The sequence below is a fragment of the Micromonospora sp. NPDC049101 genome, from assembly GCF_040648675.1.
Classification (GTDB): Bacteria; Actinomycetota; Actinomycetes; order Mycobacteriales; family Micromonosporaceae; genus Micromonospora.
This window is the reverse complement of the sequence record NZ_JBEZED010000010.1, coordinates 173015-263944: the sequence shown is the minus strand read 5'-3', so window position 1 is coordinate 263944 and position 90930 is coordinate 173015. Positions and strand designations below refer to the sequence as shown.

General features: G+C 71.4%; 88 protein-coding genes (1 of these 88 running past the window's edge). 30 read left to right on the top strand and 58 right to left on the bottom strand.

Going from position 1 to position 90930, the window contains the following annotated elements; all coding sequences use genetic code 11:
• Nucleotides 1-414: C39 family peptidase (locus tag AB0B57_RS16715; RefSeq protein ID WP_357069918.1), on the top strand; the 414-nt coding region annotated here is incomplete at its 5' end.
• Nucleotides 415-547: 133 nt separating this feature from the next.
• Here the strand turns inward: AB0B57_RS16715 and AB0B57_RS16710 are convergent.
• A complete protein-coding gene (locus tag AB0B57_RS16710) occupies nt 548-1222 on the bottom strand; it encodes a DedA family protein (RefSeq protein WP_357069915.1) in 675 nt (224 codons plus the stop codon).
• Between the two features lie 357 nt (nt 1223-1579).
• Between AB0B57_RS16710 and AB0B57_RS16705 the strand changes: the two genes are divergently transcribed.
• The gene (locus tag AB0B57_RS16705; RefSeq protein WP_357069912.1) at nt 1580-4432 is read left to right on the top strand and encodes an aconitate hydratase; all 2853 of its coding nucleotides are present in this window, start codon (nt 1580-1582) and stop codon (nt 4430-4432) included.
• Nucleotides 4433-4806: 374 nt separating this feature from the next.
• On the opposite strand, the gene AB0B57_RS16700 is transcribed toward AB0B57_RS16705, so the two are convergent.
• Complete coding sequence (locus AB0B57_RS16700; RefSeq protein WP_357069909.1) at nt 4807-5238, bottom strand: hypothetical protein; 432 nt, start codon at nt 5236-5238, stop codon at nt 4807-4809.
• Nucleotides 5239-5353: 115 nt separating this feature from the next.
• On the opposite strand from AB0B57_RS16700, the gene AB0B57_RS16695 reads away from it, so the two are divergent.
• A complete protein-coding gene (locus tag AB0B57_RS16695) occupies nt 5354-6121 on the top strand; it encodes a helix-turn-helix transcriptional regulator (protein ID WP_357069955.1) in 768 nt (255 codons plus the stop codon).
• On the top strand, nt 6112-6300 hold the full coding sequence (locus AB0B57_RS16690) for a DUF397 domain-containing protein (protein WP_357069906.1): 189 nt from the start codon (nt 6112-6114) through the stop codon (nt 6298-6300). The genes AB0B57_RS16695 and AB0B57_RS16690 overlap by 10 nt, the downstream gene beginning before the upstream one ends.
• Before the next feature lie 11 nt (nt 6301-6311).
• Here AB0B57_RS16690 and AB0B57_RS16685 read toward each other — a convergent pair whose 3' ends face one another.
• The 9 genes from AB0B57_RS16685 to AB0B57_RS16645 all read right to left on the bottom strand — a co-directional run bounded on the left by AB0B57_RS16685 (nt 6312) and on the right by AB0B57_RS16645 (nt 16028).
• A complete protein-coding gene (locus AB0B57_RS16685) occupies nt 6312-7565 on the bottom strand; it encodes a sigma-70 family RNA polymerase sigma factor (RefSeq protein WP_357069904.1) in 1254 nt (417 codons plus the stop codon).
• A gap of 5 nt (nt 7566-7570) precedes the next feature.
• Nucleotides 7571-7906 (bottom strand): YciI family protein, encoded by a 336-nt coding sequence (locus AB0B57_RS16680; RefSeq protein WP_357069901.1) that lies wholly within the window; start codon nt 7904-7906, stop codon nt 7571-7573.
• A gap of 84 nt (nt 7907-7990) precedes the next feature.
• A complete protein-coding gene (locus tag AB0B57_RS16675) occupies nt 7991-8602 on the bottom strand; it encodes an ATP/GTP-binding protein (protein WP_357069898.1) in 612 nt (203 codons plus the stop codon).
• Nucleotides 8583-8969, bottom strand: coding sequence for a DUF742 domain-containing protein (locus tag AB0B57_RS16670; RefSeq protein WP_357069895.1), 387 nt, complete (start codon nt 8967-8969; stop codon nt 8583-8585). The genes AB0B57_RS16675 and AB0B57_RS16670 overlap by 20 nt, the downstream gene beginning before the upstream one ends.
• 5 nt (nt 8970-8974) lie before the next feature.
• Nucleotides 8975-9394, bottom strand: a complete 420-nt coding sequence (locus tag AB0B57_RS16665; protein ID WP_355032793.1) for a roadblock/LC7 domain-containing protein — start codon at nt 9392-9394, stop codon at nt 8975-8977.
• An 89-nt stretch (nt 9395-9483) separates the two neighbouring features.
• Nucleotides 9484-12117: a nitrate- and nitrite sensing domain-containing protein gene (locus AB0B57_RS16660; RefSeq protein WP_357069892.1), complete on the bottom strand. Its 2634-nt coding sequence runs from the start codon at nt 12115-12117 to the stop codon at nt 9484-9486.
• Between the two features lie 97 nt (nt 12118-12214).
• Nucleotides 12215-13846, bottom strand: coding sequence for a prenyltransferase/squalene oxidase repeat-containing protein (locus AB0B57_RS16655; RefSeq protein WP_357069890.1), 1632 nt, complete (start codon nt 13844-13846; stop codon nt 12215-12217).
• Nucleotides 13843-14754, bottom strand: a complete 912-nt coding sequence (locus AB0B57_RS16650; RefSeq protein WP_357069887.1) for a terpene synthase family protein — start codon at nt 14752-14754, stop codon at nt 13843-13845. Before AB0B57_RS16650 ends, AB0B57_RS16655 begins: the two co-directional genes overlap by 4 nt.
• Entirely contained in the window at nt 14751-16028 is a 1278-nt protein-coding gene (locus tag AB0B57_RS16645; protein ID WP_357069953.1) for a cytochrome P450, read from the bottom strand. Before AB0B57_RS16645 ends, AB0B57_RS16650 begins: the two co-directional genes overlap by 4 nt.
• A gap of 480 nt (nt 16029-16508) precedes the next feature.
• Between AB0B57_RS16645 and AB0B57_RS16640 the strand changes: the two genes are divergently transcribed.
• The gene (locus AB0B57_RS16640) at nt 16509-16757 is read left to right on the top strand and encodes a DUF2630 family protein (protein WP_357069883.1); all 249 of its coding nucleotides are present in this window, start codon (nt 16509-16511) and stop codon (nt 16755-16757) included.
• Nucleotides 16758-16799: 42 nt separating this feature from the next.
• On the opposite strand, the gene AB0B57_RS16635 is transcribed toward AB0B57_RS16640, so the two are convergent.
• The 3 genes from AB0B57_RS16635 to AB0B57_RS16625 form a co-directional block, all read right to left on the bottom strand.
• The gene (locus AB0B57_RS16635; protein ID WP_357069881.1) at nt 16800-17732 is read right to left on the bottom strand and encodes an RIO1 family regulatory kinase/ATPase; all 933 of its coding nucleotides are present in this window, start codon (nt 17730-17732) and stop codon (nt 16800-16802) included.
• A 184-nt stretch (nt 17733-17916) separates the two neighbouring features.
• Nucleotides 17917-18561 carry an HAD family hydrolase gene (locus tag AB0B57_RS16630; protein WP_357069879.1) on the bottom strand — a complete coding sequence of 215 codons (645 nt, stop codon included), beginning with the start codon at nt 18559-18561 and terminating at the stop codon, nt 17917-17919.
• 65 nt (nt 18562-18626) lie between these two features.
• On the bottom strand, nt 18627-19487 hold the full coding sequence (locus AB0B57_RS16625) for a carbon-nitrogen hydrolase family protein (protein ID WP_357069876.1): 861 nt from the start codon (nt 19485-19487) through the stop codon (nt 18627-18629).
• A 78-nt stretch (nt 19488-19565) separates the two neighbouring features.
• Between AB0B57_RS16625 and AB0B57_RS16620 the strand changes: the two genes are divergently transcribed.
• The 7 genes from AB0B57_RS16620 (at nt 19566) to AB0B57_RS16590 (ending at nt 24442) form a co-directional block, all read left to right on the top strand.
• Nucleotides 19566-20138 (top strand): helix-turn-helix domain-containing protein, encoded by a 573-nt coding sequence (locus AB0B57_RS16620; RefSeq protein WP_357069874.1) that lies wholly within the window; start codon nt 19566-19568, stop codon nt 20136-20138.
• 81 nt (nt 20139-20219) lie between these two features.
• Nucleotides 20220-21143 carry a TIGR04222 domain-containing membrane protein gene (locus AB0B57_RS16615; protein WP_357069871.1) on the top strand — a complete coding sequence of 308 codons (924 nt, stop codon included), beginning with the start codon at nt 20220-20222 and terminating at the stop codon, nt 21141-21143.
• On the top strand, nt 21140-21958 hold the full coding sequence (locus tag AB0B57_RS16610) for a DUF692 domain-containing protein (protein WP_357069868.1): 819 nt from the start codon (nt 21140-21142) through the stop codon (nt 21956-21958). The genes AB0B57_RS16615 and AB0B57_RS16610 overlap by 4 nt, the downstream gene beginning before the upstream one ends.
• A complete protein-coding gene (locus AB0B57_RS16605) occupies nt 21955-22500 on the top strand; it encodes a hypothetical protein (RefSeq protein WP_357069865.1) in 546 nt (181 codons plus the stop codon). Before AB0B57_RS16610 ends, AB0B57_RS16605 begins: the two co-directional genes overlap by 4 nt.
• Complete coding sequence (locus AB0B57_RS16600; RefSeq protein ID WP_357069863.1) at nt 22485-23246, top strand: SDR family oxidoreductase; 762 nt, start codon at nt 22485-22487, stop codon at nt 23244-23246. Before AB0B57_RS16605 ends, AB0B57_RS16600 begins: the two co-directional genes overlap by 16 nt.
• A 143-nt stretch (nt 23247-23389) precedes the next feature.
• Nucleotides 23390-23947 (top strand): G/U mismatch-specific DNA glycosylase, encoded by a 558-nt coding sequence (gene mug, locus AB0B57_RS16595; protein ID WP_357069951.1) that lies wholly within the window; start codon nt 23390-23392, stop codon nt 23945-23947.
• A gap of 84 nt (nt 23948-24031) precedes the next feature.
• Nucleotides 24032-24442, top strand: coding sequence for a hypothetical protein (locus AB0B57_RS16590; RefSeq protein WP_357069861.1), 411 nt, complete (start codon nt 24032-24034; stop codon nt 24440-24442).
• Nucleotides 24443-24481: 39 nt separating this feature from the next.
• Here the strand turns inward: AB0B57_RS16590 and AB0B57_RS16585 are convergent, their stop codons facing one another.
• The 3 genes from AB0B57_RS16585 to AB0B57_RS16575 all read right to left on the bottom strand — a co-directional run bounded on the left by AB0B57_RS16585 (nt 24482) and on the right by AB0B57_RS16575 (nt 27614).
• Nucleotides 24482-26458 carry an ABC transporter ATP-binding protein gene (locus AB0B57_RS16585; RefSeq protein ID WP_357069949.1) on the bottom strand — a complete coding sequence of 659 codons (1977 nt, stop codon included), beginning with the start codon at nt 26456-26458 and terminating at the stop codon, nt 24482-24484.
• A 114-nt stretch (nt 26459-26572) separates the two neighbouring features.
• The gene (locus AB0B57_RS16580) at nt 26573-27340 is read right to left on the bottom strand and encodes an enoyl-CoA hydratase/isomerase family protein (protein WP_357069859.1); all 768 of its coding nucleotides are present in this window, start codon (nt 27338-27340) and stop codon (nt 26573-26575) included.
• A 46-nt stretch (nt 27341-27386) separates the two neighbouring features.
• On the bottom strand, nt 27387-27614 hold the full coding sequence (locus tag AB0B57_RS16575; RefSeq protein ID WP_007462679.1) for a helix-turn-helix domain-containing protein: 228 nt from the start codon (nt 27612-27614) through the stop codon (nt 27387-27389).
• A gap of 215 nt (nt 27615-27829) precedes the next feature.
• Between AB0B57_RS16575 and AB0B57_RS16570 the strand changes: the two genes are divergently transcribed.
• Nucleotides 27830-28429: a cadmium resistance transporter gene (locus AB0B57_RS16570; protein ID WP_357069857.1), complete on the top strand. Its 600-nt coding sequence runs from the start codon at nt 27830-27832 to the stop codon at nt 28427-28429.
• A 21-nt stretch (nt 28430-28450) separates the two neighbouring features.
• Here AB0B57_RS16570 and AB0B57_RS16565 read toward each other — a convergent pair whose 3' ends face one another.
• Nucleotides 28451-30055, bottom strand: coding sequence for an ABC-F family ATP-binding cassette domain-containing protein (locus AB0B57_RS16565; protein WP_357069855.1), 1605 nt, complete (start codon nt 30053-30055; stop codon nt 28451-28453).
• A gap of 265 nt (nt 30056-30320) precedes the next feature.
• Here AB0B57_RS16565 and AB0B57_RS16560 point away from each other — a divergent pair, with 265 nt between their 5' ends.
• Nucleotides 30321-31241, top strand: coding sequence for a neutral zinc metallopeptidase (locus AB0B57_RS16560; protein ID WP_357069853.1), 921 nt, complete (start codon nt 30321-30323; stop codon nt 31239-31241).
• Nucleotides 31242-31349: 108 nt separating this feature from the next.
• Here AB0B57_RS16560 and AB0B57_RS16555 read toward each other — a convergent pair whose 3' ends face one another.
• The 12 genes from AB0B57_RS16555 to AB0B57_RS16500 form a co-directional block, all read right to left on the bottom strand.
• Nucleotides 31350-31709, bottom strand: coding sequence for a nuclear transport factor 2 family protein (locus tag AB0B57_RS16555; protein ID WP_357069850.1), 360 nt, complete (start codon nt 31707-31709; stop codon nt 31350-31352).
• A 44-nt stretch (nt 31710-31753) separates the two neighbouring features.
• Nucleotides 31754-32047 carry a muconolactone Delta-isomerase family protein gene (locus AB0B57_RS16550; RefSeq protein ID WP_357069848.1) on the bottom strand — a complete coding sequence of 98 codons (294 nt, stop codon included), beginning with the start codon at nt 32045-32047 and terminating at the stop codon, nt 31754-31756.
• A 135-nt stretch (nt 32048-32182) separates the two neighbouring features.
• Complete coding sequence (locus tag AB0B57_RS16545; RefSeq protein WP_357069845.1) at nt 32183-32845, bottom strand: acVLRF1 family peptidyl-tRNA hydrolase; 663 nt, start codon at nt 32843-32845, stop codon at nt 32183-32185.
• Between the two features lie 104 nt (nt 32846-32949).
• On the bottom strand, nt 32950-33582 hold the full coding sequence (locus tag AB0B57_RS16540; protein WP_357069843.1) for a LysE family transporter: 633 nt from the start codon (nt 33580-33582) through the stop codon (nt 32950-32952).
• 696 nt (nt 33583-34278) lie between these two features.
• The gene (locus AB0B57_RS16535; protein ID WP_357069841.1) at nt 34279-34764 is read right to left on the bottom strand and encodes a metal-sulfur cluster assembly factor; all 486 of its coding nucleotides are present in this window, start codon (nt 34762-34764) and stop codon (nt 34279-34281) included.
• Nucleotides 34765-34840: 76 nt separating this feature from the next.
• Complete coding sequence (sufU, locus tag AB0B57_RS16530) at nt 34841-35314, bottom strand: Fe-S cluster assembly sulfur transfer protein SufU (protein WP_357069947.1); 474 nt, start codon at nt 35312-35314, stop codon at nt 34841-34843.
• Nucleotides 35315-35316: 2 nt separating this feature from the next.
• Nucleotides 35317-36651 (bottom strand): cysteine desulfurase, encoded by a 1335-nt coding sequence (locus AB0B57_RS16525; protein WP_357069839.1) that lies wholly within the window; start codon nt 36649-36651, stop codon nt 35317-35319.
• Between the two features lie 20 nt (nt 36652-36671).
• Nucleotides 36672-37445, bottom strand: coding sequence for a Fe-S cluster assembly ATPase SufC (gene sufC, locus AB0B57_RS16520; RefSeq protein ID WP_357069837.1), 774 nt, complete (start codon nt 37443-37445; stop codon nt 36672-36674).
• Complete coding sequence (locus tag AB0B57_RS16515) at nt 37445-37771, bottom strand: non-heme iron oxygenase ferredoxin subunit (RefSeq protein ID WP_357069835.1); 327 nt, start codon at nt 37769-37771, stop codon at nt 37445-37447. Before AB0B57_RS16515 ends, sufC begins: the two co-directional genes overlap by 1 nt.
• Entirely contained in the window at nt 37771-38970 is a 1200-nt protein-coding gene (sufD, locus tag AB0B57_RS16510; RefSeq protein ID WP_357069833.1) for a Fe-S cluster assembly protein SufD, read from the bottom strand. Before sufD ends, AB0B57_RS16515 begins: the two co-directional genes overlap by 1 nt.
• 91 nt (nt 38971-39061) lie before the next feature.
• A complete protein-coding gene (sufB, locus tag AB0B57_RS16505) occupies nt 39062-40492 on the bottom strand; it encodes a Fe-S cluster assembly protein SufB (RefSeq protein ID WP_357069831.1) in 1431 nt (476 codons plus the stop codon).
• Nucleotides 40489-41211: an ArsR family transcriptional regulator gene (locus AB0B57_RS16500; protein ID WP_357069944.1), complete on the bottom strand. Its 723-nt coding sequence runs from the start codon at nt 41209-41211 to the stop codon at nt 40489-40491. Before AB0B57_RS16500 ends, sufB begins: the two co-directional genes overlap by 4 nt.
• 194 nt (nt 41212-41405) lie before the next feature.
• Between AB0B57_RS16500 and AB0B57_RS16495 the strand changes: the two genes are divergently transcribed.
• Complete coding sequence (locus AB0B57_RS16495) at nt 41406-42353, top strand: COX15/CtaA family protein (RefSeq protein ID WP_357069829.1); 948 nt, start codon at nt 41406-41408, stop codon at nt 42351-42353.
• Between the two features lie 235 nt (nt 42354-42588).
• Here AB0B57_RS16495 and AB0B57_RS16490 read toward each other — a convergent pair whose 3' ends face one another.
• From AB0B57_RS16490 to AB0B57_RS16480, 3 genes are all read right to left on the bottom strand, one after another.
• Entirely contained in the window at nt 42589-43509 is a 921-nt protein-coding gene (locus tag AB0B57_RS16490; RefSeq protein WP_357069827.1) for a hypothetical protein, read from the bottom strand.
• A 13-nt stretch (nt 43510-43522) separates the two neighbouring features.
• Nucleotides 43523-43858, bottom strand: coding sequence for a hypothetical protein (locus AB0B57_RS16485; RefSeq protein ID WP_357069825.1), 336 nt, complete (start codon nt 43856-43858; stop codon nt 43523-43525).
• Between the two features lie 284 nt (nt 43859-44142).
• Nucleotides 44143-45096: a heme o synthase gene (locus AB0B57_RS16480; protein ID WP_357069822.1), complete on the bottom strand. Its 954-nt coding sequence runs from the start codon at nt 45094-45096 to the stop codon at nt 44143-44145.
• Nucleotides 45097-45360: 264 nt separating this feature from the next.
• Here AB0B57_RS16480 and tkt point away from each other — a divergent pair, with 264 nt between their 5' ends.
• The 6 genes from tkt to pgl all read left to right on the top strand — a co-directional run bounded on the left by tkt (nt 45361) and on the right by pgl (nt 54011).
• Entirely contained in the window at nt 45361-47499 is a 2139-nt protein-coding gene (tkt, locus tag AB0B57_RS16475) for a transketolase (protein ID WP_357069820.1), read from the top strand.
• A gap of 15 nt (nt 47500-47514) precedes the next feature.
• Entirely contained in the window at nt 47515-48690 is a 1176-nt protein-coding gene (tal, locus tag AB0B57_RS16470; RefSeq protein ID WP_357069818.1) for a transaldolase, read from the top strand.
• 76 nt (nt 48691-48766) lie between these two features.
• Nucleotides 48767-50416 carry a glucose-6-phosphate isomerase gene (locus AB0B57_RS16465; protein ID WP_357069816.1) on the top strand — a complete coding sequence of 550 codons (1650 nt, stop codon included), beginning with the start codon at nt 48767-48769 and terminating at the stop codon, nt 50414-50416.
• A 167-nt stretch (nt 50417-50583) separates the two neighbouring features.
• On the top strand, nt 50584-52089 hold the full coding sequence (gene zwf, locus AB0B57_RS16460; RefSeq protein ID WP_357069942.1) for a glucose-6-phosphate dehydrogenase: 1506 nt from the start codon (nt 50584-50586) through the stop codon (nt 52087-52089).
• Nucleotides 52086-53102 carry a glucose-6-phosphate dehydrogenase assembly protein OpcA gene (locus AB0B57_RS16455; protein WP_357069814.1) on the top strand — a complete coding sequence of 339 codons (1017 nt, stop codon included), beginning with the start codon at nt 52086-52088 and terminating at the stop codon, nt 53100-53102. Before zwf ends, AB0B57_RS16455 begins: the two co-directional genes overlap by 4 nt.
• Nucleotides 53103-53240: 138 nt before the next feature.
• Nucleotides 53241-54011 (top strand): 6-phosphogluconolactonase, encoded by a 771-nt coding sequence (gene pgl / locus AB0B57_RS16450; RefSeq protein ID WP_357069812.1) that lies wholly within the window; start codon nt 53241-53243, stop codon nt 54009-54011.
• Nucleotides 54012-54042: 31 nt separating this feature from the next.
• On the opposite strand, the gene AB0B57_RS16445 is transcribed toward pgl, so the two are convergent.
• The 8 genes from AB0B57_RS16445 to rapZ form a co-directional block, all read right to left on the bottom strand.
• Nucleotides 54043-54384, bottom strand: a complete 342-nt coding sequence (locus AB0B57_RS16445) for an RNA polymerase-binding protein RbpA (protein ID WP_357069810.1) — start codon at nt 54382-54384, stop codon at nt 54043-54045.
• 141 nt (nt 54385-54525) lie between these two features.
• Nucleotides 54526-54786 carry a preprotein translocase subunit SecG gene (gene secG, locus AB0B57_RS16440; RefSeq protein WP_354994712.1) on the bottom strand — a complete coding sequence of 87 codons (261 nt, stop codon included), beginning with the start codon at nt 54784-54786 and terminating at the stop codon, nt 54526-54528.
• A 96-nt stretch (nt 54787-54882) separates the two neighbouring features.
• Nucleotides 54883-55674 carry a triose-phosphate isomerase gene (tpiA, locus tag AB0B57_RS16435; protein WP_357069808.1) on the bottom strand — a complete coding sequence of 264 codons (792 nt, stop codon included), beginning with the start codon at nt 55672-55674 and terminating at the stop codon, nt 54883-54885.
• The gene (locus AB0B57_RS16430) at nt 55675-56874 is read right to left on the bottom strand and encodes a phosphoglycerate kinase (RefSeq protein ID WP_357069806.1); all 1200 of its coding nucleotides are present in this window, start codon (nt 56872-56874) and stop codon (nt 55675-55677) included.
• Nucleotides 56871-57875 carry a type I glyceraldehyde-3-phosphate dehydrogenase gene (gap, locus tag AB0B57_RS16425; protein ID WP_357069804.1) on the bottom strand — a complete coding sequence of 335 codons (1005 nt, stop codon included), beginning with the start codon at nt 57873-57875 and terminating at the stop codon, nt 56871-56873. The genes AB0B57_RS16430 and gap overlap by 4 nt, the downstream gene beginning before the upstream one ends.
• A 266-nt stretch (nt 57876-58141) precedes the next feature.
• On the bottom strand, nt 58142-59122 hold the full coding sequence (whiA, locus tag AB0B57_RS16420; protein WP_350872673.1) for a DNA-binding protein WhiA: 981 nt from the start codon (nt 59120-59122) through the stop codon (nt 58142-58144).
• A gap of 54 nt (nt 59123-59176) precedes the next feature.
• Nucleotides 59177-60283, bottom strand: coding sequence for a 2-phospho-L-lactate transferase CofD family protein (locus AB0B57_RS16415; protein ID WP_357069801.1), 1107 nt, complete (start codon nt 60281-60283; stop codon nt 59177-59179).
• The gene (gene rapZ / locus AB0B57_RS16410; protein ID WP_357069940.1) at nt 60280-61182 is read right to left on the bottom strand and encodes an RNase adapter RapZ; all 903 of its coding nucleotides are present in this window, start codon (nt 61180-61182) and stop codon (nt 60280-60282) included. The genes AB0B57_RS16415 and rapZ overlap by 4 nt, the downstream gene beginning before the upstream one ends.
• Nucleotides 61183-61409: 227 nt before the next feature.
• Between rapZ and AB0B57_RS16405 the strand changes: the two genes are divergently transcribed.
• Nucleotides 61410-61754, top strand: a complete 345-nt coding sequence (locus AB0B57_RS16405) for a hypothetical protein (protein WP_357069799.1) — start codon at nt 61410-61412, stop codon at nt 61752-61754.
• Between the two features lie 302 nt (nt 61755-62056).
• On the opposite strand, the gene AB0B57_RS16400 is transcribed toward AB0B57_RS16405, so the two are convergent.
• The 3 genes from AB0B57_RS16400 to AB0B57_RS16390 form a co-directional block, all read right to left on the bottom strand.
• Nucleotides 62057-62503: a hypothetical protein gene (locus tag AB0B57_RS16400; RefSeq protein ID WP_357069797.1), complete on the bottom strand. Its 447-nt coding sequence runs from the start codon at nt 62501-62503 to the stop codon at nt 62057-62059.
• Between the two features lie 67 nt (nt 62504-62570).
• Nucleotides 62571-62774 carry a DUF397 domain-containing protein gene (locus tag AB0B57_RS16395; RefSeq protein WP_357069795.1) on the bottom strand — a complete coding sequence of 68 codons (204 nt, stop codon included), beginning with the start codon at nt 62772-62774 and terminating at the stop codon, nt 62571-62573.
• A 24-nt stretch (nt 62775-62798) separates the two neighbouring features.
• Complete coding sequence (locus AB0B57_RS16390) at nt 62799-63653, bottom strand: DUF5753 domain-containing protein (protein WP_357069938.1); 855 nt, start codon at nt 63651-63653, stop codon at nt 62799-62801.
• A 148-nt stretch (nt 63654-63801) separates the two neighbouring features.
• Between AB0B57_RS16390 and AB0B57_RS16385 the strand changes: the two genes are divergently transcribed.
• Both AB0B57_RS16385 and recQ read left to right on the top strand, forming a co-directional pair.
• Entirely contained in the window at nt 63802-64335 is a 534-nt protein-coding gene (locus AB0B57_RS16385; protein ID WP_357069793.1) for a hypothetical protein, read from the top strand.
• Nucleotides 64336-64418: 83 nt separating this feature from the next.
• Nucleotides 64419-66260 carry a DNA helicase RecQ gene (recQ, locus tag AB0B57_RS16380; protein ID WP_357069791.1) on the top strand — a complete coding sequence of 614 codons (1842 nt, stop codon included), beginning with the start codon at nt 64419-64421 and terminating at the stop codon, nt 66258-66260.
• Nucleotides 66261-66333: 73 nt separating this feature from the next.
• Here recQ and AB0B57_RS16375 read toward each other — a convergent pair whose 3' ends face one another.
• From AB0B57_RS16375 to rsgA, 5 genes are all read right to left on the bottom strand, one after another.
• Nucleotides 66334-66996 carry a C39 family peptidase gene (locus AB0B57_RS16375; protein WP_357069789.1) on the bottom strand — a complete coding sequence of 221 codons (663 nt, stop codon included), beginning with the start codon at nt 66994-66996 and terminating at the stop codon, nt 66334-66336.
• Between the two features lie 655 nt (nt 66997-67651).
• Nucleotides 67652-69643, bottom strand: a complete 1992-nt coding sequence (uvrC, locus tag AB0B57_RS16370; protein WP_357069787.1) for an excinuclease ABC subunit UvrC — start codon at nt 69641-69643, stop codon at nt 67652-67654.
• 302 nt (nt 69644-69945) lie between these two features.
• Complete coding sequence (locus AB0B57_RS16365; RefSeq protein WP_357069785.1) at nt 69946-70446, bottom strand: Rieske (2Fe-2S) protein; 501 nt, start codon at nt 70444-70446, stop codon at nt 69946-69948.
• Nucleotides 70447-70754: 308 nt separating this feature from the next.
• Nucleotides 70755-73700 (bottom strand): excinuclease ABC subunit UvrA, encoded by a 2946-nt coding sequence (uvrA, locus tag AB0B57_RS16360; protein WP_357069783.1) that lies wholly within the window; start codon nt 73698-73700, stop codon nt 70755-70757.
• A gap of 304 nt (nt 73701-74004) precedes the next feature.
• A complete protein-coding gene (gene rsgA, locus AB0B57_RS16355; protein ID WP_357069781.1) occupies nt 74005-75075 on the bottom strand; it encodes a ribosome small subunit-dependent GTPase A in 1071 nt (356 codons plus the stop codon).
• A gap of 179 nt (nt 75076-75254) precedes the next feature.
• Here rsgA and AB0B57_RS16350 point away from each other — a divergent pair, with 179 nt between their 5' ends.
• A complete protein-coding gene (locus tag AB0B57_RS16350) occupies nt 75255-75971 on the top strand; it encodes a maleylpyruvate isomerase family mycothiol-dependent enzyme (protein WP_357069779.1) in 717 nt (238 codons plus the stop codon).
• A gap of 7 nt (nt 75972-75978) precedes the next feature.
• Entirely contained in the window at nt 75979-76632 is a 654-nt protein-coding gene (locus tag AB0B57_RS16345; protein WP_357069777.1) for an MBL fold metallo-hydrolase, read from the top strand.
• A gap of 250 nt (nt 76633-76882) precedes the next feature.
• On the opposite strand, the gene AB0B57_RS16340 is transcribed toward AB0B57_RS16345, so the two are convergent.
• Both AB0B57_RS16340 and AB0B57_RS16335 read right to left on the bottom strand, forming a co-directional pair.
• Entirely contained in the window at nt 76883-77491 is a 609-nt protein-coding gene (locus tag AB0B57_RS16340; protein ID WP_357069775.1) for a VTT domain-containing protein, read from the bottom strand.
• A 101-nt stretch (nt 77492-77592) separates the two neighbouring features.
• Nucleotides 77593-78288, bottom strand: coding sequence for a 50S ribosomal protein L11 methyltransferase (locus AB0B57_RS16335; protein ID WP_357069936.1), 696 nt, complete (start codon nt 78286-78288; stop codon nt 77593-77595).
• 181 nt (nt 78289-78469) lie between these two features.
• On the opposite strand from AB0B57_RS16335, the gene AB0B57_RS16330 reads away from it, so the two are divergent.
• Nucleotides 78470-78673, top strand: a complete 204-nt coding sequence (locus AB0B57_RS16330) for a cold-shock protein (RefSeq protein ID WP_007462771.1) — start codon at nt 78470-78472, stop codon at nt 78671-78673.
• A 48-nt stretch (nt 78674-78721) separates the two neighbouring features.
• On the opposite strand, the gene AB0B57_RS16325 is transcribed toward AB0B57_RS16330, so the two are convergent.
• From AB0B57_RS16325 to AB0B57_RS16305, 5 genes are all read right to left on the bottom strand, one after another.
• Nucleotides 78722-80002 (bottom strand): MFS transporter, encoded by a 1281-nt coding sequence (locus AB0B57_RS16325; RefSeq protein ID WP_357069772.1) that lies wholly within the window; start codon nt 80000-80002, stop codon nt 78722-78724.
• On the bottom strand, nt 79999-80574 hold the full coding sequence (locus AB0B57_RS16320) for a metalloregulator ArsR/SmtB family transcription factor (RefSeq protein WP_357069770.1): 576 nt from the start codon (nt 80572-80574) through the stop codon (nt 79999-80001). Before AB0B57_RS16320 ends, AB0B57_RS16325 begins: the two co-directional genes overlap by 4 nt.
• 112 nt (nt 80575-80686) lie before the next feature.
• Nucleotides 80687-81568, bottom strand: a complete 882-nt coding sequence (locus tag AB0B57_RS16315) for a hypothetical protein (protein ID WP_357069768.1) — start codon at nt 81566-81568, stop codon at nt 80687-80689.
• A 175-nt stretch (nt 81569-81743) separates the two neighbouring features.
• Nucleotides 81744-83411, bottom strand: a complete 1668-nt coding sequence (locus AB0B57_RS16310; protein ID WP_357069766.1) for a CocE/NonD family hydrolase — start codon at nt 83409-83411, stop codon at nt 81744-81746.
• A gap of 3 nt (nt 83412-83414) precedes the next feature.
• On the bottom strand, nt 83415-83930 hold the full coding sequence (locus AB0B57_RS16305; RefSeq protein WP_357069934.1) for a MarR family transcriptional regulator: 516 nt from the start codon (nt 83928-83930) through the stop codon (nt 83415-83417).
• Between the two features lie 124 nt (nt 83931-84054).
• On the opposite strand from AB0B57_RS16305, the gene AB0B57_RS16300 reads away from it, so the two are divergent.
• Complete coding sequence (locus tag AB0B57_RS16300) at nt 84055-86181, top strand: MMPL family transporter (RefSeq protein ID WP_357069764.1); 2127 nt, start codon at nt 84055-84057, stop codon at nt 86179-86181.
• Between the two features lie 45 nt (nt 86182-86226).
• Here AB0B57_RS16300 and AB0B57_RS16295 read toward each other — a convergent pair whose 3' ends face one another.
• Both AB0B57_RS16295 and AB0B57_RS16290 read right to left on the bottom strand, forming a co-directional pair.
• Entirely contained in the window at nt 86227-87108 is an 882-nt protein-coding gene (locus tag AB0B57_RS16295; protein ID WP_357069762.1) for a lytic transglycosylase domain-containing protein, read from the bottom strand.
• A gap of 33 nt (nt 87109-87141) precedes the next feature.
• Nucleotides 87142-88560: a DedA family protein gene (locus AB0B57_RS16290; protein WP_357069760.1), complete on the bottom strand. Its 1419-nt coding sequence runs from the start codon at nt 88558-88560 to the stop codon at nt 87142-87144.
• 134 nt (nt 88561-88694) lie between these two features.
• Here AB0B57_RS16290 and typA point away from each other — a divergent pair, with 134 nt between their 5' ends.
• Entirely contained in the window at nt 88695-90563 is a 1869-nt protein-coding gene (gene typA / locus AB0B57_RS16285; RefSeq protein WP_357069758.1) for a translational GTPase TypA, read from the top strand.
• 119 nt (nt 90564-90682) lie between these two features.
• Nucleotides 90683-90930: the 5' portion of a serine hydrolase gene (locus AB0B57_RS16280; RefSeq protein WP_357069756.1), read on the top strand. It continues 613 nt past the right edge of the window; only the first 248 of its 861 coding nucleotides appear in the window; it begins with the start codon at nt 90683-90685; its stop codon lies off the right edge, out of view.

The following is a 90930-nucleotide window of genomic DNA, read 5'->3' as shown; positions in this document are numbered from 1 at the left end:
ATCAACGTCGACGACATGGCCAAGGAAATGGGCACCACCGAAGCCGGCACCAACAGCATTAACGACATCACCCCGGTGCTGAACAAGGAAACCGGCAAGGCCGACGCCTACCACAGCGTGGAGATCAGCAAGCCCGACGCTGATGCCACGCAGACCGACAAGCTGCGCGCCGACATCGTCAAGACCGTGGACAACGGCCGCGCCGTCGTCGCCAACATCGCCGGCACCAGCACCGACACCAACGGTGTCACCCACTCCTACGAGGGCGGGCACTACATCAGCGTCGTCGGCTACCACGACAACGGCACCACCGTCACCATCGCCGACTCCGCCGACCCCAACCAGGCCGCCTACGACATCACCGTCGAGCACCTCGCCGACTGGATCGCCACCCGCGGCTACGCCACCAGCTGACCCACACCACCCCGCACGCACCACCGCACCGCCGCACGGCACCACCGCAGGGCCGCAGGGCCGCACGACCACAGCACCACACCACTGAAGGGCCGGACCCCACCACGGGGTCCGGCCCTTCGGCGTACTCGAATCAGGGTTCCCGACCCACGCGCGCCGACTTGGCGTCCGCCACCGGTTCAGCGTCCACCGCTGGATCGGTTGCCTCGATGCGGTGGGCCCGTCGGCGTAGCCACCAGGTGCTGCCCAGGCCGGCGAGCACCGCGAGGACAAGCCCGGCCCAGGAGATGTCCTTGAGCCAGTGCTCGGCCGCCCGTCCCACGGTGAACAGCAGGTAGGTGGTGCCGAACGCCCAGACCAGCCCGCCGGCGGCGTTGGCCAGCAGGAACCGCCGGTACGGCACGCGCAGCGCCCCGGCGAGCGGGCCGGCCAGGATCCGCAGCAGCGCCACGAACCGGCCGAAGAACACCGCCCAGACGCCGTAGCGGGCGAAGCTCTGCTCGGCTCGGACGAGTTGGGCGGGACCGAGATGACGGGGGAAGCGCCGGCCAAGTCGTGCCAGCAGTGGACGACCACCGCGACGGCCGACCGCGTACCCGATGGAGTCGCCGACGATCGCACCGGTCGCCGCGGCGGTGGCCACCCACTCCGGTTCGACCACGCCCGTGGCGGCGAGCAGCGCGGAGCTGACCAGGACGATCTCGCCGGGCAGGGGGATGCCCATGCTCTCCACGCCGATAACCCCGCCGACGAGCAGGTATACCGCGATCGGTGGCAGCGACACGAGCCAGTGCTGGACGTCGAACACGGTTGACCCCTCCTCCGACCGGGCCTCGAACCCTACCCGCGGTCAGCCGCCCCGACCGGCCCGACCGGCATCGTCCGACCGCCCCGACCAACCCAGGCCAGCCCGACACTTCATTGACAGGGAGATCGCCGCCGTGCCCGCGCTTGTTGCGCGCTCAGGTTGGCCACGACACTTTCCCTAACGCGTCCTAGGAGGCTAGGGGTGGGGTATGGGGCGGAGGGGCGACGCCCGGGTTGCGCAACTAGCAAGACGGACGTACGGTTTTGTTGAGAGCGGAATCGGCGGTAAGTGTCACCTAACCTCGGCGGCCCCCCGACCGGTGCGACAGACTGCTCAGGACTACTCACGGTCGCTGGTGTGAAGGAGTACGACGTGGCGAGCCTCGACACCTTCGGTGCGAAGACCCAGCTACGCGTCGGAGACGCGAGCTACGAGATTTTCAGGATCGACAAGGTGGACGGCCACGCGCGGCTGCCGTACAGCCTGAAGATCCTGCTGGAAAACCTGCTGCGGACCGAGGACGGCGCGAACATCACCGCCGACCACATCCGCCAGCTCGGCGGGTGGGACTCCTCCGCCGCCCCGAGCGTCGAGATCCAGTTCACCCCGGCGCGGGTGCTCATGCAGGACTTCACCGGCGTGCCCTGCGTGGTCGACCTGGCGACCATGCGCGAGGCCGTGCGTGACCTGGGCGGCGACGCCAGCAAGGTCAACCCCCTCGCCCCGGCCGAGCTGGTCATCGACCACTCGGTGATCGCCGACCTGTTCGGCCGCGAGGACGCGTTCGCCCGCAACGTCGAGCTGGAGTACGAGCGCAACAAGGAGCGCTACCAGTTCCTGCGCTGGGGCCAGACCGCGTTCAACGAGTTCAAGGTCGTCCCGCCGGGCACCGGCATCGTGCACCAGGTCAACATCGAGTACCTGGCCCGCACCATCATGGAGCGCGGCGGCCAGGCGTACCCGGACACCGTGGTCGGCACCGACTCGCACACCACGATGGTCAACGGCCTGGGCGTGCTGGGCTGGGGCGTCGGCGGCATCGAGGCCGAGGCCGCGATGCTCGGCCAGCCGGTCAGCATGCTGATCCCCCGGGTGGTGGGCTTCAAGCTGCACGGCGAGATGCCGGCCGGCACCACCGCCACCGACCTGGTGCTGACCATCACCGAGATGCTGCGCAAGCACGGTGTGGTCGGCAAGTTCGTCGAGTTCTACGGCCCCGGCGTGAGCGCCGTGCCGCTGGCCAACCGGGCCACCATCGGCAACATGTCCCCGGAGTACGGCTCCACCGTGGCGATCTTCCCGATCGACGCGGAGACGGTTCGCTACCTGGAGCTGACCGGCCGCGACGCCGCGCAGGTCGCGCTCGTCGAGGCGTACGCCAAGGAGCAGGGCCTCTGGCACGACCCGGACCACGAGCCGGACTACTCGGAGCGCCTGGAGCTGGATCTGGGCACCATCGAGCCGTCGCTCGCCGGCCCGAAGCGCCCGCAGGACCGGGTGCCGCTGGGCAGCGCCAAGACGCTGTTCCGTTCGGCGCTGACCGACTACGTCGCCGACGACTCCGCCGGCGAGCGTGACTTCAAGCCGGGCGTTCCCCGCGAGGAGCTGCCGCGCGGTGCCAACGGCCCGGCCGACGAGGCCAGCGCCGAGTCGTTCCCGGCCAGCGACCCGCCGGCCAACGACTTCAGCGACCCGGCCGACGAGCCGCGTGACCTGGAGACCGCGGCGGTCGGCGCGGGCGGCCGGGCCAGCAAGCCGGTCCGGGTCACCGGCGCCGACGGCGTCGAGTACGAGCTGGACCACGGCGCCGTGGTGATCGCCGCGATCACCTCCTGCACCAACACGTCCAACCCGCAGGTGATGATCGGTGCCGCGCTGCTGGCCCGCAACGCGGTCGAGAAGGGCCTGACCCGCAAGCCGTGGGTGAAGACCACCCTGGCGCCCGGGTCGAAGGTCGTCATGGACTACTACGAGCGGGCCGGCCTCACGCCGTACCTGGACAAGCTCGGCTTCAACCTGGTCGGCTACGGCTGCACCACCTGCATCGGCAACTCGGGCCCGCTGCCCGAGGAGGTGTCCGCCGCGGTCAACGAGCACGACCTGTCGGTGGTCTCGGTGCTGTCGGGCAACCGCAACTTCGAGGGCCGGATCAACCCGGACGTCAAGATGAACTACCTGGCGTCCCCGCCGCTCGTGGTCGCGTACGCCCTCGCCGGCACGATGGACATCGACCTGGCCAACGAGCCGATCGGTGAGGACGCCGAGGGCAACCCGGTCTACCTGCGCGAGATCTGGCCGAACAGCACCGAGATCCAGGACGTCATCGCCCAGGCGATCGGCGCGACCGGGTTCAGTGCCGCGTACGCCGATGTCTTCGCCGGCGACGAGCGGTGGCAGTCGTTGCCCACCCCGACCGGCGACACCTTCGCCTGGGAGAGCGACTCCACCTACGTGCGTAAGCCCCCGTACTTCGAGGGCATGCAGCAGGAGCCGAGCCCGGTGGTGGACATCGCCGGCGCCCGGGTGCTGGCGAAGCTGGGTGACTCGGTGACCACCGACCACATCTCGCCGGCCGGCGCGATCAAGGCCGACTCCCCGGCCGGGACGTACCTGGCCGAGCACGGTGTGCCGCGGCACGAGTTCAACTCGTACGGCTCCCGGCGGGGCAACCACGAGGTGATGATCCGGGGCACGTTCGCCAACATCCGGCTGCGCAACCAGCTGGTCCCCGGCGTGGAGGGTGGCTTCACCGTCAACCACCTCACCGGTGAGCAGTCCTCGATCTACGACGCCTCGGTGGCCTACCAGGAGGCCGGCATCCCGCTCGTGGTGCTGGCCGGCAAGGAGTACGGCTCGGGTTCGTCGCGGGACTGGGCGGCCAAGGGCACCATGCTGCTGGGTGTCCGGGCGGTCATCGCCGAGTCGTACGAGCGGATCCACCGCTCCAACCTGATCGGCATGGGTGTGCTGCCGTTGCAGTTCCCGGTGGATGTCACCGCCGAGTCGCTCGGTCTCACCGGCACGGAGACGTTCACCATCACCGGGGTGACCGCGCTCAACGACGGCGACACCCCGCGCACCGTGCAGGTCAGCACCGACACCGGCGTGGAGTTCGACGCCGTGGTGCGGATCGACACCCCGGGTGAGGCGGACTACTACCGGCACGGCGGCATCCTGCAGTACGTGCTGCGCCGCATGATCGCCAACTGACGTACCGACGTCCGGCGAAAGGGCCGCTTTCCGCGCTTGCGGGGAGCGGCCCTCTCGTTTCTCCTCGCTCTCGACTCGGCGGCGGCCTCCATCGGCCGGGTCGTGGCGCCGGGCCGCATGGGTTGTCGCGGCCTTCGGTGGGCAGCCGGGCCCGCCGCCCGGTTCAGGTCGCGTCCCTTTGCTCTGCACCCGCCCGTGCACCACGAACGCTCCGTAACTGGCGCATGGGCGGGTGCAGAGCAAAGGACACGAAAGAGCACCCGCACCCCCGGCCCGGATGGCGCATGGGCGGGTGCAGAGCAAAGGACACGAAAGAGCACCCGCACCGCCGGGCCGGATAGCGCGAGGGGCGGGTCGGCAGGGCACGCCCCGGCTCAGCGCAGCCGCAGTGCGACCGCCCGGGCCTCCTCGTCGGTGAGCGGCAGGAACCACAGGAAGCGACGGACGATGGCGACCGGGTCGGGTCCGCCCGGCTGGCCGCGCAGGTCGCGGATCGCCCGGCGGGTGATCCGGGAGAACTCGGGGATCAGGGTCGCCCGGCGCGCGGCGTCCGTGGGGGTCGCGCGCAGCGCCGGGCAGGGCCAGTCCTGACCGCAGACGTCGCACGTCCAGAGTGGCCCGTCGGCGGTGTGCGCGACCGGCGGGCCGCACCGGGGCCGCCAGCGCGATTCGGGTACGACGTTCGCCGCGCGACCGGGGCCACGGTACGGAGGGTGGCGTGGCCCGGTCGGTCCGGCACTGATCGCTGGGGGCGAGGCCGGCCGGCCCGGTCGATGTGGGCGGTTGCAGGATCTGTCCTCGGGCATTGCGCGCTCCCTCGTCGACATCGTCTACACAGAAACCCTGCCGAGGGTTGCGGAGCGATCACACTACGTAGAACTATTTCCTTCCAACGTCTGGAACGTTTTGGAGGGTCTGGAGATGAATCGAGCCGTACAGGCGGCGATGGCCGAGAGGGGCCACACAGCGGACAGTCTCGCTGCGCAGATTGGTGTCGATCCGAAGACGGCCGCCAAGTGGGCGAGCACGGAACGAATTCCGCAGACGCGGCATCGTGCGCGGGTCGCCGAGTTGCTCGGTCGGGACGTCGATGAGCTGTGGCCGGACGCGCTCAAGCGCCGAACGCCGGCCTGGTTCCGACACTGGGCCGAGATCGAGCGTGAGGCACTGTCGCTGCGGTGGTTCGAGCTTACGTGGATACCGGGCCTTCTCCAGACCAAGGCGTACGCGCTGGCCACGCTGGTCGGCGAGGCATTCTTGCCGAACGAGGCGGACGATCTCGCCGAGGCGCGGCTGAGCCGGCAGGCCATCCTGCGCCGGGAGCGCCCGCCGCTGCTCGTCGCGGTCCTCGATGAGGGAATCCTCCGGCGCACCCTCGGCGGTGACCGGGCCATGATGCGCGAGCAGTGCGAGCGGCTGGCCGAGCAGGCCACGTTGCCGAACGTGTCGCTCTTCGTCGTGCCCGCCGACGTCGGCATGTATCCGGGCCTCGGCGGGCCGTTCACCATCGCGGAGATGCCGGACGGGGGGCGGGTCGCGCACGTCGACAGCCAGGCCCAATCACAGCTCATCGACAAGACCGCCGATATTGCTACCCTGGACCGACGGTGGGAGCGCATTCGCGACGGAGCCCTGTCCCGGGCGCAGTCCCTCAACCTCATCAGAGAAGCGGCAGCATCATGGACCTGACCGGCGCTCGGTGGCGCAAGAGCACCAGGAGTGGCAACAACGGCGGGAACTGCGTCGAGGTGGCCGACAACCTCGCGGGCGTCATCGGCGTACGTGACTCCAAGGACCCGGCCGGTCCGACGCTCGCCTTCGACCCGGCGGCCTGGACGCGGTTCCTGGCCCTGGCCAAGCGCGGCTGACCCGCACTGTCCTAACGGACGAGTTCGGCCGCCCGGTCGAGCAGCGCGCGACGCTCGGCGGCCGACCCCACCGCTGCCGCCGCCTCTCGGAACAGGTCGGCGGCCCGCAGCCGGTCACCCTGGCGGGCCACCAGATCGGCCCGCACCGCCACGGCGAGTGGGTTGCCGTCCAGCCCGCCCCCGGCATGTGCCGCGTCGAGCAGGTCCAACCCGGCGGCCGGCCCGTACGCGTACCCGTGCGCGACCGCGCGGTTGAGCGCGATCACCGGTGAGGGGCGCAGGTCGGCCAGCGCGTCGTAGGCGCGCGCGATCGTCGGCCAGTCGGTGTCCTCGGCCGAGGCGGCGGTGGCGTGGCAGGCCGCGATCCGGGCCTGCCACGCGTACGGCCCGTCGTGGCGTACCCGATCCAGCGCGGCCAGGCCCTCGGCGATGGCGGCGCGGTCCCACCGGCGGCGATCCTGCCGCTCCAGGGTGAGCAGGTTTCCGGCGGCGTCGCGGCGGGCGTCGCGACGGGAGTGTTGGAACAGGACCAGCGCCAGCAGCGCGGTCACCTCGGACTGCCCCGGCATCAGCCGGTCGAGCAACCCGGCCAGCCGGACCGCCTCGTCGGCGAAGGCCGGCTCACCGTCGGCGACGTAGCCCCGGGTGAACAGCAGGTACAGCACGGCGAGGACGCCGGGCAGCCGCTCGGTCAGCGCCGGCCCGGTTGGCACCCGGTACGGGATGCCGGCCTGCGCGATGCGGGTCCGGGCCCGGGTCAGCCGTCGGGTCATCGTCGACTCGCTGACCAGCAGAAGTCGGGCGATGTCCGCGGTCGGCACGCCGCACACGGTTCGCAACGTCAACGCCACCCGCGCGTCGAGGGCCAGCGCCGGGTGACAGCAGGTGAAGATCAGGCGCAGTCGGTCGTCCACCACGTCCGGCCGCTCCTCGGGCTGCTCCTCAGCCGGCGTGAGGAGTGCCAGATCGTGCAACTTACGGCGCTCCACTGTGGCCCGACGCAGCACGTCGAGCGCCCGGTTGCGGGCCACGGTCAGCAACCAGCCACCCGGGTTGGCCGGCACACCGTCACCGGGCCAGCGCTCCAGGGCGACGGCCAACGCCTCCTGGGCGCAGTCCTCGGCCAACGCCCAGTCCCCGGTCACCCGGATCAGGGTCGCGACGATCCGGGGGTACGCCTCGACGCCGGCAGCGGCGACGGCCTCCGCCGCCACCGCGCCGGCCGGCGCCGGGGTAGGCACCGGCCGGCGCTGCGGGGTGGACACCTGCGTCAGTCGGACAGGTTCGCGAACGGGCGCAACTCCAGTCGCCCTTCGCGGGCCATCGGGTGGGTGCGCGCCACCTCGATCGCCTCGTCCAGGTCGGCACAGTCGAGCAGGTCGAAGCCCACGATCACCTCGGTGGTCTCCGCGAACGGGCCCTCGGAGACGAGCAGCTCACCGCCGCGAACGCGGACGGTGGTGGCCGCGTTGGTCGCCGCCAGCACGTTGCCGGTGAGGCGGCGGCCACGAGAGTCGTTCTCCGCCACCCACCTGTGGATGTCGGGTAGCTCGGTGGGGTCGGTGTCCGGCTCGGTGTCGCTGCACACGAACATCAGGTACTTCACTGGTCGCTCCCTGGTCTCTCGGGGTGTCGCCAGCATGACGATCGGCCGACAGCGTTCCGGACACTCTCCCCGGAAAAAACCCGGTCAGTTTCCGTTGGCGGCGCGGCGGCGGGCCTCGCGGGTCTTCATGGCGTGCTCCATCAGCGTGACGAGCACCTCCTTGCTGGACTCGCGCTGCCGGGCGTCGCAGAGCAGCACCGGCACCCCCGGGTCCAGGTTGAGCGCGGCCTGCACCTCGTCGAGCCGATACTGCCGGGAACCCGCGAAGCAGTTCACCGCCACCACGAAGGGCGTGCCCCGGCCCTCGAAGTAGTCGATCGACGGGAAGCAGTCGGCGAGCCGGCGGGTGTCGGCCAGCACCACCGCGCCGATGGCGCCCAACGCCAGCTCGTCCCAGACGAACCAGAACCGGTCCTGACCCGGCGTACCGAACAGGTACAGCACCAGGTCGTCGCTGATGGTGATCCGACCGAAGTCCATGGCCACGGTGGTGGTGGTTTTGCCCTCCACCCCGGACAGGTCGTCGATGCCGACCCCCGACTCCGTCAGCACCTCCTCGGTGCGCAACGGTCGGGTTTCGCTGACCGCGCCGACCATGGTCGTCTTGCCCACACCGAAGCCGCCGGCGACCAGGATCTTGATCGCGGTGGGCAGTGGGGTCGCTCCCGCCGGCCGGTCAGAGTGCCCGTAGTCCATTGATTACCGCCTCGAAGATGCTGTTGTCGGGAAGGCCGGCCGTGGTCTGCGGCTCGCGGACCTGCACAAGGCTGCGAGCCGCCAGGTCACCGAGGAGCACCCGGATGGTGCCCACCGGCAGATCAAGATGGGCGGCGATCTCGGCGACGGACTGTATGCGTTGACACAGCCCGACGATCGCCAGGTGCTCCGGACCGAGACCAACCTCCGGCGTTACCTCGGCTCGGGTCGCGGTGACCAGGGAGATCAGGTCGAACGTGCCGGTGACCGGGCGGGCCCGCCCGCGCGTCACCGCGTATGGGCGCACCACCGGCCCCGCGTGGTCGTCCACCCACTGCTGCTCTGCTGACTCTCCCTTCACCGTCATCGCCGCTACCTCTCGCCGGCCGGCTGCTCGGTGCGCGACGGCGACGCGACGTACTTGCCGACGCGGGTCACCAGCATCGCCATCTCGTAGGCGATCAGCCCGACGTCGGCGTCCTCGCTGGCCAACACCGCCAGGCAGGCGTTGCGGCCGGCCGCGGTGACGAACAGGAACGACGACTGCATCTCGATGATGGTCTGCTGCACCTGCCCGCCACCGAAGCGCTTACCGGCGCCCCGGGCCAGACTCTGGATACCGGCCGCCATCGCGGCGAGATGCTCGCCGTCGTCCCGGCTCAACCCCTGGGAGGAGGCCATCAACAGACCGTCGGTGGAGAGCGCGACCGCGTGCTCGGCCTGCTTCACCCGGCCCACCAGGTCATCGAGCAACCACGTCAGGTCGGCACTCGAAGCCGTCTTCTGCGCCACTTCGTCGTCCTCTTCTCGCCCGGCTCATGCGCCGTACTCGTCTCGGGCTGACCGTCACTTCGTGCGAAACCGCGTCCGCGGCGGTCGGGTCAGGTAGCGGTGGGATCCTCGTCGGTAGGTTCGGACGTTCCCGTCGGCGGGCCATCGGACGCGCCGCCGAGCAGTCTCGCCGCGTCGGTCCGACCTCGCCGGGTGCCGGTCTGGTACGAGCTCATCATGCGGCGCACCTGCTCCGGCGGACGTACCACGTCGTCGTCGTCGGTCTCGCTGGCCGTCGGGTCGTCGCGCAACTCGGGGACGATGTTCGCCTGCCGCACCCGGACCGGCAGGCCCGAGTGGGTGCGGTCCGTTTCGGCCCCGGCGGGCACCGGCCCGTCGCCGAGAGCGGGCTCGACGACGCTGTCCGCCCGCTGCGAACGGTTGACGGCGGGTTCGACGGCGCTGTCCGCCCGCCGGGAAGCATCAACGGCCGGCAGGCCGGTGGGCACCGTGGGGGCTTCCAGGGCGGGCTGCCCCAGGGCCCGGCGGGCACGGATCGGCAACTCCGGCGTATCGGTCGCCGGCGTCGTCCGCTGTCGGGTGGGTAGACCGGCCTCCACGACGCTCCCCTCCCCCGGCTGTGTCGCGGTGCTGTCCGCGGCCAGCGGGTCGGTCTGGTCCACCGGATCCGGCGTGCCCTGTGCCGCCGAGCCCGGTACGTGTGGTGCGGTGGCCAGCGCGACCGGCGCGAGGATGGCCGGTCGGCCGCCGCTGTCCGCGTCGAGAGCGGGAGTGCCGCTCGCCGTCGACGGCAGTGCGATGGCCGGGGACCCGGTCCGCATCTCGCCGGAGTCCTCCGCGCCCGGACCGGTCTCGGCGACCAACTCGCGCGGGATCAGCACGACCGCCGTGGTGCCGCCGTACGCGGACTCCTTGAGCCGGACCCGTACGCCGTGCCGCTCGGTCAGTCGGCTCACCACGTAGAGCCCCAGCCGGGCGGCGTTGGCGAGGTTCAGCTCGGACTGGTCGACGATGCGGTGGTTCGCGGCGGCCAGGTCCTCCTCGCTCATGCCGAGGCCCCGGTCCTCGATCTCCAGGGCGAACCCGTTGGCCACCAACTGGCCGCGAACCTCCACCGTGGTGTGCGGCGGCGAGAACGACAGGCCGTTCTCGATCAGCTCGGCGAGCAGGTGGATGATGTCGCCGACCGCGCGGCCGGCGAGTGAGACCGGCCCGAGTGGCAGCACGTTGACGCGCGTGTAGTCCTCCACCTCGGCGACCGCGCCACGCACCACGTCGACCATCGGCACGCTGCGCCGCCACGCCCGCCCCGGCGTGGAGCCGGAGAGCACGATCAGGTTTTCCGCGTTGCGCCGCATCCGGGTGGCCAGGTGGTCGACCCGGAACAGGTCCTCCAGCTCTTCCGCATCGTGCTCGCGCCGCTCCATCGCGTCGAGCAGGGTGAGCTGGCGGTGCACCAACGCCTGCGTACGCCGAGCCAGGCTGAGGAAGACCTCGCGGACGTTGCGCCGCAGCTCGGCCTGCTCGACGGCGGTGCGGATCGCGGTCTCCTGGACCGCGTTGAAGGCCTTGCCGACCTGGCCGATCTCGTCGGTGCCGAACTCCAGGGGTGGCGCCTCGGTAGCCACGTCGACCTCTTCGCCGCGACCGAGCCGCTCGACCACACCGGGCAGCCGCTCGTTGGCGAGGCGGAAGGCCGCCCCGCGCAGCCGTTCCAGTTGCCGCACCAGGGCGCGGGCGGTGGTGATGGACACGATGATCGACGCGATGACGGCGAGCAGACCGAGGCCGGTGGCCAGCGCCAGCCGGACGACGACGCCGACGGCGACCGGGGTGGCGCGGTCGACGACGCCGTCACCGCCGGCCAGCACGACCGCACGGATCTCGGTGAGCGCCGGGCCGGTGGTGTCGCCCCACTCCGTCGCCGTGAGCGGCGGGCGGCCGGCACCAGCGCCCTGCATGACCTGGGTCTCCAGGACGGTCAGCCGGGTGAAGGTGGGCCCCGTCGACATCGCCTGGTAGCGACCCTGGTCACTGGCGGGGAGCCGGACCAGCGCCGAGGAGGCGGCGAACTGCCGGGCACCGACGATCCGGGTGAACTCCGCCCGCTCGGCCGCGGTGATCCGCCCGGCGGCCAGCACACCGGCCAGCAGCGCGTCCTCCTGGGACAGCAGCTCCCGAGACCGGTTGAGGCCGATCAGCGCGGCGGTGTCCTCGGCGACCTGGTCGTCGTCGAGGTTGCCGAGCACGTCGTACACCCGGTAGATCGACTCGATCACGCCGGTGAAGGTCGCGATGGCCCCGGCCCGGTCGATGCTGCGGTCGTCGACCGCCGTGCGGGTCTTGTTCAAATCGTTCAGGCCGGTGATGAGAGCCTTGATCCGCTGGTCGAGGGCGTCACTGCCCAGCGTGCCGACCTGCCAGTCCTCGGTGGACCTGGTGAACGTCGCGGCCAGCTCGTCGGTGCGCTGCCGCAGTTGGGCCAGCGCGGCGCGCTGCGCCTCGTCGGGCTGGCCGAGGTAGGTCAGCGACGCCCGACGCTCCGACTGCAACTGCAACAGCAGCGGCTCGGTGGGATCGAACACCTTGGTGTCCAGCGTCTGCACACCGAGCAGGTTGACCCCGTCCCGGACGGTGACCCAGGCCGTGAAGCCCCAGAGCGCGACAAGCGAGACGAGAAGAGCAACAACCTTGGTACGCAGATTCGTACTGCGGGAACCCATTACACCGTCCCTGGCGCGGCCTGTGTGATTGTTCAGTCAGGAGTGCGTCATGCACGCATCGACCCCGGCGCACGCTAGCAGCGTCCGGGGCCAATGCTCAAGCGCTGCCGATCATGTGACCACCGTACGGACGCGCGACGGCGACCGGGCCCGAGCTGTTGACCAGGTCGGACCTGGTTATCGCCAACTGCCGGGCGGCGAGGACTGCCGCACGGACGATCAGCACGGGGGCGTAGAGATCCTTGTCATGCCACAGTGGAGGATGCTCGTCGCGATCGTCCACTTCGGCCAGACGACGCAGCCCACGGCCGATCGCCTCCGGCACCCCCGGGCGCGCCGGTCGACGCACCCCGAGCAGCACGTGCAGGGCGTACGCCGTCTCCTCCGCGGTGCCCGCCCAGCGCCCCCAGGCCCCGTCCGCCCGCTGGGTGGCGACCAACCAGTCCACGGCCCGGTCCACCGCCGGTCCGGCGATGTCGGCCGGGGCGTAGGTGTCCAGGGCCGCCACGACGCAGGACGTGGCGTAGTACGGCGACGCGTGCCAGCGGTCGGCCCAGGAGCCGTCGGGCTGTTGCTCGTCGCCCAGCCACCCGGCCAACGCCACCACCCGGTCGGCGTAGCGGCTCGCACCCGCCGACGTGTGCCGGGCGTGCCAGCCGAGTGCCTCCAACACGTGCGCGTTGGTGGTGACCGACCGGCCATCCTCCCCCTGCCAGGTGCAGAAGTGGGTGCCGAGGTCGAAGTGCAGCAGGCTCGCCGGGTCCACCGGGTGACCGAAGCGGGCGAGCGCGTAGAGCGTGACCGAGGTGGTGTCCGCGTCGGCGGGTAGCCCCGGCCCGGTCGGTGTGCCCTGCGGCCCGAGCGCGGCGGTCAACTCGGCGACCAGCTTCGGGGCGGGCCGGACCGGCACTCCCGCTCGCGCCAGGTTGCTCAGCGCCCAGGCCCGCTCGAACACGGTGATCGGCGTACAGCAGGGCACCGGCCCGTCGAGAGGGCCGACAGCATCGCGCAGGTAGGCCAACGTCTCCGGGTCGGCGCCGGGCGTCGCCGGGTCGCCGATCCAGGCGGCGGTCGCCGCCGGTGACGCGCCGACGGCCCCGGCGACCGGGGACACGCCAGCGTGCCGGCGCGCGACCAGCCCGAGCACCTCGAAGGCGTGCACCAGCTTCTGCGGCACCGGACGTCCGCTGCCCACCAGCGCGCGTACCGCGTCGAGCCGCCGTCGGTCCCCGCCGGGCAGGGCACGGAGCCCGTCGGCGAACCTCCGGTCGTCGCGGGTGGCGAAGAACGCGAGGTGGTCGTTGATCCGCTCCACCAGGGCCGGCACGATGAGATCGGCCGCCGGTGTGTCCGGGAGCGGAGTGCCCCTGCCGAGCCAGTCGGCGAGCACCTCCAACCCGCGGGTGGCCGCGGCGGCCAGCGGGTCTCCGACGGAGTCCTCGGTGCCCCGCAGCGTGCTGAGCAGCGCCTCCACCGCGCTCACCGTCGGCACCACGGCGTAGCCGCCGGCACCACCCCAACCGCCGTCGGCCCGCTGGGCGTCCAGCAGATACCGCAGCCGTCGGTCGTGACCGGTGAGCCACGGTGCGTCGGCGACGACCCGGCCGGTCTCGTACACCGACGGGCTGACCCGGCCCGCCGGCTCCAGCACCAGGGCGGCGAGCAACTCCCGGGCCGACGCGGCCACCGCCGACTCGTCGCGGGCACCGGTGGCCGGCGCGGGGGTCACGACACGCCCCAGAAGTCGGTCGACCCGTAGAAGCCCGTGCTGAAGCCGATCTGCCGGGCGAGGTAGTCGGCCGGCACCGGGCAGGTGGCGCGTAACGGGTCGAGCAGGTCGCGGGCGTACGCCACCAGCTCGGTGATCCGCCGCTCGACGTCGGCCCGCTCCGGCACCACCATCAACGCGTTGAGGTCACCCCACCGCTTGTCGCGCTCGAAGCTGGCCAGGTCGTTGACCAGCCGGATGATCCGTTGCACCTGGTCACTGGCCGCCACGAGCGCGTCGAGGTGGGCCAGCGTCGCGGGATCGTCGGAGTGGATCCAGTGCGCGACGTTGACCACCGTGCAGGCGAGGTTCGCCGCGTTGGCCAGGTACTCGTCGAGGGTGGGCAGCACGCCGGTGTCGGCGCTCTGCTTCCAGTCCCACTCCCGCGCCATGGCGTCGAACATCGTCCGCAACTCGCTGCGCCACACCGCCCCGTGGGTCGCGTACGCCGGCACGGCGGCCAGTTCGTCGCGCAACTCGGCGAGGAAGCGGCCGAGGGAGTCGTCTTCGGCCGGTGACCCACCCGCGGCCACCGCGAGGCAACCCGCCGTCAACCGATCGATCTCGTCGCGGCTGCGCGCCTCGTGGTCGACGAGCCAGTCGACCGCGAAGCCCCAGAGCACGGCCCGGTTCGTGACGCGCAACTGGTCGAGGTCACACCAGGGCGCCCCGAACGCGATGGCCATCGCGACGTTGCCGAACAGCGCCGGGTCGAACGGTCGCGCCGGGAAGAGATCGGGGTACGCGGCGGCACGCTCGGCCAGGTCACGTTGGCCCTTCGCGGCGAGTGCGCAGATCCGGCCCTGCTCCGCGGCCAGCGCCATCTGGTCGCCACCGACGGCCGGCGGCGACGCGAGCTTCGCGGTCATGCCGAGCCGCCCCGTACCGGCCGCAGGGTCACCTCGACCCGTTGAAGGGGACGCAGCGCGGCGGCAACCTTGATGCCGGGCACGGCCTGCCGTCGCAGGCTGAAGCGGAACCGGCTCAGCACGGTGGCCACGATCAGCGTCGCCTCCAGGTAGAACAGGTACATGCCGATGCACTGGTGCGGGCCGCCGCCGAAGGGGAAGTGCGCGTACCGGTGCCGGTGTCGGACCTGCTCGGGGTCGAAGCGGTCGGGGTCGAACACGTCGGGCCGGTCCCAGAAGGCGGACATCCGGTGGGTGATCAGCGGGCTGACCACGAGCGTGGCGCCGGCCTCGATCCGGACGCCGCCGATCACGTCTTCCTCCACCGCCGAGCGTGGGAAGAGCCAGCCGATCGGGTAGAGCCGCAGCAGCTCGTCGAGCACCTGTCGGGTGTAGCGCAGCTCGCGCAGGTGCTCACGTCGGACCGGCGCGTCACCGACCACCCGATCGATCTCCTCGTACAGTCGCCCGGCGATCTGCTCGTCCTGGGCGATGTGCGGCCAGAGCCAGGTCAGGACGCTGATCGTGGTCTCGGTGGTGGTGGCGACCATGGAGACGGTGTCGTCGCGGACCTGCCGCTCGTCGAGCCGCCCACCGGCCTCCGTGCGACCCCGCCACAACGTGGAGATGATGTCGTCGCCGTCGGTCTCGGCCGTCTCCCGGGCCGCGCGCACGATCGGGAGCAGCGTGTCGTCGATGACCTGGACGGCACCACGGAAGGCCCGGTCGCCGGGCATCGGCATGGCCAACGGCGCCCACGGCACCATCAGCCGCGGCATCACCGACGAGGCGATCGCGTCCTGCGCCTGCATGATGCGCATCGCCTGCGGCACCGAGATCTTGTCGGCGAAGAAGACCCGCATGATCGCCGAGCAGACGATCCGGGCCTGGACGGTGCCCATGTCGACGGGCTGACCGGTGCGGGCCGGCTCGTCGAGCTCGTCGACGGCATCCTCGATCGCCTCGGCCAGCCGGTCCACCAGCGAGTCGACCCGCCGAGCGGTGAACAGCGGCAGGAGCACGTGGCGGCTGTTCTTCCAGTATTCGCCGTCGCTGAGGATGCCGTCACCGAACAACCGCTTCAGCGGGCGCCACTGCAGACCGTCACCGGCGCGAACGTAGTTGTCGGACTTCTCGCGCAGAACCCGTTGCAGGTGCTCCGGTCGGGTGACCAGGTAGGGCCGGAACGCACCGAGGCTGAGCTTCACCACCTCGCCCTGTGACCGTTCGCCCATCTCGACCAGGGTGCGGGCCGGATCGCGGAACAGGTTGGGCACCACGTGGCGCAGCGGGACCGAGCCCGCTCGGCGTGGCTGAACCGGCACGGTCTGAGGTGCTACCACGGGAACTGACACTCCCTTGTGGATACTCGGTGTCGCGGAACGACTATGCGGAGTTAGGTATTCTTGGAGCATGCCATCGGGTAACCGATTTCTTCTAGGCGCAGTACGTGAAATTTTCATGCGCAAGGATTGTGTTTCCGGAGAATCGGAGCGCAGAAATGAGCGCACGCGGTGGATGTCGCAGGTGACGGCGGTCGGGATCCCGGACCGGCGGGGGTGATCTTCGATAGTGATGAACGTCACTTGTTGTCCGCCGGTCGGGCCCGCGCGAGGAATCACCGGTTCGGCCCCGCCCGACCCGCGCCCCGCACGCCGACCCGGCGGAACGACCGAATCCGGGCGATGCCCGGCACCCTGTGCCAGGCTCTTGTCATGGACGACAAGACCATCCTGAACCGGATCACCGAGCTGGTCGACGAGGAACACAAGCTGCGGGCGGACGCCCAGGCCCACGAGTCGGGCACCGAGGGCGAGACCAGCGAGCGGCTGCGCGCCCTGGAGGAGTCCCTCGACCAGTGCTGGGACCTCCTGCGCCGCAGGCGGGCCGCCCGGGACACCCACGGTGACCCGGACGCACAGGGCGAACGGCCCAAGCCCGAGGTGGAGCGCTACCTACAGTAACCGTGGCGGGTCGGGCGGCCCGCGCCGCCCGACCCGCACCGATCAGCGCAGGCCCGCCTCGTGCAACAGCTCGCCGGTCAGCGCGGCGGGGTCGGCCTGCTCGGCGGGAAGACCCCGGGCCGCGAACCAGGCGCCGACCACCCGCACGTCCCGGGCCAGGAACTCCGGCCCCTGCGGGTTCGCCACCACGTCGACCACCTGCGGCAGGTCGATCACCACCAGTCGACCCCGGTGGACGAGCAGGTTGTACGGCGACAGGTCGCCGTGGGCGTAGCCGGCCCGCGCCAGCACCCGCAGCGCCTCCACCAGTTGTGCCCACAGGTCGCGCAGCTCGGCCGGGCCGGGTCGCAGCTGGGCCAGTCGGGGTGCCGCCTCCCCGGACTCGGCGTCGCCGACAAACTCCAACATCAGCTCGGTGCCCCGCAGTTGCACGGGGTACGGCACGGCGATCCGGTCGTTCCCGGCGCTGATCTCCCAGAGCCGGGCCAGGGCGGCGAACTCGGCGGCCGCCCACTGCCCGGCGATCATCTGCCGGCCGAACGCCGTCCGGCCGGCCATGGCCCGGTTCTCCCGGGAGCGGCGCACCCGGCGACCCTCCAGGTAGCCGGCGTCCCGGTGGAACAGCCGGTGCTCGGGGTCGCGGTAACGCTTGACCGCCAGCAGGCAGGACCGGTCGGTGTCGGGCACCGCCCGGCGGACCAGGTGGACGTCCGCCTCCTTGCCGGTCTTCAACACACCCAACTCGGTGTCCTTGGCGGCCAACTCGGTGACGAGCCAGTCGGGGTGCGGCTCGGGTCCGTGGACGGCGTCGTCCCAGGACGACCAGCGCTCGCCGGTGGCCGGGTCAGGGTCGCTGTCCGGGTCTGCGGGCGGCTCGGTGTGCCGCCCGCGCTTCAGAAACTGCGGTTCGTCGTCGTCGAAGCGGCTCTTGCCGCGGCTCCGGCGCTCCAGCGCCGGAAGGTCGTGATCGCGCACTGTGGTGAGGTTCCCTTGGTCGAGGCTGAGAAAGGCAGCTGGAAGCGACAGGCGAAGACAGCCACGGCTGACCTCCTTCTCCCTCGACCGGACACACGCCCGGGGTGCACCATGCGCCGACAATGCTCGTCGCGGCGCGTCGACCGGTCAACCGAATTACCGAGTCCCGCCCGCGCGGCGGGCGTTAGCGGGCGAGGATGGTGGCGACCGCGGCGATCAGCCCGTCCACGGTGCGGCTGGGCGCGAACCGGACGTCCGACCAGGTGCGACCCCGGTGTAGCCAGACGCTGGGCAGCCCGACCGCGGCGGCGCCGCCGATGTCGGCCTCCGGGCTGTCGCCGACCACCCAGGCACCGCGCAGCGGCATCCGTACCCGCTGGGCGGCAAGGGCGAAGATCCGCGGGTTGGGCTTGCTGACCCCGGCCTCCTCGGAGATCACCCAGTCCGCGACGTAGCGGTCCAGGCCGGTCCGGCGGATCTTGGCGTCGTCGACGCGTAGCGTGCCGTTGCAGACCACCACCGGCACCCAGCCGGCGTCGTCGGCGATCCGCAGCGCGCAGGCGGTCAGCGGGTCGAGCCGGGTCTGCTCCACCACCCCGTCGTGCAGGTCCTCCACCAGGTCGATCGAGGGGATGCGCAGCTCGTAGCGGTCCCGGATGGCGTCGGCGAGGTCCCAACGGTCGGTCAGCCCGTCGGCGTCGATCGAGATCAGCCAGTCGATGTCGGTGGGGGGCGCGCCGATGCCGTCCAGGAAGCGTTCACCCCAGCGGCGGAACGGCCCGGCCCGATCCAGCAGGGTGTTGTCCAGGTCCAGCAGGAGCAGTGGCACTCGGGCACCCTACGGGACCGACGTGTCCGCCAACAGATGCAGCGGGTACCTACCTGACGATGTGCTCAGCCGGACATCGACGACCGGGGGCCGCCCTGGTCCGCGAGTCGATCGGCGAGCATCGAATGGGCCGATCGGGTGGCCGCGAGCGCGGCCGGGTCCAGCGTCGCCACCAGCACCTCCGTGCCCTCGTCGGCGCCCCGGGCCAGCACCCGTCCCTCTGGGTCGTAGATCGCGGCACCACCGTTGAACCGCCACGGGTCGACGCCGCCGACCGCGTTGGCGAAGACCACGAACATGGTGTTGTCCAGGGCTCGCGCCGCGTAGTAGAGGTCCCGGCGGTGCTCGGAGCCGGCCAGGTATCCGCTGGGGCACAGGTAACCGTGTGCGCCGTCGAGGGCGGCGGCCCGGCCGTGCTCCGGGAAACAGCCGTCGTAGCAGATGCCGAGCCCGAGTCGCCAGTCGTCGACGAGCAGCGTGGCACCCCGGTCGCCGGCGCGGAACAGCTCGCGCTCGCCGCCCCACAGTTGCTGCTTGTCGTAGCCGACCCGGACCGCGCCGGCCCGGTCGACCACCAGCGCGGCGATGGTCCGCCGTCGGTCCGGGTGTCGGGCGGCCGCACCGACAAGCGCGGTGACGCCGGCCTCGCGCGCCGCGACGCGCAGCGGGTCGAGCCGGGGATCCGCGACGTCACCGGCCGGATCGGCCGCGACGTCCGTGCCGGCCGGATCGGCGGCGAGGGTCGGCGGGTGGTACGCGCAGAGGAACAACTCCGGCAGGACGGCCACCCGGGCGCCCAGCTCACCGGCTTGGCGAACCAGACGTGCGGCGGCGACCGCGTTTCCGGCGACGTCACCCGGCGTGGGCGTCGCCTGGACGGTGGCCACGGTCAGCGGGGCGGTGGGCACGGGGTGGGGCGGGGTCACCGGGCGATGGTAGACGGCGACATTCCAAGCCGTACGTACGGTTTGCACGCCCCCGGGGTGACCTGCGACGATCGACGCGTGCCCAGAGTAAGCCAGGACCAGCTCGACGCGCGCCGGCAGGAGATTCTCACCGCCGCGCGGGCGTGTTTCGCCCGGCTCGGCTACGAGGGAGCGACAGTACGCCGCCTCGAGGAGGCCACCGGCCTGTCCCGTGGCGCGATCTTCCACCACTTCCGCGACAAGGACTCGCTCTTCCTGGCCGTCGCCGAGGACGATGCCGCCGCCATGGTCGAGACGGTGGCCCGCAACGGTCTGGTGCAGGTGATGCGCGACCTGCTCGCCCGCGCCATGTCGCCGGACACCACCGGCTGGCTGGGCAGCCAACTGGAGGTCTCCCGCCGGCTGCGCACCGACCCGGCGTTCGCCAAGCGCTGGGCCGAGCGGTCCGCCGCGATCGCCGAGGCGACCCGGGACCGGTTGGCGCGCCAGCGCGACGCCGGAGTGCTGCGCGAGGACGTCCCCATCGACGTGCTGGCCCAGTTCCTGGAGCTGGCCTACGACGGCCTGGTGCTGCACCTGGCGATGGGCCGACCGGCCGGTGACCTGGGGCCGGTGCTCGACCTCGTCGAGGAGGCCGTCCGCCGTCCCTGACGGCGTGGGCACCGGTCCGCCGGCCCTGGCGAGGCTGCTCCACAATGGGGCCGCCGAACCCTCCGGTGACAGGAGCAGTCGATGATCGTCAACGCCGCGTCGGGCGACACCTGGGGCATCCCCGGCTCGACCTTCCTCCGGTACTACCTCGTGGCGGCCGCCGTGGCGGTGGCGATCGTGGCCTACTACCGGATCCGCCCGCTGACCGCCCACGGGCGGACCACCCACGATCCGCTCGGGCCGCAGCAGGTCGCGTACCTCAATGGTGGCCCCCAACTCGCCATGAACGCCGCGCTGGGCGGGCTGCGCGGCGGCGGTGCGATCGCCGTGCGACCGGACCGTCGGCTGACCACCGTCGGCGCCGCGCCGACCGGGCTCACCCCGCTGGAACAAGGCATCCACTGGGCCGCCCACCACCACTCGCGGGTCCGGGACCTGCGGCAGCATCGACACGTACGCTCCGCGCTGGACCAGATCCGCAAAGACCTGGAGCAGCGCGGGTTGCTGACGAGCCACAGGCAGCGGGAAGGTTACGGCTTCTGGATCGCGTTCCTGGCCATCCTGCTGGTCTTCGGTGTGTTCCGGTTGATCTCCGGACTGGTCAACGGTCACCCGGTCGGTTACCTGCTGCTGACCCTGGTCCCGCTCCTCACCATCGTGCTGGTGCTGCGCCGGGCACCCCTGCAGACAAGGGCCGGACGCGCCGCGCTGCGCGACATCCGCCGCCAGCACACCCACCTCGCACCCGACTCCGCGCCTGCCTACGCCACCTACGGAGCGGCCGGCGCGGCGATGGGCGTGGCCCTGTACGGCACCGCCTCGCTCTGGGCGCTCGACCCCGGCTTCGCCGAGCAGGCCGAGATCCAGCGCCAGGCCATCTCCAGCAGCGGCGGTTCAACGGGCGGCTCCGACGGCTGGAGCGGCGGAGGCGACAGCTCCGATGGCGGCAGCTCCTGCGGTGGTGGAGGTGGCGGCTGCGGCGGTGGCGGCGGGTGCGGCGGATGACCGGGCCGTCCGGGGTGGGCATCGGCTGGCGGTCGGAGATCGCCGGCTTCGTGGCCGAGCTGCCGGGGCTGCGCTTCGTCGAGGTGGTGGCCGAGGCGGTGTCCGCCACCGGGCCGCTCCCACCCGGCCTGGCCGAGCTACGCGAGCGCGCGGTGACAGTCGTACCGCACGGGGTGCGGCTCTCGCTCGGCGGCGCGGAGCCGGTCGACCCGGCCCGGGTCGCGCACCTGGCGGCGGTGGCGCACCGTCTGGACGCGCCGCTGGTCAGCGAGCACATCGCATTCGTCCGAGCGGGCGGTCTGGAGGCCGGGCACCTGCTGCCGCTGCCGCGTAGCCGGGAGGCGGTCGCCGCGGTCTGCGCCAACGTGGCACGGGCACAGGCCGAGCTGCCGGTGCCGATCGCGCTGGAACCGATCGCCGCGCTTGTCGACTGGCCCGACGACGAGTTGGACGAGGCGGACTTCCTCACCGAGATCCTCGACCGCACCGGGGCGCTGTTGCTGCTGGACGTGGCGAACGTGCACGCCAACGCCCGCAACCGGGGCACCGACCCGCTGGCGTTGCTGGACCGGCTGCCGCTGGAACGCGTCGCGTACGCCCACGTGGCCGGCGGCGCGGAGCACGGCGGGTTCTACCACGACACCCACACCGACCCGGTGCCGTCGGCGGTGCTGGAGTTGGTCGACGCGCTCTGCGCACGGCACCGGCCCCCGGCGCTGCTGCTGGAACGCGACGGCCACTACCCGCCGGCCGCCGAGCTGCGCGCCGAACTGGACGCCCTGGCCGCCGCGGCGGGCTTCCCGGCCGTGACATGACTGGCCCACCCGACGGCGACGCCGCGCCCACGCCCCGCGCGGGGCTCGCCGAGCGGCAGGCCGAGCTGGTCGCGGCGCTGGTCGCCGGGGGTGCGCCACCGGCGGGGTTCGCGCCGGGCCCGCTGGCCGCGACCCGCGCGGCCCTGCTGCGCAAGCGGGCCGGCGAGGTGGCCCGGCAGTGGCCACTGCTCGCCGCCGGCCTCGGCGCCGGCTGGTCGACCACCTTCGCCGACTGGGCCGCCCGGCGACCCACCGCCGGATCACTGCGCGACGGTTGGGACCTGGCCCGCGAGCTGCGCGACCAGCAGGCGCTGCCCCCGGTGGCCGCCGAGGAGTTGGCCGTCCGGGAGGCCCGCCTGCGCTACGACGGGCGTGGCACGCCGCGTCCGCGCCGGACGCCGGCGGTGGGCCGCGCCGGCGGCGCCGTCGCGGTGCAGATCGCCGGCCGGGTACGCCTGCTGCGCCCCGCCCCACGGGTGTCCACCGTTGCTGGCGACGCCGTACCGGATGCGGCAGGATCGGAGTTATGGATCTCGGACTGACCGACCACGTGTACGTCCTCACCGGCGCCTCCCGCGGCCTGGGCTTCGCGACCGCGCGGTGCCTGGTCGCGGACGGGGCGCGGGTGGTGCTCTCGGCACGGGACCCGGACGCGGTGGCCGCCGCCGCGCAGCAGCTCGGCGGTCCCGAGCACGCCGTCGGGCTGACCGCCGACCTGGCCGACCCGGAGACGCCGGAGCAGCTCGTCGCCGCCGCCCGGGACCACTTCGGCCGGCTCGACGGCGCGCTGATCTCGGTCGGCGGGCCACCGGCGGGCAACGCCGCCGCGATCAGCGACGAACAGTGGCGGCTCTCCTTCGAGACCGTCTTCCTGGGCACCATCCGTGCGGTCCGCACGATCGCCGCCGCGCTGCCCGAGGGCGGTGCGATCGGGCTGGTGCTCTCCACCTCGGCCCGAGGTCCGGTGCCCGGCCTCGGCATCTCCAACGGCCTGCGGCCCGGCCTGGTCGGGGCCGCCAAGGACATCGCCGACGACTACGGTCCGCGCGGCGTACGGGTGGTCGGCCTGTTGCCCGGCCGGATCATGACCGATCGCAACCGGGAGCTCTTCGGGGCCACCGGCGACCCGGAGCGGGCCCGTGCCGAGGCGGAGGCCACCATCCCGCTGCGCCGCATCGGTGACCCGGCCGAGTTCGGCCGGGTGGCCGCGTTCGTGCTCTCCCCCGCCGCGAGCTACCTCACCGGCATCACCCTGCCGGTCGACGGCGGCGCGCTGCGCGGGCTGTGACCGCCGACAGGGCGCGACCTGCCCGTGCCGTGCCGTCGCCCGAGAAGGCCGAGCCTGACCACCCGGCCGTTGATCGACTCGGGTTCACGGAAACCGGGCGGTCGACGCGACCAGGACACGTCGACTTTCAGGAACCCGAGTCGATCAACGCGCGGCACACCACCCGACCCACCCCGGCGGATCTGGCGGCGGCGGCCGATCGGACCATTCCCGACGTGCTCGCGCCGGGGTTGGCGGTGCTCTTCGTCGGCATCAATCCGGGCCTCTGGTCGGCCGCGACGGGCTGGCACTTCGCCCGGCCCGGCAACCGGTTCTGGCCCGCCCTGCACCGGGGCGGGTTCACCCCCCGCCTGCTGCACCCGAGCGAACAGGGCGAGTTGCCCGCGCTCGGGCTCGGCATCACCAACATGGCCGCCCGGGCCAGCGCCCGCGCGGACGAGCTGAGCACCGAGGAACTTCTCGACGGCGCGGCGATCCTGACCGACAAGGTGGCCCGGTACCGGCCGCGCTGGGTGGCGGTGGTGGGGGTGACCGCGTACCGGATCGGTTTTCGACGGCCGAAGGCCACCTTCGGGCCGCAGCCGGAGTCGCTGGCCGGCGCCCGACTGTGGGTGCTGCCCAACCCGAGCGGCCTGAACGCACACTTCACCCCGGTCACCCTGGGCCTGGCCTTCGCCGAACTGCGCGTGGCGGCGGTCTGACCAGCGGTCGGCGACGAGCTTGTCGCGCGGCACGCGCACACCTACCCTCAGCGCAGACCGCGATGCCACCACAGTGGAGTGACAATGACGGATGTGTCCGCCGGCACGGCCCCGGGTTCGACAGTCGAGACCCCCGTTGAGGTGTCCACCGGGCCGATCCGAACGCTTGTCGGCATCCAGTTGTACAGCGTGGCGGCCTACCTCGCCGCGGCCGTCGTCCCCTACCTGTGGGCCCCCCGGCCGTACCCGCCGACCTGGACCTTCGTCCTGCCGGGCTGGCTGCTCGGCGTGCCGGGTTTCTACCTCACTCTGCTCGGGCCGGTGCCCGGCATCCTGCTCGCGGTGGTCGGGGTCGGTGTGCTGGTGGCGACGCGCCGCCGCTGCCCGGCGACCCTCTACCGGTGGTGCGTCGCCTCCACCGCTCTCGTCGCCGCCTACGGTGTGTTCGCCGGCACGCCGTTGGCCGGCACCATCGCGGCCTTCGTGGCCGACTGAGTCACGCGGGCCCGGAGTCGACGGCCCGCCCGCCGAACGTCAGTTGGCGGCGGCGGGCGGCAGCACCTCGTCGGCGCGGTACGTGCCCAGCGGCATGACCACCGGCTCGGGGCCGGTCGCGTCGACGAACGGCCTGGGCGAGTCGGCGACCGCGAACTGGGTGCGGTACAGCTCGGCGTAGAGCCCGCCGACCGCGACCAACTCCTCGTGCCGCCCCCGCTCGACGATCCGACCGCCGTCGAGGACCAGGATCTGGTCGGCGTCGCGCACGGTGGAGAGCCGGTGCGCGATCACCAGCGCGGTACGCCCGGCCAGCGCCACCGACAGCGCCCGCTGCACCGCCGCCTCGCTCTCCGAATCCAGGTGTGCGGTCGCCTCGTCGAGGATCACGATCGACGGGGCCTTGAGCAGCAGCCGGGCGATCGCGATGCGTTGTTTCTCGCCGCCGGAGAACCGGTAGCCGCGCTCGCCGACGGTCGTGTCCAGCCCGGCGGGCAGCGCGCGGACCAGGTCGGCGACCTGCGCGCCGGCCAACGCGGCCCAGATCTCGTCGTCGGTGGCGTCCGGCTTGGCGTAGCGAAGATTCTCGGCGATCGTCTCGTGGAACAGGTGCGAATCCTGCGTGACCACGCCGATCTCGTCGCGCAGGGACGCGAGCGTCGCGTCCCGCACGTCGACCCCGCCGACCAGCACCTGCCCGTCGGTGACGTCGTAGATCCGGGAGATGAGCATGGACAGCGTCGACTTGCCGGCGCCGGACGGGCCGACAAGCGCGACCATCTGCCCCGGCTCCACGCTGAACGAGACCCCCTTGAGCACCGGCTCGTTGACGGTGCGGTCCAGGGTGGCGACCTCCTCCAGGGAGGCCAGGGAGATCTCGGCGGCACTCGGGTAGCGGAACCGCACATCCCGGAAGTCGACCCGGCCGGCGCCCCGGGGCACCACCACCGCGTCGGGCTTCTCCACGATGCCCGGCTGCAGGTCGAGCACCTCGAAGACCCGGTCGAACGAGACAAGCGCGCTCATCACGTCCACCCGGACGTTGGAGAGCGCGGTGAGCGGGCCGTACAGGCGGGTGAGCAGCAGTGCGAGCGTCACGACGGTGCCCGCGCTGACGCCGCCGGTCACCGCGAGCCAGCCGCCGAGGCCGTAGGTGAGCGCCTGCGCCAGTGAGGCGACCAGCAACATCGCCACGAAGAACGTGCGGGAGTACATCGCGGACTGGATGCCGATGTCGCGCACCCGCTCGGCCCGCCCGGCGAACCGCTGGGCCTCGATCTCCGGCTGACCGAAGAGCTTCACCAGCAGCGCGCCGGCCACCCCGAACCGCTCGGTCATGGTGGCGTTCATCTTGGCGTCGAGGTTGTACGACTCGCGTGTGATGTCGGCCAGCCGCCGGCCCACCCGGCGGGCCGGGATGATGAAGATCGGCAACAGCACCAGCGAGAGCGCGGTGATCTGCCAGGAGAGGGTGAACATCACGGCGGCGGTGAGCACGAGTTGGATGACGTTGCTGACCACGCCGGACAACGTCGAGGTGAACGCCCGCTGGGCGCCGAGCACGTCGTTGTTGAGCCTGCTGACCAGGGCCCCGGTCTGGGTGCGCGTGAAGAACTGCAACGGCATCCGCTGCACGTGGTCGTAGACCCGGGTGCGCAGGTTGTAGATGATGCCCTCGCCGATCCGGGCCGAATACCATCGTTGGGCCAGCGAGAGCAGGGCGTCGGCGACCGCCAGCCCGGCGATGAACAGGGCCAGCCGCACCACGAGCCGGCCGGCCTCGGTGCCGCCCCGGTTGATCGCGTTGATGACGTCGCCGGCGAGCACCGGTGTGGCCACGCCGATGATGGCGGCCAGGACCACGGTGAACAGGAAGACGACGATGTCACGCCGGTAGGGCTGGGCGAAGGCCACGATCCGTCGGGCGACCCCGCGCTTGAGCCGGTGCGTGGAGACCTCGTCGCTGTTGCGCATCGCCCGGAGCATGCTCCACCCGGCCATGCCACCGCCGGACATCGGGTTGGACATCGCTCACCTCCGGGTCGTCGGACGGACTGCACCGTCAGGTCAATTCTCCCGACGAGTGTGACAACCTCGGTCGTAACCCGGATCTTCCCGCCCGGTCCTTACCTATTCTCCCTGGCCGGCCAGATCGCGCAGTCGGCGGGTCTGTGCCTCCCGCTCGGCGCGCTGCTGGTCGACGTGCGACCGCCCGGCCGCGCCCGCCAGCAACGCCTTGATCTCCACCACCGCGTCGCGGGCACCGGCGAGCAGCCCGGCGGTGAGGTCGCGGACCGCGCCGTCCAGCTCGGCTGGTGGCACCACCAGGGTCGCCAGCCCGATCCGGTCCGCCTCGGCGGCGTCCAGCCGGCGGCCGGTCGCGCAGATCTCCAGTGCCCGCGCGTAGCCGACCAGCTCCACGAGGCGCTTCGTGCCGGCCAGGTCGGGCACCAGGCCGAGGGTCACCTCAGCCATCGACATTTTCGCATCTGCCGCCAACACTCGCAGATCGCAGGCGAGCGCGAGCTGGAAGCCGGCGCCGATCGCGTGCCCCTGCACGGCCGCGACGGAGATGACGTCCGGGCGGTGCAGCCAGGTGAAGCCCGCCTGGAATTCCGCGATGCGCTCGGCGCACTCCTGCTCGGGCAGCGTGGCCAGCTCCGCGAAGGAGCCGGGACCGGAAGCGCCAGCCACCGCGAGGTCGAGGCCGGCGGAGAACGCACGCCCCTCGCCCCGGACCACCACCACCCGCACGTCGCCGGGCAGATCGCGGGAGAAGTCGCTCATCGCCCGCCACATCGCGGGTGTCTGGGCATTGAGCACGTCGGGCCGGCACAACGTCACCGTGGCAACCGGCCCGTCGCAGGTCAACCGAACCCCGGTCGCCTCGGTGGTCACCGGGCGGGCCGGGGCGTCGCGCTTGTCGACGACGCGGGGAGGCGGGTCACGCCTTCTTGCGGCGCCGGGCACCGCCGCGCTGACGCAGCTGCACCCCTGACTCGGTGAGCACTCGGTGGATGAACCCGTAGGAACGGCCGGTCGAGGCCGCCAACGCGCGGATGCTTTCCCCCGACGTGTACCGCTTTACCAGGTCCTTGGCGAGCGTCTGACGCTCGGCTCCGACGATCCGGCGACCCTTCTCAGTGCTGGTGGCTGTGCCAGTGGCTGCCATGCTGTGTCCTCACGTCCCAGACTGTGCGGTTCGGATACGGTCCCACCTATTAGACCGCCTCGAACGATCATGCGCCAGATATCAACTCTTCGCCAACCGACACGCTATGCAATGTCAGCTTCCCGATAGAGTGATCCTGGCAATCGACCTCGGGCGGCGTCCGGGCGTACCACCGCCGGATGCTGGCGGCTGCCGGCGACCCGTAGCCTTCGGTCGTGATCGACCTGCTGGGCACCGCGGCCGGAGCCGCCGTGGTCTTCGCCGCCACCGACATCGACGACATCGTCATCCTGACCCTGTTCTTCGTCGCGGCCCGCACCACCGGACGGCCCCACCCCTGGCAGATTGTCGCCGGTCAATACCTCGGCATCGGCGCGCTCGCACTGGCCAGCGCGGTGATCGCGGCTGGCCTGCTGGTGGTGCCGGACCCGTGGACGGGGCTGCTCGGGTTGCTGCCGATCGCGCTGGGCGTCCGCGCGCTGCGGGGTTCCGACGACGACGAGACCCCGGCGGTCGTCACCGGCATGCTCGGTGTGGCCGGCGTGACGATCGCCAACGGCGCCGACAACGTGGCCGTCTACGTGCCGGTGTTCCGAGCCGTCGGTGCCGCCGACAGTGCGGTGTTCCTGCTGGTCTTCGTGCTGCTGATCGCGCTCTGGTGCGCCGCCGGAGCCTGGTTGGGCGGGCACCGCAGGGTGGTGCGGCTGGTCGAACGCGCCGGCGCCTGGCTGGTGCCGACGATCTTCATCGGTGTCGGGGTGGTGATCCTGGTCAGCTCCGGCGTGCTCGGACGGCTCGTCGACCTGCTCGGCTGAGAGCAGGCCCACCCATCCCGGTCAGGCCAGCTCGACCAGCTCGAGCAGGTCGTCGCTCCAGGCGTCCTCGTCGCCGTCGGGCAGCAGGATCGCGCGGTCCGGCTTGAGCGCCAGCACCGCGCCCGGGTCGTGGGTGACCAGGACGATCGCGCCCGGGTAGTTGGCGATGGCGTCGAGCACCTGCTCCCGGCTGACCGGGTCGAGGTTGTTCGTCGGTTCGTCGAGCAGCAGCACGTTGGCGCCGGAACAGACCAGGGTGGACAGGGCCAGCCGGGTCTTCTCGCCACCGGAGAGCACACCGGCCGGCTTGTTCACGTCGTCGCCGGAGAAGAGGAACGCGCCGAGGATCTTGCGCAGGTCGGTGTCGGACTGCTCGACCGCCGCGGCGCGCATGTTCTCCAACACGGTCCGCTCCACGTCCAGCGTCTCGTGCTCCTGGGCGTAGTAGCCCAGCCGCAGGCCGTGGCCCGCGTGCACCTCGCCGGTGTCCGGAGTGAGCAGCCCGCCGAGCATCCGCAGCAGGGTCGTCTTGCCGGCGCCGTTGAGCCCGAGGATGGCCACCCGGGAGCCCCTGTCCACCGCGACGTTGACGTCGGTGAAGATCTCCAGCGAGCCGTACGACTTGGACAGGCCGGTCGCGGTGAGCGGGGTCTTGCCGCACGGCGCGGGGTTGGGGAAACGCACCTTGGCCACCCGGTCGGCGACCCGCACCTCCTCCAGGCCGGAGATCAGCTTCTCGGCGCGGCGGGCCATGTTCTGCGCGGCCACGGTCTTGGTCGCCTTGGCCCGCATCTTGTCGGCCTGCGCCATCAACGCGCCGGCCTTCTTCTCCGCGTTGGCCCGCTCCCGACGGCGGCGCCGCTCGTCGGTCTCGCGCGCCTCCAGGTACGCCTTCCAGCCCAGGTTGTACACGTCGACGACGGAGCGGGTGGCGTCGAGGAACCAGACCTTGTTGACCACCGACTCCAGCAGCGCGCCGTCGTGGGAGATCACGATCAGGCCGCCCTTGTGGTTGGCGAGGAAGCCGCGCAACCAGGTGATCGAGTCGGCGTCGAGGTGGTTGGTCGGCTCGTCGAGCAGCAGGATGCCGCCGCCGTTCTCGCCCGCGTCGCGGAACAGGATCCGGGCCAGTTCGATGCGCCGGCGCTGGCCGCCGGAGAGGGTGCCGATGGTCTGGGCGAGCGCCCGGTCGGGCAGACCGAGGTTGGCGCAGATCCGGGCGGCCTCGGCCTCGGCGGCGTACCCGCCGAGCGCGGCGAACTGGTCCTCCAGCGCGCCGTAGCGCCGGACCAGCTTGTCGGTGGCGTCCTCGGCGAGGCGGGCCTCGATCTCCTGCATCTGGGACATCAGCACGTCCAGGCCGCGCGCGGAGAGCACCCGGTCGCGGCCGGTCACCTCCAGGTCGCCGGTGCGCGGGTCCTGCGGGAGGTAGCCGATGGCGCTGCGCTGGTCGATCTGGCCGGAGTAGGGCTGCCCCTCGCCGGCGAGCACCTTCAGCGTGGTGGTCTTGCCGGCGCCGTTGCGACCGACCAGGCCGATCCGGTCACCCGGCTGCACGCGCAGGGTGGTGTCGGACAGCAGGATCCGGGAACCGGCACGCAGTTCCAGGCCGGTGGCAGTGATCATCTCGTGGGACTCGCTCTCGGGGTCTGGAAGGCTGACTCACGGGCACGCGAAAGCGCCGGCGGGCGAAATGGGCCCGTCGGCGCGGGGCGGTTCAGCCTTCGCAGCGCGGCACGGGGACAAGTGTACCGGGCGCTCCCCGGCGACCCGCCCGGATTACCGATCAAGATCATCGGGTACCGAACGCCTGTCCGGACCCTGTCCGGCACCTCGTGGGACGAAACGACACACAGACGACACTCACCGACATACGGCGATCGGGGTCAGCATGGAACTCAACGAGCGGGCCGAAATCGACACCTCGCAGGTCAACGACGTGGGCCGCGGTGGCGGATCCGGCGGCGGCATCGGCTTCCCGATCCCCGGCGGCGGCGGCCGTGGCGGCATCATCGGCATCGTGGTGGCCGTGCTCGTCGCGCTGCTCGGCGGTGGCTTCGGCCTCAACGCCATGACCAACGGCGACGACACGGGCCAGGCCGGCGGCACCGACCTCAAGGAGGTGTGCGCGACCAGCAACCCCCAGCACCTCGAAGACGTGCGCTGCCGCAACGCGCTCTACGTCAACAGCATCCAGGCCTACTGGCAGAAGACGTACCCGGAGCTGGGCAACGGCAAGTACGAGCCGACCATCACGAACTTCTTCCAGGCCGCCGTGAACACCGGCTGCGGTCAGGCCGACTCCGGCGTCGGCCCGTTCTACTGCCCGGCCGACCGGAAGGTGTACATCGACCTGAGCTTCTACGACGAGCTGGCGTCGCGGTTCGGCGCCAAGGGTGAGTTCGCCCAGCCCTACGTGCTCGCCCACGAGTACGGCCACCACATCCAGAACCTGCTCGGCACCAACGCCAAGGCCGGCCAGGGCGACCAGAGCGGCCCCCGCTCCGCCTCCGTGCGGCTGGAGTTGCAGGCCGACTGCTACGCCGGCGCCTGGGCCAAGCACGCGACCGAGAGCAAGGACAAGACCGGTCAGGAGCCGTTGTTCACGTCGATCACCGAGACCGACATCAGTGAGGCCGTCAACACGGCCGAGGCGATCGGCGACGACAGCATCCAGGAACGCTCCGGCGGGCGGGTCAACCCGGACCAGTTCACCCACGGCACGTCCGAGCAGCGCAAGCGCTGGTTCACCCAGGGCTACGACCGCGGCGACCCGAAGACCTGCGACACCTTCGCCACCGACCAGCTCTGACCACGTCGATCAAGGAGTTGTGGTGGTGCCCACCGCGTCCACCACCACAACGCCATGATCGACCCGAGCGCGGCGGGCCGGGCGGGCGGGGCGGGCACGGGCGCCGGGTCAGGGAAGTCGTGAGAGCTGGTAGTGGCTGATCTGCCAGTCGTTGTCGACCCGGCGCAGGAGCACACCCAGGTGGGCCGGCAGGGGCGGCCGGTCGGTGAAGCCGAACTCCACCTCCAGGTAGCCGAGGACCACATCGTCGGCGAGTCGACGGATCTCCCGAATGTCGTAGCTGGCGGTCAGGCCGAGCGGCTGGGCGGCGTAGTACGCGGCGACTCCGGCACGCCCGACCGTGTACGGACGCAGCCCCTGAAAGATCGCGTCGTCGGTGAAGCACGACGCGACGCGATCCGGCTCGTGCGCGTCGACAGCCGATTTCCACAGGTCGAGAACCGTACGCAGGATCTGCGCCTCGGGCATGATGATCTCCCTGGTGATCAGGCGGAGCGGCGAAGCACCCGGGACTACCGGGGGCCGGGGTCGTTCGGGTGCGGTGTCAACGGCGTCACCGTCTCGCGTCGCCAGGCGCGCAGCGGCATCGACGCGAGCATCACCTCCAGCTCATCCGCGTCGTCGGCCTGGAAGAGCCCCCACGTACGCCACTCCCCCGGCGCCAGGGGCGGTCGCCACAGTCGCAGGAGACCGCCCTGCGCTGCCAGCTCAGCCGAGCGCGCCGCCTCCCGGCTGCGCATGTCGGCGACCGCATCCTCCGACGTGCCCTGCGGCACGGTGGTCACCATGTCAACCAGAAACTCCACCTGCTCATCCTCCGACCGCCGACCCGTCGGTGAGGCGCTTTTGCCTGGGGATGGCCCCTCCGGCGGCCACACCGACCGCCGACGCGCCGCTGAGCCTGGCGACGGTCCCTCCGGCGGTCATACCGACCGCCGACGTCACTCCGCTTGGGCAGGTGCCGGGTCACGCAGTCGGATCCACACCGCCCGCGCCGCGCCGACCGCGGCGACCAGCACCGCGTGGCGGGGCTCCGGCACGTCGAGCAACCGCTCGGCACGAAGCGGCACGAGCGGGGCCAACCGCCGGTCGGCCAGCACCGTGTCCACCGCCCGCCGGTCACCGCCGCAGACCACCGCCGTCAGCCGCGCCGCCTCCGGCAACAGCAGCCGTACGGCCAGGTCCGCCGCGTCACCCAGCGCCGCCTTGGCCTGGTTGTCGCGCCGCCGGGCGAACCGGTGCTGCGACCATCCCCCCGCGGCGGTGCGCCCCTGCACGTACCGGGTGTCCACCTTGGAGACGACCAGGTCGGCGCCCTCGGCCACGCCGATGGCCACCGCGCCCTTGCGGGCCAGCAGGAGGCCGATCCGGCGGGGCGTGACGGCCTGGGCCACGAACTCGGCGACGTCGACGCTGGCCGGCGCCCCGGGTGGGGCGTACAGCTCGGCGGTGGACCCGTCGGGGGCGGTGAGCAGCAGGCCGTACTCCCGCGCGGTGGTGGTGGGCGGGCCGTGCCGGTCGGCGAAGCCCTCGACCCAGCGGCCGACGCGGGCCGGGTCGACCTCGACCCACCGGCCGCCCCCGGCTGCTGGTCGACTGGTCACCGCCCGACCGTACGGCACGACGAGCCCACCCGGGCCCCCGGGCGGTGACCACACATCACAGCGGGACCGGGCCGTCGCGTCACAGCGGGACCGGGCCGTCGCGCTCAGCTCGACAGCAGCGTGGCCATCGCCAGGGCGGCGATGAGCGCGCTGGACACCAGACCGGTGACCAGGCGACCACGCGGGCTGGCCAGCGCTCGGCCGACCACCGTGCCACCCCCGGCGAGGAGCAGCTGCCAGCTCGCCGACGCCACGAACACGCCGGCCACGAAGAGCGCCGCGTCGACCGCGCCCGGGGCGACCGCGTCCCGGCGACCGAGCACCAGCGCGGCGAAGTAGAGCACCGTCGCCGGGTTCAGCAGGGTCAACCCGAGCAGCGCCGCGTAGGCCCGCCCGGGAGTGCCCAGGCCCCGACCAGCGGGTGCCGACGGCGCCAGCCGCGAGCGGTGCGCCGACCAGGTCCGCCACAGGCCGTGCGCGGCAAGCCCCAGCAGGACCACGGCGGCGACCACCCGCAGCGGGCCGGCGACCGGCGCGATGATCCCGGCCAGGCCGGCGCCGCCGAACGCCGCGAGCGCCGCGTAGAGCCCGTCGGCCGTCGCCACCGCGAGCGCCGCGGCCGCACCGACCCGAAACGAGGTACGGGCACTGAGCCCCAGGATGAGGATCGCGATCGCGCCGACCGGGATGGCAACGCCGTAGCCGGCGACCAGGCCGCCGAAAAACGCGCCGCTCACGACGACGGGCGACGGATCGAGGCTCGTCCCCGGATCGGCCGCTGTCGGCGCACGGCAGTGGCCGCACGGACAGAAACCTGCATCGGGTACGCCTCAATCACCCGCGCATCCTCCGCGCCGAAGCGGCGTCCCCGCCACCGCATTTCCACGGAGTTTTCACCGAGCGGAGCGACATCCGCCGCCCCGGCGTGTCCCAACCACCGCCCCAGGAGCGACGCGCCCAGGTTGATCAAGAGGTTGGCCGCAGGTGCGATAGGGCTGTAGCCGGCTGGTCAACCCGGGATATGAAGTGCACGATCGCGCGGCGGGGTAGGCCCGGCTTGGCGATCATGGAGTTGTGGTGCCGACTTTAAGGGCTTATGGGAGTTCTGTTGCCCACCACAACTCCATGATCGGCGAGGCAACACCGGTCCACCTGACGCGACGGCGTTGGCATGGATGGAGTGGCATCAGGCGCCGAGCAGGAGAATCGCGCCGATCTTGCCCTTCTGTCGCTGATATGGGCGCATGTGCACGTTATGTCGGGACAGAACGTGCAAGGTCGCGACGCAGGACAGTGCGCGATCCTGCGAGCGGGCGACGCGGGATGGCGCGGGGCGGGGCGCTGCGGTGGCACTGCCTGGGCGTCAACACCCAGCGAGCGCGACGCCCCAGGCGGGGCGTCGCGCTCGACGGGCAGGGCCGACCGGGGTCAGCTCAGACGTTGAAGCCGAGGGACCGGAGCTGGTCGCGACCCTCGTCGGTGATCTTGTCCGGGCCCCACGGCGGGAGCCACACCCAGTTGATTCGGATGTCGTTGACCAGGCCGCCGCCGGGGCCGGTGGTCAGCGCCTGCCGGGTCTGGTCCTCGATCACGTCGGTCAGCGGGCAGGCCGCCGAGGTGAGCGTCATGTCCAGGGTGGCGACGTTCTCGTCGTCGACGTGGACGCCGTACACCAGGCCCAGGTCGACCACGTTGATGCCGAGCTCCGGGTCGACGACGTCCTTCATCGCTTCCTCGATGTCGGCGACCATGGCCTTGCTGACCCCGCCCGCCGGGACGGCAACATCGCCCGCCGAGACGACGGCATCGCCCGCCGGGACGGCGGCGTCACCGGCATCCGGCGTCACCGCATCGGTCTGCGCCAGGACGGCGTCATCGGCCTCCGGCGTCGCCGCAGTAGCCGTGTTCTCGCTGCTCATGCCTTCGCTCCGCTTCGCTTCGTAACGCCATGAGGCACCACCGCGCCGCACCACTGACTCGCTCGCTGACGCTCGCTCATGCCTTCACCTCCGGGCTCACGCCCACACCGGCGCGTGCCGCGGCGTCCTTGAACGCCATCCACGGCAGCAGCGCGCACTTGACCCGGGCGGGATAGCGGGCCACACCCGCGAAAGCAACCCCGTCACCGAGCACGTCCTCGTCCGGCGTGACCTGGCCACGTCCGGACATCAACTCCACGAACGCCTCGTGCACCTCGAAAGCTTCCCCGGCGCCCCGACCGCGCAGCAACTCGTGCAGCACGCTCGCCGAGGCCTGGCTGATCGAACAGCCCATGCCGTCGTACGAGATGTCGTGCAGCACGTCGCCGTCGGTGGCCACCCGGACGGTGACCTCGTCGCCGCAGGTGGGGTTGACGTGGTGCGCTTCCCCGACCCGGTCACCGGGGTCGTCGGCGTCGCGCAGGCCACGACCGTGTGGGCGCTTGTAGTGGTCCAGGATGATCTCCTGGTAGAGCTGGTCGAGCTGCACCATCAGTCGAACACCTTCCGCACCTGCTCCAGACCGGCCACCAGAGCGTCGATCTCCTCGGTGGTGGTGTAGAGGTAGAACGAGGCCCGGGTCATCGCCGGGACACCGAACCGGCTGCACACCGGCTTGGCACAGTGGTGGCCCACCCGCACCTGCACGCCCAGCGAGTCGAGCACCTGACCCACGTCGTGCGGGTGCACGTCACCGAGCGCGAACGAGATGGTGCCGCCCCGGCCGACCGGCACGGTCGGGCCGAAGATCCGCAGGTCGGGCACCGAGCCGAGGGCGTCCAGCGCGTACGCCGTCAGCTCCTTCTCGTGCCACTGGATGGCCGGCATGCCGATGCCGGTGAGGTAGTCCACCGCCGCACCGAGCGCGACCGCCTCGGCGATCGGCGGGGTGCCCGCCTCGAAGCGGGCCGGCGGCGCGGCGAACGTCGAGCGGGCCATGGTGACCGTCTCGATCATCGAACCGCCGCCGAACACCGGCGGCATGGCCGCCAGCAGCTCGCCCCGACCCCAGAGCACGCCGATGCCGGTCGGGCCGAGCATCTTGTGCCCGGTGAAGACGATGTAGTCGGCGTCCAGGTCGACCACGTCGATGGGCAGGTGCGGCACCGACTGTGAGCAGTCCAGCAGCAGCAACGCGCCCACCTCACGGACCCGCGCGGTGATCCGGGAGGTGGCGTTGACGGTGCCGAGGATGTTGGACATGTGCACCAGCGAGACGATCTTCGTCCGTTCGGTGACCAGGTCGGCCAGGCCCGACTCGTCCAGCCGGCCCTGCTCGGTGACCGGGAACCAGCGCAGGGTCGCGCCGGTGCGCTCGCAGAGCAGCTGCCACGGGACGATGTTCGAGTGGTGCTCCATCTCGGAGATCACCACCTCGTCGCCCGGACCGAGCCGGAAACGCTCGTCCGTCTCGCGGGACGGAGCAGCCAGCGCAGAGGCGTCCGCGCGCAGCGAGGCGTTCGAGAAGGCGTACGCCACGATGTTGATCGCCTCGGTGGAGTTCTTCGTGAACACCACCTCGTCGACGCTCGGCGCGTTGATGAACGCGGCTATCTTGGCCCGCGCCCCCTCGTACGCCTCGGTGGCCTCGGTGCCCAGCGTGTGCACCGAGCGCGACACGTTGGCGTTGTGCCGCGTGTAGTGCTCGTCGAGCACGTCGAGCACCTGGCGGGGCTTGTGCGAGGTGTTGGCGCTGTCGAGGTAGACCAGCGGGTGCCCGTTGATGTCCCGATCGAGGATCGGGAAGTCGGCACGCACCCGGGCCACGTCGAAACGCGGCACGTCGTCGTACTGTGGCATCCCCGCGGGGATCGCGATGCTGGTCATCTCGACAGCGCCTCTCCCGCTCAGGCCTTGGCCGTGCCGGCCCCGGCGGCGTACCGCTCGTAGCCCTCGGCCTCGAGCTTGTCGGCCAGCTCCGGGCCGCCCTGCTCGACGATCCGGCCGGCCACGAACACGTGCACGAAGTCCGGCTTGATGTAGCGCAGGATCCGCGTGTAGTGGGTGATCAGCAGCATGCCGGTGTCGCCGTTGTCGCGGACCCGGTTGACGCCCTCGCTGACCACGCGCAGCGCGTCCACGTCGAGGCCGGAGTCGGTCTCGTCGAGGATCGCGATCTTCGGCTTGAGCAGCTCCAACTGGACGATCTCGTGCCGCTTCTTCTCACCGCCGGAGAAGCCCTCGTTGACGTTGCGCTGGGCGAACGCCGGATCCATCTGCAGGCGCTCCATCGCGCCGCGCAGCTCGCCACCCCAGGTGCGCAGCTTCGGCGCCTCGCCGTCGATGGCGGTCTTCGCGGTCCGCAGGAAGTTGGCCACCGAGACGCCGGGCACCTCGACCGGGTACTGCATGGCCAGGAAGAGGCCGGCGCGGGCCCGCTCGTCGACGGTCATGGCGAGCACGTCCTCGCCGTCGAGGGTCACCGTGCCGCCGGTGATCTCGTACTTGGGGTGACCGGCGATCGAATACGCAAGCGTGGACTTGCCGGAACCGTTCGGGCCCATGATCGCGTGGGTCTCACCGGACTTCACGGTCAGGTCGACGCCGGCCAGGATCGGCTTGAGCTCACCCTCGGGCAGCTTGACCGACACCTTCAGGTCGCGGATCTCCAGGGTGCTCATTATCGGGTCACTCCATTACTCGGCGTCAGGCTGAGGTAGATGTCGCCGTCGCGGACTTCGACGGGGTAGACGGGGACGGGTTCGGTGGCCGGCAGACCGGAGGGCTGCCCGGTGCGCAGGTCGAAGCGCGAGCCGTGCAGCCAGCACTCCAGCGTGCAGCCGTCCACCTCACCCTCGGAGAGGGCGACCGCGGCGTGCGAGCACTCGTCGTAGGCGGCGTAGAACTCGCCGTCCTCGCCGTGCACGAGCGCGATCGGGGTGCCGTCGACGTCCGCGCTGATCGCGGTGCCCTTCGGCACGTCCTCGGTGGAGCAGAGGCGGATCATCAGGCGCCCGCCTTGGTGAGCCGGGCCTCGATCGCGTCGCCGAGGCTCTCGCGCAGCGACTCCACCGGGATCTTGTTGATCAGCTCGGCGAAGAAGCCGCGGACCACCAGCCGGCGGGCCTCACTCTCCGGAATGCCCCGGGCCATCAGGTAGAACAACTGCTCGTCGTCGAAGCGGCCGGTCGCGCTGGCGTGGCCGGCGCCGGCGATCTCGCCGGTCTCGATCTCCAGATTGGGTACGGAGTCCGCCCGCGCGCCGTCGGTGAGCAGCAGGTTCCGGTTGATCTCGTACGTGTCGGTGCCGGTCGCCTCGGCCCGGATCAGCACGTCACCGACCCAGACGGTGTGCGCGCTCTCGCCCTGCAGGGCGCCCCGGTAACCGACGTAGCTGCGGCAGTCCGGCACGGAGTGGTCGACCAACTGCCGGTGCTCCAGGTGCTGGCCGGAGTCGGCGAAGTAGACGCCGTACAGCTCGGCCTCGCCACCCCGACCGGTGTATTCCACGCTGGTGAACTGCCGGACCAGGTCGCCACCCAGGGACACCTGGATGTGGATGACCTTGGCGTCCCGGCCCAGCTTGATCTTCAGGTGCTGGGCCTGGACCGCGTCGTCGGCCCAGTCGGCGATCGTGACAAGCGTCAGCTTCGCGCCGTCGGTCACGGCCACCTCGACGTTGTCGGCCAGGGTGGCCGACCCGACGTACTCCACGACCACTGTCGCCTCGGCGAACCGGCCCACCTCGACGAAGGTGTGACCGAACGCCGGCTGCTCGACGCCCTGGCCGACCACCCGCAGACGCACCGGCTCGCCGAGCACCACGTCTTCGGCCACCCGCAGCAGCAGGGCGTCGGCGGCGGCACCGTAGGCCAGCGCGCTGACCCGGTCGACCGGGGTCAGCACGCTGCCGACCCGCTCGTCGTCGCGGCCGACCCGGGTGATGGCGACGCCCTCGGGCAGGGCACCGTACTCGTGTCGGACCGCGCCGGTCGCGGCCGGCGCCGCATCCGACGACTCCAGCTCGGCGCGGCTGGCGCCGCGCAGCGATCTGGAGCCGTCGCCTGTCAGGCCGCGGAGGCGCTTGAGCGGGGTGAAACGCCACTCCTCCTCCAGGCCGGTGAGGGCCGGGAAGTCGGCGACGTCGTACGAGCGCAGCGCCTGCGACTTGGTGCTGGGAGGCGGCGCGGAAGCCTGGGTAGTCATGTCTTCCTTGGTCTGTCTGTTCCGTGACGACGAGGTTGGGGCCGGGTGCGGGCGGGCCGACGTTCCGGCCCGCCCGGCGGGAGCGGCGGCGTCAGCCGACCGCACCCTCCATCTGAAGCTCGATCAGGCGGTTGAGCTCCAGGGCGTACTCCATCGGGAGCTCCTTGGCGATCGGCTCGATGAAGCCGCGCACGATCATGGCCATCGCCTCGTCCTCGCTCAGGCCCCGGCTCATCAGGTAGAAGAGCTGGTCGTCGCTGATCTTGGAGACGGTCGCCTCGTGCCCCATCGACACGTCGTCCTCGCGGATGTCGACGTACGGGTAGGTGTCCGAGCGGGAGATGGTGTCGACGAGCAGCGCGTCGCACTTGACCGTGCTGCGGCTGTGGTGCGAACCCTCAAGCACCTGCACCAGACCCCGGTACGAGGTGCGGCCGCCGCCACGGGCGATCGACTTGGAGATGATGGTCGAGGAGGTGTGCGGCGCGGCGTGCACCATCTTGGCGCCGGCGTCCTGGTGCTGACCTTCGCCGGCCATCGCCACCGAGAGCACCTCACCCTTGGCGTGCTCGCCGGTCATGTAGACCGCCGGGTACTTCATGGTCACCTTGGAGCCGATGTTGCCGTCGACCCACTCCATGGTCGCGCCCTCGTGGCAGACGGCGCGCTTGGTGACCAGGTTGTAGACGTTGTTCGACCAGTTCTGGATGGTCGTGTAGCGGCAGCGCGCGTTCTTCTTCACGATGATCTCCACGACCGCGCTGTGCAGCGAGTCGGAGGAGTAGAGCGGCGCGGTGCAGCCCTCGACGTAGTGCACGTACGCACCCTCGTCGACGATGATCAGCGTCCGCTCGAACTGGCCCATGTTCTCCGTGTTGATCCGGAAGTAGGCCTGCAGCGGGATCTCCACCTGCACACCCTTCGGCACGTAGATGAACGAGCCGCCGGACCACACGGAGGTGTTCAGGGCGGCGAACTTGTTGTCGCCGACCGGGATCACCGTGCCGAAGTACTCCTTGAAGACGTCCTCGTGCTCGCGCAGCGCGGTGTCGGTGTCCAGGAAGAGGACGCCCTGCTCCTCAAGGTCCTCACGGATCTTGTGGTAGACGACCTCGGACTCGTACTGCGCCGCGACACCGGCGACCAGGCGCTGCTTCTCCGCCTCCGGGATGCCCAGCCGGTCGTAGGTGTTCTTGATGTCCTCGGGCAGGTCCTCCCAGCTGGTGGCCTGCTTCTCGGTGGACCGCACGAAGTACTTGATGTTGTCGAAGTCGATGCCGGTGAGGTCCGCGCCCCAGGCCGGCATCGGCTTGCGGCCGAACAGCCGCAGACCCTTCAGCCGCAGGTCGAGCATCCACGCCGGCTCGCTCTTCTTGGCCGAGATGTCCCGCACCACCGCCTCGTTGATGCCGCGCTGGGCGACCGCCCCGGCGGCGTCCGGGTCGGACCAGCCGTACTCGTACCGGCCCAGGGCGGCAAGCTGCTCTTCCTGGGTCAGGGGCTGGACGATCTGCTCGGTCATCTATCTGTCCTCACAGTGGTGACGGGATTACCGGATTGAGCACGCCCCGGCTGGGTCGGAATGTGCGTGGTGCACACCCCGTCGCCGTGCGCGATGGTGGCAAGGCGCTGCACGTGGGTGCCGACCAGACGGGAGATCACCGCGGTCTCGGCCTCGCACAGCTGAGGAAACTCGGCGGCCACGTGCGCCACCGGACAATGGTGCTGGCAGAGCTGACCGCCGGAGGCGATCGTGGTCGCGTTGGCAGCGTAACCCTCGGCGGTGAGAGCCGCGGCGAGTGCCTCGGCTCGGGCGAGAGGGTCGTCGCCGGCGTCCTCCATGGCCGCCCGACAGCGCGACTCCAGAGCGGAGACCTGCTCGGTGGCGAACGCCTCGACCGCGTCCGACCCGCCGCCGCGGGCGATCCAGCGCAGTGCGGCGGTGGCCATGTTGTCGTAGTGATGGGTGCCACAGCGAACCCGACCGGCCTCGGTCAGCATGAACACCTTGGCCGGACGCCCCCGACCGCGGCTGCCCTGTACGGCTTGCTCGCGGGCGTACACGTCGCCGTCGGCGAGCATCGCGTCGAGGTGCCGGCGGATCGCCGCCGGGCTGAGCCCGAGGGCCGCGCCAAGCTGCGCGGCGGTCGTCGCACCCCGCTCCAGCAGCAGTTGGGTGACCCGGTCACGGGTGGAACTCTCTGCCGCCGTGGCACCAGCGGGTGCCACCGAGGCGGTCACGACCGGCGCGGACGCGGACGCACCGACGGCTCGGACAGCCGTCGGCTGGTGCCCCGGAAGCGCCGCCGCGTTTTTCACAACGCCAACGTTACGTAATTACCCGGAGGGTCGCAAACCCGGGCCCCGGTGATCCGAACCACCGAGCCGACGGAGTCGGACGAACCTCGATCACTACAGTGCGTAGGATTTGCGCCGTGAACCGAATCGTCCGTCCGGTCCCCGGCAACCTGCTGCGCCGCCTCGCGCTCGCCTCGATCATCGCGAACGTGGGGATCGTCCTCACCGGCGGAGCCGTCCGACTGACCGCCTCGGGCCTCGGCTGCCCCACCTGGCCCCGGTGCACCGACGATTCGTACGTCACCACCCCCGAGATGGGGGTGTACGGGGTGATCGAGTTCAGCAACCGGATGCTGACCTTCGCGGTCGGCCTGATCGCGCTGGCCACGCTGCTGGCCGTCCTGACACTGCGGGCGCGGCGACCCGGGCTGCTGCCCCTCGCGGTCGCCGTCTTCCTGGGCATCCCCGCCCAGGCGGTGGTCGGTGGCATCACCGTGCTCACCAACCTCAACCCGTGGGTGGTCGGCCTGCACTTCCTGGCCTCGATGGCGGTGATCGCCGCCGCGTACGCCCTCTGGCGGCGCATCGGCGACCCGGACGGCCCGACCGTGGCCGTGGTGCCCACACCGCTGCGCGCGCTGGCCCGCGTCACCACCGGCGTCGCCGTCGCGGTGCTGGTCATCGGCACCTGGGTCACCGGCAGCGGTCCACACGCCGGCGACCACGGCGCGGCCCGCAACGGACTGGACCCGGAGTCGATCTCCCAGGTGCACGCCGACGGGGTCTTCCTGCTGATCGGCCTCTCGGTGGCGCTGATCTTCGCGTTCCGCGCCGTGGGTGCGCGCCGGGCCACAAGTGCCGCGATCGTCCTGGTCGCCGTGGAGCTAGGTCAGGGTGTGATCGGTTTCGTGCAGTACTTCACCCACGTGCCGGCGCTCCTGGTCGGCGCGCACATGCTCGGCGCCTGCCTGGTGCTGCTGGCCACCCTCTCGGTGCAGTGGTCGACCCGCGAGCGCCGCCCGGTCGCCCCGGCGGCCGAGGCCACCCCGGCCGACGCCGCCGCCCCCGTCCCGGCCACCGTCTGACCCCCGCCCGCCCCCAGGCCCCGCGCACCCCGCAGGCCCCGCGCACCCCGCAGTCCCGCCCGCCCCGCCCGCCCCGCGCGCCGCCCGCCCGCATGGCCTTGATCGACTCGGTTTTCAGGAAGTCGCGGTGTCCGGGTCGATCTGACGGGCCGACTTTCAGAAAGCCGAGTCGATCAAGGCGCTCTGCGGGCGGATCCTGACTGTGCGATCGCCGCCGGGAGCCCGGCCGTGCCGGTCAGGCCCCGCGGGTCAGGTGGGTGGCGATCGCGGCGGCGAGACGGTCGGGGGCTCCGTCCGCGTACCCGATGAACAGTGACGGCTCGGTCAGTTCCAGCTCGACCAGGACCGGCTCGCCGTCCGGGCCGGGGATCAGGTCGACCCGGGCGTAGAGCAGTTGCCGCGTGCCGCCGGGCACCGTGGCGAGGGTCTTCTCGGCCACCGCCAGTTGGGCGGGCCGGGCGGTACGGGTGGTGATCTCCTCGGCCTTGTAGAGCCCGTCCGGGCCGAGGTCCGGACCGGTCAGCATCGGACCCTTGCGGATCGCGTGGCTGAACGTGAGCCCGTCCGGGCCGGCCAGGAAGAGCAGTGCGGTCTCGCCCTCGGTGTCGATGGCACGCAGGTACGGCTGGACCATGGTCACCCGGCCGGCGTCGGAGAGCCGGCGGACGTGTGCGGCGGCCAGGTCCCGGTGTTCCGGGTCGGCCAGGTCGTAGCGGCCGGTGTCCTGACTGCCGGCGCTCACGGCGGGCTTGAGCACGTACTCGCCGGTCTCGGCCGGTGGCTGCCAGCTCTCCCCCGGCGCGATCCAGGCCGTCGGCACGGTCGGCACCCCGGCGGCGCTCAGCTCGGCGAGGTAGCGCTTGTCGGTGTTCCAGCGGACCACGTCGGCCGGGTTGACCAACGCCGCGACGGTGGCCGCCCAGGCGACGAACTCGTCGCGGCGTAGCGCGTAGTCCCAGGGTGAGCGGAGCACGACCAGGTCGTAGGAGGACCAGTCGACGTCGGGGTCGTCCCACACCGCGGTCTCGACGGAGATGCCCCGGGCCGTCAGTGGAGCGAGGACCAGCCGGTCGTCCGGGTCGAGATCGACGAGGTCGGCACAGGTGACGAGAGCGACCCGGGGTTTCCCCCGGGTCGACTGGTGGTGGGTGGTCAATTCGGTTGGCTGCTCAGCGAGCCATCGTGCGCCGGGCCATCGACCGCCAGAGGTCGTTGCTCGGACGCATCTGGTCCATCAGTTCACGCTCCCAGGCGTTCTCGACGGTGACTCCCGCCTCGGCGCACGCCTCACGGGCGGTGACGGTGTCGTCGGCGAACTGGTCGCCCCACTCGCCGTCGGAACCCACCAGGACGATTCGCGCGCCACGCTTGCCGACGTACTCGATGACCGCCTTCGCACCGCCGTGGCCGGCGGCGAACGCCTTGAGGCCCGCGACCAGGCCCTGGGGTGCCTGCTCGGCGGCGGTCTGCTCGGCCGTCATCGTCGTATCGGAACCATCTGCCATAACGCGAAGCCTAAGCAGACCTGCACCCTCCCGGGCGAGAACCATGAACCTTTTGTGATGCCAATTACCTAGAGGTTTGAGAACGATCACGGGTTTCCTGTCCGATTATATCCGGACTTTCCCGCACAAAGGGAGCGGGCAAACCATGCTCCAACCCGCGGAGTTGAGCCGATCCGGCTCATGCCGAAAGTTACTCTTATGTGACGTTAAACCCGGACAACTCATCCATGCCCGTGATTAGTCAGGAGAGTCCCGGCGGCCGAGCCGCGGTCTGGGAGGGCAGGTCAGATCAGCGCGTCGAGCGCGACGGCCGCGAACACGATCGTCAGGTACGTCGTGGACCAGTGGAACAGCCGCATCGGCTTGACCGCCTCGCCCCGCGTCGCACGCCGGCAGAGTCGGTGTGCCTCGACCACGAAGATGGCACCGACCACCAGGGTCGGCACCCCGTAGATCGCGCTGAGCCCCAGCGGCCAGACCGCGAGGGAGGTGAGCACGGTGAGCCACGCGAAGATCAGGATCTCGGCGTTCACCCGGCGGACCGAGGCCACCACCGGCAGCATCGGGATCCCGGCGCGGGCGTAGTCGTCCTTGTACTTCATGGCGAGCGGGTAGAAGTGCGGCATCTGCCAGAAGAAGACCACCGCGAAGAGCCCCCAGGCGGCCGGCGCCAGTGAGCCGGTGACCGCCGCCCAGCCGATCAGCACCGGGGCCGCCCCGCAGGCGCCACCCCAGAAGGTGTTGGTCGGGGTGGAGCGCTTGAGCCACAGCGTGTAGATGACGTCGTAGTAGACGATCGCGGCGAGGGTCAGCCCGGCGGCGAGCAGGTTGGTGAACGCCGCCATCAGGGCGATCGACACCGCCGCCAGCACCAGACCGAAGACCAGCGCGTTACGCGGTGACACGGTGTGCGCCGGCAGCGGCCGACGCTTCGTACGCCGCATCAACTGGTCGATGTCCCGGTCGATGTAGCAGTTGAGCACGCTTGCCGCACCCGCGGCGAGCGAGCCGCCGATCAGCACGACGGCCATCAGCCACAGCGACGGGAGCCCGCCGTCGGCGAGCATCATCGCCGGGATGGTGGTGACCAGCAGCAACTCGACGATCCGCGGCTTGGTGAGCGCCACGTACGCCGAGAGGACCCCACGCACGTCCCGCCGGGCCACCGGACCCTCGGCCGCCCGGGCCGGGTGTTGCCCGGCCGGGTTGCTCGCGGGGCGCTCGGTGATCATGCTCACGGATTGGCACCTTCCGGCATCGGCACGGGGGAGATCGGATCGGCGGGCCGCTCGGGCCCGCACGCCGACCCACACACTACGCGTTGTCGTTTTGGCTGCCCGGCCGACCCGACAACGGTGCGAGCCGTCACACCACCGAGTTGAACCGAGCATCCGGAACGTCACGTCACGCACACCATGATGAGATCCCCGGGCGCGGGTTTAGGGACGCTCGATAAGGTCATCGGTGAGGGTTCCGCCCATCTGCCGAGGAGCACAACCATCGTGGCTGCCAAACGACCCGAGCACTCCGCACTGAACTGGTCCGACCTCGATCGCCGGGCCGTCGATACCGTCCGTGTGCTGGCCATGGACGCCGTAGAGAAATCCGGCAACGGTCACCCGGGCACCGCGATGAGCCTCGCGCCCGCGGCGTACCTCCTCTTCAACCGCGTCATGCGGCACAACCCGGCCGACCCGAACTGGCCCGGCCGGGACCGGTTCGTCCTCTCCGCCGGGCACTCCAGCCTGACGCTCTACATCCAGCTCTTCCTGTCCGGCTACCCGTTGAGCCTGGACGACCTGAAGTCGCTGCGGCAGTGGGGCTCGCAGACCCCGGGTCACCCCGAGCACGGGCACACCCCGGGCGTGGAGACCACCACCGGCCCGCTCGGGCAGGGCCTGGGCAACGCGGTCGGCATGGCCATGGCGGCCCGCCGCGAGCGCGGTCTGTTCGACCCCGAGGCCGAGCCGGGCGAGTCGGTCTTCGACCACAACATCTGGTGCATCGTCTCCGACGGCGACATCGAGGAGGGCATCAGCCACGAGGCCAGTTCCCTCGCCGGGCACCAGCAGCTGGGCAACCTCGCGGTGATCTACGACGACAACGAGATCTCCATCGAGGACGACACCCGGATCGCCAAGAGCGAGGACGTGGCCGCCCGCTACGAGGCGTACGGCTGGCACGTGCAGACCGTCGACTGGCGCACCGGCGACGCCGACCAGGGCGACTACCACGAGGACGCCGAGGCGCTGTACGCGGCGCTGGTGGCCGCCCGTTCGGAGACCGCCCGCCCGTCGTTCATCGCGCTGCGCACCATCATCGGCTGGCCCGCGCCCAACAAGCAGAACACCGGCAAGATCCACGGTTCGGCGCTCGGCGCCGACGAGGTGAAGGCCACCAAGCAGATCCTCGGCTTCGACCCGGAGCAGACGTTCCAGGTCGACGAGGAGGTGCTCGCCCACGCCCGTTCGGTGATGGGTCGCGGTTCCGAGGCCGAGCAGCAGTGGACCCCCGCGTTCGACGCCTGGAAGAAGGCCAACCCGGAGCGCACCGCGCTCTACGAGCGGATGGCCGGCCGGGTGCTGCCGGACGGGTGGACCGACGCGCTGCCGGTCTTCCCCGCCGACGCCAAGGGCGTGGCCACCCGGGCCGCCTCCGGCAAGGTGCTGGAGGCGCTCGCGCCGGTGCTGCCGGAGCTGTGGGGTGGTTCGGCCGACCTGGCCGAGAGTAACAACACCACCATGAAGGGTGAGCCGTCGTTCATCCCGGCCGCGCACGCCACCAAGGACTTCCCCGGTCACGAGTACGGCCGCACGCTGCACTTCGGCATCCGTGAGCACGCCATGGGCGCGATCCTCAACGGCATCGCCCTGCACGGCGGCACCCGCCCCTACGGCGGCACGTTCCTGGTGTTCAGCGACTACATGCGCCCAGCGGTGCGGTTGGCCGCGCTGATGAAGCTGCCGGTGACGTACGTGTGGACGCACGACTCGATCGGCCTCGGCGAGGACGGCCCGACCCACCAGCCGGTGGAGCACCTGACCGCGCTGCGGGCCATTCCGGGCCTGGACGTGGTCCGCCCGGCCGACGCCAACGAGACCGCCTGGGCGTGGCGGCTGGCGCTGGAGCACACCGATCGTCCGACGGCCATGGCGCTGAGCCGCCAGGCGCTGCCGACCCTGGACCGGAGTGTCCTGGGCAGCGCGGAGGGCGTCGCCAAGGGTGGCTACGTGCTGGCCGAGGCATCCAACGGCAAGCCGCAGGTGATCATCGTGGGCACCGGTTCCGAGGTGCAGCTCTGCCTGACCGCCCGGGAGCGGCTGGAGGCCGACGGCACCCCGACCCGGGTCGTCTCGATGCCCTGCCAGGAGTGGTTCTACGAGCAGGATGAGGCGTACCGGGAGTCGGTGCTCCCCCGCGGGGTAAAGGCACGGGTGAGCGTGGAGGCGGGCATCGCGATGTCCTGGCGCGGCGTCGTCGGCGACTTGGGCGAGAGCGTCAGCATCGAGCACTACGGCGCGAGTGCCCCGTACACCGTGCTCTTCGAGCAGTTTGGCTTTACCGGTGACCGGATCGTGGCGGCGGCACACGCCTCGCTGGCCCGGGTGGGCGACATCACCGGTTTCACGACCGGCAACTGAGGGAGCGTGGACGGCATGACCGACAAGCTGAATGAGCTCACCGCCGCAGGTGTGGCGGTCTGGCTCGACGACCTTTCCCGCGTACGACTGAGCTCCGGCGGGCTGGACCAGCTCCGCCGCGAGAAGCACGTGGCCGGTGTCACCACCAACCCGACGATCTTCGCCAAGGCGCTGAGCGACGCCGACGAGTACAACTGGCAGCTTCGCGACCTCGCCGCCCGTGGCATCGAGGTCGAGGAGTCGGTGCGCATGCTCACCACGTACGACGTGCGGTGGGCCTGCGACGTGATGCGTCCGTCCTACGACGGCAGCGACGGCGTCGACGGTCGGGTCTCCATCGAGGTGGACCCCCGGGTGGCGCACGACAGCGACAAGACGGTGGCCGAGGCCAAGGCCCTGTGGTGGCTGGTCGACCGCCCCAACCTCTACATCAAGATCCCGGCCACCGAGGCCGGCCTGTCGGCGATCACCGACACGCTCGCCGAGGGGATCAGCGTCAACGTGACGCTGATCTTCGGCCTGGACCGCTACTCGGCGGTCATGGAGGCGTTCCTCTCCGGTCTGGAGCAGGCCAAGGCCAACGGCCACGACCTGTCGAAGATCGGCTCGGTGGCGTCGTTCTTCGTCTCCCGGGTCGACTCCGAGGTCGACAAGAGGTTGGAGAAGATCGGCTCCGACCAGGCCAAGGCCCTGAAGGGCAAGGCCGCCGTCGCGAACGCCCAGTTGGCGTACGAGCGCTACACCGAGGTGTTCTCCTCCGACCGGTGGAAGGCACTCGCCGCCGCCGGGGCGCACCCGCAGCGGCCGCTGTGGGCGTCCACCTCGACGAAGAACCCGGACTACCGCGACGTGATCTACGTCGAGGAGCTGATCGCCCCCGGCACCGTCAACACCATGCCGGAGTCGGTCATCCACGCGTACGCCGATCATGGCGAGACCCGCGGCGACACCATCACCGGCGCCTACGACGCGGCCCGCAAGGTCTTCGCGGACCTGGAGTCGGTCGGGGTGGACATGGACGACGTGATCGCCACCCTGGAGCGCGAGGGCGTGGAGAAGTTCGAGGCCAGCTGGCAGGAGCTGCTCGACGGCGTCCGCAAGTCGCTGGAGGCGGCGGCCAAGGGCAAGGGTGCGCCGAACAAGGCCGCCAAGGGCAACGCCAAGGGCGCCGAGAAGGCCGGTGGCGCATGAGCGAGCGCAGCGAGCGAATCAGCAGGCTCAGTGCGAAGGTGCCTCATGACGGCACGCAGCGAAGCGGAGTGACGGCATGAGCGACCTACTTGCGGGGCCGGTGGAGGCCGCTGCCGGGCTCGCCGTGTACGGCGCGGACGCGGTCGACAAGTCCGCGCCCGCGTCGACCCGGGAGGCGCTGGTCAAGGCCGGCGTCCCGGGCAGGTTGGCGGGCAAGGACGCGAGCCTCTGGGGTCCGGACGCCGAAGCCGAGGCGAAGGTCCGACTCGGCTGGGTCGACACCCACCGGCGCAGCCGGGAGCTGCTGGCGCAGTTGGCCGAGCTGAAAGCGGAGCTGGCCGACCTGGACCACGTGGTGCTCGCCGGCATGGGTGGCTCGTCGCTGGCCCCCGAGGTGATCACCCGGACCCTGGGTCGCCCGCTGACCGTGCTGGACACCACCGACCCGGGCCAGGTCCGGGCGGCGCTCGGTGACCGGCTGGAACGCACAGTGGTGGTGGTGGCCAGCAAGTCCGGCTCGACGGTGGAGACCGACAGCCACCGACGTGCCTACTGGCAGGCGTTCCTGGATGCCGGGATGACCGAGGCGGAGGCCGGTCGGCACTTCGTCATCGTCACCGACCCGGGTTCGCCGCTGGAGGCCACCGCCGCGGAGATGGGCGCGTTCACCGTGCTCGCCGACCCGAACGTGGGCGGCCGGTACTCGGCGCTCACCGCGTTCGGGCTGGTGCCCTCGGCGCTGGCCGGGGTGGAGGTCGCGGAGCTGCTCGACCAGGCCGACGCGCTGGCCGCGTCGTTCGGCGGGGACCGGGACAATCCGGCGCTGGCGCTGGGTGCCGCCCTGGGCGCCGCGGCCACGCTGGCCCGGGACAAGGTCGCCCTGGTCTCCGACGGCACCGGCATCGACGGGCTCGGCGACTGGGCCGAGCAGCTGATCGCCGAGTCGACGGGCAAGGCCGGGGTGGGCATCCTTCCGGTGGTCGTGGAGTCCCCGGGCAGCCCCGGCGCGACCGGGGCCGACGTGCTGACGGTCAGCTACGGCGGCTCGCTCGCCCCCGGTGACGTGCCGGGTGGCGGCGCCACCCCGGACGTGGCCGTCAACGGCCCGTTGGGCGCGCAGTTCCTGGCCTGGGAGTACGCGACGGCGGTGGCCGGCGTGGTGCTCGGTATCGACCCGTTCAACCAGCCGAACGTCACCGAGTCCAAGGAGAACACCAACAAGATCCTGGCCTCGGGCCTGCCGGCGGAGTCGCCGTCGTTCACCGAGGGCGCGATCGAGGTGTACGCCCCGCAGGGCGCTCCGGGTGACCTGGCCGGGGTGCTGCGCTGGCTGCTCGACGGGCTGGGCGACGATGGCTACCTCGCCGTGATGGCGTACCTCGACCGGTTCGCCGACGCCGACGCGGCCCGGCTGCGGCCGCTGCTCGCCGAGGCGGGCGGGCGGCCGGTCACCTTCGGCTGGGGGCCGCGGTTCCTGCACTCCACGGGCCAGTACCACAAGGGCGGCCCACAGGTGGGCAGCTACCTTCAGGTGACCGGTGCGGTCGCCGAGGATCTGGCGGTGCCGGGCAAGCCGTACACGTTCGGTGTGTTGCAGGCGGCGCAGGCCGCCGGTGACCGGCAGGCCCTCGCCGGGCGGGAGCGCCCGGTGCTGCGGCTGCACCTGACCGACCGTGCCGCCGGTGTCGCCCAACTGCTCGACGCCGCCGGTGCGCTGCGGGCGTGAGGATGGACGACGTGACTGAAGCGGAAGCGAGGGGGCACCGTGAGCGCGAGGAGTGAGCCGGGTTCGCGAGCCCCGCAGTCGCGAACCGAGGGGGCACCGTGAGCGCGAGGAGTGAGCCGGGTTCGCGAGCCCCGCAGTCGCGAACCGAGGGTGGCGCGACGAACCCGCTGCGCGACCCGCAGGACCGCCGGTTGCCCCGGATCCCGGAGCCCTGTGCTCTGGTGATCTTCGGGGTGACCGGCGACCTGGCCCGCAAGAAGCTGCTCCCGGCGGTCTACGACCTGGCCAACCGGGGGTTGCTGCCGCCCGGTTTCGTGGTGCTCGGCTTCGCTCGCCGCGACTGGGGTGACGGCGACTTCGAGACGTTGGCCTGCGAGGCCGCCCGCAAGCACGCGCGTACCCCGTGGCGGGACGAGGTGTGGGCGCGGCTGGCCGGCAACATCAAGTTCGTCGGCGGGTCGTTCGACGACGACGCGGCCTTCGACCAGCTCTCGTCGACGCTCGACGACCTGCGCCAGACGCACGGCATCACCGGTAACGCGGCGTTCTACTTCTCCATCCCGCCGGCCGCGTTCCCGGTCGTGCTCAAGCAGCTGGCCCGCACCGGGATGGCCGACAACGAGAAGTCCGGCGGTTGGCGTCGGGTCGTGGTGGAGAAGCCGTTCGGCAACGACCTGCCCTCGGCGAAGTCGCTCAACGACCTCGTCGACGACGTGTTCACCCGGGAGGACGTCTTCCGGATCGACCACTACCTGGGCAAGGAGACAGTTCAGAACATCCTCGCCCTGCGCTTCGCCAACAACCTGTTCGAGCCCCTGTGGAACTCCAAGTACGTCGACTCGGTGCAGATCACCATGGCCGAGGATGTCGGCATCGGCACCCGCGCCGGCTTCTACGACACCGTCGGCACCGCCCGCGACGTGCTCCAGAACCACCTCCTGCAACTCCTGGCCCTGGTGGCGATGGAGGAGCCGACAAGCTTCGACGCCGACGAGATCCGGGCCGAGAAGCTGAAGGTGCTCAAGGCGATCACCCTGCCCAAGGACGTGGCGCGCGACACCGTGCGTGGCCAGTACCTGCCCGGCTGGGTGGGTGGCGAGCGCGCGGTCGGCTACCTGGAGGAGCGGGACGTCCCCGCCGACTCCACCACGGAGACGTACGTGGCGGTGCGGCTGGGCATCCAGAACCGCCGGTGGGCGGAGGTGCCGTTCTACATCCGGGCCGGCAAGCGGCTGCCCCGGCGGGTCACCGAGGTCGCCATCATGTTCAAGAAGGCACCGCACCTGCCGTTCAACGACGCCGACATGGAGTCGCTGGGCAACAACCAGTTGGTCATCCGGGTGCAGCCGGACGAGGGCGTGGTGCTCAAGTTCGGCTCCAAGGTGCCGGGCACCACGATGGAGGTCCGCGACATCGCGATGGACTTCCAGTACGGCGAGGCGTTCACCGAGTCCAGCCCCGAGGCGTACGAGCGGCTGGTGCTGGACGTGCTGATCGGCGACCGCACCCTGTTCCCGGACGCGGCCGAGGTCGAGCAGAGCTGGCAGGTGATCGACCCACTGGAGCATGCCTGGGCGGGCACCAAGCCGGAGCCGTACCGGGCCGGCGAGTGGGGGCCGCGGGCCTCCGACGAGATGCTGGCCCGCGAGGGCCGCGCTTGGAGAAGAGCATGATCGGGCTGTGGGACACCACCGGCAACGAGGTGGTCAAGGCGCTCGCCGCCGAGCGGCGCAGCGCCGGCGGCGTGGCCAGTGGGATGGCGCTCACGCTCATCGTGGTGGTGGACGAGAAGCGGGTCCGTGAGGCGGAGGCGGCGGCGACGATCGCCGCCGCCGCCCACCCGTGCCGGCTGGTGGTGGTGGTTCGCTCCGAGATCGAGCGGGACCGCAACCGGTTGGACGCGGAGATCGTGGTCGGTGGCCGGCTCGGCCCGTGCGAGGCGGTGGTCACCCGGATGTACGGCCGGTTGGCCCTGCACGCCGAGTCGGTCGTGATGCCGCTGCTGGTTCCGGACGTGCCGGTGGTCACCTGGTGGCACGGCGAGCCGCCGGCGGAGATCGCCACCGACTTCCTCGGGGTGGTCGCCGACCGCAGGATCACCGACTCGGCGCAGGCCGCCGACCCGGTGGAGGCGCTGCGGCAGCGTGCCCGGGACTACGCACCTGGCGACACGGACCTGGCGTGGACCCGGATCACCCCGTGGCGGACCCTGGTCGCGGGGGCGTTCGACACCGCCAGCGAGCGGGTCGTCGAGGCGACGGTGGTCGCGCCGCCCACCGACCCGACGGCGGCGCTGATGGTCGGTTGGCTGTCCAGTCGGCTCGGCATCACCCCGCACCGGGTGGACACCGACGAGTTCCCCCGGATGCGGGAGGTGCGGTTGAGCTGCGCCAACGGCGACCAACTGGTGCTGACCCGCGAGGACAGCATGGCGGTGTTCCGGCGTACCGGCCAGGACGACCGGGCGTTGCCGCTGGTCCGCCGGCCCCTCGGTGACGAGTTGGCCGAGGAGCTGCGGCGTCTGGACGCCGACCAGGTGTACGCGGAGGCGCTGGGCGCGACGATCGGGCTACGCGGGCTGGACCAGCGTCCCGCGCAGCGGGTGCACGTGTGGAAAGATCCGGCCACCGCGCAGCGCGCCGAGGCCGGGGTCGCCGCGCACTCCGGCACGAGCGGCGAGAGCTGACGCCCTACCGGGGCACGACGTCGGGGCAGGGGCCGGTGCGGACCGGCCGCTGCCCCGCAAACACACCATCTCGGGCATCGCGGCCCGGGCACGACGCGACAGCGACCGCCGGGCGGTCGGGAAACGAAGGCGCATTCCATGAGTGAGGCGAGTGTCGCCGTCCACGCCGACGCCGACCTGCTGGCGCAGGCCGTGGCGGCCCGGTTGCTGGTGAAGCTGCTCGACGCCCAGGCCGACCGGGGTGCGGCCTCGGTGGTGCTCACCGGTGGCCGGATCGCCGCCGCCGTGTACCGGGCGGTGGCGACACTGCCCGCCCGCGACGCGGTGGACTGGTCCCGGGTCGACGTGTGGTGGGGCGACGAGCGGTTCCTGCCCGCCGGTGATCCGGACCGCAACGAGACCCAGGCCCGGGCCGCCCTGCTGGACGTGGTGCCGCTGGACCCGGCCCGGGTGCACCCGATGCCGGCCTCCGACGGCCCGGCCGGCAACGACCCGGAGGCGGCGGCAGCCCTGTACGCGCAGGAGTTGGCGCGTGCCGCCCGGCCCGGGCACGCCACCCTGCCGCACTTCGACGTGCTGATGCTGGGCGTCGGCGAGGACGGGCACGTGGCGTCGGTCTTCCCCGAGCATCCGGTGCACTACGAGACCCGGCCGTGCAGCGCGGTGCGGGGCAGCCCGAAGCCGCCCCCGGTGCGGACCACGCTCACCCTGCCGGCGATCAACACCGCCGAGGAGGTCTGGCTGGTGGCCGGCGGGGCCGACAAGGCCCGCGCGGTGGGTATGGCGTTGGCCGGTGCCGGGTCGGTGCAGTTGCCGGCCGCCGGGGTGCACGGCGTGGGCCGCACCCGCTGGCTGCTGGACCGGGCGGCGGCAGCCGACGTGCCCGCACGACTGCGCAGCCTGCGCTAGCAGCCCGCTACCAGCCTGCGCTAGCAGCCCGCTACTCGCCGCGGCGGCGGCGCAGCGCCGCCAGTGCCTCGTTCAGCAGCGCCTCGCCCTCCTCGGCGGTGCGCCGCTCCTTCACGTACGCCAGATGGCTCTTGTACGGTTCGGCGCGGACCCGGCCGGGCGGGTTCTGCGCGTCCCGGCCGGCGGGTAGGCCGCATCGGGGGCAGTCCCACCGGGCCGGCGCCTCGGCGTCCGCGGCGATCCGGATGTCGATCCGGTGATCGTTGCGGCACCAGTAGGTGACGTCCTGTCGGGGGGCGGGTTGGTGCCGTTCGTCTGGGCGCATGGGTGCGGACCCGACTCGGGCGCCGCGGATGACGTTGCCACTGGGCACGGCTGCTCGCTCCTGTCGTCGGAGGGGACCCGCCGTCAAACAGGGGTGGGCGGCGGGCGACGCGGTGCAGCGGAGAAAAGCCTGCGCGCGGCCCGTCGTGGTGACGGACCGCGCGCAGATTGTACGACTCAACGAGCTCGCTCAGGTGCCGCTGTTCATTTGGAGGCGCAGCCAGAGCCCGAGCCCGACGATGGCGGCGAACCAGACGACGCTCACCAGAACGGTGTAACGGTCCAGGTTTTTCTCTGCCACGGAGGAGCCGGCGAGGCTGGAGCTGACGCCACCGCCGAACATGCTCGACAGACCGCCGCCCTTGCCGCGGTGCAGCAGGATCAGCATGGTGAGCAGAATGCTCGTGATGACCAGCAACACGATCAACGTGTATGCGAACCAGATCGGCATGGCTGGGGTCAGTTCCTCTCGTAGCGATCCTCGCCCGGTCTGATCGGGCACTGTGGCACCGACCGGCGGACGGGCGGTGTCCAGGATACCGAGCGATCAGCGGGCGATGTGCTCCGGGAAGCGGCAGATCTGAGCGAATTCCTCCGCGTCCAGGCTGGCGCCCCCCACCAGGCCCCCGTCCACGTCCGGCTGGGCCATGATCGAGGCGACGTTCGACGCCTTGACCGAGCCGCCGTAGAGGACCCGGACCTGGTCGGCGGTCTCCTGGTCGAAGCGTTCCGCCACGCGCTGACGGACCGCCCCGCAGACCTCCTGGGCGTCCTCCGGCGTCGCGGTCTTGCCCGTGCCGATCGCCCAGACCGGCTCGTACGCGATCACGACCTGCCGCACCTGCTCGGCAGTGAGGCCGGCCAGGCCCCCGTCGAGCTGGTCGGAGCAGTGCGCCACGTGGGTGCCCTGCTCGCGGATGTCCAGCCCCTCCCCCACGCAGAGGATCGGCGTCAGGCCGTGCGTGAGCGCCGCCTTGACCTTGGCGTTGACCAGCGCGTCGTCCTCGTGGTGGTAGGCCCGCCGCTCGGAGTGCCCGACCACCACGTAGGTGCAGCCGAGCTTGGCCAGCATCGCACCGGAGATCTCCCCGGTGTACGCGCCGGACGCGTGCGCGGAGAGGTCCTGCCCGCCGTAGCCGATGAGCAGTTTGTCCCCGTCCACCGCGGTCTGCACGGTCCGCAGGTCGGTGAAGGGCGGCAGCACGACCGTCTCGACCTCGGTGAGCTGCTTCTCGGTGAGGCTCGCCGCCAGCTTCTGCACCAGCAGGTTGGCCTCAAGGTGGTTGAGGTTCATCTTCCAGTTGCCGGCCATCAGCGGCCGGCGGGTGGTGCTCGACATTCAGTTCTCCAGGGCCGCGATGCCGGGGAGGGCCTTGCCCTCGAGGTATTCCAGGGAGGCGCCACCGCCGGTGGAGATGTGCCCGAAGGACGTCTCGTCCAGCCCCAACGCACGGACCGCGGCAGCGGAGTCACCGCCGCCGACGACGCTGAACGCGTCAGCCTTGGTGATCGCCTCGGCGATCCCCCGGGTGCCCGCCGCGAAGGCCGGCATCTCGAACACGCCCATCGGGCCGTTCCAGAAGATCGTCTTCGCCGGGGACAGCGCGGCGGTGAAGCCGGCCACCGTCTCCGGACCGACGTCCAGACCGAGCCGGTGACTCGGGATGCCGTCGACGCGGACCGTGTCGTGCGCGGCGTCCGGGGCGAACGCGTCCGCGACCACCACGTCGACCGGGAGCAGGATCTTGCCGTTGGACCGCTCCAGCAGGTTGCGGCAGGTCTCGACCATGTCCTTCTCCAGCAGCGACGTGCCCACCTCCAGGCCCTGGGCCTTGAGGAAGGTGAAGCACATCCCGCCACCGATGAGCAGCCGATCGACGGTGGGCAGCAGGGCCTCGATCACGGCGAGCTTGTCGGACACCTTCGACCCACCGAGCACCACCACGTACGGCCGCTCGGGGTCACCGGTGAGCTTGGAGAGCACCTCGACCTCACGCAGCACCAGTCGGCCCGCGACGTGCGGCAACCGGGCCGGCACGTCGAAGACACTCGCGTGCTTGCGGTGCACCGCACCGAACGCGTCGTCCACGTACGCGTCGCCGAACGCGGCGAGCTGGTCGGCGAACGCACCCCGCTCGGCCTCGTCCTTGCTGGTCTCACCGGCGTTGAAACGCAGGTTTTCCAGCAGGGCGACCTGGCCGTCGGCCAGGTCCGCGACAGTGGAGCGGGCGGAGTCACCGACGGTGTCGGTGGCGAAGTGCACCGGCGCGCCGAGCAGCTCACCGAGCCGCCCGGCGACCGGACGGAGGCTGAACTGCGGGTCCGGAGCGCCCTTCGGGCGGCCCAGGTGCGAGCAGACGACCACCTTCGCGCCGGCCTCGACAAGCGCGCCGAGGGTCGGCAGCACCGCGCGGATGCGGCCATCGTCCGTGATGGCTCCGGACTGCTTGTCGAGCGGGACGTTCAGGTCGGCGCGCACCAGCACGCGCCGACCTGCCACCCCCTCGGCGAGCAGGTCGTCGAGGGTCCGGATGCTCACAGCGACGAACCGACCAGCTTGACGAGGTCGACGAGGCGGTTGGAGTAGCCCCACTCGTTGTCGTACCAGCCGACGACCTTGACCTGGTTGCCGACGACCTTGGTCAGCGGCGCGTCGAAGATGCACGACGCCGGGTCGGTGACGATGTCCGAGGAGACGATCGGGTCCTCGTTGTAGACCAGGATGCCCTTGAGCGGGCCGTCCGCGGCGGCCTTCAGCGCGGCGTTGACCTCGTCCACGGTGGTCTCGCGACCCACGTTGACGGTGAGGTCGGTGACCGAGCCGGTCGGGATCGGCACCCGCAGCGCGTACCCGTCGAGCTTGCCCTTGAGCTCCGGCAGGACCAGGCCGATCGCCTTGGCCGCACCGGTGGAGGTCGGGACGATGTTCAGCGCGGCGGCGCGGGCCCGACGCAGATCCGAGTGCGGCGCGTCCTGCAGGTTCTGGTCCTGGGTGTACGCGTGGATCGTCGTCATCAGACCGTGCTGGATGCCGAACGTGTCGTGCAGGACCTTCGCCATCGGGGCGAGGCAGTTGGTGGTGCACGAAGCGTTGGAGATGATGGTGTGCTTCGCCGGGTCGTAGGTGTCGTGGTTGACACCCATGACGACGGTGACGTCCTCGTTCTTCGCCGGGGCGGAGATGATGACCTTCTTGGCCCCGCCGTCGACGTGCGCCTTGGCCTTGGTGGCGTCGGTGAAGAAGCCGGTCGACTCGATGACGACGTCGACGTTCAGGTCGCCCCACGGCAGCTTCGACGGGTCCTTCTCGGCGTACGCCTTGATGGTCTTGCCACCGACGGTGATCTCGTCGGCGGTGGCCTTGACCTCGTACGGCAGGCGACCCAGGATGCTGTCGTACTTGAGCAGGTGGGCGAGCGTGCCGTTGTCGGTGAGGTCGTTCACCGCCACGACCTCGACGTCGGCGTCAGACGCCAGCACTGCCCGGAAGAAGTTACGGCCGATTCGGCCGAAGCCGTTGATGCCAACCCGGATGGTCACAGGTCCCATCTCCTCGCGTTCTGGTCCGCCGGCTGCAGACAACGCGCCGGCGGGAATGGTGTGCGCCGACCGTTGGAGCCGGCCGCTGACGGTTCATCTCGGCCACCCCGCCGCGCGGTCTGCGGACCTGACCGCCCGAGGCGGTGGGCACAGCGAGGAGTGCCGGTGTCGGCCCCCTTGCCGTACGCAGCGACCCTATCCGAGCGTGCGAGACCACACTGCGCCGGGGCGTGCTCCCGGGCACACCGTGCGGCCCCACCGTCCTATCAGACCACGAGCATGTCGGGCGTGACTGCCGCTTCGGTATCCGGGATGCCGAGGTCCCGGGCGCGCTTGTCGGCAAGCGCCAGCAGCCGACGGATCCGCCCGGCGATGGCGTCCTTGGTCAGCGGCGGGTCGGCCAGCGCGCCCAACTCCTCCAGGGACGCCTGCCGGTGCTCCAGGCGCAGCCGCCCGGCGTCGGTCAGGTGGTTGGGTGCCTCGTCGGCGAGGATCTCCAGTGCACGGGTGACCCGGGCGGCGGCGGCGACCGCCGCGCGCGCCGAGCGGCGCAGGTTGGCGTCGTCGAAGTTGGCGAGCCGGTTGGCGGTGGCCCGCACCTCCCGGCGTACCCGCCGCTCCTCCCAGGCCAGCACGCTGGAGTGCGCGCCGATGCGGGTGAGCAGCGCGGCGATCGCGTCGCCGTCCTTGACCACGACCCGGTCCACCCCGCGCACCTCGCGGTTCTTGGCGGTGATGCCGATCCGGCGGGCCGCGCCGACAAGCGCCAACGCCGACTCCGGCCCCGGGCAGGTGATCTCCAGGGCGCTGGAGCGGCCCGGCTCGGTCAGCGAACCGTGTGCCATGAACGCCCCCCGCCACGCGGAGACCGCGCAGCAGACGTTCGCCGCCACCACGTGCGGGGGCAGCCCGCGCACCGGGCGGCCCCGCACGTCGAGCAGGCCGGTCTGCCGGGCGAGGGCCTCGCCGTCCTTGACCACCCGCACGATGAAGTGGCTGCCCTTGCGCAGGCCACCGGAGGCCAGCACGTGGATCTCGCTCGAATATCCGTAGACCTCGGCGATCTCCCGGCGTAACCGCCGGGCCACCGCCCCGGTGTCCAGTTCCGCCTCCACCACCACGCGGCCGGAGACGATGTGCAGCCCGCCGGCGAAGCGCAGCAGCGCGGCCATCTCCGCCCGCCGACAGCAGGGCTTGGGCACGTCGACCCGACTCAGCTCGTCCTTGACCGCGGCCGTCATCGCCATTGTGCGTCCCCTCACGGACCGGTTCCGGCGTGTCGCCGGTGATTACGTACGTGTCTAACGATCGGCGCCCAGGACAGGCACCAGCGCGGCGCCCAGGGCAGCCGGATCATGGCGGGGAGTGCCGTCGGTGACGGCGACGGGAGCTAGGACCAGGCGGGCACCCAGCGATTCTGCCGCACGTTCGACCGGTTCGGGGTCACCCACCGCCCGGGCATCGGCGAGCACGGTATCCACCTTCAGCTCGGGCAGGTACCAGTGCAGCGCCGCGAGATGGTCGGCGACGGAGAGCCCGAGGGTCTCCTTCTCCGCGGCGAGGTTCAGTGTGACCAGCCGCTGGGCCGAGGTGGACACGATCGCGTCGGCCAACTGCGGCACCAGCAGGTGCGGAAGCACACTCGTGTACCAACTGCCCGGCCCGAAGATCAACCAGTCCGCCGCCATGATCGCCTCGATGGCCTCGGCGCAGGCCGCCGGGGCGGCGGGCGTCAGGCGCAACGACTCGACCCGCCCGGTGGTGACGGCCACCTGGTGCTGGCCACGCACGGTGTGCACCTGGTCGGGGGCGGCCGGGTCGACACCGCGGACCCGGGCCTCGATGCCGACCGGCTGACGGGACATCGGCAACACCCGGCCGACCGCGCCGAGCATCGCGCCGGCGTGCTCCAGCGCGGCCACCGGGTCGCCGAGCAACTCCATGAGGCCGCAGAGCACCAGGTTGCCCACCGCGTGCCCGGCCAGCCCGTCGGCGCCCGTCGCGCCGAGACCGCCCGTACCCTCGCCGCCCGAACCCCGGTCACGCGGCGCGGGGCCGACGGTGCTCTGGTCGCGCGGGCCGGGGCCGTCGGTGGCCGCCGGGTCCGGGTCGGCTTCGCCGAGTTGGGGTACGCCGGCCGGCACGGCGGCGAAGCGGTGCTGGAACAGCCCGGCGCTGCGCCGGGTGGCCGGGTGGTCTCCGGCAAGTGCCACCAGCGCCTGGCGCAGATCACCCGGGGGCAGGCCACCCCGCTCGGCGCGCAGGCGGCCGCTGGAGCCACCGTCGTCGCCGACGGTGACCACGGCGGTGATGTCGAGGTCGAGTTCGGGTGCGCAGTGGCGCAGCGCCCGCAGCGAGGCGGAGAGCCCGTGCCCACCGCCGAACGCCACCACCCGGCGGGCCGTCACTCGCGCCCCAGATCCCGGTGTTGGGCGTTCGCCGCCAGCCCGGAGTGCCGCAGGCGCGCGGCCAACTCCTCGGCGATGGCCACGCTGCGGTGCTTGCCGCCGGTGCAGCCCACGGCGACCGTCAGGTAGCGCTTGCCCTCCCGCTCGAAGCCGGTCGTGGTGGCGTTGACCAGATCGGCGTACGCGGCGACGAAGGCGTCCGCGCCCTCCTGACCCAGCACGTACGCGCTGACCGCCTCCTCCCGACCGGTGTGCTCCCGCAACTCCGGCACCCAGTACGGGTTCGGCAGGAACCGGGCGTCCAGCACGAAGTCGGCGTCCGGCGGCAGGCCGTACTTGAAGCCGAACGACAGCACGGTGACCCGCAGCCGGCGGGCGTCCTCGCCACCGAACAGCTCCTCGATGCGCCGACGGAGCTGGTTGACGTTGAGGTGGCTGGTGTCGATGATCACGTCGGCCTGGTCGCGCGCCTCCTCGAGCAGCCCGCGCTCCACGGCGATGCCGTCGGCCAGCCGCCCGTCGCCCTGCAACGGGTGCGAACGGCGAACGCTCTCGAACCGCCGGATCAACACCTCGTCGTCGGCGTCGACGAACACCACCCGGGGCGAGAACCCGCGCTCCTTGAGCTCCCGGATCGCACCGGCCAGGTCGGTGGAGAAGGCCCGCGACCGCACGTCCAACACCATCGCGGTACGCCGAGCCGCGCCGCCCGCCTTGAACGCCAACTCCGCCATGTCCAGCATCAGTGCCTGCGGCAGGTTGTCGACGACGTAGTAGCCGACGTTCTCCAACGCTCGGGCCACCGTGCTGCGGCCACCCCCGGAGACGCCGGTGACCACCACGAGTGTGGTTTCCGACTCGGCCGCCAGTTGCCCGTCCCCCGCGGCCGGACCGTCGATCCGTCCGCCGCCTGCACGCGCCTCGCTCACCCGTACCCCCAAGCCGTGGCGCCGCGGCCCCCTCGGCCGCGTTTGGTCAATCAGCGACTCTATCCCGCCGCCCGGCCGACGGGCCGGCACCCGTCGCGGGTCGCGCTCCCGACAGTCAACCCTCTTGATGACGATCAGTAACTGTCAATACGCTCTTCGTGATCGTCGCAGGTCAAACCGACATCTGGGAGGGTGCGATGCACGACCTTGCGGACAAGAACAAATACATCGGCTTCCTGTTCATGCGGATCAGTCCGGAGTACTTCGCCCTGGGCCGGGAGGGCATCCACGAGGTCTCCGCCGAACACGCGCGGGACATGGGCCGCTTCGCGAAGCAGCTCACCCACGTCGTGACGACCGGGGTGAACGGCAAGTACGACCAGGTCACCATCGTCGAGGGCGACACCCTTGAGGAGATCAACGCGGCGGCCACCGCCTTCCGGATGGGTGCCAAGGCCCGCTACATCGAGATCGTCGACATCGTCGTCGGGATGAAGGCCCCGCCGCGAGGTCTGGCCAACCGGTCCAGCCAGCCCAGCTGACCGCGTCGCCCGTCCGGCGCACCCGTCGCGTGGGTGCGGCGGACGGGTCCCCGGCCGACGTCTACCGCGCCTTCCTGGACGCACAGCCCAACGAACTCAACAGCACTCAGGCGGACCTGACCGCCTGGCAACCGCCGACCACCCGCGGCCGGCGACGCGGATCATGACGACCGTCAGCGGCGGTGCCGAAGCGCCTTGACCCGGCTGCACCTGCTCGCAGAGCTGCACGTGGACCGCCCGTAGCGCGCCGCCGATCTCGGCCGGCTCATCCTCGTACGTCTCCCAGGCGAGAAAGGCGCGAGTTAGCCGGCCTGCGCGCGAAGCCGGCTCTCCAACACACGATCCGTGGCTGCCCACTCGGCGACCAACAGCGCCAGGCGTCGGGCGGGGATGCTGCTCGCGACTTCGGCCAACTCGGCGACCCTTGGGTCGACCGCCAGGGCCGACGGCGGGGTGGCCGCCGACGACCACGTGAAGCCGTCGTCCAGGGCAGCGGCGGTGAGGGCCACGGCGTGGGCGCACAGCTCCTCAGCGGCTGCGCAGTCACACTCGGCGGTGAAACCGTCCGCCGTGATGCCCACCCAGACGTCGACCGGAGGCTGCCCGGCCTCGTGGAACTCGCCGGAGACTCCACCACCGGCCGGCCTCGGCACCACCGGTTGATCAGATGCTTGAAGCTTGTCCGCTGCTGCACAGACCACAGGCCCGGCCGCGTCCCGGAGTGCGTCGATGTCGATGCGTACCGCCATGGGGGCCATCCAACCGGATGGAGGTGATGCCGCCGGCATCAGGGCGGCCGAAACCTTGCCGCAGGCGTCAGCCGAGCGGGCCGCGCCGCAGAGCGGTCACAAACGACGACCAGACGCCCCGGTCGAAGATGAGCGCCGACCCGCCCGGATCCTTGGAATCCCGCACGGCCAGCCCACTCGACACCTCGCCCACCTCAACACAGTTCGAATCGTTGGCACCGCTTCGGCTGCTCTTGCGCCAGGCAACCTGTGTCAGATTCGAGAGGGTCATCGCTAGCGCTCCTAGTAATCGGACTCAGTCCGGGAACTCGGCAGCAACCCGCGCAAGAAGGTCCGCAGACCGGTCAGGGTCGAGCGCCTTGGCCCGAAGGTGGTCGAACATGAGTCTATAGCGGGCCGCCTGTCGGTCCTCCTCCAGCAACAGCGCACTGGTGTCGTTGCTGAGGTAGACCACCGCCGGATCGAGCAACGGGTCGGCGTAACCCAGCAGCGTGAAAGCTCCACCCATCGCCGCGTGCGCTCCTGCCGCGAACGGCACGACCTGTATCTCCACCGTGGGCATCTCACACGCCTCGACCAAGCGCGCAAGCTGTGCACGCATCACCCTCGGGCCACCAACCACCCGGCGCACGGCCGCCTCGTCCAACACAGCCCACAAGGACGGCGGCGCGTCCCGGGCCAACAGAGCTTTGCGCGCAAGTCTCGCCGCCACTACGCGATCGGTCTCGTCCTGGTCGGCGGTGCTGCGGCCCGCCTTGACGATCGCGCGGACGTACTCCTCCGTCTGCAACAGCCCGGGAACGTACAGACTCTCGAACGCGCTGATCGACGTCGCCTCCGCCTCAAAGCCGACGTAGTCGTCCGGCAACACGTCGCCATAGGCGCTCCACCAGCCTTTCTGGCGAGACTGCCGAAGCAACCCGGTCAGCGACTCGCGCTCCTCTTCGGAGACGTCGTAGAGGTCGAGCAGCGGCGGCATGTCCTTCGGCATCACCCTGGAGTGCCCGAGCTCGAAGCGGATGACCTTGGTCCGATGCCACCCCAGGATCTTGGCCACCTCCTCGGCGGTGTGTCCGGTGCGGTCCCGCAGACGACGCAGCTCGCGCCGCAGACGACGGGCCCTGATCGTCGGACTTGGCACCTGTGACATCGCCAGCACTACCTCCACTGTGAGTAATCGATTCTTGCCTAGGAGCGACCGCAGATCAAGCATCTAGCGGAAGAAAACACGACGTTGCATTTTTATTCGCCGTGGCCCAGTCTCTTGGTAATCACTCGCTACGGAGAGGCAGGGACCGGTGACTGACAACCGATCGTCGCGGTGGGAGCGGGAGCCGCGGCAGCACAACGGCTTCCAGGACGACCTGACCGCCGTACTCGACGGGGCCGACGTGTCCGAGCGGGTCCGGGCGGCCATCGCGCACGCGCTGGCGAAACCGGGCGCTCTGTCCGCGTACGCCAACTCTTTGGTCAGCCGCTACACGACGGAGCGCGAGCGGCGCTCGGACCGCAACGGGTCGCCTGCCGGCGGGTTTCGGATGCCCCGGCGCTGGACTCTGCACCTGACCTACCTGGCGACCGACCTGACGGAGGCCCGCGACCAGGCCGTCGTCTACACGGAGGGCTTGACGATCCTGCGGCCCGAGATGCCGGCGGGGGCCGCGCTGCTGTCCCGGGCCGACGCCTGGAACCACGTTGAGCCCGTCTTCTGCGGCCGGATCGGTCCCGACAGAGAGGTCTGCATGGACGTCACCGGGCACCCTGGCTTCCACAGCGCGGCCGGCATCGGCGGGCTCTGCTGGGGTGACGGGGATGGCGAGACGGGGCAGTGACCGCCCCACCATTGCGAGACGCGGTAGACGCGCCGGGCAGGTGTGCGGGCACTGCTGTCGGGGTCGGCTCGTAGACTCCGCGGATGGCTTCTCCCACCGACCTGCGCACCGAGGACGCTCTGCCGGTGCTGCGCCGGGTGTTCGGCTACGACGCCTTCCGCGGTTTCCAGCAGCAGGTGATCGACCACGTGGTCACCGGTGGCGACGCCCTCGTGTTGATGCCCACCGGTGGCGGCAAGTCGTTGTGCTACCAGATCCCGGCCCTGGTCCGCGAGGGGGTCGCGGTCGTCGTGTCGCCGCTGATCGCACTCATGCAGGACCAGGTGGACGCCCTCACCGCGGTCGGTGTCCGCGCCGGCTTCCTCAACTCGACCCAGACCCTGGACGCCCGACGCCGGGTCGAGGCCGCCTTCGTGGCCGGCGAGTTGGACCTGCTCTACCTCGCCCCGGAAGCCCTCGGCACTCGAACCACCCTCGCCCTGCTGGACCGGGGGCGCATCTCCCTGTTCGCGATCGACGAGGCGCACTGCGTGTCCCAGTGGGGCCACGACTTCCGGCCCGACTACCTCGCGCTGTCGATGCTGCACGAACGCTGGCCGCAGGTGCCCCGGATCGCGCTGACCGCCACCGCGACGAGCGCCACCCGCACCGAGATCGCCACCCGACTCAAGCTCGACGACGCGCGGCACTTCGTGGCCAGCTTCGACCGGCCCAACATCCAGTACCGCATCGTGCCCAAGCGGGAGCCGCGCAAGCAGCTGCTGGCCCTGCTGCGCGACGAGCACCCCGGCGACGCCGGGATCGTCTACTGCCTGTCCCGCGCCTCGGTCGACAAGACCGCCGAGTTCCTCGTCGCCAACGGCGTCGCCGCCCTGCCGTACCACGCCGGCCTGGACGCGGCCACCCGCGCCGCCAACCAGCAGCGCTTCCTGCGTGAGGACGGCCTCGTCATGGTGGCCACCATCGCCTTCGGCATGGGCATCGACAAGCCCGACGTCCGGTTCGTCGCCCACCTCGACCTGCCCAAGTCCGTCGAGGGCTACTACCAGGAGACCGGCCGCGCCGGGCGCGACGGCCTGCCGTCCACGGCCTGGCTGGCGTACGGGCTGCAGGACGTGGTCCAACAACGCAAGATGATCGAGACGTCCGACGGCGACCTGGCCCACCGCCGCAACCTCGCCGCGCACCTGGACGCGATGCTCGCCCTGTGCGAGACGGTGCGCTGCCGCCGCGTCCAACTGCTCGAATACTTCGGCGAGACGACGACGGCCGCCTGCGGCAACTGCGACACCTGCCTCAACCCACCGGAGTCCTGGGACGGCACGGTCGCCGCCCAGAAGTTGCTGTCCGCCGTCTTCCGGCTCGACCGCGAACGCAACCAGCGGTTCGGCGCCGGGCACTGCATCGACATCCTGCTCGGCAAGCAGACCGACAAGATCAGCCAGTACGGTCACGACTCCCTGACCGTCTTCGGCATCGGCTCCGAGCTGAGTGAGGCCGAGTGGCGGGGCGTGGTCCGCCAACTGCTCGCCGAGGGGCTGCTCGCCGTGGAGGGCGACTACGGCACGCTCGCCCTGACCGAGGCCAGCGCCGACGTCCTGGGTCGCCGCCGCACGGTCACGATGCGCCGCGAACCGGAGAAGCCCGCGTCGAGCCGTACGTCGAAACCGCGCGGCTCGGCCACCGTGGTGGCCGAGCTGACGCCGGCCGCCGCGTCGCTCTTCGAACGGCTGCGCGGTTGGCGTGCCGCCACCGCCAAGGAGCAGGGCGTCCCGGCGTACGTGGTCTTCCACGACGCGACGCTGCGACAGATCGCCAGCGACGCGCCGAGCACGCTCGCCGACCTGTCGCGGGTCAGCGGGGTCGGCGAGAACAAGCTCGCCAAGTACGGCGAGCAGATCCTCGCCGTCCTCGCCGACACCTGACCTGGACGTGACGAAGGGCCGGTCCCCGTAGTGGGGTCCGGCCCTTCGGTGGTGCGGTGGTGTGTCAGCGCGGTCAGCTGGTGGCATAGCCGCGGGTGGCGATCCAGTCGGCGAGGTGCTCGACGGTCACCTCGTAGGAGGCCTGGTTCGGGTCGGCGGAGTCCGCGATCCTCACGATGGTGCCGTTGTCCCGGTAACCGACGACGCTGATGTAGTGCCCACCCTCGTAGGAGTGGGTGACGCCGTTGGTGTCGGTGCTCGTCCCGGCGATGTTGGCCACCACAGCCCGGCCGCCATCCACGGTCTTGACGATGTCGGCGCGCAACGCGTCGGTCTGCTTGGCATCAGCGTCGGGCTTGCTGATCTCCACGCTGTGGTAGGCGTCGGCCTTACCGGTTTCCTTGTTCAGCACCGGGGTGATGTCGTTAATGCTGTTGGTGCCGGCTTCGGTGGTGCCCATTTCCTTGGCCATGTCGTCGACGTTGATGTTCTTGCCCTGCACGGACAGGGCGTTGCGGGTGGCGGCGGGGCCGCAGTAGTAGAAGTTCGGCTGCGCCTCGTAGCGCACGCCCAGTTGACGCTCACCGTTGGGCTTGCGGTCGGTCTGGGTTTGGGTGGTGGGCTTGGCGGTGCTCGGCGCGGCGAACGCGGTGGTGACGGGTCCGGCGATGGCACCACCGGTGAAGGCGAGCCCAGCGGCGGTCAGAGCGGTCTTACGGATCAGATCGGTACGCATGATGGCGTGCTCCTCTGCATCGGGGGAGAGCGCACGGCACACGTGTGCGGGGGGTGTGTGCCGTGCGGGAAAGTTCGCGACAACGCCGGCGATCCGGGGGGACCTGCTCGAAGCGTTGCGGGGGATGTAACGACCCCGGGGCGGTGAGGCATTCCGCCGCGCTGATCCGGGGGGTTGGCCCTACCCAAGCTGGCAGGGTCCGGGGGGTGTAACCGTGGCACCCCGGCGGGTGTTCCCGGGGGCTGCCGCACACCACAGCCCGGGGGCTGCGGCGGCATGCCAGGTATAACGACCCGGCCCGGCCCCCCATTCCGCCGCCGGAGTGGCCCCGACCACCCGACACCGATGGTCAAACCGGACAATCAACCCACGCGAGTCAGCCCGAGCACGGTCAAGTCGCGTGATCGACTCGGGTTTGCTGAAACCGCGGTGAATGAGTGCCGGGGATACCCCGGCTTCATGAAACACGAGTGGATCATGCCCGTCTGTGCCGTTCGCACACCACACCACGCATACCCCGTCCGACGTAACCCCGGTGGCAGATCGTCGCCCGGAGCAACCCGAGCCGGGAGTTCGCGCGGGCCCCAGCCCGGGCGAACGACGACACTCAGCGTGAGCCGACAGCCGCCCCAGGCCAGGCGAACGACGACAGTGTTCAGGTGGCGTTGGGCGTTGCCTCCGCGCTGTCGCCGGCCTTCATGTCCTTGTCGAGGGCGGCCAGGATCGCCTCGGCGGTACGTCGACCAACCCCGGGGACCTCGGTGATCTCCTCGACTGTCGCGGCGGAGAGTCGTTTGAGTGAGCCGAAGTGCCGCAACAACGCCTTGCGTCGCACATCGCCCAGACCGGCCACGTGATCGAGTGCCGACTCGGTCATCCGTTTCGAGCGGCGCTGCCGGTGGAAGGTGATGGCGAACCGGTGGGCCTCGTCCCGGACCCGTTGGAGCAGGTAGAGACCCTCCGAGGTGCGCGGCAGGATGACCGGGAACTCGTCGTCGGGGAGCCAGACCTCCTCCAGCCGCTTGGCCAGGCCGCACAGCGCCACATCGTCGATGCCCAGGTCGGCAAGGGCCTGCGCGGCGGCCGCGACCTGTGGGGCGCCGCCGTCGACGACCACCAACTGCGGGGGGTACGCGAACTTACGCGGCCGGCCGGTGGTCGGATCGATCAGCACGCCGATCTGCGGCTCCACCGCGTCTTCCGGGGCCGCCGGGTCGTCGGCCGACTCCACCCCGACCTCGCCCGTCTCGGCCCGAGCGTCCAGGTAGCGGGCGAAACGACGGCGCAGCACCTCGGACATCGCGGAGAGGTCGTCGGTGGCGCCCCGAACGATGAACCGCCGGTATTCGCTCTTGCGGGGCAACCCGTCCTCGAAGACCACCATGCTGGCCACCACGTCGGTGCCCTGGATCTGGGAGATGTCGAAGCACTCGATGCGCAGCGGCGAGGTGCGCATGTCCAGCGCCTCGCTGATCTCGTCAAGTGCCTTGCCCCGGGTGGTGAGGTCACCGGAACGCTTCAGTTTGTGCCGGGCCAGCGCGTCCTTGGCGTTGCGCTCGACGGTCTCCATCAGTGAGCGCTTGTCACCGCGCTGCGGCACCCGCAGCGACACCCGGCTGCCCCGGTGGTTGGAGAGCCAGTCCGCCAGCGCCTCGGCGTCGGCGGGCAGCTCGGGCACCAGCAACTCCCGGGGCACGTCGGTCTCGCCGTGCTCGCCGCCGTACACCTGGGTGCAGAAGTGGTGCACCAGGTCGCCGGTGGTCAGATCCTCGGTCTTCTCCACCACCCAGCCGCGCTGGCCGCGGACCCGGCCGTCACGAACGTGGAAGACCTGCACGGCCGCTTCGAGCGGGTCGTCGGCGAACGCGACCACGTCGGCGTCGGTGCCGTCGCCCAACACCACGGTCTGCTTCTCCATGGCACGGCGCAGGGCGGCCACGTCGTCGCGCAGCTTGGCGGCCCGCTCGAACTCCAGCTGCTCGCTCGCCTCGGTCATCTCGCGCTCGATCTTGCGGACCATGGTGTCGGTGCGCCCGGCCATGAAGTCGCAGAACCCATCCACGATGGCGCGGTGTTCGTCGGCGGAGACGGTGCCGACGCACGGCGCCGAGCACTTGCCGATGTAGCCGAGCAGGCAGGGACGACCAACCTGGCCGGCGCGTTTGAACACGCCGGCGGAGCACGTCCGGGCGGGGAACACGCGGAGCAGCAGGTCGAGGGTCTCCCGGATGGCCCAGGCGTGCGAGTACGGACCGAAGTAACGCACCCCCTTGCGCTTGGCGCCGCGCATCACCTGGAGCCGTGGGTAATCCTCGTTGAGGGTGACGGCCAGATAGGGGTACGACTTGTCATCGCGGTAGCGGACGTTGAACCGCGGGTCGTACTGCTTGATCCAGGTGAACTCCTGCTGGAGCGCCTCGACCTCGGTGCCGACGGTGATCCAGTCCACCGACTCGGCGGTGGTGACCATCTGGCGGGTGCGCTCGTGCAGGTTCCAGACGTCGCCGAAGTAGGAGTTGAGCCGGCTGCGCAGATTTCTCGCCTTGCCGACGTAGATCACCCGGCCGGTGCCGTCGCGGAAGCGGTAGACCCCCGGTAGCTCCGGGATGGTGCCGGGTGCGGGGCGGTAGGTCGAGGGGTCAGCCACACCAACAAGCCTAGTCCGCACCACCGACAGCCCGTGGCAGGCGCTAGATCCACTCAGTGCCCGGGTAGTCGGGGTGTCGGCAGGCCACGGGCACCCCGACTACCCAGAGCACGAGTCGATCAAGCGGCGAGCGCCCGGCCCGGCCAAGCGGCGACCAGGCAAACCCGGCCGGCGGCCGCAACACCCCGGCGACCGGGCGAGCCCACCCGGCGGCCGAGCCGGAACCCGCGCCGCTAGGACCCCCTGGCCGGCCTGCGGCGGGCCCAGGCTCGACCGAGGGCTTCGACACAGACCCTAGGCGGTCAGGCCAGCGAGATCTGGTCGCCGGTGACCTTGATGTTCTTGGGCGGCAGCGGCTTGGTGGCGGGGCCGGCCTTCACCGAGCCGTCGTCGATCGAGAACTTACTGCCGTGGCACGTGCAGTTGATGGTGCCGCCGTCGACGTTCGTCACCGGGCAGTTCTGGTGGGTGCAGATCGGGCTGAAGCCCTTGAACTGCCCGGCCACCGGCTGGGTGATGACGACACCCGCCGTGGCGAGGACCTTGCCACCACCGACCGGGATGTCGGCGGTGGTCGCCAGGGACTGGGCACCCTGCCGGTCCCCGCCGCCGGCGTCACCGCTGCTGGGCACCGCCGGGCCACCACTGGTGGGGGCCCCGCTGCCGTTGCCGTTGGCGCTGCCGCTGCCGTCGTCACTGCCGCAGGCAGCCAGGACGACGGCAGCGCCGACAGCCCCGACGCCGGTGAGCAGGGTACGACGTGTGTGCGTGCCCGGACCGGTCAGCGCCTGATCGTCACTCATGCCTCGCCTCTCTCTAGCCCGCTGCGCCGGTCAAGACCCGGCCACACCTACTCCACACGGGCAACTGTGCCGGATGGTTCACCAAAGCATGCGTGCGACCCCGAATTCGGACGCGGCGACCCCGCACCGGCCAGCCCCACGCCATGCTGCACGCACGCGACAGCAGTCGTGGACCGCCGCAGCCGAACCCGACCGGACCGGCCCGCCCCGGACCGCACGAGGCCGACCGGACCGCACGAGGCCGACCGGACCGCACGAGGCCGACCGGCCCGCACGAGGCCGACCGGCCCGGACTAGGGAGATCGAGGTCAGCGCGCGGCGGCGGGCACCTTGCGGCTGGCCCGCGCCTTGGTGACGCCGTTGGCCTTGGCCGCCCGGGTGGTGGCGCCGGCCGCGCCCTTGGCCTCCCCGTCGAGCTTGAGCACCTGGCGCAGGAACTGGCCGGTGTGGCTCTCGGTCACCTCGGCGACCTCCTCGGGGGTGCCGGTGGCGAGCACGGTGCCGCCCCGGTGGCCGCCCTCCGGGCCCATGTCGATCAACCAGTCGGCCGTCTTGATCACGTCGAGGTTGTGCTCGATGGTGATCACGGTGTTGCCCTTGTCGACAAGACCTTCCAGCACCATCAGCAGCTTGCGGATGTCTTCGAAGTGCAGACCGGTGGTCGGCTCGTCAAGCACGTAGACCGTCCGCCCGGTGGAGCGCTTCTGCAGCTCGGAGGCGAGCTTGACCCGCTGCGCCTCACCGCCGGAGAGGGTCGGTGCGGGCTGACCGAGGCGGACGTAGCCGAGGCCGACGTCGACCAGGGTCTTGAGGTGCCGGTGGATGGCCGGGATGGCGGAGAAGAACTCGGCGGCCTCCTCGATCGGCATCTCCAGCACGTCCGAGACGGTCTTGCCCTTGTAGTGCACCTCCAGGGTCTCCCGGTTGTACCGGGCGCCCTTGCAGACCTCGCAGGGGACGTACACGTCGGGCAGGAAGTTCATCTCGATCTTGATGGTGCCGTCGCCGGAGCAGGCCTCGCAGCGTCCGCCCTTGACGTTGAACGAGAACCGACCCGGCCCGTACCCGCGCACCTTCGCCTCGGTGGTCTCGGCGAAGAGCTTGCGGACGTGGTCCCAGACCCCGGTGTAGGTGGCCGGGTTGGAGCGTGGCGTACGGCCGATCGGCGACTGGTCCACGCCGACGACCTTGTCCACGTGCTCCAGGCCGGAGACCCGGGTGTGTCGACCGGGGACCAGCCGGGCGCCGTTGATCTGGTTGGCCAGCACCGCGTAGAGGATGTCGTTGACAAGCGTCGACTTGCCCGAGCCACTCACCCCGGTGACGGCGATCAGTTGGCCCAGGGGGAACGGGACGGTCAGGTTGCGCAGGTTGTGCTCACGCGCGCCGTGCACCACCAACTCCCGGGCCGCGTCCTGCGGGCGGCGCGTCTCCGGCGTCGGGATCGACCGCTTTCCGGACAGGTACGCCCCGGTGATCGACTCCTTGTTCTTCAGCAGTGCGGGCACCGAACCGCTGTGCACGATCTTGCCGCCGTGCTCGCCCGCGCCGGGCCCGATGTCGACGATCCAGTCGGCGACGCGGATGGTGTCCTCGTCGTGCTCGACCACGATCAGCGTGTTGCCCAGGCCCCGCAGCCGGATCAGGGTCTCGATCAGCCGGTGGTTGTCGCGCTGGTGCAGCCCGATCGAGGGCTCGTCGAGCACGTAGAGCACGCCCACCAGGCCGGAGCCGATCTGGGTGGCCAGCCGGATGCGCTGCGCCTCACCGCCGGACAGGGTGCCGGCCGGCCGGTCCAGGGAGAGGTAGTCGAGGCCCACGTCGAGCAGGAACCGCAACCGGGCGTTGATCTCCTTGAGGACGCGCTCGGCGATCAGCTTCTGCCGGTCGGTCAGCTCGATGCCGGCGAGCAGGTCGGCGCACTCCCCCACGGACAGGTTGCAGACCTCGGCGATGCTCTTGCCCGCGAGGGTGACCGCGAGCACCTCGGGCTTGAGCCGGGCACCGCCACAGGCGGCGCACGGCACGTCGCGCATGTAGCCCTCGTACTTGTCGCGGGACCACTCGGACTCGGTGTCGGAGTGCCGGCGCTCGATCCACTGCACCACGCCCTCGAAGCCGGTGTAGTAGGAGCGCTCGCGGCCGTACTTGTTGCGGTAGCGCACGTGCACCTGGTCGTCGGAGCCGTGCAGGATCGTCTTCTGCGCCCGCGCCGGCAACGCCCGCCACGGGGTGTCGACGTCGAAGTGCTGGGCCTCGCCGAGCGCCTCCAGCAGGCGCAGGAAGTATTCCAGGTTGTGCCCGGTCGCCCAGGGCTGGATGGCGCCCTCGCGCAGGCTGCGCTCCGGGTCGGGGACCAGCAGCTCCGGGTCGACCTCCTTCTTGGTGCCCAGGCCGGTGCACTCCGGGCAGGCGCCGTACGGGGCGTTGAAGGAGAAGACCCGGGGCTCGAGATCCTCGATGGCCAGCGGGTGGTCGTTGGGGCAGGCCAGGTGCTCGGAGTAGCGGCGCTCCCGGTCTGGGTCGTCCTCCGCGAGGTCGACGAAGTCGAGCAGCACCAGGCCGCTGGACAGGCCCAGGGCGGCCTCGACCGAGTCGGTCAGCCGCTGCTTGGCGCTGGCCTTGACGGTGAGGCGGTCGATCACCACCTCGATGGTGTGCTTCTCCTGCTTCTTGAGCTTGGGCGGCTCGGTCAGCGGGTGCACCACACCGTCGACCCGGGCCCGGGCGTAGCCCTTTGACTGCAGCTCGGCGAAGAGGTCGACGTACTCGCCCTTGCGGCCACGGATGACCGGCGCGAGCACCATGAACTTGGTGCCCTCGGCCATCGCGAGGACCCGGTCGACGATCTGCTGGGGGCTCTGCCGGGAGATCCGTTCGCCACAGACCGGGCAGTGCGGCTCGCCGATGCGGGCGTAGAGCAGGCGCAGGTAGTCGTAGACCTCGGTGATGGTGCCGACAGTCGAACGCGGGTTGCGCGAGGTGGACTTCTGGTCGATGGAGACGGCGGGGCTCAGGCCCTCGATGAAGTCGACGTCTGGCTTGTCCATCTGGCCGAGGAACTGCCGGGCGTACGACGAGAGCGACTCGACGTAGCGGCGTTGACCCTCGGCGAAGATCGTGTCGAAGGCCAGGCTCGACTTGCCCGACCCGGACAGCCCGGTGAACACGATGAGCGCGTCCCGGGGCAGGTCGAGACTGACGTCACGCAGGTTGTGCTCGCGCGCGCCACGGATGATCAGTCGGTCGGCCACGGTGCGTGTACTCCCGGGAGAAGACGAAGCGAAGGATCTGTCCCGCTCTGGGATGATCTGAGCGGTCGTGCGGGCGCGGAAAACACGCCTCGGCAACTCTAGCCCCGAGGTATGACAGTTTCCCCCGCCCGCACATTCCCCCAGCTCAGCCCGGTCGGCCGCACCGAGCCACAGCCCTCGCCGCGCCGCCCGCAACGCACCGCCGACAACGCACTGCCGGCAGCGCGGGCAGCGCCTCTCCGGCAAGCGCCGGCACACGCCCCCGCCCGCCCACACCCTGACCGGCGCGGCCACCCGCCGCCGGTCAGAACCCCCCGGGCGTCGGGGGCCGGGCGGCCCGCCGCCGGGCCGAACGCCACCCACCGCGCCGCTCCGCCGCCACCCGCGACTCCCGCCGCCGGCTCTCGTGGGACAGCTCCCCCTGCAGGCGCCGCCAGCTCTCCCACCGGCGGGTGGGGAGTTCACCGGTCTGCAACGCCTCGCGGACCGCGCAGGCGGGCTCGCCGTCGTGGCCGCAGTCGGCGTACCGGCAGCCCTCGGCCAACCCGGCGATGTCGGCGAACGCCCGGTCGAGCCCGACCGCACCGTCCAGCAGGCCCACCGCACGCACCCCGGGCGTGTCGATCACGGCGCCGCCGCCGGGGATCGGTACGAGCGCCCGCCAGGTGGTGGTGTGCCGACCCTTGCCGTCGACCCGCCGGATCGACTGTGTGGGCATCATCACCGCCCCGACCAGGGCGTTGACCAGACTCGACTTGCCGGCACCGGACGGCCCGAGCAGGCCGAGCGTGCGGCCGGGCGTCACCTCGGCACGCAGCGGGTCCAGCCCGACGCCGTGTTCGGCGCTGACCGGCAGCACCGGCACCCCGGGGGCGACCGCGGCGAGCTGGCGGGCCAACGCGGCCGGGTCGGCCGCGAGGTCGGCCTTCGTCAGCACGACGAGCGGCCGAGCACCGGACTCGTGAGCCAGCGAGAGCAATCGCTCGATGCGGCCCACGTCCGGCTCGGGGTGCACCGGCTCCACCACGGCGGCCGCGTCCAGGTTGGCGGCCAGCACCTGGCCGCTGGCGTCCTTGCCGGCGGTACGGCGAATCAGCGCGCCCCGCCGCGGCAGCACCGCCTCCACCGTCACGCGGCGGTCCGGCCAGTGGGTCAGCAACACCCAGTCTCCGGCGCAGGGCAACGCGGACGGGTCGCCGGCGGCGGTGGCCAGCACCACCGGGCCCAGGCTGGCCCGGATCGGACCGGCGGCCGTGAGCACCGTGCAGACCCCCCGGTCCACCCGGGCCACCCGGCCCGGCTGGTGCTCGCCGCGTCGCGCGGCGTACGTCGCCCGCTCGGCGTCCCAGCCGAGCGCGGTCAGATCGATCGTCATGGCATCCTCATCGGTATCGAAGCTGGTGATGGCGGAACACGCGTGCCACGTCCGGCATGATCACCACCTCCGTCCGATGTCCCGGTGCCGCGTCTGCCGCTGACGGTAGGTCGCGCGCCGACGCGCCGAAAGCGATTTCCCCGGCGACGGCACGGGCGGCGGACCGCTAGGGTCGACGGGTGACCACGGATCCGCTCCTACTGATGGGCGAGGTGGACGCGGCCACCAGCCGACTCCTGCGTACCGCAGCGTCTTTCGACGCCGCGGACCTGGCCGGCGCATCGCTGCTGCCCGGCTGGACGCGCGGCCACGTGCTGGCGCATGTGGCGCGCAACGCCGACGGCCTCGTCAACCTGCTCACGGCGGCCCGTACCGGCGCGGCACTGCCGATGTACGCCTCGCTGGAGGCCCGCAACGCGGACATCGAGACCGGCTCGGTCCGGCCGACCGCGGAGCACCTGGACGACCTGCGGCGTACCGCGGACCTGTTCGCCGAGGCGGTCGCGGCGATGCCGGCCGAGGCCTGGGCGGCGACGGTGCAGGCGCGGCTGGGCCCGTGGCCGGCCGTGCTGCTCGTCTGGGGTCGCCTGCGCGAGATCGAGGTGCATCACCTCGACCTGGCCGCCGACTACGGCGCCGCCGACTGGTCGGAGACGTTCACCCACCGGTTACTGCGCGAGGCGGCCAGCCATCACGCGGCCGGTCCGACACCGCCCGCGTTGGTGCTGCGCCTGGACGGCAGCGAGCACGAGGTGGTGATCGGGGACCGCGTCGGCGCCCCGATCGTCGCCGGTCCCGCCCCCGACCTCGCCGCCTGGCTGATCGGCCGTGCCGACGGCGGCACGCTCTCCGTCACTCCCGACGGCCCCCTGCCTACTCCACCGGAATGGATCTAGAAACGTCATGACATACAGCGGAGACGTCACCCACGGCGGCGCGCCGGCGGTACGTGAGCTGGACGGGCTCACCATCAGCAAGCTGTCGGTGGGCCCGATGGACAACAACGCCTACCTGCTGCGCTGCACCGGCACCGGTGACCAGGTGCTGATCGACGCCGCCAACGAGGCCCCCCGACTGCTGGAGCTGATCGGCGACGGCGGGCTCACCGCCGTGGTGACGACCCACCAGCACATGGACCACTGGGTGGCGCTGGAGGAGGTGGTCGCCAAGACCGGCGCGCGGGCACTGGTGCACGCCGACGACGCGGACGGGCTGCCGATCGAGGCGGAGCGTCTCGCCGACGGCGACACGGTGCAGGTCGGCGACTGCGCGTTGGAGGTCATCCACATCAAGGGCCACACCCCGGGCTCGATCGCACTGCTCTACCGCGACCCGGCCGGCACCCCGCACCTCTGGACTGGCGACAGTCTTTTCCCAGGTGGTATTGGAAACACGGACAAGGACCCGGAGCGCTTCGCCGCGCTGATCGACGACGTCGAGCACAAGCTGTTCGACAAACTCCCGGACGACACCTGGTTCTACCCCGGCCACGGCAAGGACAGCACGCTGGGAGCGGAACGCCCAGCCCTCCCCCAGTGGAAAGCAAGAGGCTGGTAACCAACCACCCCACCCACCCACACACACAAAAAGAACCAAACGCCGACCGTTCACCCTGAAGATCTCTCAACCCCAGGTGTGGCGCGGCACCACCGGACGAGCCGCAACCCCGACGGGGCGGGGGCCTGCCGTGCCCGGCGCAGGGATCAAGCCTGACCGCCCGGAGCCGGGCACGGCAGGCCCCCGCCCCCACCGCAACCGGCCCCACACCGCAACCCGGCCGACACCGCAACCCGGCCCCACCCCACCCTCAGCCAGCAACAGCGAACAGCCGCCGCCGTGCCCCCAGCAGCACGACGGAGGCCAGCACCATCCCGACCCCCATGGTCACCAGCAGTGGGCTGGGGTCCCCCGGCAGCAGCCCGGCCAGCGATCGGGATGCGGTGCCGAGCGCGAGGTAGAGGCCGGCCCAGGCGGCGGCGCCCAGCGTCGCGCAGCCGAGGAATCGGCGGTACGACATCCGTAGCCCGCCGGCGGCCAGCGGCAGCAGCGCGTTGAACACGGGCAGGAACGGCGCGACGACCATCATCCGACCGCCGCCGCGACGCAGGATTCCCTCGGCCGCGGTCCAGCGCGGCTCGCCGATCCAGCCGCCGATCCGGCTGTGTCGCAACCGCTCGGAGTAGCGGCGGCCGATCACGAAACTCAGCGACCAGCCGGCCAGGCAGCCGACCAGCACCGCGGCGAAGGTCGCGAGCCCGGTGGTCGGGCGACCCACCCCGACGGCGGCGAGGATCGCCACGTCGCCGGGGACCAGGACACCCAGCAGGGGTACGGCGTCGAAGAGCATGACGAGCCCGAGCGCACCCATCAGCAGCAGGATGGGCAGGTCGCCGATCTGGGCCAGCCATTGCGTCATGTCACCACGCTATGGCCGTGACACCACTTCGGACATCGGGTTCCAGCCCCCAGGGCCCCCTGGTATCGGTCTCGGGGTCGTCCCTGAGGTGGCGTCCGCACTCAGACGGGTCGCAGCACCCGCACCCGGCGTAGCGACGAGTCCACCGAGGGTTCGGTGGTGGGCACCGGGTAGTCGGCCAGGACCGCCAGGCGGTCCGCCGGCAGGTGCCCCCGGTCGGGGTCACCGACCAACACGTCGGCGCCCCTGGCGGCGGCCCTCTGCAGGAAGGGCAGCATCCGGTCGGCCATCACACGGTCGTAGAAGACGTCCCCGGCGACCACCAGGTCGGCCTCCGAGTTGGTGTCGTCGAGCAGGTCGTCCCCGAAGACGTCGACGACGACGCGGTTGGCCCGGGCGTTGAGGGTGACGGCGGCGACGGCGTACGGGTCGATGTCGTTGGCGACCACTTCCGCGGCACCGGCCAGCGCGGCGGCGATGGCCACCAGCCCCGAGCCGGAGGCGAGGTCGAGCACCCGACGACCGGCGGCCAACTCCGGGTGGTCCAGGAGGTGGCGGGCCAGGGCCTGGCCGCCGGCCCAGGCGGACGCCCAGTACGGGGCCGGCAGGGGATGCCCGACGGCGGCCTCCATCCGGGCCCACCAGACGATCGCGTCCTCGGCCAGGTGCAGCCGCACCTCGGGAACGAACGGGGTGGGCACCAGCCGGAGCCGGTCCAGGCCGTTGCCGGGCGCGTCGATCTCGCGCTCCAGCTCGGTCAGCGCGTCGGCTGCGGCACCCTTCATCGGCGCAAGCATGCCCCAGCGGCGGGTGGTCGGGGCAGGTTTCGCGTGCCGGCGCGCAGAGTTCACCCGACTTCACACGAAGACCTACGGCACTTCGGCCAGCGGATCCGGGTTTTGCCCGTTACTGTCGGACAGGTACGGGCGATCATCGGCCAGAGGCCGAGGGTCAGCCGCTTTGAACAGGGAGAGATGCATGGCAACCGGCACGGTTAAGTGGTTCAACTCGGAAAAGGGCTTCGGTTTCATCGAGCAGGACGGTGGAGGGCCGGACGTGTTCGTCCACTACTCCGCCATCGCCTCGAGCGGCTACCGGGAGCTCAACGAGGGCCAGAAGGTCGAGTTCGAGGTGACCCAGGGGCAGAAGGGTCCGCAGGCGGACAACGTCCGCCCGATGTAGCTCCGTGCCGGTGACGGCGGCCGGTCTCCGGCCGCCGTCGCAGCGCACTCAAGACGCCGCCGGGGCGGCGGGCAGGTCCCGCCGCCTCCGGATCGGTCCGATCAACAGGATCAACGGGGTGAGCGCCAACCAGGCGGTCATCACGAATATCGCTGTCTTGGGGCCGTAGCGTGCGCCGAGGGCTCCGGCCAGCACGGCCGCCAACGGCATCGTGCCGTAGTTGAGCAGGTGCACGCTCACCGTCACCCGGCCGAGCAGGTGGTGCGGCGTGTAGGTCTGCCGGAAGGCACCCTTGACGACGTTGCCGATGGCCACGCCGAGGCCGATCAGCACCCCGCCGAGGGCCGGCCAGACCAGCCCGATGCCCGGTGCGGCGAGCGGGATGAGCAGGGCTGGCGGGCCGGCGAGCAACCCAGCGATCAGCACTGCCCGCGCGGTGCCGCAGCGGCGGCCCAGGGTGGTGGCCAGCAGCGCTCCGACGATCCCTCCGGCGCTCATCACCGCGACCAACGCGCCCACCAGGCCCGGTTCGAGCCGAAGCTCCCGGACCAGGAAGACCACCAGCACGGCCTGGTAGCCGATCAGTCCGATGTTGCAGGCCGCGCCGAAGACCGTCAGCACCCGCAGGTACGGGTCGCGGATGACGAAACGCAGCCCCTCGGCGATGTCCCGGCGCAGGGAACGGGACCGGTCCGCCCGGCGTGCGCGTGGTTCGACGGTGCGGATCCGCAGCAGGAAGATCGCGGAGGCCAGGAACGTGAGCGCGTCCAGCACCAGCGCGGCGACGGCGCCGGTGAGCTGGGCGATCAGGCCGGCGAGGCCGGGGCCGACGACGTAGCTGAGGGTCTGGGTCGCCTGGAGCTTCGCATTGCCCTCCGGCAGTTGCTCGGGTCGCAGCACCACCGGCAGGTACACCTGGTCGGCGGTCTCGAAGAAGACCCGCGCGGCGCCGGCGCTGAGGGCGACCACCAGCAGGTGCGCCACGGTGAGCCGGCCCAGCACGGCGGCCAGTGGGATGCTGAGGAACGCCAACGCGCAGAACAGGTCGCACACCACCATCACCGACCGACGGGGCAGCCGGTCCACCCACGCGCCGGCCGGCAGGCCGATCAGCAGCCAGGGCAGCCAGGCAGCGGCGGTGAGCACCGCCACCTGGAAGGTGCCGGCGTCGAGCACGGCGACCGCGACCAGCGGCAGTGCGACGGTGGTGACGTTGCTGCCGACGCTGCTGACGGCCTGACCGGCCCAGAGCAGCCGGAAGTCCCGATGCCGCAGCAGCCCGCCGGGCGGGCGGACCGGCCCCGGGTCGGTACGGGCGGGCGCGGTCACGGCCGGGCCGGAATTCCGTGCGCGAACACGAACACGGGCTGCCGTTCGTGGCCGTCGTCGGGGATCGAGCGGTCGGCCCAGCGGTCCAGCAGCGCGACCATTTCGCGGCTCAGCTCGGCCAGCTCGTCGGGGGTGAGGTGCAACCACTTGTCCGTGGAGAACGGGCCGTCGTGCCAGGTCGCCTGCGCCGCGTCGTCGGCGGCGTGCCAGGCTCGGGCCAGGGCGACGTGCCGGTCCAGGTTGAGCGAGATGGCGGCGTCCGCGACTGCCCGGGCGGCCGGGTCGGCGTCGAAGTCGCTGCTGGTCCAGCGCACAGCTCGGGTGACGAGCCGCCACCACCGCTCGCGCCGGTCGCGGGCCAACTCGGGGGCCTCGGTGACCAGGTCCGCGGCGGCGAGGACCTTGAGGTGGTGGCTGACGTTCGCCGGCGCCTGGCCGGTGCGCTCGGCGAGCAGGCCGACGGTCGAGGACCCGTGCACCTTGAGCACGTCCATCAGCCGGCGACGCAGCGGATGGGCCATCGCGGCCAGCACCCGCGAGTCGGTGACCTGGCGCACATCGGAGTTGTCCATGCCCCCCACCATGGCATCGACAACGACTGTTGCGCAATACCTATTGCACAACAGTCGTTGCGGATGGGGCAGCGGAGAGGGGCGGCCCGGCGGCTACGGGCCGCCCCTCCGCTCAGGCGACCAACCGGCGGGACAGCTCGTCGGCGACCTGTTTGGCGATGGTGGGCGGAATGGCCGCCGCGATCTTCTCCGGCGTCAGCCCGGCCAGCACGCCCTGGATCACCGCCGGCTCGTCGGTGAAGTCCCGGCCGGAGAAGATGGTCAGCGCCGCCTGGAGCGCGGTCAACTGCGCACCCAGGCTCTTGAGGTTCGGGTGACCGGTCACCGAGGCTCCGGTGTCGTCGCGGCCCTCCGCCATCCGGGTGTAGATCTGCCCGATCGGGTTGCGGCCGTCGAGCACTGTGATGTTCTTGTGGACGGTTGCCAGCCAGGTGTGTTCTTCGGGGGTCATGTCGATCTCCTCCAGGAGTCCGATGGAGCTCAGGTAGCGACGGAACAACGGCCGCTGGTCGCGGCCCGCCTTGGTCGCGTCGCGAAAGAAGCTGAAGTGGGTGTGCCAGCGGTGTGAGCTGTCGCCGGTGGTGCGTTTGCCGAGGCGGTCCCACCGCTTCACCGTCGAGCCGTCGGGGCTGTAGATGATCTCGCGGATGTCCCGGGCGTCGGCCGCGTTCGCCGCACACTGCCCCACGCACCAGAGCGAGAAACTGGCCAGGGTGTGCGTCCGACCACCGGAGCGGACCTCGATTCCGCCGACGTCGAGCGCCGCCGCGTCGAGGGTCAGGCCGGCCCTGTCCCGGGGTGACTCCGCCACCGAGTAGTCGTTGCTGTCCAGCCGGTCCGATCCGCAGTGGTAACCGCCCCGGTGGGCGGGATCCCCGACGATGCCGACCTCCGCCGGCTCGAGGTCTGCGGCACGATCGGTGTTCGGGTCGATGTTGAGGTGGGCGAGGAGCAGGCTGCGGACAGCTAACAGATTGGACGGGGCGCGGGTCATCGGCCCCCCTCTCAGGAAGTACGGGAACCAGAAGCGATGTCACACCGTGTGTGCACGGTGCGGGCTTCAGGTAGGGCCCGGCCTAACTCGTGCGTGGCGCCGGGCGATGACCCAACCATAACCCCATCAATACATGAATGCCCAGGTCAGAGCGACTTTATTTCTGATTGGGAGATCACCGACCAGAGTGGATGATCGGCAGAAGCACCGCGGAGGGGTAAGCCGGGTCGTGCAGAATCTGCCGCCAGCCGGCACGCAGCGTGACCGCCGTACCGAGGGGTTCGCCGGTGCCCGGGTTGCGCGCCCATCGCGGATGGGCGCCGCCGGCGACCTGCACCCGCAGCCGGTGTCCGGCCGCGAACCGGTACGCGGTCGGCCAGAGCGCCACCGGGACCCGCAGCGCGCCGGACGCGTCGGCGGGGAAACGCTCGGGGGTCACCCGCACCAGGCCGTCGCACACGTTCCACGAGCGACCGCGCGGTTCCACATCGCACAGTCGCACGAAGACGTCCAGGTACGGCAGTTCGCTGTGGACGTGGATCTCGGCGCGTACCGGGCCGATCACCTCGACCGGCCCGGTCAGCGGGGCGCTGGTGTAGGTCAGCACGTCGGGGCGGGCCTCGACCGGCCGGTTGTCCACCGGGCCGGCCTGCTGGGCGACCAGCAGCGGCCCGCCCCGCGAGGGGGTGGGGTCGGTCGGGTCGTACCGGAACTCGTCAGGTGCCGACGCGACCGGGGGGCGCAGCGCCAGCTCACCGCCCGGATGCAGGTGCCAGGCGGTGTCGGTGGCCGGCGGGGGCCAGTCCGGCAGGTCCCGCCAGCCGCCGCCGGAACCACCCACGTGCAGCCGGACCGGGGCGGACGCGGCTCGGCGCGACCGCCCGCCGGTCGACGTAGCGGCCAGCAGGTGCTCGTCCAGCCAGGCCAGCCCCTCCCGCAGGGCGCCCACGAACAGCCCGGGGCTGCCGTGTGTCCAGGGGCCGATCACCAGGCGCGGTCGTGCGCCGGCGGCACGCAGGGTGGCGTGGTCGTCGAGTTGGGCGGGCAGGAAGATGTCGTGCCAACCGGTGACCATGAGCACCGGCGCCCGCACCCGGGCGACCCGGTCGGCGAAGACGCGCTCGCGCCAGTACGCCGCCTCCGGGGTGTGGTGGCGCAGCCACTCCTGGAAGAACGGGATGGTCACGCCGGTGGCCACCCGGTCGGCGTCGGCCAACGGCAGGTGCGCGAGCGCGGCGGCAAGCCGGGGCTGGCCACGCTTGAGCTCCCACTGCCGGGCCAGCCACGGCACGGTCTGCGCGTGCAGCAGCTCCGCCCAGGTCAGCACGGTGTCCAGGGCGAAGGACTCCCCCGCGTACGTCGAGTCCCGGGTGGCCGAGGCGGTCACCACCGCGACCATCGCGCGCAGCTCGGCACCGGCGTCGGCGGCCAGCGCCCACTGCGCGAAACCCTGGTAGCTGACCCCGAACATGCCGAGTTGGCCGGCCCACCAGGGTTGGCGGCGCAGCCAGTCCAGGGTGTCCACCCCGTCGTCGCGCTCGTGCACGAGCGGGGCGAAGGTCCCACCGGACCCGCCGGTGCCGCGGCAGGCCTGGATCACCGCGTGTCGGCCCCGCGCGGCGAGCAACCGGCCGAGCAGCCGCAGCGGTCCACCCCGCCCGTACGGGGTGCGGATCAGTACGGTCGGCGCGTCCCGCACGCCCGGGGCGTAGTGATCGGTGCGCAACACCACACCGTCGCGGGCCCGGACCGGGATGTCGCGGGTGACCCGCACCGGAGCGGGGCGGGTCGGTGGCAACCGCAGCACGACGCCGGCGAGACGGGAGACGAGCCGGTCGGGCACCGCTCAGCCCGTCGGCCGGCGGGGCGACTCGGGCCGGGCGGCGCGCACCGCGTCCCGGTGCCCCCGCAGCGACTCGCTCATCTCCGCCATGAACCGGTGCACCACCTCCAGCTCGTCCTCGCCGAAGCGGGCCATCACCGTGTCGGTACGCGCGCCCAGCGGCTGGAAGAACTCCATGGCCAGGGCGGCACCCTGGTCGGCGTAGTGCAGCAGCACCTTGCGGCGGTCGGCGGTGTCCCGGTCCCGGCGGATGTGACCGGCCCGCTCCAGCCGGTCGACCAGGGCGGTGACCGAGCCGGAGGAGAGGTTGAGCTGTTCGCCGAGGCGGCCCGGGGTGATCGGGTCACCGAGCAGCTCGGCGTCCATCACCGCGATCAGTGCCTGGAGGTCGGTCGGGTTGAGGCCGTGCAGGTTGGCGAAGGCGTGGCCGACGTGTTGGGCGTCCACCGCGTACCGCCGGAGGTTGTTGGTGATCTCGGCGACCAGCTGCTCGCGGCGCGTGTCGCGCCGTCGGTACATGCCGTGAGTCGCCACCTCGCGCTGCTCTTCCCGTCGTCGGTCTCCCGGGTTGCAGCATAGAACAGCCCCGGATAATCTCGGCCATCAAGATACTTGGCTTCCGAAGGACCTTGAGGTCACCCTGATGTCCCTGTTCACCAGAGTTGCCCGCGGCCGGCTGGCCGCCTGGCTCACCGTGGCCGCCGCGATCGTCGTCGGCGCGGCCGTCTTCGGCACGCCCCGGCCGGACAACCCGGCACCGGTCTCCGCCACCGGCCTGTCCGTGCGGTGGCAGTCGACCCAGGTGCAGCGCCTGCAGGACCAGTTGCCGTCCAGCGACGTGCAGCCGGCCATCGTGGTGGTCAGCCGCGGCGACGGCGGCGCGCTGAGCGAGGCCGACCGGGCCACCGTCGGCGCCCGCGCCGACGACCTGCGCCGCTTCGCGGTGGGCGGGCAGGTCAGCCCGGCCCAGCTCGCCCCGGACGGCGCGGTGGCCCTCGTCGCCGTGCCGCTGGACACCGCCGGCGGGCAGGAGGCCGTCACGAACACGGTGACCCAGCTGCGCGCCGCCCTGGCGGACCTGCCCGGCGGGCTGACCGCCGAGGTGACCGGCGCCCCGGCGTTCACCGCCGACCTCTCCTCGGTGTTCGACGGCGCCGACGTCACCCTGCTCGCGGTGACCGCCGCCGTGGTCGCGGTACTGCTGCTGATCACCTACCGCAGCCCGTTCCTGTGGATCGTGCCGCTGGTCGTGGTGGCCGCGACCGAGCAGCTCACCCTGCGCGCGGTGGACGTCATCGTGCCGGCCGTCGGCATCCACCTCCAGCAGGGCCAGGTCACCGGCATCGCCAGCGTGCTGGTCTTCGGCGCCGCCACCGACTACGCGCTGCTGCTCATCGCCCGCTACCGGGAGGAGTTGCGCCGCGCCCAGGACCGGTACGCGGCGATGCGCGCCGCGCTGCGCCGCACCGCCGAGCCGATCCTGGCCAGCGGCGGCACGGTGGTGCTCGGCGTCCTCACCCTGCTGCTCAGCGAGCAGGAGACCAACCGGGCCCTCGCCGTGGCCTGCGCCACCGGTGTGGTCTTCGCCATGCTCTCGGCGTTGTTCGTGCTCCCCGCCGTGTTGGTGCTCTTCGGGCGCGGCCTGTTCTGGCCGTTCGTCCCCCGCGTCGGCGGCCCGGTGCGCGAGGGCCGGCTCTGGGGTCGACTCGGCGCCGCCGTGCGACGCCGCCCGGTGGTGGTCGCGACGCTTGCCACAGTGCTGCTCGGCGGCCTGGCACTGGGTGGGCTCGGCATCCGCACCGGCCTGTCCGAGACCGAACAGTTCCGGGCCGAACCCGAGGCGGTGACCGGGGCACAGACCCTGGCCAGGGCCTTCCCCGCCGGCAGCACCCAGCCTGTCGCAGTGCTCACCACCCCGGCGGCGGTGCGGGCGGTCACCGACGCCGCCACCGCGGTGCCCGGCGTCGCCTCGGCCCGCCCCGGTGCCGCCGGCGACGCCGTCGCCCAGGTCGACGTGGTCCTGGACGCCGAACCCGGCACCACCGCCTCGGACCGCGCGATCGAGGCGCTGCGCGACGCGGTGGCCGCCGTTCCCGACTCCGCTCCCCCGGCCGCCACCGGCGCCGACGCGCCGTCCGGGGCGCTCGTGGGTGGGTCCGTGGCCGCCACGTACGACTCCGACGAGGCCAACGACCGTGACCTACGACTCATCCTGCCGATCATCCTGTTGCTGGTCGCCGGGGTGCTCGTGCTGCTGCTGCGCGGCCTGCTCGCACCGGTGTTGCTGGTGCTCACCGTGATCGCGTCGTTCTTCGCCAGCCTCGGCGCGGCCTGGCTGCTCTTCGACCACGTGCTGGGCTTCCCCGCGCTGGACAGCGGTGTGCTGCTGCTCGCCTTCGTGTTCCTGGTGGCGCTCGGGGTGGACTACAACATCTTCCTGGTCACCCGGGCCCGGGAGGACGCGCGCGGTGCGGGCACCCGCGACGGGATGCTGTCCGCCCTGCGGGTCACCGGCGGGGTGATCACCAGCGCCGGAGTGCTGCTCGCCGCGGTCTTCGCCGTACTCGGCGTGCTGCCACTGATCACGCTGACCCAGATCGGCATCATCGTCTGCATCGGCGTCCTGCTGGACACCCTGCTGGTCCGCACGGTCCTGGTGCCGGCGCTGGCGTTTCTGCTCGGAGACCGCTTCTGGTGGCCCGGCCGGCTCACACCGCAGCGCCCGGCGCACACCGCGGTGTCGCCGGAGTCGGTAGCCGCTCGCGACTGACCGGCGGGGGCCGTGACGGCGACACCGGCGCGGCCCCCGCCCGGGTCAGTAGTCCAGGCAGACGCACTCGGTCATCAGCGCCCGCACGTTGCGCACGTACGACGGGTTGGGGATGGCCAGGGGCGCACCCTCCCGCGCCACCGCGCCGTGCCCGACGTTGTACGCGGCGATGACCGCGTTGAGCAGGCAGGAATTCAACTCGGCGGTGCACAGGGCCGGGTCGAGGCGGAAGTCGGACTCGAAGTACATGTCGCCGATGTACTTGGTGGCCCAGGCCAGGTAGGTGGCACCGAGGCTGGCGTTGTCCCGGTAGTCGTCGATCTGGTAGCTCTGCTCGAACCGCTGGTTCATCCAGGTCGCCGTGGCCGGCATCACCTGCATCAACCCCACACCGCCGTCGCAGGCGTGGATGTTGGACTGCCAGCCACTCTCCTGCCACGCGGTGGCCTTGAGCAGGTTGAGCGGCACCGTGATGTCCGGTGCGGAGACCGGCCAGTAGGAACGGCCCGCCGCGTCGGTCAGCGCCGCCTTCACCTCGGCCCGGGCCGCCTGGGCACCCTGGTAGGTCGGCTTGCAGGAACTCGGCGCCGGCTTCGGCGGGGCCGGCGGGACCATGGTCTCGGTGGGCGGCTTCGCCACCGCGAGTGGCTTCGGCGCCGTGCGGGTCGGCTTCTTCTTCGGCTTCGGGGACGGGGACGCCGACGCGCGACGACTCGGCGCGGCACCCATCGACTCCACGGCGCTCACCGACGGGCTCGGCTCCGCGGTGGCCTCGTCGGTGGGGGCGTCCAACGGCGCGTCGGCGAGCGCGACCGGGCCGGTCTGATCGCGCGGGCCCTCCGCCTCGGTGGCGCACCCGACCAGCGTGCCCGACAACAGCACCCCGGCGAGCAGCACCGCGCCCAACCGATCGGTCCATCGAACCATCTCGGTGCCTCCCCCGTGTGACCGACACAGACCCTAGCAAGGTTCGACCGGTCGGCGGTGCCCCTGCGGCGGCGTCCGGGCCTGGTCGTCCGGCTGCTCAAGGTCGCCCACCGCCCGGTCCCGGGTGGCCCAGGCGACCATGAACACGACAGTCCAGAGCACCCCGAGCAGCACCGCCGCGGCGGTGCCGCTGGCCGTGTCCAGGCCGAGGTAGAGCCGTGCACCGCCGATGCCGAGCATCCCCGCGGCGGCGGCCGTCCACACGGCCACCGCCACCGGCCAGCGTGAACTGCGCGACACCAGCCAGGCCAGGGTGCAGAAACTCGCCGCGACAACCGCGTTCTGGGTGGAGAGCGAGGCCACCTCGGTGACGCCCGGCGCCGTGCCGTGCGCACCTGTCACCTCGGCGGCCACGGCCAGCACCACCAGCGGCACGAACGCACCCACCGTGCCGACCACGCTGAGCAGGTCCGCACGCCAGGGCCGGTTGCGCCACGCCAGCACCGCGGCCACCAGCCCCACCAGGGCGATCAACACCGACCCTCGGAGCACGGACACCACGAGCATCGTGGCGTCGGCGGCGTCCGGGGTACGCCGGGCGGCGAACCACCCCGCGATGGCGTCGTCCAGCGCGGCCAACCCGCTGTTGCGGATGGCCACCGCGAGCAGGCCGGCGATGGCGAGCCCGGCGGCGAACAGCAGCAGGAGCCCCGCGGCCAGATTGAGCAGCAGCGTCCAGGCCGGCCCGATCCGCATGGCCACCAGGAAGAACAGCACCCCGTAGCGGGCGGTGAGCCAGCGCACCGGGGGCAGCGCACCCGCCCGGGACAGCAGCGCGCGGACCGGGTCCGGGTTGCGACCCAGCCACCGGCCGACGAGCACCACCCCCACCAGGCCGGCCAGCAGCAGCAGCGCCACCCCGGTGGCCCGGCCGAGCAGCCGGGAGACCGTGTCGTACGACTCACCGGCGAGGTGACCGAGCAGGACCGACCCGCCCACCCAGGTCATCACCCCGGCCAGGTTCCACGGTGCGAACCGCCGGTACGGCATGCCGGCCGCACCGGCCAGCCGGGGCACCAGGGTGCGGGCGAACGCCACCCACCGGGCGGCGAACACACCCCGACCACCGAGCCGGGCGAGCATGGCATCGGCCCTGGCCCAGCGCGCGGGGCCGACCCGGTGGCCCAGCCCGGCGCGCAGCCGGGGCCCGTAGCGCCGTCCGGCGCGAAAGGCCAGCCCATCACCGACGACGGCGGCGACGATCATCGCGAGCAACGCCGGCCCGAGCCGCAAGGTACCGTTGTAGGTGAGGAAGCCGACGAGCAGCAGGGTAGCCTCACCCGGCACGAGCAGGCCGAAGATCACCGCGGTCTCGCCCGCCACGATCAGCGCGGCGACCAGGTAGATCCACAGGGCGGGCAGACTCTGCACCCAGGTCAGCAGGTCGTGCACTCAGGCCCCCGGAACACGGGAGTCAGCATGCCAGCCGGGGGAACGACCGGGACAGCAGTTTCACCATAGATCAGGGGCCCCTGGGGGGTGACCCCGACGCGGCCTGCGCGAGCGCAGGCGGAAGGATAGAGGGTATGCAGCTTCGCACCGACCTCCGCAACGTCGCCATCATCGCTCACGTCGACCACGGCAAGACCACCCTGGTCGACGCCATGTTGCGGCAGGCCGGGGCGTACGGCGCCCGGGGCGAGAACACCGAGCGGGTGATGGACTCGGGTGACCTGGAGCGGGAAAAGGGCATCACGATCCTGGCCAAGAACACCGGCGTGCGCTACCTGCCGGCGGACGGCTCCGACCCGGTCACCATCAACATCATCGACACCCCCGGCCACGCCGACTTCGGTGGTGAGGTGGAGCGCGGCCTGACCATGGTCGACGGCGTGGTGCTGCTCGTCGATGCCAGCGAGGGCCCCCTGCCGCAGACCCGCTTCGTGCTGCGCAAGGCGCTGCGGGCCCGGATGCCGATCATCCTGGTGATCAACAAGGTGGACCGCCCCGACGCCCGGATCAAGGAGGTCGTGGACGACACCTACGAGCTCTTCCTCGACCTGGACGCCGACGAGGAGCAGATCGACTTCCCGATCGTCTACGCCTGCGCCCGCGACGGCATCGCCTCGCTGACCCAGCCCGCCGACGGTTCCGTGCCGGAGGACAGCACCTCCCTGGAACCGCTGTTCCGCACCCTGCTGGACACCATTCCGGCACCCTCGTACGAGGACGGCGCGCCGTTGCAGGCGCACGTCACCAACCTGGACGCCTCCCCGTTCCTCGGCCGGCTGGCGCTGTGCCGGGTCCGCCAGGGCACCATCAACAAGGGTCAGACGGTGACCTGGTGCCGCACCGACGGCAGCACCCAGCGGGTCCGCATCTCCGAGATGCTGATGACCCAGGGCCTGGAGCGCACGTCGGCCGAGACCGCCGGCCCGGGCGACATCATCGCCGTCGCCGGCATCCCGGAGATCATGATCGGTGAGACCCTCGCCGACCTTGAGAACCCGGTCCCGCTGCCGCTGATCACCGTCGACGAGCCGGCCATCTCGATGACCATCGGCACCAACACCTCGCCGCTGGTCGGCCGGGTCAAGGGCTCCAAGGTCACCGCGCGGATGGTCAAGGACCGGCTCGACAAGGAGCTGATCGGCAACGTGTCGCTGCGGGTGCTGCCCACCGAGCGGCCGGACGCCTGGGAGGTGCAGGGCCGCGGTGAGCTGGCGCTGGCCATCCTGGTCGAGCAGATGCGCCGGGAGAGCTACGAGCTGACCGTCGGCAAGCCGCAGGTGGTCACCCGCGAGATCGACGGCAAGACCTGCGAGCCGGTCGAGCGGCTGACCATCGACGCCCCGGAGGAATACCTGGGCGCGATCACCCAACTCCTCGCCACCCGTAAGGGTCGGATGGAGCAACTGGTCAACCACGGCACCGGCTGGATCCGGATGGAGTGGCTGGTCCCGGCGCGCGGCCTGATCGGCTTCCGCACCGAGTTCCTCACCGACACCCGGGGCACCGGCATCCTGCACCACGTCTTCGAGTCGTACGAGCCGTGGTTCGGCGAGCTGCGCACCCGCAACAACGGTTCGCTCGTCGCCGACCGGTCCGGTGCGGTCACCGCCTTCGCGATGATCAACCTGCAGGAGCGCGGTCAGCTCTTCGTCGACCCGACCACCGAGGTGTACGAGGGCATGATCGTCGGCGAGAACTCCCGCTCCGACGACATGGACGTCAACATCACCAAGGAGAAGAAGCTCACCAACATGCGGGCCTCGACCTCCGACGAGACCGAGAAGCTGATCCCGCCGCGCAAGCTCTCGCTGGAGCAGGCCCTGGAGTTCTGCCGCGAGGACGAGTGCGTCGAGGTCACCCCGACCGCCGTGCGCATCCGCAAGGTGGTGCTCGACCAGCAGCAGCGGGGCCGCGCCGCCGCCCGCCGCAAGCACGCCGGCTGAGCGCACCAGCACCCGACACCGGGCGCGTCGACCGCTTGCGGTCGACGCGCCCGCGCGTTTCCGGCGGGGGTACGCGGGCCACCCCGAGCGGCCCGTGCCGATCGGCTACGGTCACCGGCATGACCTGGGATGATCTCGACGCGCACCTGGACCGGGTGCCCGGCACCGTCTCGGCGTACGTGGGCCGGCTGGACGCACCGCCGACCTGGACCCGCCACCCGGACGCCGCCCACTACGCGGCGAGCACCATGAAGGTGGCGGTGCTCGCCGCGCTCTACCGTGCCGCCGAGGCCGGCGCACTGGACCTGGACGCCCCGGTTCCCGTGGTCAACGAGTTCGACTCCGCCCAACCCGGCGCGCCCCGGTT

Excerpts from the sequence above, each read along its gene's own strand:
- pgl (WP_357069812.1), top strand. The coding sequence starts at position 53,241 with ATGAGTGAGGCGAGTGTCGCCGTCCACGCCGACGCCGACCTGCTGGCG.
- AB0B57_RS16605 (WP_357069865.1), top strand. The coding sequence starts at position 21,955 with ATGACTGGCCCACCCGACGGCGACGCCGCGCCCACGCCCCGCGCGGGG.
- AB0B57_RS16675 (WP_357069898.1), bottom strand. The coding sequence starts at position 8,602 with ATGGACTACGGGCACTCTGACCGGCCGGCGGGAGCGACCCCACTGCCC.
- AB0B57_RS16335 (WP_357069936.1), bottom strand. The coding sequence starts at position 78,288 with ATGCTTGCGCCGATGAAGGGTGCCGCAGCCGACGCGCTGACCGAGCTG.
- AB0B57_RS16365 (WP_357069785.1), bottom strand. The coding sequence starts at position 70,446 with ATGAGTGACGATCAGGCGCTGACCGGTCCGGGCACGCACACACGTCGT.
- AB0B57_RS16585 (WP_357069949.1), bottom strand. The coding sequence starts at position 26,458 with ATGTCCGGCGGTGGCATGGCCGGGTGGAGCATGCTCCGGGCGATGCGC.
- sufB (WP_357069831.1), bottom strand. The coding sequence starts at position 40,492 with ATGACCGAGCAGATCGTCCAGCCCCTGACCCAGGAAGAGCAGCTTGCC.
- AB0B57_RS16330 (WP_007462771.1), top strand. The coding sequence starts at position 78,470 with ATGGCAACCGGCACGGTTAAGTGGTTCAACTCGGAAAAGGGCTTCGGT.
- secG (WP_354994712.1), bottom strand. The coding sequence starts at position 54,786 with ATGCCGATCTGGTTCGCATACACGTTGATCGTGTTGCTGGTCATCACG.
- AB0B57_RS16320 (WP_357069770.1), bottom strand. The coding sequence starts at position 80,574 with ATGGACAACTCCGATGTGCGCCAGGTCACCGACTCGCGGGTGCTGGCC.
- AB0B57_RS16515 (WP_357069835.1), bottom strand. The coding sequence starts at position 37,771 with ATGATCCGCCTCTGCTCCACCGAGGACGTGCCGAAGGGCACCGCGATC.
- AB0B57_RS16555 (WP_357069850.1), bottom strand. The coding sequence starts at position 31,709 with ATGCCCGAGGCGCAGATCCTGCGTACGGTTCTCGACCTGTGGAAATCG.
- AB0B57_RS16300 (WP_357069764.1), top strand. The coding sequence starts at position 84,055 with ATGTCCCTGTTCACCAGAGTTGCCCGCGGCCGGCTGGCCGCCTGGCTC.
- AB0B57_RS16615 (WP_357069871.1), top strand. The coding sequence starts at position 20,220 with ATGATCGTCAACGCCGCGTCGGGCGACACCTGGGGCATCCCCGGCTCG.
- typA (WP_357069758.1), top strand. The coding sequence starts at position 88,695 with ATGCAGCTTCGCACCGACCTCCGCAACGTCGCCATCATCGCTCACGTC.
- AB0B57_RS16535 (WP_357069841.1), bottom strand. The coding sequence starts at position 34,764 with ATGAGCAGCGAGAACACGGCTACTGCGGCGACGCCGGAGGCCGATGAC.
- AB0B57_RS16405 (WP_357069799.1), top strand. The coding sequence starts at position 61,410 with ATGCACGACCTTGCGGACAAGAACAAATACATCGGCTTCCTGTTCATG.
- AB0B57_RS16590 (WP_357069861.1), top strand. The coding sequence starts at position 24,032 with ATGACGGATGTGTCCGCCGGCACGGCCCCGGGTTCGACAGTCGAGACC.
- recQ (WP_357069791.1), top strand. The coding sequence starts at position 64,419 with ATGGCTTCTCCCACCGACCTGCGCACCGAGGACGCTCTGCCGGTGCTG.
- AB0B57_RS16660 (WP_357069892.1), bottom strand. The coding sequence starts at position 12,117 with ATGGGTTCCCGCAGTACGAATCTGCGTACCAAGGTTGTTGCTCTTCTC.
- AB0B57_RS16640 (WP_357069883.1), top strand. The coding sequence starts at position 16,509 with ATGGACGACAAGACCATCCTGAACCGGATCACCGAGCTGGTCGACGAG.
- tpiA (WP_357069808.1), bottom strand. The coding sequence starts at position 55,674 with ATGTCGAGCACCACCCGCCGGCCGCTGATGGCCGGCAACTGGAAGATG.
- AB0B57_RS16610 (WP_357069868.1), top strand. The coding sequence starts at position 21,140 with ATGACCGGGCCGTCCGGGGTGGGCATCGGCTGGCGGTCGGAGATCGCC.
- AB0B57_RS16565 (WP_357069855.1), bottom strand. The coding sequence starts at position 30,055 with ATGATCACTGCCACCGGCCTGGAACTGCGTGCCGGTTCCCGGATCCTG.
- AB0B57_RS16395 (WP_357069795.1), bottom strand. The coding sequence starts at position 62,774 with ATGACCCTCTCGAATCTGACACAGGTTGCCTGGCGCAAGAGCAGCCGA.
- AB0B57_RS16645 (WP_357069953.1), bottom strand. The coding sequence starts at position 16,028 with ATGGGCGAACGGTCACAGGGCGAGGTGGTGAAGCTCAGCCTCGGTGCG.
- AB0B57_RS16690 (WP_357069906.1), top strand. The coding sequence starts at position 6,112 with ATGGACCTGACCGGCGCTCGGTGGCGCAAGAGCACCAGGAGTGGCAAC.
- AB0B57_RS16295 (WP_357069762.1), bottom strand. The coding sequence starts at position 87,108 with ATGGTTCGATGGACCGATCGGTTGGGCGCGGTGCTGCTCGCCGGGGTG.
- AB0B57_RS16670 (WP_357069895.1), bottom strand. The coding sequence starts at position 8,969 with ATGACGGTGAAGGGAGAGTCAGCAGAGCAGCAGTGGGTGGACGACCAC.
- AB0B57_RS16650 (WP_357069887.1), bottom strand. The coding sequence starts at position 14,754 with ATGACCGCGAAGCTCGCGTCGCCGCCGGCCGTCGGTGGCGACCAGATG.
- sufD (WP_357069833.1), bottom strand. The coding sequence starts at position 38,970 with ATGACTACCCAGGCTTCCGCGCCGCCTCCCAGCACCAAGTCGCAGGCG.
- AB0B57_RS16390 (WP_357069938.1), bottom strand. The coding sequence starts at position 63,653 with ATGTCACAGGTGCCAAGTCCGACGATCAGGGCCCGTCGTCTGCGGCGC.
- AB0B57_RS16560 (WP_357069853.1), top strand. The coding sequence starts at position 30,321 with ATGGAACTCAACGAGCGGGCCGAAATCGACACCTCGCAGGTCAACGAC.
- AB0B57_RS16525 (WP_357069839.1), bottom strand. The coding sequence starts at position 36,651 with ATGACCAGCATCGCGATCCCCGCGGGGATGCCACAGTACGACGACGTG.
- AB0B57_RS16485 (WP_357069825.1), bottom strand. The coding sequence starts at position 43,858 with ATGGCAGATGGTTCCGATACGACGATGACGGCCGAGCAGACCGCCGCC.
- AB0B57_RS16600 (WP_357069863.1), top strand. The coding sequence starts at position 22,485 with ATGGATCTCGGACTGACCGACCACGTGTACGTCCTCACCGGCGCCTCC.
- AB0B57_RS16400 (WP_357069797.1), bottom strand. The coding sequence starts at position 62,503 with ATGGCGGTACGCATCGACATCGACGCACTCCGGGACGCGGCCGGGCCT.
- AB0B57_RS16345 (WP_357069777.1), top strand. The coding sequence starts at position 75,979 with ATGACATACAGCGGAGACGTCACCCACGGCGGCGCGCCGGCGGTACGT.
- AB0B57_RS16465 (WP_357069816.1), top strand. The coding sequence starts at position 48,767 with ATGAGCGACCTACTTGCGGGGCCGGTGGAGGCCGCTGCCGGGCTCGCC.
- AB0B57_RS16575 (WP_007462679.1), bottom strand. The coding sequence starts at position 27,614 with ATGGCAGCCACTGGCACAGCCACCAGCACTGAGAAGGGTCGCCGGATC.
- sufC (WP_357069837.1), bottom strand. The coding sequence starts at position 37,445 with ATGAGCACCCTGGAGATCCGCGACCTGAAGGTGTCGGTCAAGCTGCCC.
- AB0B57_RS16700 (WP_357069909.1), bottom strand. The coding sequence starts at position 5,238 with ATGCCCGAGGACAGATCCTGCAACCGCCCACATCGACCGGGCCGGCCG.
- AB0B57_RS16455 (WP_357069814.1), top strand. The coding sequence starts at position 52,086 with ATGATCGGGCTGTGGGACACCACCGGCAACGAGGTGGTCAAGGCGCTC.
- AB0B57_RS16315 (WP_357069768.1), bottom strand. The coding sequence starts at position 81,568 with ATGACCCGCGCCCCGTCCAATCTGTTAGCTGTCCGCAGCCTGCTCCTC.
- AB0B57_RS16695 (WP_357069955.1), top strand. The coding sequence starts at position 5,354 with ATGAATCGAGCCGTACAGGCGGCGATGGCCGAGAGGGGCCACACAGCG.
- rsgA (WP_357069781.1), bottom strand. The coding sequence starts at position 75,075 with ATGACGATCGATCTGACCGCGCTCGGCTGGGACGCCGAGCGGGCGACG.
- tal (WP_357069818.1), top strand. The coding sequence starts at position 47,515 with ATGACCGACAAGCTGAATGAGCTCACCGCCGCAGGTGTGGCGGTCTGG.
- AB0B57_RS16340 (WP_357069775.1), bottom strand. The coding sequence starts at position 77,491 with ATGACGCAATGGCTGGCCCAGATCGGCGACCTGCCCATCCTGCTGCTG.
- AB0B57_RS16305 (WP_357069934.1), bottom strand. The coding sequence starts at position 83,930 with ATGTACCGACGGCGCGACACGCGCCGCGAGCAGCTGGTCGCCGAGATC.
- whiA (WP_350872673.1), bottom strand. The coding sequence starts at position 59,122 with ATGGCGATGACGGCCGCGGTCAAGGACGAGCTGAGTCGGGTCGACGTG.
- AB0B57_RS16375 (WP_357069789.1), bottom strand. The coding sequence starts at position 66,996 with ATGCGTACCGATCTGATCCGTAAGACCGCTCTGACCGCCGCTGGGCTC.